This is a genomic window from Mannheimia glucosida (assembly GCF_046267875.1).
GTDB classification, from domain to species: domain Bacteria; phylum Pseudomonadota; class Gammaproteobacteria; order Enterobacterales; family Pasteurellaceae; genus Mannheimia; species Mannheimia glucosida.
Map to the genome: position 1 here is coordinate 576,716 of NZ_CP176502.1, position 112,937 is coordinate 689,652.

Below are 112,937 nucleotides of genomic sequence, written 5' to 3' on the forward strand. Positions count from 1 at the left end.
TCTTCATACCATTAGGTAGAGGATATTTTAAACAGTTTTTAAGGTTTCGAGCAGTTGTGGTTGGAGACGAGCGCCATCTGAGGATAAGAGCGATCTCCAGCATTTTTGAATTTTTTCTGTTACAAGCGGTTTAATTTCCTCAATTTTTTGCAAAATTCTTTCAAAATCTTACTGCTTGCCTGTTTTTCGGCGTAGAATGACCAAACCCATTCAGTGGGAGTTCTTATTAGCCAATCCACGCCGTTCTCGTCAATGTCGGTTTTTCTGCAAAGTTTTTCATATTCTGCTGTTAAGTAGGGTTAGAGCTTTCTTGTATGAAGCAAACCGGAAATTATATGCAAAATCAGGGTGGAAAATTATCTTGTAAGGAGTCGCGATGAAAAAATATCTAGCTGGTTTAATGCTTGTTAGCCTAATTACTTTAATTTCCAAATGGATTTCTTTAACTACATTTGCACAGCACTTACACCTAAGTGCCTTAGTGCTGGCGATCTTATTGGGTTTTATAGTGGGGAATCTTGGCTATAAGCGAATAGAAAGGCAGGCAGCCGCAGGCGTGAATTTTGCCAAAGGTATGATACTACGTGCCGGTATTATTCTTTATGGATTTAATTTAACCTTGCAAGATATTCAATTGGTTGGACTCAATGCAATTGCAACTGATGTAATAATGCTAGTAAGCACTTTTATTATCACTTGCATTATTGGCATTTATTGGTTGAAGTTGGATAAGCAGCTTGTTTATCTTACTGCTACTGGTTGTAGTATTTGTGGAGCAGCGGCTATTTTAGGTGCGCAATCCGTCGTGAAGGCAGATTCACATAAAGTTTCGGTTGCGATTGCATTAATTGTGATTTTTGGCTCTATTGCGATGTTTTTATATCCTGCGTTATATCAATTGTCATGGGGTTTAAGCGACAACCAATTCGGGATTTATATTGGCTCGTCTGTTCATGAGGTCGCTCAAGTTTATAGTGCAGGCAACATGTTAAGTTCAGGGTTAGCGGATGTGGCAGTAATTAGCAAGATGGTTCGTGTAATTATGCTTGCTCCTTTTCTAATTTTTCTCTCCTTTTATTTGCAGCGTGACCAACAAGCCTCTCGTCCTTTTATGATGCCTTGGTTTGCTATTTTATTTATTGTGATGGCATTGATTAACTCTACTGGTTGGATAGTTCCTGAAATAGTGGTATGGCTTAGCCAGATTTCGGCAATTTTGTTAATGATGGCAATGGCAGCAATGGGGGTAACAACGCAACTTTCAACGCTAAAAAATGCCGGATTAGCACCGTTATTCCTTGGCTTTTTGATCTTTATTTGGTTAGTGATTGGCGGCTTTTTCGTAAATTATGCCATGCAATGGCTGTTTGGCTAACAAGTTAAATGTGGGTAGCGAAAGCGCATTTCCAGATAGTATTAGAGTTCCCTAATGGCGCTTATATTGTGAGTTTTGCAACCGTTTATTGGGTTGATGTATTTGTTGGAGATCGCTATTTCCAGACGATTATTGAAGCCTTGGATTTATTGCTACATTAAACTTCCATTACCAGAAATTGTCTTTATTATGGCTATTTCATTTTTATAAAGGAGACAATATGCGTGTTTTATTACTTAGTTTTTGTTTATTATTAACAGGTTGTATTGTGCCTGTTGGTACTACAGGGCAAGTTGGTGTACCTATTCCTATTTTTGTGGATACCTCAGCGCAGAGCCATGTTGGTTCTGTTTATGTTTGTACCTTAAAACCATTCACCAAAGAATATCGTAGTGAGCATACAAATAGAGGGATAGCGAAACTCAGTATACAGAAAAAATGCCAAGAAAATCACAATGCAATGTTTTGTGAAGAAAAGGATATTGTTTGTAAAACCTATGATTAGGTATATAAAGCTTTTGATTTAAGGAGTTATTATGCAACCCATCAACATCGCCATCGCCGGTGCCGGCTTTTCCAGCAAAGTTTTCCATATTCCGTTTTTTAAGCAAGATTCACGTTTCAATATTGTAAAGGTGTATGAGCGTACTTCTAACAATGCGGCAGAATGGTTGCCGAATGCGGAAACGGTGCGAGATTTCCACGCTCTTTTAACGCCTGAAATTGATTTAGTGCTGATTACCACGCCGAACCAAACTCATTATCAGATGGTGAAAGAGGCATTATTAGCTGATAAACACGTGCTGGTAGAAAAACCGTTGGTTGCAAGTGTAGTAGAAGCTCAAGAGTTGGCTGCCCTTGCTAAGCAACAAGGCAAGGTGCTTTATGTGTATCAAAACCGTCGTTGGGATAGCCATATCGCTACGGCAAAAAGTATTATTGAGCAAGGGCTATTAGGCGAGATTGTGGATGCGGAAATCCGCTTTGACCGTTATGCCAAAACCAAAAACTCGAAAGTTTGGAAGGAAGCCGGCGATAGAGGCACCGGCTTGGTATATGATTTAGGCGTGCATTTAATTGATCAAGCAGTTTATTTATTCGGCAAGCCACAGGCGGTGTATGCGGACGTACGTTACCAGCACGACGGTGCTTTAGTTGATGATAATTTTGATATCCAACTTTATTATGCCAACGGCTTTAAAATAGTCTTAAAAGCAAGTAAGTATGCCCGTGAGCCCAGCCCGACTTTTGTGTTGCACGGCAAGCTAGGCTCTTATGTGAAGCAGAATGCCGATAATCAGGAAGAGTTGCTAAAAAATGGAGTTCAGCCTGTGGGTGAATCGTGGAATGCCGAGCCACAAGAGGCTTGGGGAATTTTACACACCGAACTGGAAGGCAATGTGGTGCGCCAGCCTTACCCTAACAGCGTGGCAAGCTATCAAAATTTGGTCGATGATTTATACCAAGCCATCGCCCACAATGCAGAGCCAATCATAAAATTAGATGAAGTAATTTTTGTGCTAAGCGTGATTGAGAACGTGTTTGAAAGTGCAAAATCAGGGAGTAAAATTCAACTTTAACCATTGGGAGAGAATATGTCAGTATTGAAGAACGGCGTGTGGGTAGCCGATGATAAATTAGATAACATTGATACCATTCCCACTCAAATCACCCCTGAAAATGGGCGTTATCATCTCTATATTTCCTTAGCTTGCCCTTATGCTCACCGAGCTAATTTGGTGGTGAAATATTTAGGTTTAACGGGAATCTCAGTGTCTAGCGTTTCGCCCTATAAATTTGACCCTTGGGCGTTTGATGAAAATTTCCCAGACCCGCTGTTTGGAGTGCAAAATCTGTACGACATCTATTTAAAACACCAAGCGGATTTTTCCGGCAGAGCCACTGTGCCGGTGTTATGGGATAAACAAGCTCAGCAAATCGCCAGCAATACTTCCTTTGATTTAGCCTTAGATTTAGCTGAAAATTGGAATGCGTTGGCAACCAATAAGTACGAACTGGTGCCGCTTGACGAAAGGATGGAGATTATTGAGCTGAATCAATGGATTAGCGATCATATCAACGGCAAAATTTACCGTGTCGGCTATGCAACCGAACAAGCCAACTATGATAAGCTGGTGGCAGAATTGTTCAACGATTTCGCCGAATTAGACAGCCGATTGGCAAACAACCGCTACCTTTTCGGTGAAGAAATCAGATTATCGGATTTCTTCTTGTTCCCAACCTTGATTCGGTTTGAAGCAGTTTATTCCACCTTGTTTAAGTGCAGTGCCAAACCGCTTTCGGATTTTTCGAATTTATATCGCTATATGTTGGATTTATACCGTATTGAAAGCATAAGAGAAACTGTGGACGTAGCTTACACCCACACTAATTATTTCTACAGTTTTCCACAATTAAACCCTTCAAGAGTCGTGCCAAAACTCGCTAAGCTTGAGTGGCAATAATCGCAAGCGGTCGAATTTGCAAAAAAAAGTTGCAAATCTGACCGCTTGTTTTATTTTTTCTCCCCATTGCTTTTCCATTTTTTATTCGCTACTATGCGAGCCTATCCGTAGTTAGAATACTTAATATGTTAAGTTTTAACTGTTTTTTCACTCTAATAAGGATCATTTCAAATGAATAAACTTATTGCCTCTTTGGTGGCTTCAAGCTGTGCCACAGCTTTTGCTGCACCTGTTCAACAAAACAATTTCCATACCACTACCCACACTTACGAATTTACCCAATCTTACGATTTGGTTGTGCCAAAAGGCTCGTCCGGAACCACTAATTTATGGATTCCGTTGCCGTCTGATACCGATTATCAAACGGTGAAATCAATTGAGTTTGAGGGAAGTTATAAAAACGCCTATATCACAGAAAATAATGCTTACGGTGCAAAAACCTTGTTTGCCACTTGGGACGAAGATGCTCCAAAACGGGATATGAAAGTGACGTTAGTGATTGAAACACGAGACCGTGAGCCGATGGCACAAGGGGCGTTAAACAATTACCAAATGCCGGAGAAAATCACTTATTCTGTTGATGTACAGGAATATTTAAAAGCCACGCCACACATCAAAACAGACGGCATTGTGAAAGAATATGCCGATAAAATCGTGGGCAATGAAACAAATCCACTCAAAAAAGCAGAGCTGATTCACAAATGGATTGTGGACAATATGGAGCGTGATAATTCGGTATTAGGCTGCGGTGATGGCGATGTGGAGAAAATTCTCACCACCAAAGTGCTAAAAGGAAAATGTACCGACATCAACTCGGTGTTTGTGGCACTTGCCAGAGCCTCTGATATTCCCGCTCGTGAAGTATTTGGTATTCGTTTAGGGCAAGCTCACAAAATGGGGCAATATTCCAAAACGGCGTTTGGCAGTTCAAAAGAAGGGATTGCGAATGAGAACACCGGGCAACATTGCCGTGCGGAGTTCTATTTAGCCGGCTTCGGTTGGGTGCCGGTGGATTCTGCCGATGTGGCGAAAATGCGTTTAGCCGAGAAAAAAGACGTTGCTGATGCTGATGTTCAAACGGTCTCGAAATACTTATTCGGCAACTGGGAAATGAACTGGGTGGGCTTCAATCACGGACGTGATTTCGATTTATATCCACAACCGGAACTTACACCACTGAATAATTTTGGCTACCCTTATGCTGAGGTAGGTGGTGATCCGTTAAACTCGTTTGAGGCGAAAGAATTTGGCTATGAATTCATCTCTAAAGAGTTATAACAATAAATTCATCACAATGTGCATCACCGCTGTGGTTACGGCGGTGACCTCCACATTCTGTTGTATTGGGCCACTGGTTTATTTAGTGTTTGGCATCTCTTCCCCTTGGTTGATGGAGCTAAACCAACTGGAGTTTCTACAACTGCCGATGTTGCTGATTTCGCTCGCTGCGTTTGGCTATGGCTTCTGGTTGCTGAATTTTTCCAATAAAATCATCTGCACCAAATACTTCTCCCGCAGAACCCTGGTCATTTTGTATTGGGTAGTATTTGTGGTGGTGATCTTCTTTTTAACTTACCCTTATGTGTTGCCTTACATTTTGGAAATGTGGGGCGGAGAATAAAATGAAAAAATATATCGCAACGATGCTGTTGGCTTTTGGTTTGGTTCATTCAAGCTGCGCACAAGAAAAAACAGCTCAAATTGAAACGAAACAAGCAGAGAAAACCGTCGTCCTCCATATTCCGGAAATGTACTGCCAGCTCTGCGTTTATTTAGTCAATAAAGAACTACGAGCAGTAGAAGGTGTGATTTCCACCAAAGCCTCAATGAAAGAGCGAAAAGCGACTGTGGTGGCAAAAGAAAGTGTGGATAACCAAGCCCTGATACAAGCGGTCGGAAACCTCAAATATACTGCAAAAGTCATTGAATAAAACCAAAGCTCAAACATTGTTGTTTGAGCTTTTTTAATTTAGCCTTCCTTTTTTCCCCATCTAATATTCAAACTTCACTTTTGTTTTTGATTTAAAATGAAAAAATAATTTATTTTGAAAGTTATTTATCATTTTGTGATCGCTGTCACAGTTTTTAAAATAAAAATAATTTACTATTTGCACATCTCATAACAGAGATGAAAGAAAAATATTTTGTTTTGAAAAAATGGAGATCGGTATGATTGAAGCAATTACACACGGAGCAGAATGGTTTATCGGTCTGTTCCAAAAAGGCGGTGAAACCCTAGTCGGTATGATAAACGGTATTTTGCCACTCTTAATTTCATTATTGGTTGTAATGAATGCCCTGATTAAATTTGTAGGGCAAGATCGGATTGAACGACTTGCTCAACGTAGTGCCGGAAACCCTATTTCACGTTATTTGATCTTACCGGTGATTGGCACTTTCGTTTTCTGTAACCCGATGACATTAAGCTTAGGACGTTTCTTACCGGAGCGTTACAAACCAAGCTACTACGCCGCAGCCTCTTATAGTTGCCACTCTATGAACGGCTTATTCCCTCACATCAACCCGGGTGAATTATTCGTTTATTTAGGCATTGCCAGCGGTTTAACCACCTTAGGCTTACCACTTGGGCCTTTAGCCATCAGTTATTTATTAGTCGGTATGTTTACCAATTTCTTCCGTGGCTGGATTACAGACTTTACCACCGCATTCTTTGAAAAACGAATGGGGATCACCTTAGATAGAGAAGTACATTTATCCCACTAATCAAGTAACTGAAATACAGAGGAATAGATTATGAGCAACAAAGCGATTTACATTGAAAAAGGCAACGGTGGTTGGGGCGGTCCATTAACATTACCTGTTGTGGAAGGCAAAAAAGTGCTTTATATGACCGGCGGCACTCGCCCTGCGATTGTTAATAAATTGGTGGAATTAACCGGCTGGGAAGCGGTTGATGGTTTTAAAGAGGGCGAACCGCCGGCAGAAGAAATCGGGATTGCGATTATTGACTGCGGTGGGGTATTACGCTGCGGACTTTATCCAAAACGCCGTATTCCAACCATTAACATTCACGCCACCGGTAAATCCGGCCCTTTAGCGGAATTTATTGTGGAAGATATTTATGTTTCAGCGGTGAAAGAAAACAATATTCGCTTAATTGATGCCGATGGAAGTGTGCCTGTGGCGACAGAGCAAGCAAAGTCAGCTTCATCAACGCCAGCAAAAGAGTATGACTCCAGTAAAAAAATCACCGAACAAAGTGATGGCTTATTAGCAAAAATCGGTATGGGAATGGGGTCGGTGGCGGCGTTATTCTTCCAAGCCGGACGAGACACTATTGATACGGTGCTTAAAACCATTTTACCGTTTATGGCATTTGTTTCTGCGTTAATCGGGATCATTATTGCGTCAGGCTTAGGTGATGTAATTGCCCACGGCTTAACCCCTCTGGCAAATAGCCCAATAGGTTTAGTTACACTGGCGTTGATTTGTTCCTTCCCTCTCCTTTCGCCATTCTTAGGGCCGGGAGCCGTGATTGCACAAGTTATCGGCGTGTTAGTCGGTACGCAAATCGGTTTAGGCAATATTCCGCCACATTTAGCACTGCCGGCACTCTTTGCTATTAATGCTCAAGCCGCTTGTGATTTTATTCCTGTGGGGCTTTCAATGGCGGAAGCAAAACAAGATACCGTACGAGTGGGTGTGCCGTCAGTGTTAGTCAGCCGTTTCTTAACCGGTGCACCAACCGTGCTGATTGCGTGGGCAGTTTCCGCATTCATCTACCAATAATTAACCACGATACAAGCGGTGGAATTTGAAAAATTTTTTGCAAAATGCACCGCTTGTCAAAACGAGAGAACATTTATATGACGATTATTTATCAAACGACCTTTACCAAAATCGGGAATTTCGCTCAGGAATCATTAGCAGACAATATGTTAATCACTTTTAAACAAGGCGCACCGGCAGATTTAGAAGATTACTGCTTCATTCATAATCCATCTGAATTAAGTAGCCCTTTACAAGTAGGCGATATTGCTGAATTTGATGGCGTAGCTTATCCGATTACGGCAGTTGGTAGCGTTGCATCTGAAAACTTATCTGCCCTCGGACACATTACCTTCCGTTTTGACGGGGCAAATGATGCGGAGTTTCCGGGGAGCGTACACGTTGTCGGTACACCACCAAAAACATTAACGGAAAACTCCACCTTAATCATTAAACGTGATTAATCATCGCTGAAACATTATTTCAAATTGAAAATTAAGAGGAATACATTATGAACAATGAAAAAAAAGTCGCTATCGTTGTTGGCGGCGGTCAAACACTTGGAGCTTTTTTATCTGAAGGCTTGGCAGATGCCGGTTATCGAGTGGTGGTTGCTGACTTAAACGGCGAAAATGCACAAAAAGTGGCAGCCGATATTAATGCCAAACAAGGTGAAGGAAATGCGATTGGAGTGCAAGTCGATGCGGCTGATGAACCAAGCGTTGAAGCACTAGCTAAAGCAACAGATACAGCATTCGGGCGTGCCGATGTATTGGTTTACAGTGCAGGCACAGCGAAAGCATCGCCTATTTGGGATTTCAACTTAAACGATTTTGATTTGTCGGTAAAAGTGAATTTAACCGGTTATTTCTTAACCGCAAAACACTTCTCCCGCTTAATGATTCGTGACGGTATTAAAGGGCGTATCATTCAAATTAATTCTAAATCAGGTAAAGTGGGGAGTAAGTACAATTCCGGTTATAGTGCAGCGAAATTTGGTGGTGTAGGTTTAACACAATCGTTAGCATTAGACTTGGCAGATAAAGGCATTACCGTGCATTCATTAATGTTAGGCAATTTATTGAAATCACCGATGTTCCAATCGTTAATTCCGCAATATGCGGCAAAACTCGGCATTCCGGAAAGCGAAGTAGAGCAAGTTTATATTGATAAAGTGCCTTTAAAACGTGGTTGTGATTATCAAGATGTGCTGAATGTCTTAAAATTCTATGCCAGCGAAGAGGCAGCTTATTGCACAGGACAGTCTATTAATATTACCGGTGGTCAGGTAATGTTCTAAGCAAACAAGCGGTCAAATTTGTCGATTTTTTTACAACAATTTGCAAAAAATGACTAAAATAAACCGCTTGTTAATTCGCCACACCGGTTGATATGCCACAGGGGAAAGCGTATTGTTTTGAAATCGCAGATACGTTTAGGCTCTGTGGCCTTTTATTAAGGAGCAATGATGGATTCAATTACACTTCTGATTATATTGGCAATGATAATGTGGCTGTTACAAGCCGTTTTGGGGTGGCTTCAAATTAAAGCCTTTAACCAAGCCTTTATGGAAATCAGCAAGAAAGGCAAAGTAACAGTTGGGCGTAATAGTGGTCGCTTTAACCCAAAATCGGTTATTGTATTGGCGTTTGATGATGAGAAAAAAGTGGTAGATAGCCTTTGTATGAAAGGATTTTCCGTCTTTGCCAGACCGCAGAAATTAGCGTCTGTGATTGGTTTGTCTCTTGATCAAATTGTGCCGGAAAAAATCTTTCCAACCGATAAACGTTCACAATTTGCCTTAAAAGTGGCGATATCTTCCGGATATAGTTGCTCAGATCAAAAATAATGCGATTTTTTATTTCATTTTGAATATTTTTTTAGCTAAAAATGAGATAATGGAGAATAAATATGCAGATCAATAGTGTCATCTTTGATATGGATGGGGTAATGATTGATTCAGAACCCCAATGGGCAGAGGCTCAAATTGCGGTATTAGCCGATTTAGGTATTAATATAACCGAGCAAGATTGCGAACAACTCACCAGAGGTAAGCGGATTGATGAGTTGAGCGACACTTGGATTAAAAAATTTCAGTTATCTGTTTCCAACCAAGCATTAAGTGAAGCCATTTTGGCACACGGCTGTGCTGCAATCGAGCAACACGGCAAAGCATTAACGGGTTTATATGAATTATTGGATTTCTTAAAATCTAATCATATCAAGTTGGCAGTGGCTACCTCATCGCCGCCGGTGGTGATTAAAGCGGTGTTTGATCGCTTAAAACTGTGGGATTATTTCCCGATTCAATGTAGTGCAATGGATGAAGAATACGGTAAGCCACACCCTGCGGTCTATTTGAGTGCCGTGAAAAAATTAGGTATTGAAAAACAAGAATGTATCGTTATTGAAGACAGTGTAACCGGCTTAATTGCCGCCAAAGCCGCTAATTTAACTACGTTTTTGGTGAATACCAATTATCAAAATGAAAAATTTTCAATTGCCGATAAAAGAATGGCATCGCTACTAGATGTTATTGAAAAATTAAAACAGCATTAGCACAGATTAGCTCGCTCCAATCTTTGCTAAATTGGAGGAACAATGAAACCTTTTGAAAGAAGACAGCAAATTTTAGCCTACTTAGCTCAGCACGGTAGAACCGAAGTGGACGTGCTGGCAGACTATTTTAAGCTAACCGGCGCAACCATTCGTAAAGATTTAACCTCACTCGAAGAAGATAAGAAAGTCTTGCGTACTTATGGCAGCGTGGTCTTAATTGATGAAGAAATTCTTGAACGGGAAGAGAAAATCAATAAAGAGGACAAAGACGATAAACCGCTTGCCCAGAAAACCGGCATTAATCTTCAACAAAAGCAAGCTATCGGGCAAAAAGCAGCCGAGCTTATCAGCGAAGGTAATTCGGTAATTTTTGATGCCGGAAGTACCGTACTACAAATGATCCCTCACCTAAAGCCGTTTGATAATCTTTCTTTGATGACAAACAGCCTAACCATCTTTAATGCAATTTTAGCGTTAAATAAATCTTATAATTTATTGATTTCCGGTGGTACTTTCCGCGAAAAATCCGCCTCTTTCCACGGCTATTTTGCAGAGTCTGCGTTTATCGGCTCAACTTTCGATCTACTTTTTATCGGCACGGACGGTTTTGATTTGGAAGTAGGGCTAACTACCTTTAATGAAGTCTATAAAGTCAGCTCACTGATGTGTGATGCGGCGAAAAAAATCGTGGTGTTGGCTGATTCCAGTAAATTTGGGCGGAAAAGCCCGAATATTGTGTGTGGGTTAGAAAAAATCCATACCATTATTACCGATGAAGGCTTATCATTAGAAATGAGAGAGCAAATTCGAGAAAAAGGTATCGAACTGTTAATCGTATAAGGACTGGAAAATGAACCATTTAGAGAGTGCAAAAGAAACGTTAAACCTCTATGCTCAGCAGATTATCACGCTAAACCATCGACTTTCTGAAGAATTTAATGAGGTGGTAAATATGATACTCGCCTGTCAAGGGCGAGTGGTTGTTGGCGGTATTGGAAAATCGGGGTTGGTCGGCAAAAAAATGGTGGCAACTTTAGCTTCCACCGGTACGCCAAGTTTTTTCTTACACCCGACAGAGGCTTTTCACGGCGATTTGGGAATGTTGAAACCGATTGATATGGTGATTCTGATTTCGAACAGCGGTGAAACCGATGATGTGAATAAACTGATCCCAAGCCTGAAAAATTTCGGCAATAAAATTATTGCAATGACCGGCAACCCCTATTCTACACTCGGGCGAAATGCCGATGTGATTTTAAATATCGGGGTAGAGCGTGAGGCTTGCCTGAATAACCTCGCCCCAACCAGCTCTACTTTGGTCACGATGGCTTTAGGTGATGCGTTGGCAATCGCCTTAATGAAAGCTCGGGATTTCCGCCCTGAAGATTTTGCCCGCTTCCACCCCGGTGGCAGTCTTGGTCGTAAATTATTGAACAGAGTGCGAGATGTGATGGTGCGTAAAGTGCCAATCGCCGGTTTAGACACCACCTTTACCGAATGTTTATCTGTAATGAATGAGGGACGTATGGGGGTGGCGGTAATTATGCAAGACGATAAATTGGAAGGCATTATTACCGATGGTGATATTCGCCGCACACTGGCACAATTCGGGGCAGATAGCCTGAATAAAACCGCTCAAGAAATTATGACTCGCAACCCGAAAACCATTAACGATACCGAATTTTTAGCCAAAGCCGAAGATTTAATGAAAGAGCTGAAAATTCACTCCTTAATTGCAGTGAATGATGAAGGCAAAGTAACGGGATTGATGGAGTTTTCTAGCTAGTTTGTAGATTTAACGATGGTGCAAGCGTCCACGCTTGTGCCGTTCACTGACATATATCAATATCTAATAAAACAGGTAAGTTGTTAGCATAATTTCTTGCACTGCTATATTTCCATTCAAATGCCTCGCATACAAAACCGCTTACGATAGGGTTGTTGTGAATATAGTTTAGCTTTTCATCAAAAAATTTCTGAGAATAGATTGTTATCGGTTGGTTATGATGTTGCCAAAGTTGGTATTGCTTGACATTATTTCGTTGTTTAGCTGCCCGAGTAAACATCCATAATAACCATTCTTTTCTACTTTCTTGGGGATTTGTTTTAATTTGCTGAATCAACATTTTAGATGTAAATGTTTTAAAATCTCTTATTAAATCTGACGGGTTTTGGTCTTTTGCTTGAAATAATAAATGAATATGGCTTGGCATGATGCAGTAGCCATATAAAATCATCCCTTTTTGTTTTCGACAATAATTCAATGATTGGATAATGGTTTGAAAATAATCTTCTCGAATAAATAGATCAATCCAATAAACTGTTGCAAAACTAACAAAATAGGCTCCGCTCTTCTCATAAAACTTATATTTTCTACTCATTATGAACCTCTAAAGTGCAGTTTATGCTGATAGTAATATAGGTGAACAGTTAGGGTTAGCAATTCATTTTATTTTTTCGATGTAGATCGCAAAAATAGAATTATGCTTGGCACAAGCGAGGACGCTTGTGCCATCTTTACTTCAAAAATGTGAACTAGATCACATTTTCAAATCTACCCCAAAAAAATTAATGTGATCTACTTCACATTTTTGAGAGAAACATTTTTGTAACTTTTGAAAGTGGTGCTAATTTAAGCACGATTTTTTCAACCCTAATTTTCTCTCCTTTTTTGAGGTTTCTATGTCTAATTTAAAAGTGAAAGTCCAAGGTTTTGGGCGTTTCTTATCAAATATGGTGATGCCGAATATCGGAGCCTTTATTGCGTGGGGCTTTATCACCGCCCTGTTTATTCCAACCGGTTGGTTACCGAACGAAACTTTTGCCAAGCTGGTCGGCCCGATGATTACTTACTTGCTGCCTCTGTTAATCGGTTACAGCGGTGGTAAATTAGTCGGTGGCGAGCGTGGTGCAGTTGTGGGGGCAATTACCACAATGGGTATCATCGTGGGTTCTGAAATCCCGATGTTCTTAGGTGCGATGATTGTCGGCCCACTTGGCGGCTGGGCGATCAAAACGTTCGATAAAGCGATTGACGGCAAAGTAAAAAGCGGTTTTGAGATGTTGGTAAACAACTTCTCGGTCGGGATCATCGGTATGATTTTGGCAATGCTTTCATTTGCTTTCATCGGCGGTATCGTCACCCAAATTTCTGCGGCATTAGGTGCAGGCGTAGGAGCATTAGTTGAAGCAGGTCTTCTGCCATTAACTTCAATTATTGTTGAGCCGGCGAAAATCCTGTTCTTAAACAACGCCATCAACCACGGTGTATTCACGCCACTTGGTACAGCACAAGCACAAGAAGTGGGCAAATCTATTCTGTTCTTAATTGAAGCGAACCCGGGCCCGGGCTTTGGTATCTTGCTTGCCTATATGTTCTTTGGTCGTGGCACCGCAAAACAAACCGCAGGTAGTGCATCAATCATTCACTTCTTAGGCGGTATTCACGAAATCTACTTCCCGTATGTGTTAATGAGCCCACGCTTAATTCTTGCCGTGATTGCAGGCGGTGCAACCGGTGTTTTAACCAACTCATTATTAGGTGGCGGTTTAATCGCACCAGCTTCTCCGGGTTCAATTTTCGCTATTCTTGCGATGACTGCACCGGGTGCTCACTTTGCTGTGATTGCCTCCGTGATTCTTTCTTGTGCCGTGACTTTTGCGATTGCGTCAATCTTACTCAAAACCCAAAAAGGTGAAGCCTCATTGGAAGATGCACAAGCACAAACTCAAGCGATGAAAGCAGAAAGCAAAGGCGTAGCAGCGGCTGCGGTAAATGGTAACATCAACAAAATCTATGTAGCGTGTGATGCCGGTATGGGTTCAAGTGCGATGGGTGCGAGTATGTTACGCAAAAAAGTGCAAGCGGCAGGCTTAAACATTGAAGTCCAAAACTTAGCGATCAACGACTTACCGCAAGACGCACAACTGGTGATTACCCACAAAGACTTAACCGCCCGTGCAACACAACGTGTGGCAACGGCTCAACACTTATCGCTCACTAACTTCTTAGACAGTGCATTCTATGACAGCTTAGTGGCAAAATTAGGCAATAACCAGCCTCAACAAGCGGTGCAAACAGCGGAAAATTCTGTAAAGGAAGCGCAAGCGGAAGGCTTAACACTCCAAGCTGCCCAAGTCTTTTTAGGTTTACAAGCAAACAGTAAAGAAGAAGCGATCCGCTTTGCCGGTGAGCAATTAGTTAAAGCCGGTTTTGTTCAGCCAAGCTATGTAGATGCAATGTTCGCCCGTGAGCAAATGGTTTCCACCTACTTAGGCGAAGGCTTAGCTGTGCCACACGGTACATCTGATGCCAAAGACAGCGTGCTGAAAACCGGTATCGTAGTCTGCCAATACCCGAACGGCGTTCGCTTTACCGATGAAGAAGACGGCGTGGCGAAACTGGTGGTCGGTATTGCAGCAAAAGGCAACGATCATATTCAGATTTTAAGTGCAATTACCAACGCACTGGACGATGAACAGGCAATGAAAACCTTAACACAAACCAACAATGTTGATGAAGTATTAGCGTTATTGGCGAAGTAATCGCATATTTGATGGCGCAAGCGTCCACGCTTGTGCCTTTTACTTTTTATTTTAAAATCAGAGAAGCACCAGCGTGGACGCTGGCGCTATCTAGAACTTTTTCGGAGAACAAATTATGAACGCACTCCATTTTGGTGCCGGTAATATCGGGCGTGGCTTTATCGGCAAACTGCTTGCTGATGCCGGTATTTTCGTGACTTTTGCCGATATTAACCAAACTCAAATCGACCAAATCAACCAAAACAAGCAATACGGCGTGAAAATCGTGGGCGATGACAGCCGTGTGGAAATTGTCAAAAACATTGCGGCAATTAACTCGAAAGACGAAAACGCCGTGATTGAGCAAGTGAAAACCACCGATTTAATCACCACCGCAGTCGGCCCGAATGTGCTTGGCTTTATTGCCCCACTGTTCGCCAAAGCGTTAGTCGCTCGTGTGGAAAGTGGCAACACCCAACCGCTGAATATTATCGCCTGTGAAAATATGGTGCGTGGCACGTCATTCTTTAAAGCAAAAATTTTTGAAAATCTGACCGCTTGCGAACAGGAAAAAATCGAGCAACTGGTGGGGTTTGTGGACTCTGCTGTGGACAGAATTGTGCCACCAGCCGAGCCGAATCCTGCGGATCCGCTGGAAGTCACGGTGGAAGAGTTCAGCGAGTGGATTGTGGATCAAACCCAGTTCAAAGGCGACATTCCAAACATCAAAGGAATGGAATTAACCGATAACCTGATGGCGTTTGTGGAACGTAAACTGTTCACCCTTAACACCGGGCATTTAATCTGTGCCTACTTGGGCAAACAAGCGGGTGTGAAATGGATTAAAGAGGCGATTGCGATTGAGGAAATCAAAGCTCAGGTAAAAGCCACGATGGAAGAGAGCGGTGCAGTGCTGATTAAACGTTACGGCTTCGACCCACAAGCCCATTCGGCGTATATCGAAAAAATCCTCAAACGTTTTGCTAACCCGTACTTAAACGATGACGTAAACCGTGTAGGGCGTGAGCCAATCCGCAAACTCAGCGAAAACGACCGCTTGATCAAACCGTTGCGTGGCACGTTGGAATATGGCTTGCCGTATCAAAACTTGGTCAAAGGCGTGGTAATGGCATTGCAATATCGCAATGAGGAAGACCCACAAGCGGTCGAACTTGCCGAATTTATTGCAAATCACGGTGTGGCGGCAGCGGTGGAAAAATACACCGGTTTAACCGACCAAGCGGTCATTGCTCAAGTGGTGGAATTATATCAATAATTCTTGACACTATGATGGATTACATCGACAAACTCAGTGAGGAAACCACCCTGCGTGGTTTCCTTAGCATTGCCAATCAACGCTTTGCTAAGGCAGTTGAACAGTTGATTGAACGAGTGTTTCGCAAAACGGACTTTGCGTTAAAATCCGTGGTGGATTCCTTGTTTGAACATCAAGGGCCGCTGGCTGACATTGAAGTACGCCTAAAAGTCTTGCTTGGGCTGGGGGTGATTTCGCCTAAAGTGTTTGAAGACATCTCGCTTTTCCTTGAAGTCAAACAACATTTGAATGAGGAAGAAGACGAGTTCGCATTTTCTCACCCGGCGGTGGTGAAATTTGCCAAAGATTTAAACCACGTTGATTTTTTGCCGATTAATGAATTGCTGAATGTAAAAGCAACAAAAGGCAATAAAGATTCAATGTTGTTTCAAATGCAGCAAATGCGGTTGGAAAAAATGGTACGTTCAAGCCTGATTTTGGCGGTAACTGAAATTGACGAACAACTGAATGTGGAAAGCCCGTTGTAAAAATTTCGTCAAAATTAACCGCTTGTACTGAGCATTCACGCCGTACGTGATTGCTTTTCCCTTTCTTTTTGATCTTATCGGCTTTTTTCTTTGCTTAAAGCGGTGTAATCTATCCCTAACTATTTTGGAGGATATGGTTATGCAATCGTTGCTCTCTTTTGTACCGGATTTTCTCAAGCAAGAACTATTTTGGGTAATAGCGTTACTGGTTTTTGCAATTTGGCAATTTATCCAAAACAAACTGCGTATGGACGTGGTTGCCCTAATTGTCATGCTGTTTTTTAGCCTGACCGATATTTTATCAGTCAAAGAAGTATTGGCAGGCTTGAGTGACCCAAACGTGGTGTTGATTGCGTTGCTCTTTATTGTCGGTGAAGGTTTGGTGCGAACCGGCGTGGCAAACCAAGTCAGTGATTGGTTGATGCGGGTGTCGGGAGCGAGCGAAACCAAAGTGCTGGTGCTGCTAATGCTCTGTATTGCCGGGCTTGGATCTTTTATGAGTTCCACCGGCATTGTGGCGATTTTCATTCCAGTGGTGCTTGCCATTTGCTCGGGAATGGGAATTTCGCCCCGTCGATTAATGATGCCACTAAGTGTTGCCGGACTCATTAGCGGTATGATGACCTTGATTGCCACCCCACCCAACCTCGTGGCTCATTCCGAATTAGTCAAAGCAGGCTTTGCCGGCTTTAGTTTCTTCAGCTTTACCCCGATTGGCTTAATGATTCTCGTGTTAGGAATCGGCTATATGCTGATTGCCCGACGCTGGTTGGATAACGGTGAGCAAAGCGATACTCACAGCCAGGCTCAAAAATTTTCAATGTCGCAGTTAATTGAAGAGTATCAACTTAAAGAGCGAGCCAAAATGGTGCTGGTGGAAGCGGATTCAGACTGTGTCGGCAAATCTATCGGGCAACTTAACTTACGGATTGAGCAAGGGTTAAACATCATTGCAATTCAACGCACTAAGCGGTTTAGAAAAATTACCGTCAGTGCCTCGGTAAACGAAATTTTCCAGCCGAAAGATATTTTACTGCTTGATACTGCCCTCGATGATGAAACTTACCAACAACGCTGTGAACAGCTCAAACTTCGCCCGATTGAGCTAAAAGGTGAATACTTTTCCTCACAGTATCGCTCGGTGGGTATGGCGGAAATTTCGGTTATGCCTGAGGCAGAATGTATCGGTAAAACTATTCGGGAACTCAAATTCCGCTCAAGATACCATTTAAGCATTGTCGGCTTAAAACGTGGTGATGAAATCATACAAGAGGAACTGCTCGATACACCACTCAAATTCGGCGATATTTTATTGGTGATGGGCGTGTGGCAACAAATTCACCGTATGGACGACGATCATCGAGATTTCTTCTTGCTTAGAGCACCGGCAGAAAGTAAAAACGCCCCACCGGCGTTAAGCCAAGCTCCGCACGCTCTGTTCTCAGTGCTGACTATGGTGTTGCTGATGATTACCGGCATTGTGCCAAACGTGATGGCAGCATTGATTGCCTGCTTAATGTTAGGCAAGTTCCGCTGTGTGGACATTAAAAGTGCTTATGATTCAATTCATATGCCAAGCATTGTGTTGATTGTGGGGATGATGCCGTTTTCCATTGCCTTACAAAAAACTGGTGGTGTGGATTTAACCGTTAGGCTTCTACTTGATGCAATGCAAGGCTTAGATGTACATTTTGTTCTAATAGTATTATTTGTAGTAACAGCGATTATCAGTGCTTTTATTTCCAACACTGCCACCGCAATCTTGGTTATGCCGATAGCCATTGCGATTGCTAACCAACTTGGCTACTCACCGGCACCTTTTGTGATGACGGTCGCTGTTTCAGCCTCCGCCGCTTTTATGACGCCGGTTTCTTCACCGGTAAATACGATGGTATTAGCACCGGCAGGCTATAAATTTATTGATTTCGTCAAAGTCGGTGTGCCGTTTACTGTACTGGTGATGCTGGTGTCGGTGTTTGTGATTCCGATGTTATTTCCGCTCTAAACACTCCTCTAAATTACAAGCGGTCATTTTTTGTAATCTGATGCTGACGGTAAAATTGTTTGAGTATGTCTGGCAACATAGTCCCCATTTTTATTTCCCGTTGGAAGTCGAGGTTGACCGCTTGTTATTCAATTAGGCTTTTTTCTTACTGATGGTATCCACCCAAACCGCAAGGAGTAGAATTGCACCTTTTACGATATATTGCCAGAAAGTTGGCACATCAAGCATACTCATTCCGTTATCCAGCAAAGCGATAATAAATGCCCCAATAACCACGCCGTAAATTGTGCCGATACCACCTGCTAAACTGGCTCCGCCAATGACACAGGCAGCAATCGCATCTAATTCGGCATTTTGCCCAGCGGAAGGTGCGCCGGCTCCAAGACGTGAGCTTAAAATCAAGCCTGCAATGGCAACTAATAAGCCGTTTAAGGCAAAAATCGCAAGTTTCACTTTTTCAACCGCAATACCGGAGAGACGTGCGGCGTCAATGTTGCCGCCAATGGCATAAACGTGGCGACCAAAAGCCGTTTTACGGGCTAAGAATGTGCCTGCAATCGCTAATACCACTAATACCAAAACCGGGAATGGCACACCACGGTAATCATTGAGTAGGTAAATCGCACCTAATACGATAATTGCAACCAGTCCGTATTTCAGCGTGTCTTTCGGCATAGACGGCACGGCAAGATTGAGTTTTTGTCTAGCTTTGCGTTGATAGCTACCCCAAGCAATAAAGCAAAACACCCCGATAGTACCTAAAATCATACCCACCATATCAGGTAAATAACCTTGACCAATGGTTGTCATTTCATTGCTAATCGGTGAAACAGTTGTCCCGTTGGTTAAGCCGACCAATACACCACGAAACGCCAGCATACCGGCAAGGGTAACAATAAAAGACGGCACTTTTTGATAAGCTACCCACCAACCGCTCCAAGCACCCAGCATGACGCCTAAAATTAAAGTAACTATAATAGTTAACGAGAGCGGCCAGCCCCACCATACATTACTGATGGCGGCAAATCCACCGAGTAAGCCCATTAGCGAGCCAACCGATAAATCAATTTCTGCGGAAATAATCACAAATACCATACCGATGGCAAGAATACCGGTAATGGAGGTTTGGCGTAACAGGTTGGAGATATTTCTGGCACTTAAATAAGCACCGTCAGTTGCAATAGAGAAAAAGCTCATAATCACAACAATTGCAATCAGCATAATATAAACTTGTAAATTAATCGATTTTAACTTATTCATAGGTTACTCCTTGAGTGCCGCTTCCATTACTTTTTCTTGGGTAAGGTCTTGGTTAATCAAATCTGCTTTAATTTTGCCTTGATGCATAACCAATACACGATCACTAATGCCTAAAACTTCAGGTAATTCGGAGGAAATGACGATAATTGCCATACCTTCTTTAGCTAATTGGTTGATGAGCTTATAAATTTCATATTTTGCTCCCACGTCGATACCACGGGTCGGCTCATCTAAAATCAGGATTTTAGGGTTAAGCAATAGGCATTTTGCCAAAATTGCTTTTTGCTGATTACCGCCACTTAACCGTCCAATTGCTAATTCAGGCGAGGAAGTTTTCACTTTCAGTTTTGCAATAGATTGGTTGATAATGGTTTCTTCCAGCGGTTCATTTATTACTTTTTTGCCAAAACAAAATTGCGGCAATGAAGAGAGAGTTATGTTTTTGCCCACCCCCATAATTGGAATGATGCCGTGTTTTTTGCGATCTTCCGGCACCATTACAATATGATTTTCAATCGCTTGCACACAATTTTTAATTTTAATCGGTTGGTTATGCAGAAAAAGATCACCTTGATATTTTCCTTGGTAAGAACCAAAAATACATTGTGCCATCTCGGTTCGCCCTGAACCAACCAAACCGGCAACCCCTAAAATTTCACCTTGGTGTAGCACAAAATTAGCATTATCAACCCGCTTGATATGTGTATTAGTTGGGTGCCAAGCCGTTAAGTTTTCAACTCGAAGAACTTCTTCACCAATATTGTGTGGCTCGTGTGGGTAGAGCGAGGTAATTTCACGCCCAACCATCATCGTAATAATATCGTCTTCACTCATTCCCTCTGCATTGCGAGTACCAATATGTTCGCCATCTCGAATGACACAGATTTTGTCGGAAATGGCTTTCACTTCATTCAATTTGTGTGAAATATAAACACAAGCAATATTGTGAGCTTGTAAATCTTTAATTAAACTCAGCAGAATCTCGGTCTCTTTTTCAGTTAACGAGGCGGTAGGTTCGTCTAAAATCAACAACCGTACCTGTTTATTCAATGCTTTGGCAATTTCGACTAACTGCTGTTGCCCTAAGCCTAGCTCTCCTACTTTGGTGTTTGGGTCAATATCCAACTGCACTTGTTCAAGTAAGGTTTTACAACGCAGATACATTTCATTGTCATCTGTAATGCCTGAATGGGTAATTTCATTACCTAAAAACATATTCTCCAAAATTGACATATTTTTTACTAAGGTCAATTCTTGGTGAATAATCGAAATACCTTTTTCTTCAGTATCTCTAATATTTTTGGCAATCAGTTTTTCGCCGGAAAAATAGATTTCCCCTTCATACTCACCGGCAGGATAAATGCCGCATAACACTTTCATTAACGTTGATTTGCCTGAACCATTTTCACCACATAAAGAAAGTATTTCACTGGTTTCAAGGGAAATTGAAATATTATTTAATGCCACAACCTCACCGAATTTTTTAGTGATGTTCTTCATTTCTAATAATTTCGCCATACTTAGCCCCTTATTTTCAAAAATGGCGAGGAAACCTCGCCATTTCGATAAATTAAAGTGATTTATTTATATACTGCATCTTTGGTATGGAAGCCGTCTTTAATCACCGTGTCATCAATATTTTCTTTAGTTACAACAACCGGCTCTAATAAATATGCCGGTACTTCTTTCATACCGTTATTTAATTGAGCATTGCTTTCTACTTTCTCATTTTTACCTAATACAACGGCAATTTCGGCAGCTTTGTCGGCTAAATTGGTAATTGGTTTATACACCGTCATCGTTTGTGTACCGGCAATAATACGTTTAATTGCGGCTAAATCTGCATCTTGTCCGGAAATTGCAACCTTGCCGGATAACCCTTGGGCACTTAACGCTTGAATTGCACCGCCTGCGGTTGCATCGTTTGAAGCTACAACTGCATCAATGTTGTTTTTATTAGCAGTCAGTGCGTTTTCCATAATCTGTAATGCTTTTTCAGCAAGCCAAGAATCTACCCATTGATCGCCCACCACTTTAATTTTGCCACTGTCAATTAACGGTTGTAGCACCTTCATTTGACCTTTACGGAACAGCTTAGCGTTATTATCTACAGGTGAACCACCCATTAGGAAATAATTCCCCTCCGGCTTTTGCTCAACAATACTTTTAGCCTGTAATTCACCTACTTTTTCATTATCAAATGAAACATAAAAATCCACATCGGCATTATTGATTAAGCGGTCGTAAGCAAGTACCTTAACACCTTCTTTCTTCGCCTCGGCAATCACATTGGATAACACTTCGCCGTTAAACGGAATAATCACCAATACATCAATATCTTTATTCAACATATTCTCAATTTGTGAGATTTGTGCGGTTGCATCGCCATTTGCCGATTGAACGAAGACTTTTGCTCCTAAGCTTTCCGCTTTATTCACAAAAATATCTCGGTCTTTTTGCCAACGCTCTAAGCGTAAATCATCAATTGACATACCGATTTTTAGATCTTTAGCAACAGAAGCATTGCTGAGTGCCATTAAAGTCGCCGCAGCAACGGCTAATAATTTAGACTTAAGTTTCATAGTTCACCTCATTGGTTATGAAAATGTGAGCATCTTTTTCGCCCGTAAGCAGTCTGGGCTTATTTCAAATGAAGTTCAATTATCATATTTATTAATATCATTATGATTTTTCACTTTTGTGATCTACGCCACATTAACCAATAATCGAAATCCAAAAACGAAATATCGTAATTGAAGGTTTTGCATAATTTTCCGATGATGTTACCGAAAGATTATTTTTCCAATTCAGAGGAGCATTATTATGTCTAACTATTTTGACAAAATCTCGAAAGTCCAATTTGAAGGGGCAAACTCAACCAATCCGTTCGCCTTCAAACATTACAACCCAAATGAAGTTATTTTAGGTAAAAAGATGGCAGAACATCTGCGTTTAGCGGTTTGCTATTGGCACACCTTCTGCTGGACGGGTAACGATATGTTTGGCGTGGGTTCGCTTGACAGAAGCTGGCAAAAAACGGGGGATTTACTGCAAGGTGCGAAGCAAAAAGCGGAAATTGCCTTTGAATTTTTCCAAAAATTAGGCATTCCTTACTACTGCTTCCACGATGTGGATGTTGCACCGGAAGGCAACAATTTCAAAGAATATCAGCACAATTTCAACACTATTGTGGATATTTTAGAGCAAAAACAAGCTGAAACAGGCGTGAAATTATTATGGGGTACGGCGAACTGCTTCACCAATCCTCGCTATATGTCGGGTGCTTCAACCAATCCGAATCCGGAAGTTTTCGCGTGGGCGGCAGCACAAGTCTTTACCGCAATGAACGCCACCAAACGCTTAGGTGGTGAAAACTATGTATTATGGGGCGGTCGTGAGGGTTATGAAACCTTACTCAACACCGACTTAAAACGTGAGCGTGAACAAATCGGTCGCTTTATGCAGTTAGTGGTAGAGCATAAACACAAAATCGGTTTTAACGGCACTTTATTAATTGAGCCAAAACCGCAAGAACCGACCAAACATCAATATGACTACGATGTTGCCACCGTTTACGGTTTCTTAAAACAGTTTGGTCTAGAAAAAGAGATCAAAGTAAACATTGAAGCAAACCACGCAACCCTTGCAGGACATACTTTCCAACACGAAATTGCCACTGCAACAGCATTAGATATTTTCGGCTCTATCGATGCGAACCGTGGCGATCCGCAATTAGGCTGGGATACCGACCAATTCCCGAACAGCGTGGAAGAAAACACCCTTGTGATGTATGAAATCTTAAAAGCAGGTGGCTTTACGACCGGCGGTTTCAACTTTGATGCGAAAATCCGCCGCCAGAGTACCGATCCGTATGATCTATTCCACGCACACATCGGGGCGATTGATGTGTTAGCCCTTTCACTCAAACGTGCAGCGAAAATGATTGAAGACCAAGCATTGCAAAAAGTGGTGGATAACCGTTATGCAGGCTGGAACAAAGACTTAGGTCAGCAAATTCTAAACGGTAAAGCAAGTTTAGAAGAGTTAGCGAAAATTGTGGAAACCCAAAGTTTAGATCCGAAACCTGTTTCAGGCCAGCAAGAATACTTAGAAAACTTGGTAAATAGCTATATTTACCGTTAATCTACAAGCGGTTGTTTTTTGTAAAAAATTTGCAAAAAATGACCGCTTGTTTTATAGGTTCCCGTAGGGGCGAAACATTTTTCGCCCCAAATCAAATAATAAAAGGGCGAATATTGATTCGCCCCTACGGTTTAAGGAATATTTATGTACATTGGAATCGATCTCGGCACGTCGGGTGTGAAAGTTGTGTTACTCGATGAAAATCAACACATTATTGCCATCACACAAAAATCACTGCCTATTTCCCGCCCGCAGCCATTATGGTCTGAACAAAATCCGCAAGATTGGTGGAATGCCACCAATGAAGCGATGTTAGAACTTTCCGCTACTCAAGATTTACAAGCAGTAGAAGCGATTGGTTTAACCGGGCAAATGCATGGAGCGACTTTACTAGATAACGCAGATAATGTTCTTTCCCCTGCGATTTTATGGAATGACGGGCGCAGTTTTTTGGAATGCGAAGAGTTAGAACAGCTTGTGCCAAATAGCCGTGAAATTACAGGCAACCTGATGATGCCGGGCTTTACCGCTCCGAAATTGCGTTGGGTTGATAAACACCAGCCCGATATTGCCGAAAAAGTCAGCAAAGTCTTGCTACCGAAAGATTATCTCCGCTTGTTGATGAGCGGCGAATATGCCTCTGATATGTCTGATGCTTCCGGTACAATGTGGCTTGATGTGGGTAAACGGAATTGGAACAAATCGCTACTGAACGCTTGCGGATTAGACATTGAAAATATGCCGAAACTGTTTGAAGGCAATCAAATCACAGGTTATTTACGCCCAACGCTCGCCGAGCAATGGAAAATGAAATCTGTGCCGATTGTGGCAGGCGGTGGCGATAATGCCGCCGGTGCAATCGGTATTGGTTTATACCAAACCGGGCAAGCTATGCTCTCATTGGGGACTTCAGGGGTTTATTTTGTAGTGAGCGATAAATTTCAGGCTAATCCGCAAAAAGCAGTGCATAGTTTTTGCCACGCTTTACCTGATCGTTGGCATCTGATGTCAGTAATATTAAGTGCCGCTTCTGCGGTAGATTGGGCAGTAAAATCATTGGGACTAAAAGATGTATCGACCTTATTCCAACAGGTTGAAGCAAGCCAAACGGCATCTGATGTTATTTTCTTACCTTATTTATCAGGTGAGCGTACACCGCATAATGACCCTTATGCGAAAGGCGTATTTTGGGGATTAAGCCATAACGACAACCAAATAACGATGGCAAAAGCCGTGATTGAAGGGGTAAGTTTCGCTTTGGCTGAAGGGATTGAGGTACTCCACGAAACTGGTGTAATTGCTGACAATATTGCATTAATTGGCGGTGGAGCAAAAAGTGCGTACTGGCGACAACTACTCGCCGATATTAGCGGTAAAACCTTTGAATACCGCACCGGTGGCGATGTCGGCCCGGCATTAGGGGCGGCGAAATTGGCTCAAATTGCGTTAAACCCAAATCAGGATATTGCTACGTTCTGTCAGCCGTTACCCCTGGAACAGGTTTACCAACCAAACCTTGCCCGCTATGCAGAATATCAAGAAAAGCGCCGGAAATTTGTGGAGCTTTACCGGCGGTTGAAGGGTTTATAAAGACGGACAAGCGGTCATTTCCTCGCAAAATTTTGCAGAAAATTAACCGCTTGCATCACACCTTCGAAAATAAATTAATCACCAATACTCCGGCTAAAATTAAGGTAATACCAATCAAGCCTGCCAGGTCAATTTTCTGCCCGAATGCAAAATAAGCCACAATAGCAGTCAGCACAATGCCTACGCCAGACCAAACTGCATACACAATGCCGACCGGCAGGGTACGGAAGATAATCGAGAGAAAGTAAAAAGATAAACCGTATAAGGCGAGTGAGCCAATAGTCGGCACGGCTTTGGTGAAACCATTGCTTAATTTGAGTAAATTGGTGGCAGCGATTTCGAGGCAGATGGAAATCGCAAGTAAAATCCAAACGTTCATTGATGACCTCTGTTGCGTAAATGCGTGCTATTTTACCCGAGTTGCAAAAAAATTTAAAAAAATCACCGCTTGTTTTTTCCTGATTAAGCTATGGTACAATCTTTGGTGAATCAGGAGGTGTGAAATGGCACAGGTTTATATCGTACACGGTTATACGGCGAATGCCGATAAGCATTGGTTTCCTTGGCTGGAGCAGGAATTAGCAAAATGTGGTATCAGTTGTGAGCGGTTGAATATGCCGGATTCGGCAAATCCGTCATTAGATGGCTGGTTAAATCATCTTGAGAAAAAGGTGGAACTGACCGAGCAAACTGTTTTTGTCGGGCATAGTTTAGGCTGTATTGCGATTTTGAATTTTTTAGCTAAAAACTACGCCAAGATTAAAGGGGCGGTGTTTGTGTCGGGTTTTTATCAACCGGTAGCAAACTTGCCCGAACTTGCTGCCTTTACCAACTATTATGCGATTTTGCCAAGCGTGTCGAGCTTTCCAAGCTATGTGGTAAGTGCGTTAGATGATAAGATCGTGAATCATCAATACAGCGATGCACTCGCCCAACATTTGCAAGCGGATTATATTCGGCTAAATCAAGGCGGGCATTTTTTGGATAGAGAAGGTGTTACCGAATTACCTGTGGTGTTGGAGTTGGTGAAGAAGTTACTTGAGTGAAACCTGTTTTGGTACAAGCGAGGACGCTTGCACCATCTATAAGTTGAATTTAAACAAAAGTTATACATCAGTCTGATAGTGCCAGCGTCCACGCTGGTACTTTTGTATAAACCAACCCTATTTTGCAAAAAAACGGTAAAAATAAACCGCTTGTCTCCCTATGGGAAAACTTACAGTTTAATAAACCCATCATAAATATGGGTGGCATCGCCTGTCATATACAGCGGATACCCTATCCCTTGCCATTCAATGATCAGCGTTCCGCCGGGTAAATCAACCTGCACTTTGTTGTCCAGTAAGCCTTGCATAATGCCGACCGCAACCGTGCCACACGCACCGCTGCCACAGGCTTGGGTTTCACCTGCTCCTCGTTCATACACCCGTAATTTAACGTGGTTACGATTTACCACTTGCATAAAGCTGATGTTCGCCCGTTCAGGAAAACGTTCGTGGCTTTCCAGTAAAGGCCCTAGTTCATTTACCGGAGCAGTTTTCACATCTTCCACTTGCAACACGCAGTGTGGGTTCCCCATTGAAACCACGCCACATAGCACGGTTTGTAGCTCAGTGCGTAAAATATAGTTTTTCTCAAATTTATTTGCGGTAAAAGGCACTTGCGAAGGTTCCCAAATCGGTTCGCCCATATTCACACGCACTTTGCCGTCTTCTTGCAAACTTAGCACCATTTTGCCTTTTGCGGTGCTAACGTGAATGTCTTTTTTGTTGGTTAAGCCTTTGAGCGTAACAAACCGGGCAAAACATCTCGCCCCATTGCCGCATTGCGACACTTCACTGCCGTCTGCATTAAAAATGCGATAGTGAAAATCTAATTCAGGGTCGTAAGGCGGTTCAACCAATAAAAGTTGGTCGAAACCGATACCACGATGGCGATCAGAAAGCGTACGGATCATCTCTTCGGTAAGGTAAACGTTTTGGGTTACACCATCAACCACCATAAAATCATTGCCTAAGCCGTGCATTTTTGAAAATTGCATATTATTCCTTAATTAATTAGAAATTTTATTGATTTAGATTATAGAGATTAGTTTTATTTATTGATATAGTACGCGCCGATTAATTTGATGAAAAATGCAGATTTTTTCAAATACAGAGTTTCATTTACTTATTTAGGAGCAAAAAATTATGTCTGCGATGTTTATTATCCAATTTGCCATAGTGTTACTATGCATTTTGGTTGGCGCCCGTGTAGGCGGTATCGGATTAGGGGTGTTCGGTGGCTTGGGCTTAGCCATTCTTTCATTTGGGTTTGGGCTAAAACCTGCCGGTTTACCGATTGATGTAATGTTTATGATTATGGCGGTTGTGTCGGCTGCAGCAGCCATGCAAGCAGCCGGTGGTTTGGACTATATGATCAAAATTGCCACTCGCATTTTGCGTAAAAACCCGAAATACATTACCTTTATCGCACCGCTTGTAACTTGGACATTTACCGTGCTTGCCGGTACAGGTCACGTTGCCTATTCAGTATTGCCGGTAATTGCAGAGGTGAGCCGCCACAACGGCATTCGCCCTGAACGCCCACTCTCTATGGCAGTTATCGCCTCACAATTTGCGATTGTAGCCAGCCCGATTGCCGCGGCAGTAGTCGCAGTGGTTGCCTTCCTTGAACCGCAAGGTATTACATTGGGTAACGTATTAAGTGTGACTATTCCTGCGACCTTATTAGGCTTAGGTTTAGCTTGTGTATTTGTGAATAAAATGGGTAAGGAATTAAAAGATGACCCAAATTATCAACGCTTATTACAAGACCCTGAATATGTGAAAGAAAACCACATTACTGCTAATCCAACCGAATTACCGTTAAAACCGACTGCAAAATTATCAGTAGGCTTATTCCTATTCGGTGCATTATTAGTGGTATTAATGGGTGCAATGCCTTCACTTCGCCCGGTATTTGACGGCAAACCGATGGGTATGGCACACACAATTGAAATTGTGATGTTAAGTATTGGTGCGTTGATTATCTTCTTCTGCAAACCGGACGGCAATGAAATTACCAAAGGTTCTGTCTTCCACGCCGGTATGCGTGCGGTAATTGCGATTTTCGGTATTGCTTGGTTAGGCGATACCTTAATGCAAGGCCATATGGATGAAGTGAAATCAATGGTGTCAGGCTTAGTTGAAACCGCACCTTGGGCATTTGCTTTCGCATTATTCGTACTTTCCGTATTGGTAAACAGCCAAGGGGCAACGGTTGCAACCTTATTCCCTGTAGCGATTGCTATCGGCATTCCTGCACCGGTGCTAATCGGGGTATTTGTGGCGGTAAACGGCTACTTCTTCATTCCGAACTACGGCCCGATTATTGCCTCGATTGACTTCGACACCACCGGCACAACCCGTATCGGTAAATATATTTTCAACCATAGCTTTATGTTACCGGGCTTACTTAGTATGATTTTCAGTATCGGATTTGGTTTATTACTTTCCAATATCCTACTTTAATCGCTCGCAAAACCTCCCGCTTGGGAGGTTTTTCATTTGCAAAACTTTCAGCAAAAACGACCGCTTGTAACGGCTCTTGCAAGCATTACACCTATCAAAGTAAGCAAAAGCCCACCGATTAAATGTAAACTCAGCACTGTCACAAACTGCCCCCATTTTTCTGCTAATAGTTTTTCAGTTAGTTCTAAAGAGAAACTGGAAAAGGTGGTAAAACTGCCTAAAAAACCGCTGATGAACAGCAACCGCTGGCTCTCGCCTAAGTTAAACCCCATTGCGATACCAATTAACAAACAACCAAGCCAATTTGCCGCTAAAGTACCAAAGGCGAATTGGCTGAGTATCGGGTTTAGCCAAACGGCTAATTGCCAGCGGCACATAGCTCCAAGTACCGCCCCGATTGAAATCATAAGTATTGAAGACATCATTTTCCTCCTCTAACGTTTTCTCACATCATACCTAAAAATGAGTGATTTAGAAAAATAATGTGATGGATTTCACAAATTTGAAACTTCCTATTTGCTTAAAAAATGCCGCTTTGGCAATATCACTCCGAAATATGTTCATATTCAAACATTTTTTCATCACTTTCCAATCATTTTCATCTTAAGGAGAAACTTTATGAGCAAATCCTTACGTAATGCCTGTATTGGCGAATTTATCGGTACAGGTTTTATTCTTTTCTTTGGTGCTGGTTGTGTTGCTGCTGCTCAGTTAGCCGGTGCGAATTTCGGTTTATGGGAAATTTCCATCGTTTGGGGGCTTGGTGTTTCCATGGCAATCTACATTTCTGCCGGTATTTCCGGTGCTCACCTTAACCCTGCGGTCACTATCGCACTTGCCGCATTCTACGGCTTTGAAAAGCATAAAGTGCTACCTTATATCATCGCACAAATTGCCGGTGCGTTCTGCTCTGTTGCACTGATTTATTTTATGTATAGCGATCTCTTTGTGGCTGCGGAAGTCGCTCAAGGCATTACTCGGGGCGAAACCGTGGGCTTTGCTGGTGTGTTCTCCACCTATCCAAACCCGAATATTACACTGGTTACCGCTTTCATCGTTGAATTTGTGATTACTGCGGTGTTGATGTCCACCATTTTAGCGATTGGTGATGACAAAAACGGCTTGCCGAATAAAGCCTTAGCCGCATTACTCATCGGTTTATTGATTGCGGTAATTGGTGGAGCAACCGGGCCGTTAACCGGTTTTGCGATGAACCCGGCTCGTGATTTTGGTCCGAAACTCTTTGCTTATCTTGCCGGTTGGGGTGAAATTGCTTTAACAGGCGGAAAAGAAATTCCGTATTTCATCATTCCGATTGTCGCCCCAATCTGCGGTGCATTATTCGGTGCTTGGGGTTATAAAAACCTCATTCATAACAATCTTCCAGCAAATACTCAGGAGTAATCTATGGAAAAGCAATATATCATCGCTCTCGACCAAGGTACAACCAGCTCTCGTGCGGTTTTATTAGATAAAAATGCCAATGTGGTTGAAGTGGCTCAGCGTGAATTTACCCAGATTTATCCGCAAGCAGGTTGGGTAGAACATAACCCGATGGAAATTTGGTCAAGCCAAAGTTCCACCTTAAATGAAGTGGTGGCAAAAGCTGGTATTAAGCCGGATAGCATTGCCGCAATCGGGATCACAAACCAACGTGAAACCACGATTGTATGGGAAAAAGAGACCGGTAAACCTGTTTATAATGCGATTGTGTGGCAATGTCGCCGTACATCCGATATTACCGATAAATTAAAAGCAGATGGACACGAGGAATATATTCGTAAAACGACCGGCTTGGTGGTCGATCCATACTTCTCCGGCACCAAAGTGAAGTGGATTTTAGATAACGTAGAAGGGGCAAGAGAAAAAGCAGAACGTGGTGAATTGCTGTTCGGTACGGTCGATACTTGGTTAGTGTGGAAATTAACCCAAGGGCGGGTACACGTTACCGATTACACAAACGCCTCTCGTACTATGTTGTTTAACATTCACACCAAACAATGGGACGACAAAATGTTGGAATTGCTCAATATTCCTCGTTCAATGTTACCTGAAGTGAAAAATTCATCAGAAGTTTACGGGCAAACTAATATCGGCGGTCAAGGTGGTGTGCGTATTCCGGTATCAGGTATTGCCGGAGACCAACAAGCCGCTCTTTACGGTCACTTATGTGTGAAAGAGGGGCAAGCGAAAAATACCTACGGCACAGGTTGTTTTATGTTGATGCACACCGGTAATACTGCAATTCAATCCGAAAACGGTTTATTAACAACCATTGCGTGTAATGCAAAAGGCGAGCCGGAATATGCGTTAGAAGGTTCGGTATTTATTGCCGGTGCTTCTATTCAATGGCTGCGTGATGAGCTGAAAATCGTCCACGATAGTTTTGACAGTGAATATTTCGCTACCAAAGAAGATGATTCTAATGGCGTTTACGTTGTTCCTGCCTTTACCGGCTTAGGTGCTCCATATTGGGATCCGTATGCACGAGGCTCAATTTTCGGTTTAACCCGTGGGGCAAACCGTAACCACATTGTGCGTGCGACCCTAGAGTCTATCGCTTACCAAACCCGAGATGTGTTAGAAGCAATGCAGTCTGATTCCAAAGCGAAACTGCAAGCGTTACGTGTGGACGGTGGTGCAACCGCAAACAACTTCTTAATGCAGTTCCAAGCCGATATTTTAGACACCAAAGTGGAGCGTCCGAAAGTGAAAGAAGTCACTGCTTTAGGGGCAGCTTATCTTGCGGGTATTGCTGTCGGCTTCTGGAAAGATTTGGAAGAACTGAAAGACAAAGCGGAAATTGAACGCACCTTCACACCGGACGGCGACCAAGAAAAACGGGCGAAACGCTATAAAGGCTGGAAAAAAGCCGTTCGCCGTTCATTAGAATGGGCGAAAGAAGACGCAGAAGAGTAAAAACTCAACCTACGCATAAACAGGGAGTATAGGCAACTATACTCCCTTTAAGATCTTTTAGTTATATTAAATAGTGATTTTGATTTGTTCTGACTTAGCCTTTTCTTTATGATGAGCTACATCAATAAACAACCTGATAAGGAACATTTATGTCTCAATTTCAAATTCACACCATTGAATCCGCTCCTGAAGCGGCACAAGAAGCATTAAAAGCAGTACAACAAGCAAACGGCTTTATTCCAAACCTCATCGGCGTATTAGCCAACGCCCCCACTGCATTGGAAACTTATCGCACCGTGGGTGGTATTAACGGTCGTAACAGCTTAACCGCCGAAGAGCGTGAAGTGGTGCAAATTACCGCAGCAGTGGTCAATGGCTGTGGATTCTGTGTGGCAGGTCATACCAAAATTGCCTTAAAAGCATTAAAAATGCCTGAAGAAGTGGTAAATGCTTTACGTGCCACGGCTCGCATAGACGATAACAAATTAGACACTCTGGCTCGCTTCACCCTTGCAGTGATGTTACAAAAAGCCAAATTAACCGAAGCCCAATTAAACGAATTTTTCGCTGCCGGTTACAACCAACAAAATGCGATTGATGTGATTTTAGGCGTGAGCTTGGCAACATTATGTAACTACGTTAACAATATTGCCGAAACTCCAATTAACCCTGAATTGCAGCCTTTTGCGTAATAAGTTTTTCAAAAACAGAAAAAGAGTAAATAAATTTACTCTTTTTCTTTAAGGACTACCGAACAAATAGGTACTTAATGCTACTGTCTTTTAGCGTTCCCTTAAACTTTCCGTGACAGATTCTTCTAGTGGGCTGAGTAAATAACTCATTACACTCCGTTCACCGGTTTTGATTTCAGCAGTTATTGTCATACCTGAACTCAAATCAATTTTTCGCCCATCAGGCGATGTTAGATTCTTCTTATCTATAGTCATTGTTGCATTAAAAACTAAGCCTACATTAGGTTGCTCGATTGCATCCGGACTAATATGTTTAATTCGACCGGTTAGATAACCATAGCGTGTATAAGGGAAAGTTTCCACTTTAATAATCACTTCTTGCCCTGCCGTTACAAAGCCAATATCTTTGTTTTGGACAAGGGCGGTCGCTTCCAACACATCGTCTTCCGGCACAATGATCATCAAGGTTTCAGCAGTCGTAACAACACCTCCTACGGTATGAATTTTCAGTTGCTGAACCGTCCCGGAAACCGGTGCTCTGATCATCGAAGCCTGTCTGCGTTGGTTATTTTTTTCTAGCTCAAGCCGAAGTTGACGTTCATTTTCAATATGTTGCTTTAATTTTTCCAACACATCACTTTTAAAGAATTGAGTGATCAGCTCAAGTTCTTCTTTTACATTAAGTAGATCATTTTCTAATTCATTTAATTTTGAACGATAAACTGCCAACTCATTTTGTGCTTCAATCGCCTTATTTTCTTGCGAGAGAAGCTCATGCTTAGATAACGATTTTTGTTGATAAAGTGCTTTGAAATCCTTTAACTTTTCTTGCTCAATACGTGTAGCACCTTCATATTTACGAACGTAGGCAGATGTGGTTTGTTTTTCCGCATATTTACGCTTATAAGCTAAGGTTTTCTGCATTTTTTGTTTTTGCCAAGTGGTGTATTGCTCCTCAATTAAATGTTTAATGCGCAATCGATCTTCTTCCGATGAATCGTTAAATTCCGTTTTAGATAAATCAATCACCGGCAAGGACTCTTTTTCAATGGCAGTCAGTAATGTTTGGTAGCGATAGTTTTCCAGCTTTTCTAAAGAGAGTGAAGCAATAGTCTTTTTGATATCCGCCTCAGAACCCAATGCAGTTAAGCTCACTAATAATTGTCCTTTTTCCACAAACTGCCCATCTTTAACAAAAATTTCTTGTACGATGGCGTTTTCAATTGGTTTAATTTCTTTACTTCTGCCACTAAAAGTTAATTTACCGGGGGCAGTCGCTACAATTTCAACTTTGCTTACACTGGCAAGCACAATTGCCACAACTAAAAACAGCATTATTAAATAAGCAATTAAGCGTGGTTTTTTAGACACCGGGGTTTCAATCAGTTCTAAATGTGCCGGTAAAAATTCACTTTCATCTTTTTTTCTGTTTGGGTGGTCTAATTCTTTACGAATTTTCCATACTTCTGCCCAAATGTTTTTATAGCGTAGGAAAAATTCATAAATACCACTAAGCCATATTTTCATGGTTTTCCTTCTTAATTAAGTTGTAACTGGTGTAAGTAGGAATAAAGGCCGTTACTGTTTTGCAGTAATTCGTGATGCTTGCCTTGTTCAACGATTTCCCCTTTTTCCATGACAATAATTCGATCCGCATTTTTTACAGTCGATAAACGATGTGCAATCAAAATCACGGTTCTTCCTTGGCATATTTTTTGCATATTTTGCATAATAATATGCTCAGATTCGTAATCGAGGGCACTGGTTGCTTCATCAAAAATCAGGATTTTCGGGTTGTTTACCAAAGCTCGTGCAATCGCAATCCGTTGGCGTTGCCCGCCTGAAAGCCCTGCACCTTGTTCACCCACAATAGTGTTATAACCTTCACGCAATTCCGAAATGAAATCGTGAGCCCCTGCTAATTTTGCTGCATAAATCACACGTTCCATCGACATGCCCGGTTCTGAAAGTGCAATATTTTCTCGGATACTGCGGTTTAACAGGACGTTATCTTGCAAAACGACCCCGATTTGACGGCGTAACCAGTTTGGATCTGCGAGTGCAAGGTCGTGCCCGTCAATAAGCACTTGCCCGTTTTCAGGAATATAAAAACGTTGTAGTAATTTGGTTAGTGTGCTTTTACCAGAACCGGAACGACCGACAATTCCAATCACTTCCCCTTTTTTAATCTCTAAATTCACATTATTTAAAATGGTAGGAGCATCCGGTTTATATCGAAAACGAATATTTTTAAATGCTATATCCCCTTGTATTTCAGGTAGTGATAATTTGCCTTGATATTGTTCGGTTGGCGAGTTTAAAACATCACCTAAACGTGTAACAGAAATCCCAACCTGTTGGAAATCTTGCCAGAGCTGTGCTAACCGAATCACCGGTGCAATCACTTGTCCTGACAGCATATTAAAGGCAATTAATTGCCCAATACTAAGATCGCCTGAAATAACTAAGTGTGCACCTAACCAAAGGTTAATCACCATAACGGTTTTTTGAATAAGTTGTACACCTTGTTGCCCAATAGTTGCTAATACAGTTACACGGAAGCTTGATGAAACATAGCTTGCCAGCTGTTTATCCCATGTATCCGTCATTTGTGGAGCAACCGCCATCGCTTTAATCATATTGATGGCTGTTACTGACTCAACTAAGAATGCTTGGTTATCAGCACTTCGGGCAAATTTCTCATCTAAACGCCGTCTTAAAATTGGACTAATAAAAATTGACCATAAAATATAGCAGGGCAATGAACCAAGAATTACCAAGGTTAATTTTGGGCTGTAATACCACATTACGGCAAAAAAGATAAAAGAGAATAAGAGATCTAACACCGAGGTTAATGCTTGTCCGGTAAGGAAATTCCGAATTTGATCTAATTCTCTGACCCGTGCAACTGTATCGCCAACACGTCTGTTCTCAAAATAAGAAATCGGCAATGATAATAAATGCCTAAATAATTTAGCCCCTAATTCCACGTCAATCCGGCTAGTACTATGCGAAAACACATAGGTTCGTAAACCACTTAGTACAATTTCAAAGATGATCACAATAGCTAAGGCAACCGTAATGATATTCAAGGTTGAAAACCCTCGATGCACCAGTACTTTATCCATAACAACTTGGAAGAATAGCGGTGTAATTAGGGCAAAAATTTGCAAAAAGATCGAAACAATCAAGGTTTCTAGAAAGATTTTTCGGTATTTGATCACCGCCGGAATAAACCAGGTGAAATCAAATTTTGCTAATTGACCTACTACGGAAGCTCTAGACGTGACCAAAATTAATTGCCCTTGATAGCAGGCTTCAAATTCGTCTTGTGACAGAATTTGTGGGGCATCTTGTTCCAAATTGTAAGTTAAATAGCGGTTATTATCGGTATCCACTTTTACCAATAAAAAATGTTTACCGTTATCTTGCCAAACTAATGCAGGTAAATTCACCAAGTGTAAGCGGGAAATCTCTTTTTTAATGTGTTTCGCTTTCAACGCTAACGATTTTGCGGCTAAAAGCCAAGAGGTTAAAGAAAGCCCATTTCCGTCAAGATCAAATTTATGTTTTATTTCTTCCGGATTAAGCGAAATATTATGGTATTGTGCCAACATAGTGAGGGCAACTAAACCAAGATCATTCCTTTGATGGTTAGCTTCCATATTGTCTCCTTTTATAAAATAAAACGGCAACTCCATAATGTGCGAAACAATATAGAGTTGCCAATCATTAAAAATTAAGCTGCTCTAGCAAATTGAAGAGAAGATAAACTTTGATCCAACATTGAAGTTGGAGCTACTAATACATTTCTCGAATCATTAGACGAGGTAAATGCACTTGCAGATGAGATTAACTTATCTAAGCTGTTTGTCACATTTTTGCTATGTTTGAGCAATTCATAGTTATCAACAACTTTTGATAGCTCATCTTGGGTAATTTTGCCGTTACCTTTTGCGATAAGATCATCAACTTGCTTCGAGGTAATCCGTTCACCATTTTGGCCGATGATTTCTTCGATTTTCTCATCTTTAGTTGCTTTATAATTACGCACTTCTTTAGCAAAATCAGCTTCTCGGAACCAGTCTTGAATGGTCACTTTCTCTTTTCTGCTATTCGTGATGACAAGATTATGTTTAACTTTTTCAAATGTTAAATCTTTTAAGTTTGAATCAGAGAATGATAATTTATCATTGCCATCAGAATCGGTAATAATATCATTACCATCGCCTTGACGGTGAACGAAAATATCATCACCTTTACCGCCGTGTAACAGGTCGTTGCCTTTACCGCCATCGATAAAGTCATCACCATTTCCACCATCGATAATATCATCGCCTTTACCACCAAATAAGCGGTCATTGCCGTCGTTACCGTCAATAGTATCGACACCATCACCACCGTTAAAGGCATCATTGAACTTACTACCTTTAAAAATATCGTTATGTGATGTACCGATAATTTCTTCAACAGCTTTCAAGGTATCTTTGGTGTAATAACCGGCATGGTGCTGGTTATTGCTATGACGATATTCAATTTTTTCTTCACGGTTGCCCACCAATGCGGTGTGAGTTGAAGTCACTTCGTGTAGTGCTTTACCGGTTTCTACGAAACGATTTACGGTATAACTACCTTGCTCGGTCTCTTTGGTTGCATCAATAGTTAAAGCACCGTAGTTTCCGCGGCTATAGTGAACTCGGTCGTAACCTTCACCGCCATCAATTTCCGTCGTACCAGAACCAACAAACACGTTGTCATCACCTGCACCAAGTTTGGCAACAATTTTTGTTTCTTTGGTTTTAGTTACATTTCCAGCATTGTCTAATTCAATACCAATACGCTGAACAACATTAGTTAAATCAAAGGTAGAACTTGCTGCACCATCTGTGATTTTCCAGCTATCTACCCGGTTAATATTGAGCTTGGTAATATATTCATATTTACCTGTTTGTACGCGTTCACGATGCTCTGTTCCCGGCGTCAATAATGGCGTTCTGAATAAGATATGCTGAGTTTTCGCTTTACCCGAATTACTCACATCAATAATACCGTTTGCCGAATCCAACTGTACTAATTTATCGGCTTTAAGATGTTTACCTTCTTCAAACGCATCCACATAAGCTTTACCACTAAGCACTTTTTCACCTAAACGGCTAATACCGGCTAAATCACCAATGTTGTTATCCCATTGCTGCTGAGTAATAGCGATGACACGTTCTGCCTGTAACTCTTTGTTTAAGTTCAGTAAGAATTTCATATTATCTTGTAAATTCGCAAGATAACGGGCGTCGTAACCATTTTCAAAGTAGTTCTTGCCGTGATTATTTTTTTCCCATTCTACAATTTTGTTATGAATTTTATTTGCAACGTGCTCAAACATTGCTTGTTTAGAATATTGCAGAATCGTAGAAATTACACCTGTAATCCCAGATACTAATAAGGCAATCGGTGAAGCAATAACCGAGCCGGCTGCCGCAGCAGATACACCACCAGCAATGGCAGCCAATGCGGTATTAATTGCAGTAACCGATGCATCAATAGTCCCTGTTCCCCGCTGATATTCTGCTAATAAATTATCTCCGTCATAGCCTAATTTTTTAAAGCGTTCGGCATAGCTCTCTAAACTTTTTGCGTGATTAAATTTATCGGCAATACCGGCAAATGCTAATGGGCTAATCGCAAGAGAAACAGTAGAAGCAATTAAAGCAGCCACAGGCCCGGTTGAAGATAAACCTGCTGCAACACGTTGGGCTAAAATGTAAGAAGAAACGGCTTTGGTAATATTACCAACAACTTGGTTTGCCAATTCAAAACCCGCACCTACTTTTCTTGATGTTGAAGCATTTTTATCTGCAAGTACAAGTGCAGCTGTTGCACCCGACAGTAAGCCAGATACGACATCTAAACCAAGGCTGGTTTTATCAAAACCACTCAGACCTTTTAGTTTATCGCCAAGAGAACTTAACCCTTTAACGTTTTGTAGTTTTGAACCAAGTTGATTAATTTGATCACCAAAGGCGTCTAGCGTTTTGACCGAGTTAGCAATATTTTCGATCAATGAGTTGGTTAACTCTAAACCAGCTTTAGCAAGTGTCAGCTCATTACTGTTTTTTTGTAATGCCTCATCTAAATCCATGCCAGCCAATACCGAGCCTAAAATAGATTGAATACCAGATAATACGGTTTTTGCATTACTAAAACCTTTTGTAAGATTTTCTGCAGAGCCAATCGCTTGACCTACTTTAGTTTTCTGAAGCAACTTGTCAAGCTGAGGGGCTGACAACACAATACCACGCTCAGTTAAACCCAGCACATTTTGAATTGTGCCCAAACTGGTTTGTGCTTTTGCAATGTCGTTTCCTTCCTCTTTTTGCACTTCAATACCAAGCTCTTCAGCCGCCTTAACTAAATCCTGTAAGCCATTGCCTTTCTCGGTATCATATTGATAATCTTTTGGAATGTAGAGGATGATTTTTTTTGCCCCGGTTTTTAAAGATTGCCCTGCTTTAGCTAATGATTGTCCTGTTCTATTTAAACCGGATTTAGCAGTCAACCAGGAACTTTTTAAATTTGTTGAAATATTAGTAAGTTTATTACCCATAAGGGATGTCTCCTTCTATTTTTTAATAAAATTAAATTCATTTTTAAGTGCTGTTGCCAGCTCTTCTTGATATGTATCAAAACGTTTTTTTGCTGTTTTTTTATCTAATTTACCTCCTTTAAAATAAGAAATTTTTCCTACTGATTTTTGGTTTGGTTGGAAGCGTATAGATCTGACGATCATATCAGGGTATTTCTGACACATTTTTTTATAAAGTAATTGAGAGTGTCCGAATGGCGCTACCCAATCAATAATCCAGCGCCTATCGCCAGACTGCCATTCCTCCAGTGTTAATGAGCTAATATCCTTAATATATTTCACCTCATTCTCAAGGTTTAAGTCCGCCCAGCTACAATAGGCAACCGGAATACCGTCATCTATAAGTAGCATATATTGTTCATTTTCAATTGCAGGAATCACATTGCGTGCTAGTAGTTCACAGCTCCATTCTTTGTGGAGAGGGGAGTTCATCCATAGCCAAGTAATGTTTCCTAGTAAGTTAAAATAAGATTGATTCATAATTTGCACTCGATAATTATTCTAAATTAGACCCAAAATTATAGCATAATATAACCACATTTTGATATAAGTGCAGTTGTTTTTGTTATTTTTGTAGCTTTAATTATATTTTTTGTCTTTTGTATAGCCAGAAGATAAAATTAAATGTTTTAAAGTTATACAAAATGTAGGGAAATTAAACAAAATAATTACATTGTAATATTAATGTAACATATACTTTTTGTTTTTCTTTTGGGTTGTTTTTTTGAGATAGAGGAATCAAGAGGATTGAGAAACTACATCTCAATTTGATGTGTTTGTATGACATAAAACAAACTTTATGAAAAGAAGACTTTTTTTAAGAAAGTAACTGCGTTAAAGTGGTAATTCTTATAATGAAAACACAAGGACTTTTTATGAAAAAAACACTTTTGGCTCTTTTATTCGGGTGTGTAGTTACTGCGCAGGCACAAGATATCAAATTTGTGATGGAGCCAAGCTATCCCCCATTTGAAATGACTGACGAGAAGGGAGAAATTATCGGTTTTGATGTGGATATTGCAAATGCTATCTGTAAAGAGATGAATGCAAATTGTACATTCCATAGCCAACCTTTTGATAGCTTAATCCAAAGCCTAAAACAAAAACAATTTGATGCTGCAATTTCAGGTATGGGTATTACGGAACCACGTAAGAAACAAGTATTATTTAGCGAGCCTTACTTTCCAAGCTCTGCTGCCTTCATTGCGAAAAAAGATATAGATTTTGCTAAGGTGAAAACGATTGGTGTGCAAAATGGGACTACTTACCAACACTATTTAGCAAAAGAGAAAAAAGAGTACAATGTGAAATCTTATGCCTCTTATCAAAATGCTATTTTAGATGTGCAAAATGGGCGAATTGATGCTATTTTTGGCGATGTGCCGGTATTGGCTGAGATGGCAAGAAAACACGAAGGGCTAGATTTTGTGGGGGAGAAAATCAATAATCCAAGCTATTTCGGTGATGGTTTAGGCATTGCAACTCACTTGAAAAACCAAGCATTAGTTGAACAATTCAATGCAGCATTAAAAACGATTAAAGAGAATGGCGAATATCAAAAAATCTATGATAAATGGATGAGCGGCAAGTAACTTGTAAGCGGTCATTTTTTGCAAAGTTTTGCAGATTTTGACCGCTTGTATTCTTTGATTTATCCATTTAAGCTAGTATGAGTTTTAAGCATAAGCTCCATGGTTTGCTTTAAATTAGCCAGCATTTCATAGCGCTTGCGATACATTGAGCGTTTTTTGCTTGGAATTTCATCTATTTTTTTACTTTCCAATTCAAGCGGCAACTGCCAATAATTTCCCGGCTTTCCGCCTGATTCTGCAAAAATAGCATCGTAATCTACCACATAACGCTTACTTTGCACCCAGCGGGATTTATTCTGGTATTTCTGTGGAATGCCTAGCAAACTCTGATAACCAAGAACAGCCGTTAAAGCCTTCATCGCTTCAACCATTAAATAGGCTGGGCGTAAGCCGTGACAACTTTTGGTTAATTGTTTCACCAGCTCTTTTGAACCCTCAAAATTCGGACCTTGAATTACGGCTATCAACAAGGCTTCATCTAACTTACCAAATGTTAATAAATAAACTAACTGATTGGTCGGTCTGTGGCGAAGTTCTAATGCCCAAAAACCTTCCATCGGCTGATGTTCATTGATGTTAAGCCATAACTCAAAATCTGCAATAATTTCCCCGAAATTAACCGCTTGTTGCCATAAAGGTGGAAGATGAGCCAAATTTTGGGGTAAAAACAGCAAATTATCACAAATCTTTTGCAAACGTTGTTTTGCACTAAAACGCTTATCTAAAAAGCGATGAGCCACGGGGTAGCTGTAATTTGGTCGAGCATTTAAGAGCGGAATCAGTTGTGGATTTTGTGTAACGAACTGCTCAAATTGCTTGATTTTGGAATGATGCAACCAAGAGCGAAGACGGTAACGAAAACGTTTCCCTGCGTAAGACTTTTTTCCCTGATTTGGATAAAGCGATTGTGCAGCAGGCCATTTGTATAGATTTTTCATTTTTATAACTAACAATATGAAAAGCGGCTAATTCGCAAGATTTTTCGCTAAAATAACCGCTTGTATAACTTAAAACTACAAAATAAAGCGACTTAAATCTTCGTTTTCCACCACGTCATTTAACGCTTCGGAAACATAGTTTTCATCAATGATGATTTTTTCACCACGGCGTTCGCTGGCATCGAACGAAATGCCGTCCATCAAACGCTCAAGCACGGTGTGTAAACGTCTTGCCCCGATGTTTTCGGTTTTCTCGTTCACACGGAATGCACTTTCTGCAATACGGCTGATACCTTCTTTCGTGAACTCAATCTCCACGCCTTCAGTTTTCATCAACTCACGATATTGCAAGGTTAATGAGGCATTCGGTTCGGTTAAAATACGCTCAAAATCTTCTTTGGTAAGCGATTTTAACTCCACACGAATCGGCAAGCGACCCTGTAATTCTGGGAGTAAATCAGACGGGCGAGCCACTTGGAATGCCCCCGAGCAGATAAACAGAATATGGTCGGTTTTCACCATACCGTGCTTAGTATTTACGGTTGAGCCTTCAATGATTGGAAGCAAGTCACGCTGAACGCCTTCACGAGAAACATCACCGCCTGAATGCTCGCCTTTTTTACAGATTTTGTCGATCTCATCAATAAAGACGATACCGTGCTGTTCCACCGCTTCAATCGCTTGCTGTTTCAGCTCTTCAGGATTTACTAATTTCGCCGCTTCTTCATCAAGCATCACCTTTAACGCATCTTTGATTTTCATTTTGCGTTTTTTGGTTTTGCTTGGCGACATTCCCTCAAACAGCGATTGTAACTGCGAGGTCATCTCTTCCATTCCCGGCGGGGTCATAATTTCAACGCTCACTTGAGCCGCCACGTCAATTTCAATCTCTTTATCGTCTAATTGCCCTTCACGCAATTTTTTGCGGAAAGTTTGGCGGGTGGAATTATTGTCAGATTCCTGCACATTGCCCCACTGATCTTTCGCCGGCGGCAATAACACATCTAAAATACGATCTTCCGCCGCATCTTGCGCCCGCATTTTATTTTTTTCGACCGCTTGCTGGCGGACTAATTTCATCGACACATCGGCTAGATCACGGATAATCGAATCCACTTCTTTACCCACATAGCCTACTTCAGTGAATTTGGTTGCCTCAACTTTGATAAACGGGGCATTGGCAAGTTTCGCCAAACGGCGGGCGATTTCGGTTTTACCCACACCGGTCGGACCGATCATTAAAATATTTTTTGGGGTCACTTCTTGGCGGAGATCTTCCGGCAACTGCATTCTTCTCCAGCGGTTACGCAAAGCAATCGCTACCGCACGTTTTGCATCTTTTTGTCCGATAATGTGTGCGTCTAATTCTGAGACGATTTCACGGGGTGTCATTGACATAATGTTATTCCTTAAATTAATTACCCTCTCCCCTTGTGGGAGAAGGACAGATTTTTCTTTGTTCAGAAGAAAAATCAGGGAGAGGGGTACAAGCGGTCTTTTTTCTTAAAAGCTTTACAACAGCCCTCTCTCTGAAAAATATTTCTGAACGAAATATTTTTCGGTCTCAATACTCGCTACGCTCGCTCCTGTGGAGCCGTTGGCAAAGCCAACGTTCAAATGTAAACATTTGTCCCACAAGGGGAGAGCGTTATTTAACTAGACTTCTTCAATCACATGATTGTGGTTACTGTAAATATCAATATCGCCGGCAATTTTTAATGCTTCGGCAACGATTTCTTTTGCAGATAAATTATTTTCGGTACGTAATAACGCAAGAGCAGCGGCTTTCGCATAGTTACCGCCTGATCCAATCGCCAGCACATCTTGCTCCGGCTCAATCACATCGCCCGAACCTGAAACCAGTAGAAACTCGCTGTCGTTTGCTACAATCATCATCGCTTCTAAACGGCGTAAAGCACGCTCGGTACGCCACTCTTTTGCCAGTTCCACTGCCGATTTCACTAGATGCCCTTGGTGTAACTCCAATTTTTTCTCGAATAAATCACGCAAAATAAAGGCATCAGCGGTCGAGCCTGCAAAGCCTGTCACTACTTTGTCTTTATACAAACGGCGAACTTTTCGCACAGTGCCTTTCTCGATACAATTTCCAAGCGTTGCCTGACCATCACCACCGATAGCCACTTTTCCGTCTTTACGCACGCATACAATCGTTGTCATACTAAATCCTTCTTTTTAAAAACTTTGGCTTATATGGGGATATGCTGTGTGTTTTCAAGCTTAAAACTCACATTTCTTTGTTAAGGTTGCCGCAATAGGTTGCCCGTTTTCCAATGAAATTGCCATTTTATAGGCGAGAACTTGCACTTTTTGTGCAATGGCTTGGGCGAATAATTCGGCATATTTGGGGTCTATCTGCTTTGCCACTTCAAACCGTTCAATACCTGTGTGCAAAATAGCGAAAAAAATGACCGCTTGTAAGCCCTGTTCAGCGATTTTCGTCAGCTCCCGCAAATGTTTTTGCCCCCGCTCGGTTTTGGCATCGGGGAACATTCCCACACCGTTTTCGGTTAAAAGGGTGGTAGATTTCACTTCCACAAAACAATCCAGCAGAAGGTCCGATTTGAGCAAAAAATCAATCCGACTGTTTTCACTGCCATATTTTTGTTCAGGCAGAATGTGCTGATAATCGGCAAGCTCGCTAATCCATTGATTTTCCAGCGCTTCTTGTACCAGTTGATTGGCTCTTAAGGTATTTACGCAAATAAAATCGCCAGCTTGCGTTTGAGTAAGCTCCCAAGTGTGGGCATATTTACGCTTGGGGTTATCAGAGGTAGAAAACCAAACCTTGTCGCCTACATTCGCACAGCCTCTCATCGCTCCTGTGTTTGGGCAATGAATGGTAATTTGTTCGCCATTTGGCAACTGAATATCCGCAAGAAAACGTTTATAACGGCGAAGTAAAATGCCGTGGGAAAGAGGGGGAAACTGCATTGGTAAAAAATCCTCTTAAAATGACCGCTTGTATCTTTTCATCATCGGCAGCAAAACGGAGAGTAAGGCAGTGCAAATCACGATAATAATCCCAACCCAAGTAATGAGGCTCAGTCGCTCTGATAAAAAGACTAGCGCCATTAACAGCCCGAATACAGGTTCAAGGGCGAGTAGAATGCCTGCCAGAATTGGGGAAGATTGGCTGATACCTTTGTTCCACAACAATATCGCCAAGCTGGTACAAATAATGCCCAAATATGCCACACTCGCCCACGCGGAGAGACTGGTCGGTAGTTGCCAATTCTCGGCAAAAAGTAATGTAACGGGTAAGGCGGTAATTGCCCCTTGCACCAGCGTAACATTGGTTAAATCGATCACTTTTACTGATTGCAGAATCTCTTTGCTGAGGTACATTCCCACAATAAAACTTAAACTGCCTAAGGTTACAAGCAATAATCCTAATACATTGATTGAACCGCTATCATCGCTACCCGATGCCATAATTAAAATCCCTAAGCAGGCAAATAAACTTAGGATAAAATCGAGCCTAGTTGCCTGTTTTTTGAAACAAAAATAGCCGACTAACACAGTTAAAAGCGGGTTTAGCCCGAGTAATGCCACTGCACTTGAGGCAGAAGTTAATTTCAAGCCTGAAAATTGTAAGATCACGCACAGCGGAAAAGTGAGAAAACTAATAAACCAAACTTTAATACGCTGATTTTTCTGAATTTTTTTATACCCACGCATAAAAAACGGCAGAGCGATAAATGCCGCCAACGTTAGCCGAATTTGCATAATTTGGACAGGGTCAAAAGCCGAAATCGCCACTTTACCCACAATGAATGAGCTCGCCCAAATCAGGGTTGCAATCAGTAAATATAACATTTAGACCTCGTAAAACTCTAACGGCAGATCGTCCGGATCACGGAAAAACGTGAAGCGTTTGCCGGTGATCTCATCAATTCGGATCCCTTCGTGCGGTAATTGATGTTGTTCTAAAAATGTGATGGCGTGTTCAATATTTTCCACTCGAAATGCTAAATGGCGAAGCCCACAGGTTTCGGGCGAGGTGGAACGAGGTGGTGTTTCCGGAAAGCTGAATAATTCAATTTGTGAACCATCTTTAAAGCGTAAATCCAATTTATAGCTGGCACGCTGCTCACGGTAGGTTTCTGCGATGATCTCCGCCCCTAAAACGCGGGTGTAGAAATGTTTGGATTTTTCGTAATCGGAAACAATTAATGCAACGTGGTGAAAACCTAAAATGGGTGATGTCATCTTTTTTCCTTAATGTGTAAAAATTTTTGGTAAAACTAACCGCTTGCAGTATGATAATTTATTTTTCCGATTTCAAGATTTTTAATGAACAGCAATTCACTATTTCCTTTAGCGAAAGCAAAAGCCTCTGATCCGTTTGCCAAAGCTGTTTTAGCTTGGTTTGAGCAATATGGACGGAAACATTTACCTTGGCAACAAAATAAAACGCTGTATCAGGTTTGGTTGTCGGAAGTGATGTTGCAACAAACCCAAGTAGCGACCGTTATTCCTTATTTTGCACGTTTTATGGAACGATTTCCCACCGTAATTGACTTAGCTAATGCCTCGATTGATGAAGTACTGCATTTGTGGACGGGGCTGGGCTATTATGCTCGGGCAAGAAATTTGCACAAAGCGGCAATTCAAATTCGAGATGAGTTTGGCGGTGAATTTCCCACCCGATTTGATGATGTATTGGCATTAACCGGCGTGGGCAGAAGCACTGCAGGGGCGATTTTGTCTTCGGTGTTAGATTCCCCACACCCGATTTTAGACGGCAATGTTAAACGGGTATTAAGCCGTTATTTTGCGGTAGAAGGCTGGGCGGGTGAAAAGGCGGTGGAAAATCGCCTTTGGCAATTAAGCGAAAGTGTGACACCCGATACCCAAGTGGCAGACTTTAACCAAGCAATGATGGATTTAGGGGCGATGATTTGCACCCGTACAAAACCAAAGTGCTTGCTCTGTCCGCTACAAGAAAATTGTAAAACAAATGCAATGCAAGCGTGGGATCTGTTCCCAGCCAAGAAACCGAAAAAAACCTTGCCGGAGCGTCAAACCTATTTTTTAGTGCTGAAAAGCGGCTCGAAAGTGCTGTTACAAAAACGGGAAGCAAAAGGTATTTGGGGAGGCTTATTTGTGTTTCCGCAATTCGAGAGTGTGGACGAATTCAAACGGTCTGATTTTATGCGAAATTTGCAAATTTCACAGCAATTAACCGCATTTAGGCACACATTCAGCCATTTTCATTTGGATATTACCCCGATTTTAGTAGAAGTCGATTTGCAAAAAATAAATGAAAATTCACCGCTTGTTGTCGAAGAAAAAGCAGGAAATTATCTTTCTAAGGTATCTTCAGAAGTGGATTATTGGTATGATTTGCACCAACATAACGAAGTAGGTTTAGCTACGCCGGTCAAACGAATTTTAGATGAGCTGGCATTCAATGTAAAAAATGAGATTAAGGATTAAATTATGGCTCGTACCGTATTTTGCGAATATTTAAAACAAGAGGCAGAAGGTTTAGATTTTCAACTTTATCCGGGGGAGCTGGGTAAGCGTATTTTTGACTCAATCAGCAAGCAAGCGTGGTCTGAGTGGATTAAAAAACAGACGATGATCGTCAATGAGAAAAAACTCAGTATGATGAACCCCGAACACCGTAAACTGCTCGAACAAGAGATGGTCAATTTTTTATTTGAAGGTAAAGAGATCATCATCGAAGGCTATAAGCCGGTCGAATAATAAAGGTTAAATCACAATGAAAAAATATGCTAAATATTTGCCGATGTTGGCAATTATTCCGTTTCTTATTGCGTGTGGGAGCAATAAATCGACTAAGAAGCCAAAATCTACCCGAGTAGATTATTCTAAAGATACCAATGGTTTGGATATTTTGGCAGGGCAGTTTTCTCACAATATTGATGATATTTGGGGAAGTAACGAGCTGTTAGTTGCCAGTAAGAAAGATTATGTGAAATATACGGATAAGTTTTACACCCGTAGCCATATTTCGTTTGAAGAAGGGGTGATTACGATTGAGACTTTAGGGAATCAGAATCATCTACGCAATTCGATTATTCATACCCTCTTAATGGGTAGAGACCCGAAAGGGATTGATTTATTTGCCTCAGGCGATGCTCCGATTAGCTCTAACCCTTTCCTAAACGGACAGGTTGAAGATCAATTCGGGCGAAATATTACCAATGTTGCCATCGCCAATGATTTTGCGACTTATTTGTTGCAAAATAAGGTGCAAACACGCCGTTTGAAAAATGGTCAAACTGTGAGCTTTGTAACGATTAAAATGGTGGCAGGACACATTGAAGTACGTGCAAGACAATATTTACCGCTGGTGCGTAAAATGGCGAAGCAGTATGGTATTGAGCCAAGTTTGATTTTAGGGATTATGGAAGTCGAATCAGCATTCAACCCGTACGCAATCAGCTATGCCAATGCGATTGGCTTAATGCAGGTTGTACCTCGTACCGCCGGGCGTGATATTTTTGCCCGTAAAGGTATGGGAGGGCAGCCAAGTCGTGAATATCTTTATAATCCATCAAATAACATTGATGCAGGTACGCTTTATTTGACTATTTTGCGTGATGAATACTTAGATGGAATTGAAGATCCTGTGGCTAAACGCTATGCGATGATTTCTGCGTATAATAGCGGTGCTGGTGCGGTATTGCGAGTGTTTGATTCCGATAAATACTCTGCGATTGATAGAATTAACGATCTTTCGCCTGATGCGGTTTATCGAATTTTAACTACTGCTCATCCATCTTCTCAAGCTAGAAATTATTTAAGAAAAGTAACCACCGCCAGAGAGAAATATCGCAATATTCGTTAATGCGTGAATTATGCTGTTTTTTAGCCGAAAAGTATAAAAAAAGCACATTCGAGCAACGGTTTTTTCAAATTTGTAAAAAAACGTTTGACGTTGCAAGCTGAAATCAGCATAATGCACCACGCAACGACGTTGCCTCGATAGCTCAGTCGGTAGAGCAGGGGATTGAAAATCCCCGTGTCGGTGGTTCGATTCCGCCTCGAGGCACCATCAATTCCTCCTTAGTTCAGTCGGTAGAACGGTGGACTGTTAATCCATATGTCGCAGGTTCGAGTCCCGCAGGAGGAGCCATATTCCGAAGCCCTGATGAGTAATCATCAGGGTTTTCTTTTTGAGCTTTCCGGCTAACTACTAAGAAATTGCTCAATTTTTAGTATTATGCGTTCAAAAACGTTAAATTTTTGAGAATTGTATTTGACGAAGCCCGAAAAAATCAGCATAATGCACCACGCAACGACGTTGCCTCGATAGCTCAGTCGGTAGAGCAGGGGATTGAAAATCCCCGTGTCGGTGGTTCGATTCCGCCTCGAGGCACCATCAATTCCTCCTTAGTTCAGTCGGTAGAACGGTGGACTGTTAATCCATATGTCGCAGGTTCGAGTCCCGCAGGAGGAGCCATATTCCGAAGCCCTGATGAGTAATCATCAGGGCTTTCTTTTTGCTCTCATTTTTTCAAACAATAATATCCCCTTTAATTTTGTGATTTACCTCTCATTTCTAACATAAATTTGAAAATATCACTTCACTTTTATACGCAATTCGGAGTATTATGATCACACAATATAACTAAATAATGATTCCTCGAATATCGTCAAATTTTACGGCATAGTTTAATCGCTATGCCGTTTTTTTATTTCCCTATAACCGTAACGCTTTTTTTTGTATAATGGCGGCAACTTTCCGCTCACAAGCGGTACTTTTTTCCTAAAATTTTACAAATTGAGAAAGTTGATATGTTTGAAAACCTCTCTGACAGATTGTCTAAAACGCTGCGTAACATTACGGGCAAAGGTCGCCTAACGGAAGATAATATTAAAGATACCCTGCGTGAAGTGCGTATGGCATTGTTGGAGGCGGATGTTGCCCTCCCTGTTGTGCGTGATTTCATCAACAAGGTCAAAGAGCGTGCGTTAGGAGTTGAGGTAAACAAAAGCCTCACACCGGGGCAAGAGTTCTTAAAAATCGTACAAAGCGAATTAGAAACGGCAATGGGAGAAGCCAACGAGGAGCTAAATCTTGCGACCCAACCGCCGGCGGTAATTTTAATGGCAGGTTTGCAAGGTGCGGGTAAAACCACCTCTGTCGGCAAATTGGCAAAATTCCTGAAAGAACGCCACAAGAAAAAGGTGTTGGTGGTTTCTGCCGACGTTTACCGCCCTGCTGCTATCAAACAGCTACAGACCCTTGCTGAAGCGTTAAAAGTGGACTTCTTCCCGACCGAAACCAGCCAAAAACCGGTAGCGATTGCAGAAGCGGCACTGAAGCACGCTAAGCTTAATTTCTTTGATGTATTGATTGTGGATACTGCCGGTCGTTTACACGTTGATGGTGAAATGATGGAAGAGATCCAACAAATCCACGCTGTGCTGAATCCGATTGAAACGCTATTTACGGTTGATGCGATGACCGGTCAAGACGCTGCTAACACCGCAAAAGCCTTTAACGAAGCGTTGCAGCTTACCGGTGTTATTCTCACTAAAGTCGATGGCGATGCCCGAGGCGGTGCGGCACTTTCTATTCGCCAAATTACCGGTAAACCGATTAAATTCTTAGGTGTGGGTGAAAAAACCGATGCCCTTGAGCCGTTCCACCCTGATCGTGTGGCTTCTCGCATTTTAGGTATGGGCGATGTAATGTCTTTAATTGAAGATATTCAACGCTCGGTCGATCAAGAAAAAGCCGAAAAAATGGCAGCAAAATTCAAAAAAGGCGATGAATTTACCTTGGAAGATTTCCGTGAGCAGCTTATCGAAATGAAAAAAATGGGTGGAATGATGTCGATGCTCGATAAACTACCGGGGGCGAAAAACCTGCCTGACCACGTTAAAAGTCAGGTTGATGATAAAATGTTCATTAAAATGGAAGCCATCATCAATTCTATGACCTTAAAAGAGCGGGCAAATCCGGATATTATCAAAGGCTCACGCCGCCGCCGTATCGCACTTGGCTCCGGCACACAGGTGCAAGATGTAAATAAGCTGCTCAAGCAGTTTGATGATATGCAACGTATGATGAAAAAAATGCGTAAAGGTGGAATGGCAAAAATGATGCGTGGTGTTAAAGGTATGATGGGTGGTGGTCTAGGCGGTCTCGGTGGCTTAGGCAGGATGTTTGGTAAACGTTAATATTCCTATTTTATTAGTACCAGCCTAAAATCAGTTAACAATCCGTTTTGCTAGGATTGTTAACTTTCCCTATTAATATCTTATTTGCAAAAATAATACTTTTTGATTGCTTGTCGTTTTATAAAAGAAACTTAATAGATTCAAATTGTGTGGATCTTATTTTCGTAAAATAATCCTTATATTATTCATCTTAAGTATTCCGAAGACTTCTGGTAAATATAGATAAAATTTTAGATTTAATCTTTAATTGAAAATAATTATTATTTGATTTTAATCAAGTCATTCATAACTTAATTTTGTTATAAATATGACCTTGTTTATAGCACTATTTTGTTTCGATAATGATTATAAAAGATACACACTGGACATCTCAACAAGCCTCTCCAAATGCTTTCCCAGAACGACAAGCGCTTATGCCTATTTGGGGTGGGAAAAATATTGAACGCGATCAATGGCAATCTTTATGGCTGGAACAAGCACCAAATGCGTTATTACAGGATGGTTTAGCTTATTTCCATATTCCGTTTTGCGCTAGTCATTGTATTTTTTGTGGTTTTTATCGCAATGCTTGGAAGGAAAATTATAGCCAGATTTATACTGATCGTGTGATTAGTGAACTTCGATATGAATCTTCACTATGGCGAGGGCAAGGTAAGATTCATGCCGTTTATTTTGGTGGAGGAACGCCAACAGCGTTACATACAGAAGATTTAGTAAGATTGATTCGAGCTTGTTATCGTTATTTGCCACTCGCTGAAGACTGTGAATTTACTATTGAGGGTAGAATTAGCCATTTTGATATAGATAAGGCTAAGGCTTGTATTGAAGCAGGCGTGAACCGTATTTCTATTGGTATTCAGACTTTTAACTCCGAAATTCGCAAACGTTTAGGGCGCAAACATAGTGGCGAAGAGGCTCAAACTTATTTAAAAGCCTTATCGGAATTAAATGCTGTGATTGTTGCTGATTTAATTTTTGGCTTGCCAAACCAAACAGATGATATCTGGCAAAACGATATTGAAATTGCGACTAGTTTACCGATCTCAGGCTTAGATATTTACGCCTTTAATAATTATCCTTTCCTGCCTATTAATCGCTTAATTGAACATGGAAAATTACCTGCGCCCGCAGGGTTTGACACCCAAAGCTTACACTATGCTTATGCAGTAGAGAAGTTAAAAGCACAAGGTTGGCAGCAAGTGAGCAATAACCACTTTGCTTTTCCAAATCGAGGTGAACGCAATCGCTATAATACTTTGGTTAAATCGAATATGCCTTGTTTGGCATTTGGCTCCGGTGCGGGGGGAAATTTTGGTGGGCTGAGTTACCAAGTACAATCTGATTTAAAGACCTACTTAGATGCGCCTCTTGATCAGAAAAGCCTTTCTTTTTTGAGTAAACATGGTGAACATAAAGCACTGCTTGGTGTGATACAACATAGCATGGAATTGGGTTACTTAGATACAACGCCTTTTGAACAAAACTCGAAAGCTGAAAAATTATTGCAACAATGGGAAGCGCTTGATTTACTGAAGCGTGAAAAAAATCAAGTATATCTCAATACCAGTGGTCGTTACTGGTCACCGACATTAATTCGTAAACTAATGTTAACACTTCCTCAATCTAGTAAGGATAACAACATGATAACGCCATTAACTAAAGAATTAGAAAATAAGTTACGGACAAATTTAAAAGAAAACCCAGGGCAAATTTTAGAAATGCTGGCAGGAATGAATCAATGTAGCTTGGAATCGGTAATTAACTGTCTGCCCAAAGAAATGGTAATGCAAACAGGTGGTGAGCGTTTTGTGGAAATTATGCAGGCAATTGCTGGTTGGAATGAAGCTGTGACTTTTATTATTCATACGCCTGATGCGATTGCAGAGGTAACTGCTAAATTGCCACAAGGTAAAATTGGGCGAGGTTTTTATAATTTTGAACATGGTGTAGATGGAGGAATTCACGGCCATTTACGCTATGAGAATTGTGCTGCTATTTACTTACTTGATCGCCCATTTATGGGAAAAAGAACAGTGGCGTTAACTTTTATCAATCAAAGTGGTGAGGCGATGTTTAAGATTTTTGTTGGGCGTGATGAACAAGGTCAATTACGAGAAAATCAGATTCAAGCCATGCGGCAATTAATTGGAGGATGCCAGTCATGATTTTGGTTTGTGGGGCAAATGGGTTGTTGGGACGAGCAATCTGTGACAAATTACCTAGGGAGAAAACGATAGCCGTCTTACGAAAAGATGCTATGGATACGTTTTTCAGCGAACGAAATATAGCAGTAGAAATAGCAGATTTATTAGATTTGGAATCCTGTAACGCCTTGTTACAAAAAACACAACCGGAAATCTTGATTACGGTAGTAGGAGGAAAAAATGAACAAGGTATTCGTAGCGACAAAACAGCAAATATTAATTTGATAAAAGCAGTTGAAAAATATTCACCAACTACGAAAGTAGTTTTAGTTACTAGTGTTGGGTGTGCAGAACAATGGGATTTAATTAGCCCATTAGCACAGCAGGCTTTAGGTGAAGCACTAAAAGCCAAGGCGGAAGCTGAAGCTTATTTACAGCAAACAGCATTAAATTGGCTGATTATTCGACCCAGTGGGTTAAATAATGATGAAGTAAATGATGAGTATCAGATTGTGCGTGATTTACCTAAAGAACGGAAAATGTATGTTAGCCGTAAATCTGTCGCAACAGGCATAGTGCGTTTACTGGATAGCACGGAAAATCATCAAATTTTCTCTATTATTAATAGGGGATAGTATATTTCAACGAAGGCAAGCGGGCATATTTTATGGTTATTTTGCAACTATAAAACAGACCGCTTGTGAGATCGTTTTCTATTTTATTGAGAACTGGATGCCGCATTCATCTGCAAGTAGCGAAGAACCTTTTTCTGGGTAGCTTCGTCCATATCGGTAAAGCCGACCATTCCGTTAAATACTGCAATCCATTCGTTTGCATCGTGCATTTTAGGATCACGTTGTTTATGGCACACGCTGCATTCTGTTTTATAAGTATTTTCGGTGTTCGCCCAAAAGTTAGTGAGATCTTGGGTAAATTCGGCATTTTCCACCCACACGTTCATTTTCACTTTTTGCCATACCAAGCCGGTGTTCGGATCTTCTTTGCTCTCCACAATAGCTAACGGTGGATTATTGCTGATAAAGGATTTCTCAAATACAGCATCGGTAATATTTTTACTGAAAGAATGATACCAAATCCGCCCGAAACCTTTGCTTTTTCGCCATAAATTCAGCTCAATTTCAGCGGCTTTTGCGGTTGTTTGCACCAATTTAATTTCTGCTCCGGCTTCTAGCTGCCCGATTTTCTGTGTCAAATTTTCATCGGCAAATAAAGGGATTGTTTCCGTGGTGTAACTGTTTGAACCGGCAAAACAAAATATTGGCGTGCTGAATGCCAAGAAACAGAAAGCGATTTTTGATAATGATTTCATCATAAACCCCACAAATTAGATGAGAAATTAGGTTATATGTTACACAAATTGATCAAAAAAGCGTTGATTTACATCATAAAACTGATTTTATGTCGATTTCTTAATTTTTTGCAAAAAAATCCCAAAAAATGACCGCTTACAAGCTATAATAACCAGTATTTTTCGACCATTTTTCAAATTCAAGAGAAAATAAAATGAGTACAAAATTCAACGTAAAAACCTTTCAAGGAATGATTTTAGCCCTGCAAGACTACTGGGCAAGCAAAGGCTGTACTGTGGTTCAACCTTTCGATATGGAAGTGGGGGCGGGTACTTCGCACCCGATGACTTGTTTGCGTGCGCTTGGCCCTGAGCCGATGGCATTTGCCTATGTGCAGCCGTCCCGCCGCCCGACAGACGGTCGCTACGGCGAAAACCCGAACCGCTTACAGCACTACTACCAATTCCAAGTGGTGATTAAACCGTCTCCGGACAACATTCAAGAACTCTACCTCGATAGCTTAAAAATGCTCGGCTTCGACCCAACTCAAAACGATATTCGCTTCGTGGAAGACAACTGGGAAAATCCAACCCTTGGGGCGTGGGGATTAGGCTGGGAAGTGTGGCTGAACGGAATGGAAGTGACCCAATTTACCTACTTCCAACAAGTCGGCGGCTTGGAATGTAAACCGGTGACAGGCGAAATCACCTACGGCTTAGAGCGTTTGGCAATGTATATTCAAGGCGTGGACAGCGTTTACGACCTTGTGTGGTCTGATGGCGAACTCGGTAAAACCACCTACGGCGACGTATTCCACCAAAACGAAGTGGAGCAATCCACCTATAACTTTGAATACGCCGATGTGGACTTTCTGTTCCAATGCTTCGAACAGTACGAAAAAGAAGCCCAATACCTGTTAGGTCTAGAAAAACCGTTACCACTGCCGGCGTACGAACGCATTTTAAAAGCGGCACACAGCTTCAACTTATTAGATGCTCGTAAAGCGATCTCGGTAACTGAACGCCAACGCTACATTCTACGCATTCGTGCTTTAACCAAAGGCGTTGCCGAAGCGTACTACGCAAGCCGTGAAGCGTTAGGGTTCCCGGGTTGTAAAAAATAAAATTGCCTAATTAAATGTAGGGGCGAAAAATTTTTCGCCCCTACGGATATGGATAATAACAATGAAACCGATTTTATACTTCGCCCACTGGTGTCCGGATACTGCCCCATTTGTGGCAGAACTAGACCGCTTGGGTATTGAATATGAACCGTGCGACATCACAAAGAGCGGTGCAAATTTCAAACCTTTTCTCCGCCTGCGTGACCGCCATTCCGCCTTTAACCACGCCAAAGCCAACGGCTATATCGGCATTCTGGCATTGCTGATCGAAGGTGAAAAAGTCGTGCTGGATTTGGCTGAATTAGAGGGCATTTTCGGCTAACAAGCGGTTGAATTTAGCGGAAATTTTGCAAAGGAGCCAATAATGAAGACAGTAATAGCAGAGAATTCGGCTGAATTTGTGAATGAAATTTCACAGCTAATTCAATCGAGTAAGCAACGAATGACCGTTGCGGTCAATGCAGAATTAACCTTGCTTTATTGGCATATCGGCAAACGGATCAATGACTATATTTTGCAGGGTGAGCGTGCGGAATATGGGCAAGAAGTAGTGAAAAATCTTGCTCAAAGTCTGACAGAGCAATTTGGTAAAGGCTGGAGTAAACGCCATTTAAATTATACGATGCAATTTGCTGCAACTTTCCCTAATTTGGAAATTGTGCATACACTGTGTGCACAATTGAGTTGGTCGCATTTTAAACTAATTATTGCGATTGATGAACCAATCAAGCGAGAGTTCTATGCCACAATGGCTGCACAGGAACGTTGGTCTGTACGAACCCTTGATGATCGCATTAGTTCACTGCTGTTTGAACGCACGGCAATTTCCAAAAAGCCCGATGAAACCGTTAGCGCTGAATTGAGTTTGCTACGCGAAAAAGGCGAATATAATCAGTCAATGGTGTTGAAAGATCCGTATATTTTGGATTTTCTCGACCTTAATGACCGTTATATGGAGCGTGATCTCGAAGATGCGATTTTACGAGAGATCGAACAGTTTTTACTGGAACTTGGGGCGGGTTTTACCTTTGTCGCACGCCAAAAACGGATTCAGATTGATAATGATGATTTCTATATCGATCTGCTGTTTTACAATCGTAAACTCAAACGCCTGATTGCGATTGAGCTGAAAACCGAAAGCTTCAAACATTCCCACAAAAGTCAAATGGAACTCTATTTGGCGTGGCTGGCGAAACACGAGCAAGAAGCAGACGAAAATCCACCGCTTGGAATTATTCTCTGCACCGGCAAAAAACAGGAACAAGTGGAACTACTAGATTTGAAAAATTCTGATATTCATATTGCAGAATATATGACCGTGTTGCCGAGTAAAGCTGTATTAGAACAACGGTTGCATTTGGCGGTTGAAAGGGCGAAAGAACGATTTTTGGTAAAATAACAAGCGGTTAAAATCAACGGAAATTTTGCAAAATGAAACCTTATGCCAAATCACTAAAACCGAATTCGCAGAAATTGCGAACGGCACAAACTGAGGCGGAGAGACGGCTTTGGTATCGTATTCGGGGCGATCAACTGGGTGTTCGTTTTTATCGGCAGAAGCCGTTGTTAAGCTATATTGTCGATTTCTACTGCCCGAAAGCAAAATTAGTGGTTGAGTTAGACGGTGGGCAACATTATGAGCCTGAACATCGGGCAAATGATAAAATCCGTGATGCGGAATTGGCTTCACTTGGTTTAAGCGTTCTTCGATTTGATAATTACCAAGTGATGACCGAGATTGAAAGTGTGATAGAAGCGATTTGGCAGAAGTGAAAACGGAGTGAGAGATTGTAATACCCTTGATGTATACAATAAGATCTCGAAACATGTACCTTTGGCATAAAGGAAGGAAATAATTTATGACTGAAATTTTACTTAATAAAGATGCTTTTAATATAGCGGAAGATGACTTATTAGTTAAAGATGTTCCATATGGGTTAGCGGTAGTATCCCATAAAATTTCTGAAGAAAAATTACCAATTAGATTTTTATACAGAGAAGAGCCAAGTTCTGATTATCCTGATAGCGGTTGGAGATTATTTTCAGGATATGAAGATGATGAATATACAAATAATCCCGAAAACTTTTCTATTTACAGCCTTACTCGTTTAGCTAATTTCCAACCTGAAATTGATGGAGATATGTTATATAGCCCAATAGGATCTGTATTTGAAAAAACACCCAATAGTGATCAATTTGAATTAGTTTCTGATTGGTCTATTCCTAATGAATAAATTGAAATAAAAGAGAATAAAATGACAACACAAAACTTCCTTGCCGAGATCGGCACAGAAGAGCTGCCACCGAAGGCACTCAAAAAATTAGCGACCGCATTTGCGGAGAATGTAGAAAACGAATTAAACCAAGCGGGTTTGGCGTTTGAGAAAGTCGAATGGTTTGCGGCCCCTCGCCGTTTGGCGGTGAAGGTGTTGAGCCTTGCGGAAAGCCAGCCGAGTAAAGAGGTTGAAAAACGAGGGCCGGCGGTGTCGGCAGCGTTTGATGCCGAAGGCAAGCCGACCAAAGCGGCGGAAGGCTGGGCGAGAGGCTGTGGTATCACGGTGGAGCAAGCCGAGCGCATTGCGACCGACAAAGGCGAATGGTTGGTGCATCGTGCGGTGATTGAAGGTCAGCCGACCAAAAACTTGCTGGTCGATATTATCGCCAAATCGCTGGCGAACTTGCCGATTCCAAAAACAATGCGTTGGGGCGATAAGAGCGAGCAGTTTGTTCGTCCTGTGCATACCGTTACGCTTCTATTCGGGGCGGAGCTGATCGAAGGAGAGATCTTAGGCGTGAAAAGCGGTCGTACTATTCGTGGTCACCGTTTCTTAGGTGAACGTGAGTTCCAAATTGAGAACGCCGATCAATATCCGCAACTGTTGAAAGATCGTGGATCGGTCGTAGCCGATTTCAATGAGCGTAAAGCCTTGATCCTTGCAAAATCCCAAGAAAAAGCGACCGCTTTGGGCGGCGTTGCCGATATTGAAGAGGATTTGCTGGACGAAGTGACCTCGCTGGTGGAATATCCGAACGTGCTAACCGCCAAGTTTGAAGAGAGTTTCCTTGCTGTGCCGGCGGAAGCCTTGGTTTATACAATGAAAGGCGACCAAAAATACTTCCCGATTTACGATAAAGACGGCAAATTGTTACCGCACTTTATTTTTGTGTCGAACATCAACCCAGACGATCCAAGCAAAATCATCGAGGGTAACGAAAAAGTGGTTCGCCCTCGTTTGACCGATGCGGAGTTCTTCTTCAAAACCGACTTAAAACAGAAATTAGAAGACCAACTACCACGCCTTGAAACCGTGTTGTTCCAACAACAGCTTGGCACATTGCGTGACAAAACCGCTCGCATTGAAGCCTTGGCAGGTGAAATTGCGAAACAAATTGGGGCAGATGAAACCAAAGCGAAACGGGCGGGCTTGCTTTCTAAATGTGACCTGATGACCAATATGGTGTTTGAATTTACCGACACCCAAGGCGTGATGGGGATGCACTATGCCCGCCACGATGGGGAAGATGAAGAAGTAGCGGTGGCGTTGAACGAGCAGTATATGCCACGTTTTGCTGGCGATAACTTGCCAAATTCATTGGTGGCTTGCTCAGTGGCGTTGGCGGACAAATTTGACACGCTCACAGGGATTTTCGGTATCGGTCAAGCGCCGAAAGGCAGTGCCGACCCGTTTGCTCTACGCCGTGCGGCACTTGGCTCACTGCGGATTATTGTGGAGAAAAATTTACCGCTTGATCTGGCTGAAATCGTGGCAAAATCGACCGCACTTTTTGGTGACAAACTGACCAACAAAAACGTGGTTGAGGACGTGGTGGACTTTATGCTCGGTCGTTTCCGTGCGTGGTATGAAAGTGAAGGCATTGCGGTGGACGTTATCCAAGCCGTTCTCGCACGCCGTCCGACCAAGCCTGCCGACTTCGATGCCCGTGTGCGTGCCGTGTCGCACTTCCGCACCCTTGATAGCGCCGAAGCCTTAGCCGCAGCGAATAAACGGGTGAGCAACATTCTTGCCAAAGCCGATATTGCAATTGGTGAGATCGATTTAACCGCTTGTGTCGAACCGGCAGAAAAAGCCTTAGCCGAAGCGGTGATTGCCTTGAAAGCGGAAGTGCAACCGCTGATTGCACAGGGCGACTACACCGCCGTGCTGGATAAATTAGCGAACCTCCGCCAACCGGTTGATGCGTTCTTTGACGGAGTAATGGTAAATGCAGAAGACCAAAAACTGCGTCAAAACCGCCTCGCCATTTTAAGCACGCTACAAGGCTTGTTCCTGCAAGTGGCGGATATTTCGCTGTTGCAATAACAATAAGTTTGCAATAATTGCAAAATTTTAATGAAAATAGACCGCTTGCAGTAATTGTGATCTGCAAGCGGTCTTTTTTGCTTGAAATTTTACCAAAGGCGGGATTATTTAAGTTTTGGTTTATTCACCATAATCTCGATGACTTGGCGGTCTGTGTATTGCATACTACGAGAGGCAATGCTGCATAAGTTATTAATTGAACGATCAATATCGTGTTCGACAATTCCTTCGTTGCCTGTTACTTGGCTATTATCCATAGACATCAGAATGGATTTATAGCTTGATGTTACGCTGGTGGAGACTTTCATCGCACAACTGTTTGAAGCACCATCACAGATAATACCGCTAATATCGCCGATCATACTACTAATTGCCATACTGATATTCTCAAATTTCCCTGTGAGCAGCCACGCTATGCCGGCACAGCTTCCCATAGCCGCGGTTGTTACGGCACAGAGTGCAGATAATTTCGGTAACTTGCTGTGAATATAAATTGCCATGAGGTGTGATAAAAAGAGTGCTCTAATGCGTTGCTCATCAGTGACATTTAAATGGCGGGCAACGACAACAACCGGCATAGTTGCTGTAATTCCTTGATTACCCGAACCGGAGTTGCTCATAGCAGGTAAACTTGCACCACCCATTCTAGCATCAGAGGCAGAGGTGGTTTCTATAACAATGCGATTAAGCAAATCATCACTGATTAGACCTAGACCAATCTGTTTTTGCAATGTCCTTCCGATATGTAGCCCATAATCGGCACGTAATCCTTCTTGTGAGAGTGCGGAATTTAATTGTGCTGCTTGCTCAATAAAGCGAATTTTTTCCAATTCGATTTGCATAGAAAAATTAAATATATCTTTTGCCGAAAGTGAAGCAAAGATCTCAGTAGTATCATCGTTATTGACGGCACAAGGTTTACTTAAAATAGTTTGCCCGTTTTTTTCAATGTAAATGACATTGGTATGGTGTTCAGCAATACGAACACATACTCGATTCGCTTGGTGAAATAGTGTTGCTTCAGAATATAGAATATGTTCTGTTTCGAAAATAGAGACGGACACTTTATCGGCATTTAACATCGCTTTAGCCTGTTTAACCTGTTCTGGCGTAATATTTTTTAATACTTCTAATCCACCATCAGGCTCCCCTCCGATTGCCCCAATAGCTGCCGCCATAGGTAATCCAACGGTTGCTGTTCCCGGTACTGTTACTCCCATCCCATTTTTCATCAAGTTAGGGGAAACTTTTGCCTCAATACGTTCTGGTAAATGACCTAAATATTGGCGTGCAATGGCGGATGCAAGGGCGAGAGAAATAGGTTCTGTACAGCCTAATGCAGGGACAACTTCATGGTTGACTGCATGTAAAATGGATTGTACTAATTTTTCGCAGTGAATATTCATAGATAAAACCTTATTACTCTAAAAATGTGAGGAATGGAGAAATACATAATAAAATGCCGGTAATGATAATAATATTGAGTGCTAGCCCTTTATATTTGAATAATGCAGGCACTTTATAGACTAAATAGGCCGGAATCAAGCACCCAACTAAGCCAAAAATAGGACTACAGATTGAGGTAAAGCTTAAAACTGGTGCATTTAATACAATCGCACTCCAAGCCAGCAGAATGGAAAATAACATAATCCCTTTCTGCACATAATTAGGATTGATTTTTTCAGCCGGGAATTTTCTTAATAATAGGTTCATCACAATGCCTTGAGTGGCTTCTCTAAAACCTAAATATACCCCGAAAAAGGCTGTCATAACGGCAAAAATATTTAATGCAACACCTACATAGGTTGCCCAACTACCAGGGAAAAATTGGGCTGCAATTGCTAATGCGGAAACATTTTGCTCGTATGCTTTGAGCGCTTCTTCTCTCCCCATTGCAAGTGTAAAAGAGACAGCGTAAAAGAAAACGGTAATAAATAAGATAGCAAATGCAATATTCATCGCTCGTAGGGCTTTATAGCGCGCAACTTCACGAGACTGTTCTTTAGCGCGGTAAGAAATTACCATTGGGCTGAGAGTTTGCAAAAAGAGTATAGAGGTTAGGGTGAAAGGGAGAGTAATGATGGCATCTTTTATAAGTTTGCCGAAAGGAGGCATTGCACCGATATTATGGAGCTGCCACATTCCAATCATTGCAAGCCCTAAGGCGGCAACGACGAATAGCTTAGTTAATACCATAAATGTAGATATTTTAAACAGTAGCTTTTCGCCTCGAGAAGATAAGGCAACTAATATATAGATTAGCACTAAGCCATAAAATGGGTTATCAGAGAGTAGTGTATCGGTAATGCCGAAGGTAAGGAGATAGGAGGCACTATCGTTTGTAATTGCGGTAGAATAAACAAACATCCAAATCACTAACATAATAAAATAAAGCACCCCTAAAAAGATTCCCCAGTTTTTGCCCAGGTAGCCACTAATAACGGTGGGGTAATCTTTACATTCCGGAGATTCTGCTAAAGTGTTAATAAACAAACGCTGAAAAAGGTACATCGCCGGGTATCCGATAATAGAAGAAAGTAGAAAAACCCACATGCCCATAAGTCCTACTTGTACCGGTAAAAAGACGATGCCTGCCCCGATAGCCATACCAATACTCATAATGATCCAGCCGAAGTCGGTAGAATCAAATTTTGTTGCTTGTTTAAATTCGGCAGGCGAGAGTTTTTGAGTATCCATAGAGTCTCCTTAAATCGTAACAGTATAATTAAGTGTTATTTTTGAATTCTCTTAAATGTTTATAAATTGCGTGGCTGGTTAGGGAGAGTTTTTCTGCCACAATAGGTACTGCCTCTTTTAGCTCAAAGATGCCATTTTCAAACAAATAGAAGATAATGGATTTCTTATAGAGTTTTGAATGTTTGGTAGTGTGTTGCTCAATGTGAGTAACTGCTTTTAGAAAGGTTTCTTCAATAAGTTCTTTTGGGTGAGTAATAAAGTTTTCACTTTTATAATGAGGCGGAATAGGATCGTAATTCATAAAAGAGCTAACGGTTTTATCTAATGGTGTCGATAAATTTAAATTAATACAAAATAATCCGATAGGTTTGCCCTCATGCCCGATAATAATATGCGTGGTAGACTTAACTAAGTTACCGTTATTTAACCGTGAAAAGTAAACCAGCTCAGTATTAGATTGATCTTTTTGGTAACATTTTAGTAACTGTAATCCTTTATCTGTAATAGGCGAACCTATTTTTCGGTTAGTATGATGTCCGTTAATGATTTTAATAACGGATTTTTCATAGGCATTCAATGAATGAATAACCACCTCACAGAATTCTCCTAATAACCCTGCTATTGCTTCACTTAATGAGAAATAAGACAGCATAATTTCTTTGTCTAAATCATGAAGATACTCTAATTTATCTGGCATAACTTTTACTCCAATTTTTGTGAATTATAAGAATGAGTAAATTTTAAAGTCAATTATATTTAACTTTATTGAGGATTAAAAGTCAGTATTTTTTGACTAAGATCATATTTTGAGGGAAAGATATAAGAGGACAAACCAAATAAGATTTGCCTCGATTCTGACCAGGAAAAGTGGCAAATTCAAGCTATCTTGATTAAAATAATGCACATACTTATAGGAAGAAGGAAAACACAATGTCAGTTAAAACCGAAGTTTTATTTAGTAATCATTGGAATGTGCGAGTGAGTGACCCGGGATTTGAGGGGTCACCAAGCCACTATTTTGAGACCGTTTTTTTAACCTTGGAAGCCCAAATTAACGGCAAACAGGTGCGTTATGAGTTCACCCGTAAAGTGGAGCAGGAGGTGAAAATCCACCGTAGTTTTACTGATATGAATGAGTTGTTTGAGTTCTTGGGTGAGTATTTAAGCCCCGTGGCTCTCGGCAATCTTGGCGTGCGTATCGGGCAGTTGGGGCTAGCCTAAGCTCAAGGGGCAAATTGTGTTTTGCCCTTGCAAAATTTTTCTAAAAATTAACCGCTTGTTACTACGTTTATGACCACTTCCAACTCTCTTTTCCAACAAACCCAGCCCTATTGGGATTTCCTGCGAATTGAAAAGCAGGTTAGCCCGCATACCTTGAGCAATTATCAACGCCAATTAGTGGCAGTGAGCGAGCTGTTTTCACAAGCAGGCATTGAACGTTGGGAAGAGGTCGAAAGTAGCTCGGTACGTTGGATGTTAAGCCAAAGCCATAAGCAAGGCTTGAGTGCCAAAAGTATCGGTTTACGCTTGGTGGCATTGCGGCAATGGTTTGTCTATTTGATTAAAATCGGGCGAATGACGGCAAACCCGACTTTAGGGGTGAAATCGCCGAAAGTGGGTAAGCATTTGCCGAAAAATATTGATGCGGAGCAGGTCGGGCAGTTGTTGGCGATTGAGAGTGATGAGCCGAGCGATATTCGGGACATTGCGATGATGGAGCTGATGTATAGCTCGGGCTTGCGGTTGTCAGAATTGCAAGGCTTGGATTTAGGCGATATGGATTTGTCGGCACAAGAAGTTCGGGTGCAAGGTAAGGGTAGCAAAGAGCGAATTGTGCCGATTGGCTCGCAAGCGTTAAAAGCGTTAAATCGCTGGTTAGAAATGCGTTTGCAATTTAAGCCGCAAGATAATGCGGTGTTTCTGAATAAGCGAGGCGGGCGGTTATCGCACCGTTCGATTCAGTTGGTGATGAAAAAATGGGGAGAGCGTCAGGGATTGGAAAGCCATCTGCACCCACATAAATTACGTCACTCTTTTGCCACGCATATGTTAGAGGCAAGCGGTGATTTGCGTGCAGTGCAAGAGTTACTGGGGCATAGTAGCCTGTCCACCACCCAAATTTACACGCATCTGGATTTCCAACACTTAGCTAAAATTTATGATTCTGCCCACCCAAGAGCAAGACGAAAGCAAGAAGATTAGGCAGTTTCCGCTTCAAGGGTTTTGATTTTGCAGAAGAAATACCAATATTGAATTATCACTAACACCACTAAGGCAATTTTCCCACCGATATGGGGCAGGGCAAAGAAAGCAAACAGTGTGAACGGAAACGAAATCGCTAAAATCGTGATTTTTTGTTTCATCGTCATTGCCCGTTTCTCATCATATTCCTGTAGATATTTTTTGTATAATTTGGTTTGAATAAACCACTGGCGGATTCGTTCTGAGCCTTTGGTAAAACAGAACAACGCTAAAAGTAAGAACGGAGTGGTCGGCAAACCGGGCACGACAACGCCGATAATGCCTAAACCGATGCAAATAAAACCACAGATAATATAAAGGTATTTCATAGTAATTAAGTTATTGATAATGAATCGCAATTATCCTAAAGCAACTTTAGGCTGATTTCAACCAGTTTATAGCGATAGATTCAAGCGGTAGTTTTATCTGATTTTTTTGCAAATTAAATAAAAAACCTGTTGATTGCTCAACAGGTTTAAAGACTGGCGGAGGAAGTGAGATTCGAACTCACGGAGGGCGTTAACCCTCGCCGGTTTTCAAGACCGGTGCATTCAACCGCTCTGCCATTCCTCCGGGTTGAATTTAATTTTAGATTATGTGTTCTCTTAAATGAGAAAATCTGCTGATACATATCAGCAGACTTGAATTTGATGGCGGAGGAAGTGAGATTCGAACTCACGGAGGGCGTTAACCCTCGCCGGTTTTCAAGACCGGTGCATTCAACCGCTCTGCCATTCCTCCGTTGAAAACGTTGCAATAATAGAGATTATTGCGAACATCGTCAAGTAATAAATCTTAAAACCTGCTTATTCGTTCTTTTTTTCAGCACAATTTATTTTCTAATTAACCAAACGCCACTTTCAATATGGTGGGTGTAAGGGAATTGGTCAAAAAGAGCGGCTTTTTCAATCCGATGGGTTTGGCTTAATTGTTGTAAATTCTCGGCTAGAGTTTCCGGATTGCAAGAGATATAGAGAATACGCTCATACGCTTGCACCATATCTAATGTAGCTTGATCTAACCCTGCACGAGGCGGATCAACAAAAATGGTATTACATTCGTAAGCCTTTAAATCAATCCCTTTTAAGCGATAAAAGGCACGCACACCGTTCATCGCTTGGGTAAATTCTTCCGCCGACATTCGGATAATTTGAAGGTTCTCAATGCCGTTTTTTTCAATATTATATTGAGCCGATTGCACCGATGATTTGGAGATCTCGGTTGCCAGCACTTTGCGGAAGTTTTCTGCCAAGGCAATCGAAAAATTGCCGTTGCCGCAGTAAAGCTCAAGCAAATCGCCTTCGCTATTTTTTGTACAATTTCTCGCCCATTCCAGCATTTTGATATTCATTTCCGCATTTGGCTGGGTAAAGCTGTTTTCCACTTGGCGATACACATAGTGTTTGCCGTGCACAGGTAGAATTTCTTCCACATAATCGCAATCCAGTGCGATTTTTTGTTTATTGGCACGCCCGATAATTTGCACCTTGAAACCTTGCTGCTCTAAACGGCTTTTTAAGGCGTTTGCCTGTTCAACCCATTCTTCATTCAGGCTTTTGTGGTAAAGCATTGAGACTGCAATTTCACCGCTTAAGGTGCTTAAATAATCAATCTGGAATAGCTTGCGAGTGAGTAGCTCATTGCCTTGAATTTCCGCCAATAATGCGGTCATCATACGGTTGATTAGCTCACTGGCAATCGGGAAACTATCCACCCGATAACGAGCTTTGGTTTCAGGGTTAAACATAATGTGGTACAGCTCGCCTTCCTCGTGCCACACTCGAAATTCTGCCCGCATACGGAAATGGCTCGGCTTTGAGGCAAATACCTCAATCGAGGGCGGATTAAATGGCTTGAGTAAAGCGGTCAAATTTTCGGTTTTTTTTGCAAGAAGATCGGAATATTGTTCGATAGGAAGTGTCATTTTTTACCACAAATAGCAAATGAAAAAACAAACCACGAATTACTTCGTGGTTTTAAATTAGAAATTATTCAGCAGCACTGAAGTCATCGCCGGCATCGCTACCTGCATTGCCTGAAAGGGTGTAGATGCGTTTTGTTTTACTAGTTAATGTGCGGTATTTTAACCACGCTTTTTCAATGTCAGTTTCTGCTACCTCTTCGCCTTTCATTACCGCAACGAAACGTTTTTCTTCTTGAGTTGCCGGCTTACGTTCACCACTTTCTAAAGCCAAGCAAGCTTGACCGAATTGTTCTAAAGTTTGTGATTCACGAATGGTGTAATCGCCGTGGCGAGAGAAACCACGTGGATAATTTTTATCGTCAAAAAAGCGGCGCGTAACGCTAAAACTGTCTGCCATAATAATGCCTCGTTGTTTGAAATTAGGGAAAAGAAAAATCGGCATACATTAAACAAAAATAGCGAATAAATCAATGATTTCGTGTAAAAAGTGGTAAAATTTCTGATAAAATCAATCGCTTGTAAGGTGTCGTTGTGATTTTCTTTTTATTAACGGGAGGTGAGTGTGTCCAACCAATATATTTTTAGCTCTGATTGGTTTACTCATAATCTTCCTTCTCTAACATCTATTTTTGAATATGTTAAGCCGTTACGTATTTTAGAGATTGGTTCTTTTGAAGGGCGTTCAACAGTCTTTTTTATGGAAGAAGCTCTAAAATATCAGTCTCAGGTAGAGATTCATTGTATAGATAGTTGGGAAGGTGGTGCAGAGCATCAGGGGATTTGGAATATGGGGGAAGTAGAGCAGCGTTTTATGGATAATATTAGCTTAGCTCAACAATCACTCCCAAATGCAGAGCTTTATAAACATCGTGGCTATTCTCATCAGAAAATGATCGAACTACTCGCCAATGGTTATGCAGGCTATTTTGACTATATCTATGTAGACGGATCTCACGAGGCTCCTGATGTGTTATTTGATGCATTACTTGCTCACCGTTTGGTTAGAAAAGGGGGAGTGATTAGCTTTGATGATTATCTCTGGTCGCCGGATGAAGCAGGGCAACAGCGTCATTATATGTTAGTGAAGCCTGCGGTTGATCATTATGTAAATACGTATCAGCAAAAAGTGCAGGTGATACAAAATGTGCTTTCTTATCAGCAGCACATTATTAAATTGGAAGATTAAATGTAAAAGAGGAATAACGTGAATTTATTCCTCTTTTATTTGACTGAATTTAACGCTCAATCTTATCTCGCATTAACTCAATTAACGCTGCGATCTCGGGCGTTGGGGCTGGCACTTGTAACATTACCCAGCGGAAGAGTTCAGGGTCGGTGTAGCCTAGCATTTCAACAAAGGCTTGCTGTTGGGGCTCGTTGAGTTCATTAAAATGCTGTTGGTAAAACGGCATAATCATTTTATCTAACTCACGCATACCACGCCGGCACGCCCATTCTAATTTAAAGCGGTTGATTTCTGCCATTATTTTACCTCTTTGATGCGTAACTCTTTCGGGACTTCAAACACCACATCTTCTTCGTTACCGACTAAGGTTTCAACTTCGGTTACGCCAAGGGTTTTTAAATGCGAAATTACTGATTGCACCAACACTTCAGGAGCGGAAGCACCGGCGGTAATACCGATAGTTTCAATACCCTCCAACCAAGTTGGATCAATATCTTGCGGACCATCAATCAGTTTTGACATCACACCCATTCGAGAGGCGAGTTCCGCCAAACGATTTGAGTTCGAGGAGTTTTTTGAACCTACCACTAACACTAATTGTGATTGTTCTGCCAGTTCCCGCACTGCGTGTTGGCGATTGGTGGTAGCATAACAAATATCATTTTTGCGAGGGCCTTGAATTGCCGGATATTTCTCTTTTAACGCCTCAATCACGCCAATGGTATCGTCAATGGAAAGTGTGGTTTGCGTCATAAAAGTTAATTCATCGTTGTTGGAAACCGGCAAGTTGGCAATATCTTCCACCGATTCTACCAAATAAATGCCACCTTCTTGGTTATTGTATTGTCCCATTGTGCCGATAACTTCCGGGTGACCTTCGTGCCCGATTAAAATTGCTTTTGTCCCTTTTTTACTGGCTCGGGCAACCTGCATATGCACTTTGGTCACGAGTGGGCAAGTGGCATCAAACACTTTTAAGCCACGATTTTTGGCTTCTTGGCGAACTGCTTGCGACACCCCGTGGGCTGAGAAGATCACGATAGCATCGTCCGGCACTTCGTGTAGTTCTTCGACAAAAATAGCCCCTTTGGCTTTCAAGCCATCCACTACAAATTTGTTATGTACCACTTCGTGGCGAACATAGATAGGTGCACCGTGAATTTCTAAGGCTAATTCAACAATCGAAATGGCTCGATCCACGCCGGCACAAAAGCCACGTGGGTTTGCTAATAAAATTTTCATTTAATCACTCTTATTTTTTCGGTTCTTTTTTGGTTATAAAGGCTTCTAAAATCAGTAAGCCTGCACCCACACAAATCGCAATATCGGCAATATTAAACACAGGGTAGTGATAAATATCCCAATAAAAATGAAGGAAATCAACTACATAGCCGTTGTAAGCACGGTCAATAGCATTCCCAATCGCTCCACCAATAATTAAGGCATACGCAATATTTTCTAATTTTTTGACTGCTTGATTCTTCCAAAGAGCCACCACTAAAGCACTGGAAATCACTACCGCCAGCCCTAAGAAGAAATATTTTTGCCAGCCGGAATGCTCGGCAAGGAAACTAAAGGCAGCCCCGTAGTTTCGGGCGTAAGTGAAGTTAAAAATCGGCAAAATATTAATGCTTTCACCAAATTCAAAATGTTGCACTACAATGTATTTTGACCAAAGGTCAATGATGATTACAATTAAACTCACCCAAAGAAATTTTAAGCCTGTTTTCATTTAATATCCAAAATTTAATGTAAAAAGAGTAGGTGGAAATCCCCCTGCAAGCGGTCGTTTTTGCCGGATTTTTTGCAAAACTAAATCGCCTCTTCATTTTCTTCGCCGGTACGAATGCGGATCACCCGCCCGACATCATACACAAAAATCTTGCCATCGCCGATTTTGCCGGTTTGGGCGGTTTCCATAATTGCTTCAATGCACTGTTCTTCCAACTCGTCGGGAATCACGATTTCGACTTTCACTTTCGGTAGAAAATCAATCGCATATTCCGCCCCACGATAAAGCTCGGTATGTCCTTTTTGTCTGCCAAACCCTTTGATTTCGGTAATACTCATTCCGCTGACACCCACATCGGTTAAGGCTTCACGCACATCGTCTAATTTGAAGGGTTTAATAATTGCTTCTATTTTTTTCATTTTTTAGCCTTAATTTTCTCGTCTTGCCGATTTGGGTCTGAAACTTTCGCAAATGGCTGCGTGGGTTTCGACATAAATTTCGCTTAAAAGTTGTAAACAGTATGGCACGGCACTAAAAATACCTTTAACCAATACTTTGCCCTGTTCATCTTTCACACCTTCCAGCGTTTCTTTAATTGCTTTCGGTTGCCCCGGCAGATTTAAAATCAGACTGTCGTGGCGAATTACTCCCACTTGGCGAGAGAGAATTGCGGTTGGCACGAAGTGAAGGCTCACTTGTCGCATCTGTTCGCCAAAGCCGGGCATTTCTCGGTGGGCGACAGCAAGGGTGGCATCTGGGGTGACATCACGTTTTGCCGGGCCGGTGCCGCCGGTGGTTAATACCAAATGGCAAGCGTGAGCATCGACTAACTCGATTAAGGTTTGCTCAATAATGGCTTGCTCATCGGGAATTAAGCGGGTTTCCAGCTCAAACGGCTCGGTTAAGGCAGATTCAAGCCACACCCTTAATTCGGGAATGCCTTGGTCTGAATAAACCCCCTGCGAGGCTCGGTCTGAAACCGACACCAAACCGATTTTCAATTTCTCTTTGCTAAGTGGTTTATAAGCGGTCATTTTTTCTCACCTTTTTGCAATTCTTGTTTTTCCGCCTCACTTAAATTCGATAACGCCATATTAAAACTGCGTTCTACCGTTACTTTGCGAGGGTCTTCATCAGGCAGTAGTTTTAACATCATTCCCCACGTCATTGCCGCCATTTTGAAATCTTCTTTTTCAAAGGAGTGGAACGCCAATAAACTTAACGCATTAAAGTTTGTGTGGTCTTGGCGGATAATCTCTTTTAACAAGGTTTCACCTTGTTTTTTGTCTTCCTGTGCCTCAGAAAAGAGCAGAAGTTGGGCGTGGCTGAGTTTGTAATCTAAGTTATCCGGCTTGAGTTGAGCCGCTTTGCTAAAGGCATCGTGTGCAAGCTGACCATCGTCTAACGCCATCCCGATTTGACCGAGCATATACCATTTTTTGTCGTCATTCGGGTTGCTTTGTAAATCTACCCGTAACGCCATTGCAAATTGGTTCATTTCCTCTTGTGAGAGCGGATTGGTCTCTTCGGTTTTTAAACGCTCATAGAAGCTGTCTAATTTTTGGTGAGTGGTGTCTAACATTGAGTTGGAGAACCAAGAACCGACATTGCTGTAAATCGCAAAGCTGATACCGCCGACAAATAAAATCAATGCCACAAACCACGACTTGCCGAGCGTTAATTTTTCACTTGTGGCACTTTGTGTGCTGTGTGGAATATCATCAAGCAAGTTTTTTTGTAGCTCTAATTTGGTTTGTTCAGGGTCATCAATCACCCCTTCATTCGCTTCGTTTTCCACTTCTTTTAAGCGGTCAAAATAGAAGGCTTTGTTTAAGCTGTCTCGCTTGGTATTATCAATTTGCTTGTTCTTTTTAAGTAGCGGATAAAACGCCACGCCACATACTATCAGTGTGACGAAAATAATGGCCAGCCAGAAATTCATTTTTCTTCCTTATTGAGAATTTGGTTAAGACGTTTTTGCTCATCTTGAGCGAGATGGGCGAACGGTTTTGCAATATTTTGTTCAAAATTGACCGCTTGCGGTTTGTTTTTCTTTCTACGCAATACCACACACAGCCCTAAGGCAATTAAAATTAACGGCAACAGCCATAACATAATAGTTGCCGGTGTGAGAGGCGGGTCGTAAGTGACGAAATTGCCGTAGCGTTCAATCATATAATCCACCACTTCGTCTTTGCTTTTGCCTTGTTTGAGCAATTCTAAGGTTTTTGCCCGCATATCGGTGGCAATAGTTGCATTGGAATCGGCGATATTATTATTTTGACACTGCGGGCAACGCAGTTCTTGAATTAAGGTACGATAGTCCGCTTCTTGTTTCGGGCTGTCGAATTGGTGCAGTTCTACCGGAGCAGCATTAACTGTTACACTTAGAAGCATTATTAGGCTGAGAGTTTTTATTTTCATAATTTTGAATATTGTTGATATATTTATTAGGAATTTGATATTTGTTATTTTCAATTTCCAGTACAAAAGTTTCTGTGTTTTCAAATAGCTTTTTTCCACAGATCATATAATAAGTAACCTTATCTCCTTTTTCTAGTGTTATCTTAGTTTTGTCCATGTGGAGTTTATTGTTATTTTTATAGAAAAAATCTTCATGTATCATATAGTTTTTCTGTGTATTTTCTCTTATCCCTAAGATTGTTAATGAGTTTTCACTAAAATTGATATTTAGTAGTGGGTTGAGTGATATTAGAAATAATATGACTATAGATATTATTATATAAAATAAACAATTAGGTTTTTTTGTTTCATTAATTGTTTTTATAAAAATGTAGCTTAATCCTAATCCTGTTAGCATAAAACATAAATACAGAGATATAAATCTTATGTCGGTTATTGTACTAAACCCTCCATTATAGATAATAATAAAGAATGGAACTAATAAGTAAGTTGTGCCAGTAAAAAATAAATAATTAATTATATCTATTTTTATTGATTTTTTTAGTTCATATAGTAGATAAATATATGCACCTACTATAGGTAAATTGATTAAAATTACTTTCAGGTTTGTTTCTTGAAAAAACAGAGTGAGAATAACTAGAGGTATATAGACTATTTCTATAATACCTAATATCATTAACTTGTTGTTTGTATTTGTTTTTTCAAGTGATAAGTAATACTTAATAGGTTGCATATTCATCAGCATTATAGGGAAAAATAAAAATAATGCTATAGGAATAAATATGGTTGAGAAGTTACTGTTTAATGAGTTAATGAATAAATTTCTTGCATCAATGCTAACTAAATAGTTTAGCAATAAAAATGAGGATAAAATAGTTAGAATTATTCCTATAATAGTTGATAAACCAACTATTATAAAAATAAAGTTATATTCTCTTTGATAATTGCTTTTTATAGATTTCTTAATGTCAGCAGGAAATACAAACATTTACTTTAATCCATCATAAATCGGTTTAAGCACTTGGTTCCACACTTGGTCGTTTACATCGCCGGCGTGGCGGTATTGAATCACGCCGTTACCGTCAATAATAAAGGTTTCGGGTGCACCATAAACACCTAAATCTAAACCGAGTGAGCCTTTCGGGTCAAAAATAATCGCTTTATAAGGGTTGCCGTAATTAGCTAAGAATTTAATCGCTTTTGGGCGTTCGTCTTTATAATCAATACCGACAATTTCCACCCCTTGTTTTGCCAAAATGGTTAAGTATTCGTGTTCGGCATAACAAGTCGGACACCAAGTTGCCCAAACATTAAGCAGGCGAGGTTTGCCGGTTTTGACGATATTTTGGTCGATTGTCTGTTTTTCATCTAATACCGATTCTAAATTAAAGCTCGGAACTGTTTTGCCAATTAAGGCTGATTCTAATTTTTTCGGATCATCGCCTTGCGAGTTGCGAGCGAGTTGAACCAAAAATGCCACAGATAATGCTAAAAAGAGAATTAAAGGAAGTAGAAATTTTTTGTTCATTGTTTATGCCTAATATCAATCACTCTCAAAGTTGTTAGCTTACCAAAAAATAGTCGAATAAGCATTGATTTAAATAAAAAATCCGTTGAGTGGTATTCAACGGATTTTAAGGTATTACAAGCGGTCGAAAAAGTTAAATTATTTGCGTAATTTTACCGTTTCAATGGCGTGGTCTTGCCCTTTGATTAAAATAAGGTTGGCACGCTCTCGGCTCGGCAGGATATTTTGGCGTAAATTTAAGCCGTTGATCTCTTCCCAAATTGTCGAGGCGGTGTCAATCGCTTCTTGCTCAGACAAACTCGCATAATGGTGGAAATAGGAGTTTGGGTCGGCAAAGGCACTGCGGCGGAATTTCAAGAAACGGCTGATATACCATTTTTTCAGCAAACTTTCTTCGGCGTCCACATAAATAGAAAAATCCACAAAGTCCGATACAAATACATTATGCGGGCTGGAGGGGTAGTTCATTCCACTTTGTAACACGTTTAGCCCTTCTAAAATCACAATATCGGGTTGATCCACTGTATTAAACTGATTTGGGATAATATCGTAGGTCAAGTGGGAATAAATAGGAGCTTTCACGTTGCGTTTGCCGGATTTAATATCAGAAACAAAGCGAATCAGGCTGTGAATATCATAAGATTCCGGAAAGCCTTTCTTCTTGAGTAAGTTCTTTTCGGTTAATGTCGCAAGTGGATATAAAAAACCGTCAGTGGTAATTAAATCTACTTTTCGCTCTTGGGGATAATGGGATAGCAACGCTTGCAAAATACGGGCAGAAGTGCTTTTTCCAACTGATACGCTGCCGGCAATACTAATAATGTAAGGGACTTTAGGCGGTTCAATGCCGAGGAAGCGATGTAAGACCGTCTGGCGTTTTAAGTTTTCTTCTATATAGTATTGAATTAAACGGGCAAGCGGTAAATAAATAGTACGAACCTCTTCTAATGAAAGATCTTCATTAAATCCTAACAGCGGTTTTAGGTCTTGCTCGGTCAGCTTCAATGGAACGGATTTGCGTAAATCTGCCCATTGTTGGCGATCAAAAGTGAGAAAAGGAGTAATTTTGCTGGTTTTTTCAAGGCTCATAGCCAAAATCTCAATTTTTTACTGATGAATTAGGGTATGCAAATACCAAATTAAGGGCGTAACTATACAATATATGCACTTATTTTGCCGTAGTTATGCGGAGAAAATCTGTTGTATTTTACAAAAAATAGTCATTTTGTATATTTAAAAATCGAAAGAACGCTTTTTTTAATATTTTTTTAAAAAACACTTGCACGCTGTTAAAATTTCCCTATAATGCACATCACTTGCTTACGACACAGCAACGCCGACTTAGCTCAGTAGGTAGAGCAACTGACTTGTAATCAGTAGGTCACCAGTTCGATTCCGGTAGTCGGCACCATTAACTCAGGCGTAAATAAGTATTCAATTATCGTGGAGGGGTTCCCGAGCGGCCAAAGGGGGCAGACTGTAAATCTGTTGGCTCAGCCTTCGAAGGTTCGAATCCTTCTCCCTCCACCATCTCTGATATTTTGAATCGCGTAGGTCAGACGAATTTAGAACAGCGGGCATCGTATAATGGCTATTACCTTAGCCTTCCAAGCTAATGATGCGGGTTCGATTCCCGCTGCCCGCTCCAAGCGCTGATATAGCTCAGTTGGTAGAGCGCACCCTTGGTAAGGGTGAGGTCGGCGGTTCAAATCCGCCTATCAGCACCACTTCTCTGAATTCTATCTTTCTCACGCAAATTTTTATTGGTATTAATTTCTACATTATGGTTAATGGGTTCTTTTGTTCCATTGTAACCGTTTTTGTTTAAGAGGCTTTTAGAAAATGTCTAAAGAAAAATTTGAACGTACAAAACCGCACGTTAATGTGGGTACAATCGGCCACGTTGACCATGGTAAAACAACTTTAACAGCAGCAATCACTACCGTATTAGCGAAACACTTCGGTGGTGCAGCTCGTGCATTTGACCAAATCGACAATGCACCGGAAGAAAAAGCACGTGGTATCACCATCAATACTTCACACGTTGAGTACGATACAGCAACTCGTCACTACGCACACGTTGACTGCCCGGGACACGCGGACTATGTTAAAAACATGATTACCGGTGCGGCACAAATGGATGGTGCTATCTTAGTAGTAGCAGCAACAGACGGTCCAATGCCACAAACTCGTGAGCACATCTTATTAGGTCGCCAAGTAGGTGTACCATACATCATCGTATTCTTAAACAAATGCGACATGGTAGATGACGAAGAGTTATTAGAATTAGTTGAAATGGAAGTGCGTGAACTTCTTTCACAATACGACTTCCCGGGTGATGACACTCCAATCGTACGTGGTTCAGCGTTACAAGCGTTAAACGGCGTAGCAGAGTGGGAAGAGAAAATCCTTGAATTAGCAAACCACTTAGACACATACATTCCAGAGCCTGAGCGTGCGATTGATAAACCATTCTTATTACCAATCGAAGACGTATTCTCAATTTCAGGTCGTGGTACAGTAGTAACAGGTCGTGTTGAGCGTGGTATCATCCGCACTGGTGATGAAGTTGAAATCGTAGGTATCAAAGATACAGCGAAAACAACCGTAACAGGTGTTGAGATGTTCCGTAAATTATTAGACGAAGGTCGTGCGGGTGAGAACGTAGGTGCATTATTACGTGGTACTAAACGTGAAGAAATCGAACGTGGTCAAGTATTAGCGAAACCGGGTTCAATCACTCCACACACAGACTTCGAATCAGAAGTTTACGTATTATCAAAAGAAGAAGGTGGTCGTCACACTCCATTCTTCAAAGGTTACCGTCCACAGTTCTACTTCCGTACAACGGACGTAACAGGTACAATCGAATTACCGGAAGGTGTAGAGATGGTAATGCCTGGCGACAACATCAAAATGACTGTTAGCCTAATTCACCCAATCGCGATGGACGAAGGTTTACGTTTTGCGATTCGTGAAGGTGGTCGTACAGTAGGTGCGGGCGTTGTAGCTAAAATCATCAAATAATTAAGATTGTTTGATAAAGCGAAAAGCTAAATAAAATGAAAGAGGCATATCGAAAGGTATGCCTCTTTTGCTTTTATGCTGATTAAGCTAGCCACATCATTTCATTTGCAAAAAATCGGCGAGAAAAGACCGCTTGTCATCAAGAGATTTTGCATGCGGCCTATTTTTCTCAAAATTGCTAAATAGTTATAACTACCTTCCTCTTAATTTAGTATAAATTCGTTATAGCTCTTTCTTTAAAAGAAAAACACCTTGTTCGATAAAATGTACATAGGCCTGTTTGATATGAGGATAAAAATTTTCAGGTTTAGTATTGACTAATAAATCTTTCCCTTCCCATTCAGCTATAATTTCCCAATGATTTCCCATATAAACTGCATTTTTAATTTTACAGAGTTGACTTATATTTCCTTGTTCAGCTAAATGAATAGCTTCTGGACGAATGCCAACTAAACATTCCCCATCGGGTAACTCAAATTGTTCAGCATTTGATAACGCAAATTGATATCCATTTATATTAATTTGGTTGCCAGCTATCGTGCCTTCAAAAATGCTACTTTCACCCATAAAATTTGCTAAGAATAAAGAATTAGGGCGAAGGTATAACTCTTTGGCTGAAGCTTTTTGCATAATTCTTCCCTTGTTCATCACAATTACTTCATCTGAAACCGCAAAGGCTTCGGACTGATCGTGGGTCACATAAAGCGAGGTGATGTTTAGCCGTTGTTGTAATTCACGGATTTTCTCCCGCATTGAACGGCGTAAGTTGGCATCAAGGTTACTTAGCGGTTCATCGAATAACAGCACTTTGGGTTTTAGAATTAAGGCACGGGCGAGAGCGACACGTTGTTGTTGTCCGCCAGAAATCTGATCGACAAAGCGATCCTCAAAGCCACCTAAATCCACCAATTCCAACGCCTCTTTTACTCGTTGTAGCCGTTCTTCTTTCGGCACGCCCTGCATTTTCAAGCCGTAGCCGACATTATCGCCAATCGACATATGCGGAAATAGGGCGTAAGACTGGAACACAATGCAAATATCACGATGTTGGATCGAACTTTGGGTCACATCTTCGCCATCAATAAAAATTTGCCCCGAAGTCGGATTTTCCAGCCCTGCCACTAAACGCAGTACGGTGGTTTTTCCACAGCCGGACGGCCCGAGTAAGGTCACCATTTTGCCTTGCGGAATGCTGAGGTTGAGATTGTCAATGACCGTCACTTTGCCGAAAGATTTGGTGACGTTTTTTAATACTAAGAAATCGTTGTTCATATAGTGTCCTTTTGCCTATAGCTGTTCTGTTGTCATTGATTGTAGGGTGGACGTAAGTCCACGAATAAAATACAGAGAAATCATCAATACGTGGACTTACGTCCACCCTACAAAATTGTTTGCTCAGCCATTAGTACTATGAAAGAGCTAACTTACATCTTTTTCGCCTTGGAACGAGCGATACGGGTGTCGCCGACAATCCAGTCAAAAATCAGGATAATTGCCATCATCACCACAATTAAAATCGAACCGTAGGCAATCGCAATGCCGTATTCACCGTCTTCCACACGGTTGAGAATGTAGGAGGTTGCCACACGAGTGTCGGCGGTGACTAAGAATACAATCGCACTGACAGTCGTCATTGCCCGCACAAAGCTGGTGACGAGGGCGGAGAGCAGTGCCGGTTTGAGTAGCGGTAACACCACAAACAGCATCGTTTTGAACGAACCGGCTTTCAGCGAGAGCGAGGCTTCGTCCAGCGATTTATCCAACTGCCCTAAGCCGGCAATTGCCGCTCGCATACCCACAGGCATATTCCGCATTACCATTGAGAGAATGATGATCATACCGGTGCCGGTTAGGTAAATCGGGGCATCGTTAAAGGCAAGAATGTAAGAAACACCCGCTACGGTTCCCGGTACGGCAAAGCAGAGCAGGGTTAAAAATTCCAGTGTTTTCTTGCCTTTGAAATCACGCCGAACCGTCACATAGGCGATCAGTAAGCCGAATAGGGCAGTAATCGGGGCGGCAGCGGCAGCGAAAATCACGGTTTGAATTAACGAAGGGAAACCGCCATCGCTAAACCCTTGCCCGAACAGCTTGATGTAGTTATCAAGGGTTAAGGTGTAATCCACGCCCCAGTTCACGGTGAAACTGCCGTAGAAAATACTGCCGTACAGCACTAAATTGAAAGTTCCCCAGAACAATAAGGTGCAAATAATCAGCCATTTCATACCGCTTGGTAAGTCTTGCACATCGCCCCGATAGGATTTGCCCGACACCGTCACATAAGAGCGGTTGCCGATCCAGAGGTATTGGATCACGAAAATGGCTAGGGAGAATACCAGCAAAATTGCCCCGAGTGTGCTGGCGGAGGCGTAATCCAGTTGGGAGCCGGCGATGTAGAAGTAGATTTGGGTTGCAATCACATCAAAACTGCCGCCCAACACCAACGGCGTACTGAAATCAGCAAGGGATTGGATCGCCACCACCAAAAAGGAGTTTGCCAACGCCGGTTTTAACAATGGGAAAATGATGTTAAAAAAGGCTTGATAGCGATTGGAGCGCAGGGTGTAAGCCGCCTCTTCCACCGATGGGTGAATGGATTTCAATGCCCCTTCCAAAATCATAAACGACATTGGCGTGAGAGCGAGGGTATGGGCGATCACAATACCGGTGAAACCGTACAGCCAGTTGTTGGCAAAGCCGAAATAGTCCACTAGAAATTCAGTCACATAACCGGAACGCCCAAGCATTAGGGTTACGCCTAAACCGACTACAAACGGTGGTGTGACGATGGGCAAAATCGAGAAAATCCGCCCGATAAACGCTGAGCGTTTGGCAATTCGAGTGGTGTAGAGGGCAAACGCCAAGCCGAATAGGGTGGAGAGAACGCCGACTGTGCCGGCAACCGAGAGCGAGTTACCTACTACTCGAGCCACATAAGGCTGTTGCAAAATCGTCAGCACTTGGCTTGGCACAAATTCCGAGCCGTTGTAGAACATCGACACAAAAATGGCGATGGTCGGATATACAATAAAAAAGAAAATCAGCAGAATAATGCTCAGTAACGAGCCGATAATAAAGTGGTCACCCTGCATTACTTTGAGCGTTGCTAAATTTTGGGTCGCAAGCCCCATAATGGCAATAATCAACGGCAACACCGCATAACCGAGGCTGATTTTCAGCACAATCGCTGACAGGAAAATAAAGGCGAACAGCACGCCCAACCCGACTAATTCCAGCTTGGCTCTGGTTTTGCAAGCGGTCGAATTTGGCAATAAAAATGCAAAAAGCGGTAAAAACCACGCCCAAGTAATGTTGATACTCGACCAACCCATTGCGGCGAGCAGTTCATCAGAGGTTGAGTCAAACAGACCATAATCTAAGGCTTTAGACGGTAACAAGAGAAAACCGAGTAACCCGATAAGCACCCAAACAAGCGGTCGGGAAAAGGAAAAATTCTGCATAACACCTCACAGATTCTTATAATTAGAGAGGGGATAATTGCTTATCCCCTCAGTGGAAAGATTAACACTATTTCGCTAATTTTACTTCATTTACCCACTTATCAATCAAGCGTTTACGCTCTTCACTCGAGCCGTATTTTTCAAAATCATAATTGATTAAGTTTAAGTTTTTCGGATCAAGTGCGTAAGGCGAGGCTTCTGCTGTGGTGTTGGTTAATACTTGGAACGCATTGCCTTTTTGCCAAGAGAGTTCTTGAGCTTCTTTAGAAAGCGACCAATCCACAAACAGTTTTGCATTATCAAGGTTTCTTGCACCTTTGAGGATACTCACACCGCCTAATTCGTAGCCTGTGCCGTCTGTTGGTGCGGTCATTTCAATGTTAGCCCCGTTTTTCTTCTCAATTGCATAGTCGTGTAAGAAGCCGATACCGATCGCGGTTTCACCACGGGCAGTGTTGCGTGCCGGTGTGATGCCGGATTTGGTATATTGTGAAATGTTTTTGTGTAATTTGCGGAAATAGTCGAAGGCTTTCTCTTCGCCCCAAAGTTGCACGAAAGTCGCAATTGCGGTATAAGCCGTGCCGGAGCTTTGTGGGTCGGCAATTTGGATTTCACCGGCTAGGCGAGGGTCGAGCAAGTCTTCCCAAGTGCTAGGCACTTTTTCAATGCCGAGTTTTTTGATTCGGTCTAAATTCACACCATAACCTAAAATCCCCATATACACAGCCGAAGAATAGTTGCCTTTTAATTTTGCCGGGTCACGGAATTTCTCGATAATTTGTTCGAGGTTCGGCGATTTATATGGCTCGAGTAAACCCATTTCTGCGGCTTGTGAATGCGGATCTAAGGTGCCGCCATACCATACATCAGCTTGAGGATTGTTCTTCTCTGCTTCAATTTTCGCCAATGTACTGCCTGAACCGTTACGCACAAATGCCACTTTAACATCATATTTTTTTCCGAATGCTTGCACTTCTTGCTCACAAAGTTCGTTAGTGGCACTACAATAAACGGTTAAACGACCTTCTGCTAAAGCAGAGTTGGCAAAGGCTGAACCGAGTAATAAAGTCGAGAGTGCCAAAGATAATTTTTTCAATTTCATTGCAATTTCCTCAAGTTGTTATGGAATAAATTATGAGTAATATAGCAAAAGCCAGAAAGAAATTCTGTGAGCCAGTTCACAGTTCGGCTAAACAAGCGGTCGATTTCGAGCAAAATATTGCAATAAAGTGAGATTATTTGAACCTTTGTCGATTTAGGTAATCTGATAGTATAGGTCAAGGATATTGACTGATTTGAAACTGATTAATTATGAGGGATTATTATGAAATCTATTTTAAAAGTAGTGGGTTTAACAGTGTTAGCCGTTGCGGTATCAGGCTGTAATAATATGACTAAAAGCCAACGCAATACTGCGATCGGTGCAGCAATTGGCGGTGTGGCTGGTCACGCGATTGGTGAATCTACCGGTGCAACCTTAGGTGGTGCGGCATTGGGTGGCGTGATTGGTAGCCAAATCAAATAATTGCAAAAAATTTCAAGGAATCAACCGCTTGTAAATCAACATTACAAGCGGTTTTATTTTGTATAGATTTTGTAAATTTAGCATTTTCTGCTTTTCTTTTCGTGAGCTTTCTTTATAATGCAACAAAGTTTTGAAGCGAAACTTAAACGAAGGCTGTAATGTCAAAACGTAATACACAACAACGTCGCCATTTAATTGTACAAATGGTGCAAGAGAAAAATGAAGTGAGTGTAGATGAACTTGCTCATTTCTTTGAGACGTCTGAAGTCACGATTAGAAAAGATTTAACCGCTTTGGAAGAAAGTGGTTTTTTATTGCGTAAGTATGGCGGGGCGGTAAAAATCCCATCAGAAATGATGGAAGAAGCGTTTATTGAGCAACTTTCGATTCAAAAGAAAATGATTGCTCAAGCCGCCCGTGATTGTATTCGTGATCATAACCGTATCATTATTGACAGTGGTAGTACGACCGGTGCTTTGGTAAAAGCATTGAACCAAACCGGCTTGGTTGTGATGACCAATTCGTTGAATTTAGCCGCGGAATTAACGTCTCTTGAATGTGAGCCAACGGTGTTGATGACCGGCGGCACTTGGGATAGCCGTTCTGAATCCTTTCAAGGCAAAGTAGCGGAGCAGGTGTTACGTTCATACGATTTCGATCAGCTTTTTATTGGTGCTGACGGTTTAGATTTGGCTCGAGGCACAACCACCTTTAATGAATTAGTCGGCTTAAGTCAGGTGATGGCGGAAGTGAGTCGTGAAGTGATCGTGTTGATTGAATCGCAAAAAATCGGGCGAAAAATGCCTAATATTGAATTGGAATGGCAAAATATTACCAAAATTATTACCGACAGCCAATTAAGTTTTGAAACGAAAGAACAAATCGAAAAAATGGGTGTCGAAGTGGTTATTGCAAAATAGCAGTAGTTCAAATGAATCTTTAAACTTAAAAATAGGAAAGCAAATTTATGTGTGGAATTGTAGGTGCAGTAGCACAACGTGATATCGCAGAAATCTTGGTTGATGGTTTACATCGCTTAGAATACCGTGGATATGACTCAGCTGGTGTAGCAGTATTAAATGCAGATGATAAAACAATGCAAATTGTACGCCGTGTCGGTAAAGTGAAAGCCTTAGATGAAGCGTTAGACACTAAGCCACTATTAGGCGGCACTGGGATCGCACACACTCGCTGGGCAACGCACGGCGAGCCGTCAGAAACTAATGCTCACCCACATCGTAGCGGTAAAATTGCGGTGGTTCACAATGGGATCATCGAAAACTACGAAGAGTTAAAAGTAGTGTTGCAAGAGCGTGGTTATGTGTTCCAATCTCAAACCGACACCGAAGTCATTGCTCATTTAGTTGAATGGGAATTGCGTTCTGCCTCTTCATTATTAGAAGCGGTACAAAAAACCGTGGTACAACTGCGTGGTGCTTACGGCACAGTGGTGTTAAATGAAGAAGAGCCGGAGCATTTAATTGTGGCACGTTCAGGCAGCCCGTTAGTGATTGGTTACGGTGTGGGCGAAAACTTCCTTGCTTCAGACCCGCTTGCATTATTAAGCGTAACTCGCCGTTTTGCTTACTTAGAAGAAGGCGATGTAGCGGAAATTACCCGTCGCACGGTGGATATTTATGACCGTGAAGGTAACAAAGTAGAGCGTGAAATTCACGAAGGTAATTTTGAAGCTGATGCGGCAGATAAAGGGCAATATCGTCACTATATGCAAAAAGAGATTTTTGAGCAGCCAGTTGCGATTATGAATACCTTAGATGGTCGTATCAAAGACGGTAAAGTAGATATTTCAGCCATTGCACCGAATGCGGCAGAGATTTTATCGAAAGTAGAACACGTGCAAATTGTGGCTTGTGGAACCTCTTACAATGCTGGTATGGTTTCACGTTATTGGTTTGAATCCATTGCAGGCGTGAGCTGTGATGTGGAAATTGCCTCCGAATTCCGTTACCGTAAATTCGTTACTCGCCCGAACAGCTTATTAATCACGCTTTCACAATCAGGTGAAACCGCAGATACGTTAGCTGCACTGCGTTTAGCGAAAGAATCAGGCTATATGGCGGCAATGACGGTGTGTAATGTGGCAAGTTCTTCATTAGTGCGTGAATCGGATTTTGCGTTCTTAACTAAAGCCGGTGTGGAAATTGGGGTAGCATCAACCAAAGCGTTTACTACCCAATTAACCTGCTTGTTATTGTTAAATGTCGCGATTGGACGCTTACAAGGCAGAATGAGTGAGGAGCAAGAACACCATATCGTGCAATCTTTACAACGCTTACCGGCACAAATTGAAAGTGCATTAGTGTTCGATAAACAAATCGAAAAATTATCCGAAGATTTTGCCGATAAACACCACACATTGTTCTTAGGTCGTGGAGAATATTACCCGATTGCGATGGAATCTGCATTGAAATTAAAAGAGATTTCATATATTCACGCAGAAGCTTATGCCGCAGGCGAGTTAAAACACGGCCCGTTAGCATTAATTGATAGCGATATGCCGGTAGTGGTGGTAGCACCGGAAAATGACTTGCTTGAGAAAGTGAAATCCAATATTGAAGAAGTGCGTGCAAGAGGCGGTCAGTTATATGTGTTTGCCGATCACGATGCCGGTTTTGAAGAAGCAGAAGGCTTCAAAACGATTGTAATGCCGAAAGTTGATGAAGTAACCGCACCGATTTTCTACACCGTGCCGTTACAACTACTTTCATATCACATTGCCTTAATCAAAGGAACGGACGTTGACCAACCTCGTAACCTTGCAAAAGCGGTGACTGTAGAGTAATGTTAGTTAAACCCCAAGATATCTTGGGGTTTTTATATGAGTTATAGGACAGTTTATTGCTAGTTGAAACAATTTATAAATAAGCTTACTTAAACTATTAAATTAGCTTAAAAATTCACTTGATTAATGAGTGGTTTTTGTAGTATATTTTGCACCCTGTTTATCTTGTGTAAACAGGTTCGTCCCGAAAGGGTGTTTTTTTATTTTAACGGAGCACTAATATGATCCAAGAACAGACTATGCTGGACGTTGCTGATAACTCAGGGGCTCGTAGCGTAATGTGTATCAAGGTTCTAGGTGGATCGCACCGTCGTTACGCTGCTATTGGCGATATCATTAAAGTTACTGTAAAAGAAGCAATTCCACGCGGTAAAGTTAAAAAAGGTGATGTGTTAAAAGCAGTTGTTGTGCGCACCAAGAAGGGTGTTCGTCGCCCAGATGGCGCAGTTATTCGTTTCGATGGCAATGCTTGTGTAATTTTAAACAATAACACTGAGCAACCAATCGGTACTCGTATTTTTGGACCGGTGACTCGTGAACTTCGTTCTGAGAAGTTTATGAAAATCATCTCTTTAGCTCCAGAAGTACTATAAGGAGAATGTAATGGCTGCAAAAATCCGTCAAAACGATGAAGTAATTGTTCTTACCGGTAAAGATAAGGGCAAACGTGGTAAGGTAACTAAAGTGTTACCAAATGGTAAAGTTTTTGTTGAGGGTGTCAACATCATCACTAAACACGAAAAACCAATTCCTGCATTAGGCAAAGCTGGCGGTTTAGTGAAGAAAGAAGCTGCAATCGATGTTTCAAACGTTGCAATCTTCAACCCTGAAACCAACAAAGCTGACCGTGTAGGATTTAGATTCGAAGATGGCAAAAAAGTGCGTTTCTTCAAATCTAACGAGAAAACAATTTAATTAACTGGAGTAATGTGATGGCGAAACTGCATGATTACTACAGAGATACAGTAGTTAATGAATTAAAAGCAAAATTCAACTACTCATCTGTCATGCAAGTCCCACGAATCGAAAAGATTACCCTTAACATGGGTGTGGGTGAAGCATTGACCGACAAAAAACTGTTAGATAACGCAGTAGCGGATTTAGCAGCAATCAGCGGTCAAAAACCTTTAGTAACCAAAGCTCGCAAATCTGTTGCAGGCTTTAAAATCCGTCAAGGGTATCCAATCGGTTGCAAAGTAACCCTACGTGGTGAACGTATGTGGGAATTCTTTGAAAGATTGATTACTATCGCTGTTCCACGTATCCGTGACTTCCGCGGTTTAAACGCTAAGTCATTCGATGGTCGTGGTAATTACAGTATGGGTGTTCGTGAACAAATCATTTTCCCTGAAATCGACTATGATAAAGTAGATCGTGTTCGTGGTTTAGATATTACTATCACCACCTCAGCGAAAACTGATGAAGAAGGTCAAGCTTTATTAGCGGCTTTCAATTTCCCATTCCGTAAATAAGGTAGGTTATCGTGGCAAAACAATCAATGATCGCACGTGATGTAAAACGTGCTAAATTAGCTGATAAATTCTACGCAAAACGTGAAGAATTAAAGAAAATCATCTCTGATGTAAATGCATCTGATGAAGAGCGTTGGGACGCAGTGTTGAAGTTACAAACACTTCCACGTGACTCTAGCCCAATCCGTCAGCGTAATCGTTGCCGCCAAACTGGTCGTCCACATGGCGTACTTCGTAAGTTTGGTTTAAGCCGTATTAAGGTTCGTGAAGCTGCTATGCGCGGTGAAATTCCGGGTCTTAAGAAAGCAAGCTGGTAATAACCTCTTTTAATTTGGAATCATGGGAGTAAATACATGAGCATGCAAGATCCAATCGCAGATATGCTGACCCGTATTCGTAACGGTCAAGCTGCGAATAAAGTTGCAATCAGTATGCCTTCATCTAAGTTAAAAGTTGCTATTGCAAATGTTTTAGCTGAAGAAGGTTATATCGAAAGCGTTAAAGTTGTTGAAGGTGTGAAACCTGAACTGGAAATTACTTTAAAATATTTCCAAAACAAACCAGTTGTAGAAAGTATTCAACGTGTGAGCCGTCCTGGTTTACGTATTTATAAACGTAAAGATGAGTTACCAAAAGTAATGGGTGGTTTAGGTATTGCAGTTGTTTCTACATCTAAAGGTGTAATGACCGACCGTGCTGCGCGTCAAGCAGGCCTCGGCGGTGAAATTATCTGTTACGTAGCATAATAGAGAGGTAGGAAAAATGTCTCGTGTTGCAAAAGCACCTGTTAATATTCCTGCCGGTGTTGAGGTAAAACTTAACGGTCAGCTATTAACAGTTAAAGGTAAAAACGGCGAGTTATCTCGTGAAATTCACAATGCAGTTGAAGTAAAACAAGAAGCAGATGCATTAACTTTCGCTCCACGTGAAGGTATCGCTAATGCAGATGCTCAAGCAGGTACTGCTCGTGCACTAGTAAATAATATGGTGATCGGGGTTACTGAAGGCTTTACTAAGAAATTGCAATTAGTGGGTGTTGGTTATAGAGCACAAATGAAAGGCAATGCTGTTGCTTTAAGTTTAGGTTTCTCTCACCCAGTAGAACACACGTTGCCAGCAGGCGTAACTGGTGAATGTCCATCACAAACAGAAATTATTCTGAAAAGTGCTGACAAACAGTTAATTGGTCAAGTGGCAGCAGATATTCGTGCATATCGCAAACCTGAACCTTATAAAGGTAAAGGTGTACGTTACTCTGATGAAGTAGTGCGTACAAAAGAAGCGAAGAAAAAGTAAAGTAAGGTAACACTATGGATAAGAAAGTAGCTCGTATCCGTCGTGCAAGCCGTGCACGTCATTTAATGAGAGAGCAAGGTGCAACACGTTTAGTTGTGCATCGCACACCTCGCCATATCTATGCGCAGGTGATTGCACCTAATGGCTCAGAAGTACTAGCAGCAGCTTCAACTGTTGAAAAAGTAATTAAAGAGCAAGTTAAATATACCGGCAATAAAGAAGCCGCAGCAGTAGTGGGTAAAATCGTTGCTGAGCGTGCAATTGCCAAAGGTATTAAAGCGGTTGCTTTTGACCGTTCTGGTTTTAAATACCACGGTCGTGTGCAATCATTAGCAGATGCTGCTCGTGAAGCTGGTCTACAGTTCTAATAGAGGAATTTGAGATGTCAAACATCGAAAAACAAGCTGGTGAACTGCAGGAAAAGCTAATCGCGGTTAACCGTGTTTCAAAAACCGTAAAAGGTGGTCGTATTATGAGTTTCACTGCTTTAACAGTAGTGGGCGATGGTAACGGTCGTGTAGGTTTTGGTTACGGTAAAGCACGTGAAGTTCCAGCAGCAATCCAAAAAGCGATGGAAAAAGCTCGTCGCAATATGATCAATGTAGCTTTAAATGAAGGTACATTACAACATCCAGTTAAAGGTTCACATACAGGTTCACGCGTATTTATGCAACCAGCAAGCGAAGGTACAGGTATCATCGCTGGTGGTGCAATGCGTGCAGTATTAGAAGTTGCGGGTGTTCGTAACGTTCTTTCTAAAGCGTATGGTTCAACTAACCCAATTAACGTTGTTCGTGCAACAATCGATGCACTTGAGAACATGAAATCACCTGAAATGGTTGCTGCAAAACGTGGCAAAACAGTTGAAGAAATTTTGGGGTAATTGGATATGGCAAAAATTAAAGTAACTCAAACTCGTAGCTCTATCGCTCGTTTACCGAAACATAAAGCAACGTTAAAAGGCTTAGGTCTTCGTCATATTCGTCATACTGTAGAACTTGAAGATACACCAGCAGTGCGTGGTATGATCAATCAAGTGTCTTATATGGTTAAAGTAGAGGAGTAATAGAATGCGTTTAAATTCTCTTTCTCCAGCTGAAGGTGCTAAGCACAGTGCAAAACGTCTAGGTCGTGGTATTGGTTCTGGTTTAGGTAAAACTGGTGGACGTGGTCATAAAGGTCAAAAATCTCGTACAGGCGGCGGTGTTCGTCGTGGTTTCGAGGGTGGTCAAATGCCTTTATATCGCCGTTTACCAAAATTTGGTTTTACTTCATTAAAATCATTCCATGTGGCTGAAATTCGTTTAAACGACTTAGCTAAAGTAGATGGCAACGAAGTAACTTTAGAGACATTAAAAGCAGCAAACGTCATTACTAAAGATATTTTATCTGCTAAAGTAATTTTAGCGGGTAAAATTGAAAAAGCAGTTGTGGTGAAAGGCTTACGTGTAACTAAAGGCGCTAAAGCTGCTATTGAAGCTGCTGGCGGTTCTATCGAGGAATAAAGATGGCAAAGCAACCAGGGTACCAAGGTAGTACACAAAAAGGGACTGGCGAGCTTAAATCAAGACTATTGTTTGTTTTAGGTGCGTTAATCGTTTTCCGTATCGGTTCTTTTATACCTGTTCCTGGCATTGATGCTTCTGTATTATCCGAATTAATTCGACAACAGCAAGGCACCATCATTGATATGTTTAATATGTTCTCTGGTGGTGCTTTAAGCCGTGCATCTATATTTGCACTAGGTATTATGCCTTATATTTCAGCGTCAATTATTATCCAATTATTGACAGCGATTCACCCACCTCTAGCTGAATTAAAGAAAGAAGGTGAAGCAGGTCGTCGGAAAATCAGTAAATATACACGCTATGGCACACTGTTATTAGCATTTATTCAATCTATTGGTATTTCACTAGCCCTACCGAATATGGTACATGGATTAGTTCCTAATCCAAGTATATTATTCTATGTAACTTCTGTAGTAAGCTTAGTGACGGGAACAATGTTCCTAATGTGGCTAGGCGAACAAATCACTGAGCGTGGTATCGGAAACGGTATCTCATTGATTATTTTTGCAGGTATTGTTGCAGATCTTCCAGCAACGATAGGGCAGACAATTGAACAAGCCCGTCAAGGCGAGTTATCATTTATCGTCTTACTACTAGTTGCAATAATTGCATTTGCAGTAACTTATTTTGTTGTTTTTGTTGAACGTGGACAAAGAAGAATAGTTGTAAACTATGCAAGTCGCCAACAAGGTCGAATGATGGCGCCTGCAAGAACTTCTCACTTACCATTAAAAGTGAATATGGCAGGGGTAATACCGGCAATTTTTGCTTCAAGTATTATTTTATTCCCGGCAAGTATTACTCAATGGTTTGGTCAAAGCGAAGGATTTGAGTGGTTATTTAACCTTTCACAACTATTACAGCCAGGTCAACCACTGTATGTTGTATTATTCACAATGGCAGTGATTTTCTTTGCTTTCTTTTATACAGGAATGCAGTATAATCCTCGTGATACAGCGGATAATCTTAAGAAATCAGGTGCGTTTGTACCAGGTTACCGACCAGGCGAACAAACATCTCGTTATATCGATAAAGTAATGACACGTTTAACCTTAATTGGTGCGTTATATATTGCTTTTGTTTGTTTGGTTCCTTACATCATTACGTCGTTATGGAAGGTGCCATTCCAATTAGGTGGTACATCATTATTGATTGTAGTGGTTGTTATTATGGATTTCATCGCACAGGTTCAGAGTCATTTAATGTCTCAACAATATGATTCTGTGTTGAAGAAAGCTAACTTAAAAGGTCTAAATTAATAGGCCGTTAATAAAGGATAAGCAATGAAAGTTCGTGCTTCAGTAAAAAGAATGTGCCGTAATTGTAAAGTAATCAAACGTGAAGGTGTGGTTCGTGTAATTTGTAGCGATCCTAAACACAAACAACGTCAAGGTTAATTTACGCATATTTCTTGCAAAGAACCCGCTGAGCAGTTATACTGCTCAGCTCATTCGTCCTGATATACTGTTTGAGTATCCTGAAACGGGCTTTTCAAGATCAGTATATCAATAAACTTAAATAATAGGAGTGCATAGTGGCCCGTATTGCAGGCATTAACATTCCTGATCAAAAACACACTGTAATCGCATTAACTGCAATTTACGGTATCGGTAAAACTCGTGCAAAAGCCATCTGTGCTGCAGCGGGTATTGCTGAAGATGTAAAGATCAGAGAATTGTCTGAAGAGCAGATTGAAAAACTGCGTGAAGAAGTTGGTAAATTTACTGTCGAAGGGGATTTACGTCGTGAAGTAACTTTAAGCATCAAACGTCTTTTAGACTTAGGTTGCTACCGTGGTTTACGTCATCGTCGTAGTTTACCGGTACGTGGTCAACGTACTAAGACTAATGCGCGTACCCGTAAAGGTCCACGCAAACCGATCAAAAAATAGTCGGAGTAGATAAATAATGGCTAAAACACCAGTTCGCGCACGTAAGCGCGTAAAAAAACAGATTGCAGATGGCGTAGCTCATATCCACGCATCTTTCAATAACACAATCGTTACTATTACTGACCGTCAAGGTAATGCTCTAGCTTGGGCAACTGCAGGTGGTTCAGGTTTCCGTGGTTCTCGTAAATCGACTCCATTCGCTGCTCAAGTTGCTGCAGAGCGTTGTGCAGAAATGGTTAAAGAGTTTGGTTTAAAGAATTTGGAAGTTATGGTTAAAGGACCGGGTCCAGGTCGTGAGTCAACAATCCGTGCATTAAATGCAGCAGGTTTCCGTATCACGAATATTACTGATGTGACTCCGATTCCACATAACGGTTGTCGTCCACCGAAAAAACGTCGTGTTTAATTGACGTTAAAAGAATTGGAGAAAGAAAATGGCAAGATATTTGGGTCCTAAGCTCAAGCTAAGCCGTCGTGAAGGTACTGATTTATTCTTAAAATCAGGCGTTCGTGCGATTGAATCAAAATGTAGAAATAGACTTGATGTAGCGCCTGGTCAACATGGTGCTCGCAAGCCACGTTTATCTGACTATGGTAGTCAGTTACGTGAAAAACAAAAAGTTCGCCGTATTTATGGTATCTTAGAGCGTCAATTCCGTAATTATTATACAGAAGCGAACCGCTTAAAAGGTAATACCGGTGAAAACTTACTAGTATTATTGGAAGGTCGTTTAGATAACGTAGTTTATCGTATGGGTTTTGCAGCAACACGTGCAGAAGCACGTCAGCTTGTTAGCCATAAATCAATCGTAGTAAACGGTCGTGTAGTAAACATTCCTTCATTCCAAGTTTCTGTTGATGATGTTGTTGCTGTTCGTGAAAAATCGAAAAAACAAGCACGTATTAAAGCATCATTAGAATTAGCAACTCAACGTGAAAAACCAACTTGGTTAGAAGTTGATGCAACTAAAATGGAAGGCGTATTTAAACGTCGTCCAGAGCGTTCTGATCTATCAGCAGATATTAATGAACATCTGATCGTTGAGCTTTACTCTAAATAATAGTTAGCTTAACCGCAAAGAGAGGAAAAAATGCAGGGTTCTGTGACAGAATTTTTAAAGCCGCACTTAGTAAATATTGAACAAGTTAGTTCAACTCATGCTAAAGTGACATTAGAGCCGTTAGAACGTGGTTTTGGCCATACATTAGGTAACGCACTTCGCCGCATTTTACTTTCATCTATGCCGGGTTGTGCAGTTACTGAAGTTGAAATTGATGGTGTACTGCATGAGTACAGCAGCAAAGAAGGCGTTCAGGAAGATATTCTTGAGGTATTATTAAACCTTAAAGGTCTAGCGGTAAAAGTGCAAAATAAAGATGATATTATTTTGACACTAAATAAATCTGGAATTGGCCCTGTAACTGCAGCCGACATCACACACGATGGCGATGTAGAAATTGTGAATCCTGATCACGTAATCTGTCATTTAACAGATAAGAATGCATCAATTAATATGCGCATTCGTGTTCAACGTGGTCGAGGTTATGTTCCTGCATCAGCACGTCTTCATACTCAAAACGATGACCGCCCTATCGGTCGTTTATTAGTAGATGCACGTTTTTCACCTGTAGATCGCATTGCTTACAATGTTGAAGCTGCTCGTGTTGAACAACGTACAGACTTAGATAAACTTGTTATTGAGATGGAAACTAACGGAACGTTAGATCCTGAAGAAGCTATCCGTCGTGCTGCAACGATTTTAGCAGAACAACTTGCTGCATTCGTTGATTTGCGTGATGTTCGTCAACCTGAAGTGAAAGAAGAAAAACCGGAATTTGATCCTATTCTTCTTCGTCCAGTAGATGACCTAGAGCTGACAGTTCGTTCTGCTAACTGTTTGAAAGCAGAGACAATTCACTATATCGGTGATTTAGTACAACGTACAGAAGTTGAACTTCTTAAAACCCCGAACTTGGGTAAAAAATCTCTTACAGAGATTAAGGATGTTCTTGCTTCTCGTGGTTTATCACTCGGTATGCGCCTTGAAAACTGGCCACCTGCAAGTATTGCAGAAGACTAGTTTTTCGGTATAGATTTTCTAAGAAGGAATAGGTTATGCGCCATCGTAAGAGTGGACGTCAATTAAACCGTAACAGCAGCCATCGCCAAGCGATGTTCCGTAATATGGCAAGTGCGCTTGTTGAACACGAAATCATCAAGACAACTTTACCAAAAGCGAAAGAGTTACGCCGTGTAGTTGAGCCGTTAATTACTTTAGCTAAAGCAGACAGCGTTGCAAATCGCCGTTTAGCTTTTGCCCGTACACGCAACGTTGATACAGTTGCTAAATTATTCAATGAATTAGGTCCACGTTTTGCACAACGTGCGGGTGGTTACACTCGCATTTTAAAATGTGGTTTCCGTGCAGGTGATAATGCTCCAATGGCTTACATTGAGTTAGTGGATCGCCCAGAAGTTGCAACTGAAGCAGCTGCGGAATAATCTTAATCAAAATTGAGCTTAAAACCCTGGTAGAAATACCGGGGTTTTATTCTTTTATTCGTTTTGATCAAAAAATAATTTTATTTTATAGTTACTTTTGAAAGTGGGTACTGGAGGAAGTAATGATAGAACAATCTTATAAAATTGCCTTACTTTTTAATGCTAACAAAATTTATGACAGAGGAGTAATGCAGGGCATTGGGCAGTTTATTCAAGCATCACAATGTACTTGGGATATTTTTGTGGAAGATGATTTTGTCTATCATAAAAACAGTATCGAAAGCCTGTCGATTGACGGCATTATTGCCGATTTTGACGATTTGGAAACAGTTGAGCTACTTAAAGATATTGACGTCCCCATTGTAGCAGTAGGCGGTTCTTACCAAAACCCTGACTATTACCCTGACCTTCCTTATGTTGCTACCGACAATTACGCCTTAGTTGAGGCAGCATTTTTACACCTAAAACAAAAAGGAATCAACCAATTTGCGTTTTACGGCTATCCTGCAGAAACGGAAAAACATTGGGCGATAGAGCGAAAAAATGCCTTTATTCAGTTGATGGAAAAATATGAACATCACCCAAATTGTTATATTGGTGATCAATTTCATTCAGATAATTGGGTTGAATTACAAGCCAAATTAGGCGAGTGGTTACAAACCTTACCAGCCCACACGGGCATTATTGCTGTTACTGACGCAAGGGCAAGACACCTGCTTCAAACCTGTGAGCATTTAAAAATCGCTGTACCTGAACAACTTTGCGTGATTGGTATTGATAACGAAGAGTTGATTCAATACCTCTCTCGGGTTTCTCTTTCTTCAGTCACACAAGGAACATCACAAATCGGCTATCACGCTGCGAAGTTATTATATCGAAAATTAAATAATCTACCGGTTTCAACCAAGCCAATTTTAATCCCTCCGGTAAAAGTGGAAGAACGCCGTTCGACCGATTATCGTTCTTTGCAAGACCCAATGGTAATCCAAGCTATGCACTTTATTCGTCACCGAGCTTGCCAAGGCATTAAAGTAGAGCAAGTACTGGATCATCTTAAAATTTCCCGCTCTAACCTTGAACAGCGTTTTAAGCAGGAAATGAATAAGACAATTCACCAGGTGATTCACGAGGAAAAATTAGCAAGAGCAACATATATGCTCAAATTTACCGAGATTTCGACCCAAGAAATTGCCAATGTGTGCGGTTATCCCTCTTTACAATATTTCTATGCCGTGTTTAAAAAAGAGTTTGGTAAAACCCCGAAAGAGTTCAGGCAAGAGTAGTAACAAGCGGTCAATTTCACCGAATATTTTGCAATTATTGCCTTATCTTCAGTTATAATCAGCGAAATTAAATTTTTTCGTTATCTATCCCAATGAGAAAACCGAAACGCCCAACTTTGCAAGACATCGCTACTCATCTCGGTATTACCAAAATGACGGTCAGTCGCTTTTTGCGGGATCCAAACACCGTTGCCAAAGAGACCGGCGAGCGGATTGCACAAGCGATAGAGCTGTTTGGCTATATCCCGAATCGTGCGCCGGACATTCTCTCCAATGCCAAAAGCCGAGCGATTGGCGTGCTGGTTCCCTCGCTTACCAACCAAGTATTTGCCGATGTGATTAAAGGCATTGAGCAGATTACCGACCAAGCCGGCTACCAAACTATGCTCGCCCACTATGGTTACAGCGAGCAGAAGGAAGAACAGCGGATTGAGTCGCTGCTTTCGTACAATATTGACGGCATTATTTTATCGGAAAATCACCACTCGCCCCGCACCTTGAAAATGCTGGAGGTGGCGAATATTCCGGTAATAGAGATAATGGAAAGTGGTGAATGTGGGATTCAGCAAGCAGTTGGATTTGACAATATTTCTGCGGCTCAAGCGATGGTAGAAACAATGATTCATCGAGGCTGCCGACAGGTGGTGTATTTTGGGGCGAGAATGGATAAACGCTCTCAGCTGAAAATGCAGGGCTACGAACAGGCAATGCTCAAACACGGCTTAACTCCACACAGTATTACTACCGCAGAGCATTCTTCTTTCACACTTGGAGCAAGCCAGCTAAAACAAGCTTTGGTGCAAATTCCGCAAGTGGACGGCATTTTTTGCACTAATGATGACTTGGCAATCGGGGCATTATTTGAGTGCCAACGGTTAGGCATTAATGTACCGCAGCAGATTAAAATCGCCGGTTTTCACGGCCACGATGTCGGGCAATCCCTCACGCCGCAGCTTGCCAGCGTCATCACACCTCGCCTTGAAATAGGCAGAGTTGCCGCCCAAGAGCTACTCAACCGTATTCACGGTGTACAGCAACAAAGCCCGATTATTAACTTGGGCTATCACATTCATTTGGGGGAAAGTGTGTAGCCTAGACAAGCGGTTGAATTTGCAAAAAAATCCGCAAAATCCACCGCTTGTGATTAAAGCAACGGCTCGACTGCTTTCACGCAACGCTCCACCACCTCATCAAAATTGCCGTCAATATCAATAAAAATCACATCTGGCTCGTCTGCCTGCGGAATTTCTAACGTATTGAACTGACTTTGGAGCATCTCCGGCTTCATAAAATGCCCTTTGCGTTGTTGCATTCGAGCCAGCACCAGATCAAATGAGCCGTGCAGGAATAGAAATGTCACATCGGCATTGCCTTGTCGGATCTGGTCTCGGTACTTTTTCTTTAATGCCGAACAGACAATAATTCCTTTTTCGCTTTTTTGTTCAAAGCTGAACACTGCATCGTTAATCCGCTCCAACCACGGTGTGCGATCTGCATCATTAAGTGGCGTACCGCTTGCCATTTTCAGTATATTGGCACGAGGGTGTAAGTCGTCCCCGTCAATCAATTTCATTCCTAACCGCTGTGCGACTGCCGTTCCCACGCTGGTTTTGCCGGTGCTGGACACGCCCATCAAAATAAATGCTTTGCCGTTTGCCATTGAATTTCCTTGTGTTACTGGTAACGCTAATTTAGCCGTTAATGTAACAGGTTATGCTGAAAAATCATCTGCTATTTCCAGAAAACTTGAAGTAGATCACATTTTTAAAATAAAAGCTCCGCAACCGTTTACTCTAAACTGCTTTTTGGTTATGTTACCGATAACAATTCAACCTTAGGAGATCCTATGTTACTGTTCATTATGTTTGCCGCCATCATTTTATTGCTGGTGCTGATTATGAAATTTAAAGTCCACGCTTTTGTGGCATTGATTATTGTGAGCCTGCTCACTGCATTAGCTGCCGGCATTCCGGTGGATAAAATCCTGCCAACATTGTTGAATGGTTTTGGTAGTACGCTGGCATCAGTGGCGTTACTGGTGGGGCTTGGGGCGATGATTGGCCGTTTGCTTGAAATCACCGGCGGGGCGAAAGTGCTTGCCGATACGCTTATCAATAAATTCGGTAAAGAACGTGCGCCTTTTGCGTTGGGCGTTGCCTCGCTGTTATTCGGCTTTCCGATTTTCTTTGATGCCGGCTTGGTGGTGATGTTACCGATTATTTTTAGCGTGGCAAAACAGTTCGGCGGTTCGGTGTTGCGCTATGCGTTTCCGTCTGCCGGTGCGTTTGCGGTAATGCACGCCTTTCTACCGCCGCACCCCGGCCCGGTTGCCTCCGGCGATCTGCTTGGTGTGAATATGGGGCTGTTAGTCTTGGTGGGCTTGGTTTGTGCAATCCCAACGTGGTATATCGGCACTTACCTGTTCAGCCAATTTATCAGCAAACGCATTCACGTTGATTTGCCGAAAGCGTTTTTAAACGGCTTATCGGCAAACGAAATGGCAGTGCAAAACCCACCAAGTTTCGGCAAGGTGCTCACGGTGTTGGTGCTGCCGATTATCCTGATTTTGTTTGATACCGGCTTGAATACCCTCTCGGTTGCTAAGGTGATTGACGGTGGTGAAATATGGGTGCAAAGCCTTCGCTTAATCGGCAAAACCCCTGTTGCCTTACTGATCACTTTACTTGTGGCAATTATGCTGTTGCGGGATAACCGCAGTTTCGATCAAATCGAAAAAATTTGTAACAACGCCCTTGGCCCAATCTGCTCGATTGTCTTAGTGACCGGTGCAGGCGGAATGTTTGGCGGTGTGTTGCGTGCCAGCGGGATTGGCGATGTGTTATCGGAAATGATGAAAGACACTGGAATGCCGATTGTGGTTGCCGCCTTTATTATTGCTACGGTATTCCGTGTCGCACAAGGCTCGGCAACCGTTGCTTTAACCACAACCGCAGCGTTGATTGCCCCTACCGTGGCGGCAGCGACTGATTTAAGCCAGTTCGACCTGTGTTTTATCGTGATTGCCATCGCCTCTGGTGCTACCGTGCTTTCCCACGTTAATGACTCCGGTTTCTGGCTGATGAGCCGTTTCCTTGAAATGGACGAAAAAACCACCCTCAAAACGTGGACAATGCTTGAAACTTCCATCGGTTTAACCGGTTTTGCCTGTGCATTGATTGGCAGCTGGTTACTCTAATTCCAACCCTGACAAGCGGTCTGTTTTCTTCTAAAATTTGCAAAATTTGGCAGAGAATCGACCGCTTTTTCTTATTATAGAATGTTAGGGTTTATTTAATATATCTTCATTTATAAATTGAATATTTTGTAAATTATCCCAAAACCTTTCTGCTGCATTATTTAGTCTCGTATTCATTCTGTAAATATAACCTTTTATTGGAATAACTAATTCATTTTTGTCTAGTATGATTACTTTTTTATTGTGTAATTCTTCACTAATAGAATATTCAGGAAGCCATGCAATACCTTGATGATTTAGTACCATGTTTTTTAATAACTCAGACATTGATGAAATAAATTTTGTTTTTGTATTTAATTGAATCGTATTAGCTAACTTTCTATTCACTAACCGTCCCATATAGGAATTTGGTGTATAATTTAATAATGGTATGTTTTTATCGTTTAAATTAAATAATGCAGAACCTGTAATATCTATTGGGGAAATAGGGTAAAGCTTAGATTGCATTATTTCTAAAGACATAAATGGGGGTTGCATTAATTTTTCATCATAAAATGAAAAAATAAAATCGCTTTTTCCTTCAATTAGAGTATTTACTGTTTGGTCAACATCGATTGCTTCAACGGAATAAATAAAATTTTCATTTGTTTGTGATAATTTCTTAATTAATTTGGGCATAATAGAAAGAGAGAGGGAATGAGCCGCCGCAAATTTAATATTAGGTAAGTTACAATTATGTCCTAATAATTCATCTAGATTATTCTGTAATTGTTGTAATAAGTTTCGCGTTTGTGAATGAAATAGCTTACCTTGTTCTGTGAGTTGTAATGGAATAGAGGTACGATCAAATAACTTCACTCCCACAACTTCTTCTAAAGCTAAAATACGTCTGCTAAATGCAGATTGTGACAAATTTCTTTTTTCTGCTGCCTGAGAAAAATGGCGGCATTCTTCTAGCGTTAAGAAATCTTCTAACCATTTTGTTTCTATGTTTTTCATATCCTAATCAATGCAAATTTTGCATTCTGATTTCATTAAATGCATTAAATCTATATTTGATATATTAGTATTTTATTGATTTTAAAGATTTTTTTCTATCTATAAAGAGCTTTGTTGCATTTTTTGCATACTGATTCGATTTCTTGCATTTCTTTTTTGCATAACTTGTTTGTATAAGTCATCGCAGTAAATTAAATATTATAAGGAGAAGTATATGGCAAAAAATATTATTGGCATTTTAGGTGGAATGGGACCTGCAGCAACAGCAGATATGTTCCAAAAATTTATCCGCTTGACACCTGCTGATTGTGATCAAGCTCATATTCCATTACTGATTTCCTCTATTCCCGACATACCGGATAGAACTCGCTATATTTTAGCAAATGGAGAGAATCCAGCTCCGGTAATGGAAAAATATATTGAAAGGCTTGAGAGTGCAGGGGCAACCTGCATCATCATTGCGTGCAATACGGCACATTATTGGTTTGAACGCTTGAAAGCTAAAAGTCAGGTAGAGATGCTAAGTATGATTGATTGTGTGGTTGATGAGGTTTTGAAGTGTGGAAAACGGCGGGTTGGATTGTTGGCAACTGATGCAACTTTGGCGGTAGAACTATACAAAAAACAGCTTGAAGCACAAGGACTGACTTTTATTTGCCCGACAGAAAATGGTCAAAAGGCAGTAATGGATAGTATCTATTTATTAAAATCAGGTGAGTTAGAGAAAGCCACAAAGCTAATGTTACAACAACGTGATGAACTCATTCGTTTAGGTGCAGAAGTAATTATTTTAGGTTGTACAGAAGTACCTATTATTTTAGCTCAAGAAATAGAGCGTGAGCCAATGCGTTATGTAGATTCAACGTTGGTATTGGTTAAAAAAGCAATTGATTGGTATCAAACTCATTAATTTAAGGAGATGGATATGATTTATGCAGAAATCTTTGTGGTACTTGCTGCAATCTATTTAGGACTGCGTTCTGGGGGCTTAGGAATAGGACTATATGGTGGTTTAGGGCTTGCGATTCTAACTCTAGGTTTTGGTTTACCTATGGGTTCTATTCCAGTTGATGTAATGCTGATTATTATGACTGTTGTAATAGGTGCTGCTGTGTTACAAGCAGTAGGAGGTATGGATTTACTTGTTCGTTATGCGGAAGTATTAATGCGTAAAAATCCTAAATATATCAATTTTATTGCACCGATGATTACTTGGTTAATGACGATTATGGCTGGTACAGGTTTTATCGTATTTTCCACCTTACCTGTGATTGCAGAAGTGGCAAAAGAGAGTGGTATCCGCCCTTCAAGAGCATTAGCCGGCTCGGTTGTGTCTTCTCAATTAGCTATTGCAGGTTCTCCATTGAGTGCTGCAATGGCGGCTATGATAGCAGTAATGGAAAACAACAGTGTTACATTTTTTCAAGTAATAGCAGTATGCTTACCTGTTTCTTTTATTGCCTCTATGGTTGCTGCATTTGTTGCTTCTAAGCAAGGCTGTGAATTGCAAAATGATGTTGTTTATTTAGAACGTTTAAAAGCAGGAATCGTCAGCCCATCTCGTAAGTTAGCGAGTGAATCTACCCATTCAAAAGGAGCAAAACTATCGATTGGCATTTTCTTACTAGCAACTGTATTGGTTGTTCTACTTGCAGCCGTTCCAGGGTTAAAGCCAGTATATGAAAATGGGAAGTCAATGAGTACCCGGGATATAATTATTGTGATGATGTTAGCCTCTTCGTGCTTAATGATGCTGGCAGGAAAAATTAAACCTGATGCGATTGTGGCTAGTCCAATTTTCCGCTCAGGAATGACCTCTATTGCGGTAATTATCGGGATTGTTACATTAGGTATGACTTTTGTCGATGCACATTTAATAGAAATTAAAGCTTCTATTGGAAATATTTTAACTGAATATCCAATGTTGTTAGCTGTAGTGCTCTTTTTTACTTGTGCATTACTTTATTCACAAGGGTCAACTTCTGCTCTTATTATTCCATTAGCAGTAAGCTTGGGGATCCCTAACTGGGCAATTTTGGCTTCTTTCATTGCAATTACAGGCATTTTTATCCTGCCAACCTACCCAACTTCATTAGCAGCGATGGAATTAGATACTACGGGTTCAACTCGTGCCGGCAAATATATTATAGATCATCCGTTTATGCTTCCAGCTTTAGTTGGGGTTGCTGTTGGCCTTGCTTTTGGATTCGTATGGGCTCCGATGATTGTATCTTAATTATTAAATATGTAGAGAATTTAAGTTAATTCTCAATAATAAATGGTTGCACCTTAGAAAAACGCTTGTCTAAGGTGCTTTATTATTGAGTAAAAAGTTATTTTTCAGCTCTTTTCTCTTTATTGAAATTGGATTATAGTCAATATTGTTCTCTTTTTAACCATTCAAGGAGTGATTATGTCAAACCAAAAATTCTCGCTACTCCGTTTCCAAGCCTATATTAACGGTCAATTTGTTTCAAGCCAAAATGGGAAAACCTTTACGGTACATAATCCGACTAATGGCGAGAAAATCGGTGAGGTGGCTGATTTAGGCACGGAAGAAACCGCTCAAGCGATTGAAGCAGCCGCAGTTGCCCAGAAAAAATGGCAGGCATTGTTGCCCAAAGAGCGTTCCGTGATTTTGCGTAAATGGTTTGAGCTGATTATGCAAAACCAAGAAGAACTCGCCCAGATTTTAAGTCTAGAACAGGGTAAACCATTGGCAGAAAGTCGAGGCGAGATTGCCTATGGAGCCAGTTTTATTGAGTGGTTTGCCGAAGAAGGCAAGCGGATTTATGGCGATGTCTTGCCACAAGATAAAGCCGGTCGCCGTCTGTTTGTGACTAAGCAACCCATTGGTGTGGTGGCAGCGATTACGCCGTGGAACTTCCCAAATGCAATGATTACCCGTAAAGCCGCACCGGCGTTGGCGGCAGGTTGTACGATTGTGATTAAACCGGCGGCAGAAACCCCGCTTTCTGCCTTAGCATTAGCCCAATTAGCGGATCAAGCAGGTATTCCCAAAGGGGTATTTAACATTATTACCAGTAGCGATGCCGAAGGTGTAGGGCGGGAGTTGAGCACTCATCCGACCGTACGCAAACTCACCTTTACCGGCTCCACCAGTGTCGGCAAAATATTAATGCAACAATCGGCAGGGACGGTAAAAAAATTGGCATTGGAGCTAGGCGGTAATGCACCGGCGATTGTGTTTGATGATGCGGATTTAGACACTGCCGTTGAGGGCGTGTTTGCCTCTAAATTCCGTAACGGTGGACAAACCTGCGTCTGTGCTAACCGAATTTATGTGCAAGCGGGCATTTATGAGCAATTTCTTGCAAAATTGAGTGAGAAGGTCGCTCAAATCAAGCTTGGCTCGCCATTTGAGGAAGAGGTCACGATGGGGGCGTTAATTAGTGAACGAGCGGTTGAAAAAGTCGAAAGCTACATCAATGATGCACTTTCACTTGGGGCAGAACTGGTGTTAGGCGGTGAACGCCACGCACTGGGCGGCACTTTCTTCCAGCCAACGATTTTGAAAAATGTCACTCAAGAAATGAAGGTTGCCCGTGAGGAAACCTTTGCTCCCCTTGCCCCGATTTTCAAATTTGAAACGGAAGAAGAGGTTATCCAGTGGGCGAATGATACGGAGTTTGGTTTGGCGGCTTACTTATTCAGCCAAAATATCGGGCGAATTTGGCGAGTGTCGGAACAGTTGGAATACGGTATTGTCGGGATTAACGAGGGGATCATCAGTAACGAAATAGCCCCATTCGGCGGCTGGAAAGAGTCCGGGCTTGGGCGGGAAGGTTCGAAATACGGTATTGAAGAGTTTTTAGAAATAAAATATCTTTGTATGAAAGTATAACCGAATGGGACGCCAAAAGCGTCCCATTTTTAATCCCTTATTTTGTAAAAAATTGGTGGAAAAAGACCGCTTGTATTACTCAAATTTGGCTTTATAGGTTTCACTGTTCACCCAAAGATGATCTTGTTCCCAAGTAAATTTCCACTTGCGTACCGGCCCTGCCATAACATTTAGGTAATAATTATTATAGCCTGCAATGGTAGCAACAGGGTGGTAGCCACGAGGCACTTTAACCACATTTTTATCATACACCGCCATACATTCATCAAGTGTGCGATCATCGGTATAAACCCGTTGCATTGCAAAACCTTGTGGTGGATCGAAGCGGTGGTAGTAGGTCTCTTCCAAATAGGTTTCTTCGGTAGAGTGTTTGTCATCGTGCTTGTGGCTTGGGTAGGAACTGGTATTGCCTTCATCAGTAAAAACTTCTACCACCAGCAAACTGTCGGCAGGTTTGGTTTCCGGCAGAATATTATGCACCAAGCGTTGATTGTTGCCGAATCCCCGTTTTTCCACACCGATATGGTTCGGGCTAATCAAACGCACCGGATAATTACCCTGACTTGGTGCTTTACATACCGCCAATTCTAAATTGAGTTCGGTTTTAATCAACACGCTTTTGTGTGGGGGAATATAGACCGCATAAGGCGGAATTTTTTCAAATGGCGTGGTACGGTTGCCGATATTTTCAAAGGCATAATCATCAACATAGACAGAACCAAAACCGGTCACAAAGACAAGACAAAGTTCATTTTCACCACTTTCCAGCGTAATTTGTTGCTTACTGAGCTGATAAACATCAAAGCCGACATATTCCCACTGTGCATTTTCAGGGGTAATGTGTTGAATTAATCCCGCAGGTTGGCTGAAATTGGGTTTAGACAATAATGGACTAGACATAGGAAACCTCGCTTAACGAAATGGAATACGCCTTCAAACTATACGAAATTTTATCGCATTTTAATACAGGCAATCTGTAAACTTGCTACTTAGATCACAAAAATGAAATAAAATTTTCATTTTTTAGTATTATGTATTGATATTTTCCATTTTTAGCGGTAGTTTATCGGCTGTATTTTATCCGTTTTTCCTCTCAATCAGTTGATAAGGAGCCTCCAATGAGCCAATTTGTCCAAAATTTTATTAACGGTGCAGTCGTTGAAAGCCAAAGCCAGCGTGTTACCTCGGTATTTAATCCCGCAACCGGTGAAGAGACCAAAAAAGTCAAATTAAGCCTGCCAAACGAAGTCGATGCGGCAATTGCAGCGGCCGATCAGGCTTTCAAAAGCTGGTCACAACAATCACCACTACGCCGTGCTAGAATTTTATTTAAATTCAAAGAGTTATTGGAAGCAAACTTTGATGAGTTGGCTCGTTTAATCAGCTCAGAACACGGCAAAATCTATTCCGATGCGATTGGCGAATTAACCCGTGGTTTAGAAGTGGTGGAATTTGCCACTGGTATTCCACACTTACAAAAAGGTGAGTTCTCCGCCAATGCAGGGCGTGGCATTGATATTCACTCAATCCAGCAACCGTTGGGCGTAGTGGCAGGCATTACCCCGTTCAACTTCCCGGCAATGGTACCGATGTGGATGTTCCCAGTGGCACTTGCTTGCGGTAACACTTTCGTTTTAAAACCGTCTGAAAAAGACCCAAGTGTGTCTATTCGCTTGGCAGAATTATTAAAAGAAGCCGGCTTGCCAGACGGTGTATTCAACGTAGTGCAAGGCGATAAAGAAGCGGTAGATATTCTTTTAACCGATCCTCGCATTCAAGCGGTAAGTTTTGTCGGCTCAACTGCAATTGCACAATATATTTATGAGAAAGGCTCAGCAAACGGCAAACGGGTTCAAGCCTTGGGCGGTGCGAAAAACCACGCTTTGATTATGCCGGATGCCGATGTACAAGGCACAGTTAATGCTTTACTGGGCGCAGCATTTGGTGCAGCCGGTGAACGTTGTATGGCACTATCGGTAGCGGTAGTTGTTGGTGATGAATTAGCCGATAAAATCATTGAAGAGCTAATTCCTAAGGTCAAAGCATTGAAAATCGGTTCAGGCTTACTACCACAAGGTGTGCCTGAAAATGATATGGGGCCAGTGATTTCCAAAGAGCATAAAGCCAAAATTGAGAGCTATATCGATCAAGGTGTAGCACAAGGGGCTAAACTCTGTGTCGATGGTCGTGGCTATAAAGTCGAAGGGTTTGAAAACGGCTACTTTGTCGGAGGTACACTGTTTGACAACGTGACGCCTGAAATGACCATTTGGCAAGATGAAATCTTCGGACCGGTTCTCTCCGTCGTGCGTGTGAAAGATTATGCCGAAGGTATTGCACTTATTAACAGCCACCAATACGGCAACGGCAGTGCAATTTTCACCGCAGATGGCGATTCCGCACGTCAATTCACCCAAGATGTACAAGCCGGTATGGTGGGCGTGAATATTCCAATTCCTGTGCCAATGGCGTTCCACTGCTTTGGTGGTTGGAAAGCCTCTATTTTCGGGCCTCTCAATGTGTACGGCACAGACGGTGTGCGTTTCTACACCCGTATGAAAACCATCACAACCCGCTGGCCGGACAGCTCGGTGCGTAGCCAAGCGGCATTTAATTTCCCAACTTTATAATAACGAGTACATTTCTTTTTTGAGTGTTTAGCGGTGAGAAATCACCGCTTTTTTATTGGTTTTCATCTCACAAGCGGTCATTTTTATTCAAATTTTTGCAAAAAAGCGACCGGTTTTGACCGCTTGTATTTATCTCTTCCTAAAAATGTGATCTACGTAACAAATTTGAAACAAAACATTTGGTTCGGAAAATTTTGAATGATATATTCAAAACTGAAAAATTTATTTCATTGAGGTTTGTTATTGAAATAAGACTTAAGTTTCCTTCGCAGTTTGAAGTAACATTGGCAATATTCGCCGTTAATTCCCATCTTAAAAAGAGGATTTTGTAATGAAAAAGCGTATTAAATTTGTATTGAGTGCTTTAACGTTAGGCTTAGCAATGAACAGCTTTGCGAAAGATGAGCTTGTGGTATTTAGCTTACCGAACCTATCCAGCCCGTTTGAAGTTCAACTACAAAAAGTAGCGGTAGAAACCAGTAAAAAGTTGGAGATCAAATTGCAAGTATTAGACGGGCAAAGTTCTTCTACTAAACAGGCTTCTGACTTAGAAAATGCAATTACCCGTGGTGCGAAAGGCATTATCATTTCCCCGAATGATGTGAATGCGATTTCAGGTGCGGTGGAAGAAATTATCAAAGAAAAAATTCCTGCTGCGACACTAGACCGAAAAGTTGAAAGCAGTAAGCCGGTTCCTCATTTCGGAGCAAATAACTACACAGGTGGCCAAGAAGTCGCAAAAGCGGTGAAAGCCAAATACCCGAATGGGGCAAAAATTATTCTTTTAACCGGTCAGCCGGGTTCAACTTCTAACATTGAACGTACCAAAGGTATTCGTGATGAATTAGCTGCCGGTGGCGATAAATATAAAATTGTGGTTGATCAAACCGGTAACTGGCTCCGTTCTGAGGGCTTACGCATTATTGAAAGTGTGTTACCAACCTTAAAAGAGAAACCAGAAGTGATTATTTCAGCGAATGACGATATGGCACTCGGTGCGATTGAAGCATTGCGTAGTCAAGGTTTAAAAGCAGGTGATATTTTAGTGACCGGCTTTGACTCAACCCCTGAAGCACTCGCTCGTGTGAAAGATGGCTGGTTGTATCTCACCGCTGACCAACGCCCAAGTTTTGCAGTAAGTACGGCATTAGAGCAAGTGGTAGGCAATATCCGTGAGAGCAAAGAAGTGAGCGGTGCGGACTATCCGCCAAAAATTATCCTGAAAGATAACCTGCAAGAAGCAGAGCGTTTTGCAGAAATCAGCGAATAATTTATCTGCCTTCCGGCTGAGGTCGGAGGGCGTTTTTTTACGGAGGTTGTATGTCTACTCCCTTACTTGAAGTGAAAGATCTGACAAAAAGTTTCTCTGGTGTAATGGCACTCAATGGTGTGAAACTGACCGTGGGAAAAGGCGAAGTTCACGCATTGTTAGGTGAAAACGGTGCAGGAAAATCGACCTTATTAAAGGCACTTTCAGGTGCTCAGCCACAAACGAGTGGTGAAATTATCTTTAACGGTGAAACCTTAAGTTTGAGCGATTCCCCGTTTGATCGCCAACTCAAAGGCATCGTAACGATTTATCAAGAATTTAACTTGCTACCGAATATGACGGTTGCTGAAAACTTCTTTTTGGGCAGAGAGCCGGTGAAAGGCTTATTCGTCAATGAAAAAGCAGTAAATGAGGAAGCACAATTAGTGCTGGATAATCTCGGCTTAAATATCAAACCTGATACCCAAGTATCTCGTTTAAGTGTTGCTCAACAGCAGATGGTCGAAATTGCCCGAGCAATGACCTTAAACGCCAAACTGATCATTATGGACGAACCGTCCGCTGCCTTAAGTGATAAAGAGGTGGAAACACTGCATCAAATCGTGCGTGATTTAAAAAGCCGTGGCATTAGCGTGATTTATGTGACTCACCGCTTAAACGAAGTGTTTGCCCTGTGTGACCGCTTTACCGTTTTCCAAGACGGACGTTACTCCGGTGAAGGTGAAGTCAAAAATGTGAATGTCGATCAAATTATCAAAATGATGGTAGGACGTGAAGTTGCCTTTACCCGTCGTCCACCGGAAGAGACTCACCATACCCACCGTCCAATACGTTTGGCAGTGAAAAATCTGCATCGGGAAAAACCGGCACTAGATCCGCACGGTATTGCTTTGCATGGTGTCTCTTTTAATATTCACGAGGGTGAAGTGTTAGGAATTGCCGGCTTAGTTGGTGCTGGTCGGACTGAAATCGCCCGTTGTCTGTTTGGAGTGGAAAATTACACAGCAGATGAAATCAGCCTAGACGGTAAACCTTATGCCGCTACCTCGCCGTTAGATGCTTTGGAAAAAGGGGTTGCCCTTGTGCCGGAAGATCGCAAAAAAGAGGGCTTAGTTCTCGGTTTACCGATTAAAACCAATATGACCCTACCGATTTTAAGCAAATTATTGAAGGGTAACTTGTTTGTCGATAATCAAAAAGAAGATGATTTAATCGAAACCTATCGCCAAGCATTACGCATCAAAATGGCAAGTAGCGAACTTGAAGCCCGCAAATTATCGGGTGGTAATCAGCAAAAAGTGATTTTAGCCCGTTGTATGGCACTCAACCCGAAAGTACTAATTGTTGATGAGCCGACACGAGGTATTGATGTGGGGGCAAAATCTGAGGTTCACCAAGTGCTGTTTGATATGGCAAAACAAGGCGTTGCGGTATTGGTGATTTCCTCCGATTTACCGGAAATTATGGCGATTTCCGACCGCATTATCACTCTTTCCGAAGGTCGGGTAACCGGCGAAATTCACGGCGATGATGCCACCGAAGAAAAATTAATGTCAATGATGGCTGTTGGCGTTCAGCGTAAAGCGGCAGCATAAGAGAGGTTTGTATGACAACGCAATTTCTAAAAAATATGGGTATGGTCGATGACAAAGGAAAAATCGATTTTATCGCCTTCTTTGAACGTTTCGGCGTACTGATTTTCTTGATTTTACTGATTATTTTCTTCACCTCACAAAACGGGGCATTTCTATCGCAACGCAACATCTATAATGTTTTAACCGAAGTGTCGATTTTCGGCATTATGGCGGTAGGAATGACCTTTGTTATCTTAACCGCAGGGATCGATCTCTCTGTCGGCTCAATCCTTGCTGTGGCCGCAATGTTCGCTGCCTATATTATCAAAGGCGATAATACGGTAACGGTAGAAGCCGGTGCTTGGGGCGGAATGAGCTGGCTGATAGGTTTGGGTATCTGTTTAGGTTTAGGCACTTTAATTGGTTGGTTACACGGCTTGGGCGTCACTAAACTCAAACTGCCACCGTTTATTATCACTCTTGGCGGTATGACAATTTGGCGTGGTTTAACACTCGTGTTAAATAACGGCTCGCCAATTGCCGGATTTGACGAAGGCTACCGCTGGTGGGGACGTGGCGATATTTTAGGTGTACCGGTGCCGGTAGTGATTTTTGCCGTAGTCGCTATTATCGGTTACTTCGCATTGCATAAAACCCGCTGGGGACGCTATGTGTACTCCGTAGGCGGCAACCCGGAAGCAGCTCGTTTAGCCGGTGTGAATATCAACCGCACCTTAGTCAGCGTTTATGTGGTAATAGGTGCATTGGCAGGACTTGCCGGTTTCATTCTCTCGGCTCGTCTGGGCAGTGCGGAATCTGTTGCCGGTGTCTCTTTTGAATTGCGTGTAATTGCCTCAGTGGTTATCGGCGGAACTTCCCTAATGGGCGGTTACGGACGAGTCACAGGCACCATCATCGGCTCGATTATTATGGGCGTATTGATTAATGGTTTAGTGCTGATGGACGTTTCCGCTTACTACCAACAAATCATTATGGGCTTAATCATCATCCTTGCCGTTGCCTTCGACACCTATGCGAAGAGCAGACGAGGAGCATTATAGATAGCTAACACAAGCGGTCTGATTTTGTAAAAATTTTGCAAAACCAGACCGCTTGTTTATTACTCCCCTCTTTAGAAAAGAGGGGTAGGGGGAGATTTGACAGAAGAGATTAGCGTAGAAAACAATCAAAAAATTCAATATGTCATTCTCTTTCACTATCCGTCACTACTGCCAAATTTCTCTTACCCTCGAGCCGTTCAAAGAAAGGATATTACATATTCTTAAAGATTAAGGATACTTTATGAAAACCATCAAAATCGGCTTAGTTGGCACCGGCTATATCGGTCGCTGCCACGCCATTGCCTACGCTCAAGCCCCTACCCTGTTTCCACTTAAAGGCAAAATCCAACTGGAATACCTTGCTGAAATCAACCAAGCATTAGCCGATCAAAAAGCCCGAGAATTCGGCTTTCAGCGTGCCACAGACGATTGGCGAAAATTGGTTGCTGATCCGAATGTCGATGTGGTGGACATTTGCACGCCGAATTTTCTGCACAAAGAAATTGCCTTAGAAGCGATTAAACACGGCAAACACGTCTATTCAGAAAAACCGCTTGCACTTACCGCCCAAGATGCCAAAGAAATGGTGATTGCCGCTCAACAAGCGGGAGTTAAAACCTTAGTCGGTTTCAACTATATCAAAAATCCAACCACCCAACTGGCTCGCCAAATTATTCAAAATGGCGAAATTGGTGACGTAGTGCATTTTTATGGTACGCATAACGAAGATTATCTCGCTAACCCTAATACCCCGATCGATTGGCACTGCTACAAAGCCAAAGCCGGACTTGGCACGTTGGGGGATTTAGCCGCACATATTGTCAGTATCGCACACTATTTAGTCGGTTCAGACATTGAGCGTGTTATCGGCGATATGCAAACGGTGATTGAAGAACGCCCTAGTCCGTACAATCCGGCAGAAAAAATCAGAGTAGAAAACGAAGATCAGGCAAGTAGTCTTGTGCGATTTGCTAATGGGGTAATGGGCACGCTCGAAAGCTCCCGCATTGCCTGTGGGCGTAAAATGGGGCTGACCTATGTAGTAACTGGCACCAAAGGCGCGCTCAGCTACACCCAAGAACGAATGGCGGAACTCAAACTCTATCTGCACGATGACGACAAATCCCGCCAAGGATTCAAAACCATTTTAGTCGGCCCGGAACACCCCGACTACGCTGCTTTTTGCGTGAGTGCCGGCCACGGTATCGGTTTCAACGACCAAAAAGCGGTGGAAATCCGTGATCTCATCAACGGAATCGCTGCCGATGACCCAATGTACCCCGATTTTGAAGAGGGCTATAAAATCTCCCGTGTATTGGAAGCGATTGCGAAATCGGCGGAGGAGAAAAGGTGGGTGGAGGTGAGTAAGATTTAATAATTACATTAAAATCGAAACCTATCTCAAATTGGTTGAGATACGTTTTTTACATTTAAGGAAAAATTATGAGTTCAATTAAAGAAATTTTTAGCACAAAAAACAGCCCTATCAATGTTCTTATGCAAACAGAATGGTTTTTAGGCTTCATATTGATAGTTGTTTATTTGGATGCTTACTTCCAACTTGTTCATCAAGTGCCTATCTATATTGCAATACAGCAAAGGGAAATATATCTCACAAATGCCATTGATTATATTGCAGCAATTTCTTTCTTCTCAATAACATTTACGGCGTTGTTTACACTAATGCGTTTCTTGCATATTTTTTTACTTTCAAATTTATTGGATAAAATAGGCTGCAAAACCTATGAATTACCTAAATCGGAGGAAGCTAAAGATTTTAAGAGAATCTCAGACTTAAAAATACAAGCTGCTAGAGAGAATAATAAAGAACTCAGATATTATTGTGAAAAAGCAGAAGAAAAAATTAGAATGAGAATATCAATATCTCGCCGTTTTTTAGGTATTATTTTTTTCACAATTATTCATATATACTTTGCAAAAGAGTGGGAAAATTATCCTCTTATGTTCAGATTTATTTTTGAATATCTAGAAACTCAACCAGAGGATTTAAAATATTTTATTGGTACTATATTAACTCTTTTGATGATTCCCGTATTCTATTTATTCGAGCAAGCAATCAAAATTGAAAATGATTTTATTCATTTCCCAAACGATAATGAATAAAAACCCAAGCGGTCGATTTTGCAGAATTTTATACAAAACCGACCGCTTGTATTAGTAATAAATTACGCCACTTCACTCAATTTCACTGGTCGGTTTTCTTCCAGTGATTTTTTCGCAGCTAAGGCAATAAGTACCGGTTGTAAGCCGTCATTGCCGTTTACTAACGTCGGTTTGTCGTTTACCACAGAATCTACGAAACAGCTGATTTCATCGGCGAAAGATTGCATATAACGTTCTAAGAAGAAGTATTTTGGTTTTTCCGCCACTACGCCGTTTTCACCTGAGAATACGGCAGTTGAGCCGGTGTCATTGGTGATATGGATTGCCCCTTTCGAGCCGAACACTTCCGCACGTTGGTCGTAGCCGTAGGCAGCTTTGCGACTGTTGTCGATCACGCCGATTGCCCCGTTTTTCAGTTTCAATGTGATCACGGCAGTATCAATATCGCCCGCCTTGCCGATTTCAGGATTTACTAATACGGTGCCGACTGCAAACACTTCTTCTACTTCGCTGCCGGATAAATAACGAATCATATCAAAGTCGTGAATGGTCATATCAAAGAACATTCCACCAGAGACTTTCACATATTCGATTGGCGGGGCTTCCGGATCACGAGAGGTTACTCGGATAACGTGCGGTTCGCCAATATCACCTGCCGCCACACGGTCTTTAATCGCTTTGAAGTTATGGTCGAAGCGGCGGTTAAAGCCCACTTGGAATTTTACACCGGCTTTTTCGACTGCACTCAATACTTCACGGATTTTAGCTGGGTCTGCATCTACCGGTTTTTCACAGAAAACGTGTTTGCCAGCCTGTGCTGCCTCAATCGAAATCGGGGCGTGAGTGTTGGTGGAAGAGCAGACCAATACCGCATCAATTTCCGGATCTTGCAGGATTTTTTTATAGTCATCATAAACTTCCGGAATGCCCATCGATTTTGCCCAAGCGGTCAATTCTTCGGTAATTTTTACATCAGAGATTGCTTTGATTCCAGCACCTTTAACATATTTGCTAATACTTTCAGAATGCACACGTCCAATACGGCCTGCACCAATAATACCTACTTTTAACATATTAAACTCCTGCGGTTTCACGGATATATTTTCTGCCTTTGAGGGCGTATTCAAACGGGTTGGCAAGCGCCGGATCTTGTTCGGCTTCTACCACCATCCAGCCTTTGTAGTCGTGTTTTTCTAAAATATCGAAAATCGGACGGAAATCAATGACACCATCGCCCGGTACGGTAAAGGTGCCTTTTTTCACGCCTTCTAAGAAGCTTAAATCTTTTGCTTTTACTTCCGCCACGACTTCATCACGCACATCTTTTAAGTGAACGTGGATAATACGGTCGATATATTTTTCCAGCACGCCGAGCATCGCTTTTTGGCAGCCTTCGGAATAGTACAAATGCCCTGAATCAAACAACAGATAGACATCATCATTCACTTCCGCCATATAGCGATCGACCTCTTCGGGTGTTTGAATACCGGTTCCCATATGGTGATGCAGGCAGACTTTCATTCCTTTTTCGGCGGCAAGTTTCGCTAATTCGTTATAGCCTTCCGCCATACGTTTCCAATCTTCATCGTTGAAAATCGGTTTTTCTTTGAACACAGATTTGGTTGTGCCTTGAATACTGCGACTCTGTTCGGAACAGCCGATCACTTTTGCACCCATTGCGTGCAGGAAATCACGGTGTTTGATGAACTCGGCAATGGTCTCTTCCCGTTTACCGTCCACAAAGAAGGTGCTGAACCATGCATTACAGATTTGAATGCCACGCACGTCCAGTTTGTGTTTTAACACCGCAACATCACGCGGATATTTAT

117 protein-coding genes and 10 tRNA genes (1 of these 127 cut by a window edge) are annotated in these 112,937 nt (G+C 41.6%); 83 read left to right on the forward strand and 44 right to left on the reverse strand.

Annotated elements, in window-relative coordinates; genetic code table 11:
• Positions 1-376 precede the first annotated feature (376 nt).
• The 15 genes from ACJ7Z2_RS02860 (at position 377) to ACJ7Z2_RS02930 (ending at position 11,914) form a co-directional block, all read left to right on the forward strand.
• Complete coding sequence (locus tag ACJ7Z2_RS02860; RefSeq protein WP_409500724.1) at positions 377-1,375, forward strand: YeiH family protein; 999 nt, start codon at positions 377-379, stop codon at positions 1,373-1,375.
• Between the two features lie 220 nt (positions 1,376-1,595).
• Positions 1,596-1,880, forward strand: coding sequence for a hypothetical protein (locus tag ACJ7Z2_RS02865; RefSeq protein ID WP_409500725.1), 285 nt, complete (start codon positions 1,596-1,598; stop codon positions 1,878-1,880).
• A gap of 31 nt (positions 1,881-1,911) precedes the next feature.
• Positions 1,912-2,955, forward strand: a complete 1,044-nt coding sequence (locus tag ACJ7Z2_RS02870) for a Gfo/Idh/MocA family oxidoreductase (RefSeq protein ID WP_409500726.1) — start codon at positions 1,912-1,914, stop codon at positions 2,953-2,955.
• A 15-nt stretch (positions 2,956-2,970) separates the two neighbouring features.
• On the forward strand, positions 2,971-3,840 hold the full coding sequence (locus ACJ7Z2_RS02875) for a glutathione S-transferase C-terminal domain-containing protein (protein ID WP_409500727.1): 870 nt from the start codon (positions 2,971-2,973) through the stop codon (positions 3,838-3,840).
• Positions 3,841-4,011: 171 nt separating this feature from the next.
• On the forward strand, positions 4,012-5,118 hold the full coding sequence (locus ACJ7Z2_RS02880; protein ID WP_409500728.1) for a transglutaminase-like domain-containing protein: 1,107 nt from the start codon (positions 4,012-4,014) through the stop codon (positions 5,116-5,118).
• The gene (locus ACJ7Z2_RS02885) at positions 5,093-5,461 is read left to right on the forward strand and encodes a mercuric transporter MerT family protein (RefSeq protein WP_409500729.1); all 369 of its coding nucleotides are present in this window, start codon (positions 5,093-5,095) and stop codon (positions 5,459-5,461) included. Before ACJ7Z2_RS02880 ends, ACJ7Z2_RS02885 begins: the two co-directional genes overlap by 26 nt.
• A gap of 1 nt (position 5,462) precedes the next feature.
• Positions 5,463-5,771: a heavy-metal-associated domain-containing protein gene (locus ACJ7Z2_RS02890; protein WP_409500730.1), complete on the forward strand. Its 309-nt coding sequence runs from the start codon at positions 5,463-5,465 to the stop codon at positions 5,769-5,771.
• Positions 5,772-6,009: 238 nt separating this feature from the next.
• Complete coding sequence (locus ACJ7Z2_RS02895) at positions 6,010-6,564, forward strand: PTS glucitol/sorbitol transporter subunit IIC (RefSeq protein ID WP_006250840.1); 555 nt, start codon at positions 6,010-6,012, stop codon at positions 6,562-6,564.
• A gap of 30 nt (positions 6,565-6,594) precedes the next feature.
• Entirely contained in the window at positions 6,595-7,590 is a 996-nt protein-coding gene (locus tag ACJ7Z2_RS02900; protein ID WP_409500731.1) for a PTS glucitol/sorbitol transporter subunit IIB, read from the forward strand.
• 77 nt (positions 7,591-7,667) lie between these two features.
• On the forward strand, positions 7,668-8,033 hold the full coding sequence (gene srlB, locus ACJ7Z2_RS02905) for a PTS glucitol/sorbitol transporter subunit IIA (RefSeq protein WP_154703661.1): 366 nt from the start codon (positions 7,668-7,670) through the stop codon (positions 8,031-8,033).
• A gap of 47 nt (positions 8,034-8,080) precedes the next feature.
• Positions 8,081-8,869 carry a sorbitol-6-phosphate dehydrogenase gene (gene srlD / locus ACJ7Z2_RS02910; RefSeq protein WP_126301458.1) on the forward strand — a complete coding sequence of 263 codons (789 nt, stop codon included), beginning with the start codon at positions 8,081-8,083 and terminating at the stop codon, positions 8,867-8,869.
• A 168-nt stretch (positions 8,870-9,037) separates the two neighbouring features.
• Positions 9,038-9,418, forward strand: a complete 381-nt coding sequence (gene gutM / locus ACJ7Z2_RS02915) for a transcriptional regulator GutM (RefSeq protein WP_126302702.1) — start codon at positions 9,038-9,040, stop codon at positions 9,416-9,418.
• Positions 9,419-9,480: 62 nt separating this feature from the next.
• On the forward strand, positions 9,481-10,128 hold the full coding sequence (gene hxpB / locus ACJ7Z2_RS02920) for a hexitol phosphatase HxpB (protein ID WP_409500732.1): 648 nt from the start codon (positions 9,481-9,483) through the stop codon (positions 10,126-10,128).
• 42 nt (positions 10,129-10,170) lie between these two features.
• Positions 10,171-10,968 carry a DNA-binding transcriptional repressor gene (locus ACJ7Z2_RS02925; RefSeq protein WP_409500733.1) on the forward strand — a complete coding sequence of 266 codons (798 nt, stop codon included), beginning with the start codon at positions 10,171-10,173 and terminating at the stop codon, positions 10,966-10,968.
• 10 nt (positions 10,969-10,978) lie between these two features.
• Positions 10,979-11,914, forward strand: a complete 936-nt coding sequence (locus tag ACJ7Z2_RS02930) for an SIS domain-containing protein (protein WP_409500734.1) — start codon at positions 10,979-10,981, stop codon at positions 11,912-11,914.
• A 43-nt stretch (positions 11,915-11,957) separates the two neighbouring features.
• Here the strand turns inward: ACJ7Z2_RS02930 and ACJ7Z2_RS02935 are convergent, their stop codons facing one another.
• Positions 11,958-12,509 carry an REP-associated tyrosine transposase gene (locus tag ACJ7Z2_RS02935; protein ID WP_021279801.1) on the reverse strand — a complete coding sequence of 184 codons (552 nt, stop codon included), beginning with the start codon at positions 12,507-12,509 and terminating at the stop codon, positions 11,958-11,960.
• Positions 12,510-12,810: 301 nt separating this feature from the next.
• On the opposite strand from ACJ7Z2_RS02935, the gene ACJ7Z2_RS02940 reads away from it, so the two are divergent.
• The 4 genes from ACJ7Z2_RS02940 (at position 12,811) to ACJ7Z2_RS02955 (ending at position 18,460) form a co-directional block, all read left to right on the forward strand.
• Positions 12,811-14,673 (forward strand): PTS mannitol transporter subunit IICBA, encoded by a 1,863-nt coding sequence (locus ACJ7Z2_RS02940; protein WP_409500735.1) that lies wholly within the window; start codon positions 12,811-12,813, stop codon positions 14,671-14,673.
• A 115-nt stretch (positions 14,674-14,788) separates the two neighbouring features.
• A complete protein-coding gene (locus tag ACJ7Z2_RS02945; RefSeq protein WP_409500736.1) occupies positions 14,789-15,928 on the forward strand; it encodes a mannitol-1-phosphate 5-dehydrogenase in 1,140 nt (379 codons plus the stop codon).
• Between the two features lie 11 nt (positions 15,929-15,939).
• Positions 15,940-16,455 (forward strand): MltR family transcriptional regulator, encoded by a 516-nt coding sequence (locus ACJ7Z2_RS02950; RefSeq protein WP_409500737.1) that lies wholly within the window; start codon positions 15,940-15,942, stop codon positions 16,453-16,455.
• 139 nt (positions 16,456-16,594) lie between these two features.
• Positions 16,595-18,460 (forward strand): SLC13 family permease, encoded by a 1,866-nt coding sequence (locus ACJ7Z2_RS02955; protein WP_409500738.1) that lies wholly within the window; start codon positions 16,595-16,597, stop codon positions 18,458-18,460.
• A 132-nt stretch (positions 18,461-18,592) separates the two neighbouring features.
• Here ACJ7Z2_RS02955 and ACJ7Z2_RS02960 read toward each other — a convergent pair whose 3' ends face one another.
• The 3 genes from ACJ7Z2_RS02960 to xylF all read right to left on the reverse strand — a co-directional run bounded on the left by ACJ7Z2_RS02960 (position 18,593) and on the right by xylF (position 22,302).
• Positions 18,593-19,720: a sugar ABC transporter permease gene (locus tag ACJ7Z2_RS02960; RefSeq protein WP_409500739.1), complete on the reverse strand. Its 1,128-nt coding sequence runs from the start codon at positions 19,718-19,720 to the stop codon at positions 18,593-18,595.
• 3 nt (positions 19,721-19,723) lie between these two features.
• Positions 19,724-21,238 carry a D-xylose ABC transporter ATP-binding protein gene (xylG, locus tag ACJ7Z2_RS02965; RefSeq protein WP_409500740.1) on the reverse strand — a complete coding sequence of 505 codons (1,515 nt, stop codon included), beginning with the start codon at positions 21,236-21,238 and terminating at the stop codon, positions 19,724-19,726.
• A 62-nt stretch (positions 21,239-21,300) separates the two neighbouring features.
• On the reverse strand, positions 21,301-22,302 hold the full coding sequence (gene xylF / locus ACJ7Z2_RS02970; RefSeq protein ID WP_409500741.1) for a D-xylose ABC transporter substrate-binding protein: 1,002 nt from the start codon (positions 22,300-22,302) through the stop codon (positions 21,301-21,303).
• A 241-nt stretch (positions 22,303-22,543) separates the two neighbouring features.
• Between xylF and xylA the strand changes: the two genes are divergently transcribed.
• Together xylA and xylB are read left to right on the forward strand one after the other, a co-directional pair.
• On the forward strand, positions 22,544-23,863 hold the full coding sequence (gene xylA / locus ACJ7Z2_RS02975) for a xylose isomerase (protein ID WP_409500742.1): 1,320 nt from the start codon (positions 22,544-22,546) through the stop codon (positions 23,861-23,863).
• Between the two features lie 144 nt (positions 23,864-24,007).
• Positions 24,008-25,453: a xylulokinase gene (gene xylB, locus ACJ7Z2_RS02980; RefSeq protein WP_409500743.1), complete on the forward strand. Its 1,446-nt coding sequence runs from the start codon at positions 24,008-24,010 to the stop codon at positions 25,451-25,453.
• Between the two features lie 55 nt (positions 25,454-25,508).
• On the opposite strand, the gene ACJ7Z2_RS02985 is transcribed toward xylB, so the two are convergent.
• Positions 25,509-25,832, reverse strand: coding sequence for a DMT family transporter (locus tag ACJ7Z2_RS02985; protein WP_154703675.1), 324 nt, complete (start codon positions 25,830-25,832; stop codon positions 25,509-25,511).
• A 124-nt stretch (positions 25,833-25,956) separates the two neighbouring features.
• On the opposite strand from ACJ7Z2_RS02985, the gene ACJ7Z2_RS02990 reads away from it, so the two are divergent.
• Complete coding sequence (locus ACJ7Z2_RS02990; protein WP_409500744.1) at positions 25,957-26,499, forward strand: RBBP9/YdeN family alpha/beta hydrolase; 543 nt, start codon at positions 25,957-25,959, stop codon at positions 26,497-26,499.
• Between the two features lie 170 nt (positions 26,500-26,669).
• On the opposite strand, the gene dapF is transcribed toward ACJ7Z2_RS02990, so the two are convergent.
• Positions 26,670-27,494: a diaminopimelate epimerase gene (gene dapF / locus ACJ7Z2_RS02995; protein WP_409500745.1), complete on the reverse strand. Its 825-nt coding sequence runs from the start codon at positions 27,492-27,494 to the stop codon at positions 26,670-26,672.
• 148 nt (positions 27,495-27,642) lie between these two features.
• On the opposite strand from dapF, the gene ACJ7Z2_RS03000 reads away from it, so the two are divergent.
• The gene (locus ACJ7Z2_RS03000; protein ID WP_409500746.1) at positions 27,643-28,965 is read left to right on the forward strand and encodes an anaerobic C4-dicarboxylate transporter; all 1,323 of its coding nucleotides are present in this window, start codon (positions 27,643-27,645) and stop codon (positions 28,963-28,965) included.
• Between the two features lie 47 nt (positions 28,966-29,012).
• On the opposite strand, the gene ACJ7Z2_RS03005 is transcribed toward ACJ7Z2_RS03000, so the two are convergent.
• Positions 29,013-29,387, reverse strand: coding sequence for a fluoride efflux transporter FluC (locus ACJ7Z2_RS03005; protein ID WP_015586980.1), 375 nt, complete (start codon positions 29,385-29,387; stop codon positions 29,013-29,015).
• Positions 29,388-29,583: 196 nt separating this feature from the next.
• Between ACJ7Z2_RS03005 and ACJ7Z2_RS03010 the strand changes: the two genes are divergently transcribed.
• From ACJ7Z2_RS03010 to ACJ7Z2_RS03020, 3 genes are all read left to right on the forward strand, one after another.
• A complete protein-coding gene (locus tag ACJ7Z2_RS03010; RefSeq protein ID WP_409500747.1) occupies positions 29,584-30,369 on the forward strand; it encodes an MIP/aquaporin family protein in 786 nt (261 codons plus the stop codon).
• 3 nt (positions 30,370-30,372) lie between these two features.
• Positions 30,373-31,884, forward strand: coding sequence for a glycerol kinase GlpK (gene glpK, locus ACJ7Z2_RS03015; RefSeq protein WP_126301477.1), 1,512 nt, complete (start codon positions 30,373-30,375; stop codon positions 31,882-31,884).
• Positions 31,885-32,033: 149 nt separating this feature from the next.
• Entirely contained in the window at positions 32,034-32,576 is a 543-nt protein-coding gene (locus ACJ7Z2_RS03020) for a carboxymuconolactone decarboxylase family protein (RefSeq protein ID WP_409500748.1), read from the forward strand.
• A gap of 90 nt (positions 32,577-32,666) precedes the next feature.
• Here ACJ7Z2_RS03020 and ACJ7Z2_RS03025 read toward each other — a convergent pair whose 3' ends face one another.
• From ACJ7Z2_RS03025 to ACJ7Z2_RS03040, 4 genes are all read right to left on the reverse strand, one after another.
• Positions 32,667-34,103, reverse strand: coding sequence for an HlyD family type I secretion periplasmic adaptor subunit (locus tag ACJ7Z2_RS03025; protein WP_409500749.1), 1,437 nt, complete (start codon positions 34,101-34,103; stop codon positions 32,667-32,669).
• An 11-nt stretch (positions 34,104-34,114) separates the two neighbouring features.
• On the reverse strand, positions 34,115-36,241 hold the full coding sequence (locus tag ACJ7Z2_RS03030; protein WP_409500750.1) for a type I secretion system permease/ATPase: 2,127 nt from the start codon (positions 36,239-36,241) through the stop codon (positions 34,115-34,117).
• Positions 36,242-36,315: 74 nt separating this feature from the next.
• Positions 36,316-39,177, reverse strand: a complete 2,862-nt coding sequence (locus tag ACJ7Z2_RS03035; protein ID WP_409500751.1) for an RTX family hemolysin — start codon at positions 39,175-39,177, stop codon at positions 36,316-36,318.
• Between the two features lie 15 nt (positions 39,178-39,192).
• Complete coding sequence (locus tag ACJ7Z2_RS03040) at positions 39,193-39,696, reverse strand: toxin-activating lysine-acyltransferase (protein WP_154703688.1); 504 nt, start codon at positions 39,694-39,696, stop codon at positions 39,193-39,195.
• 395 nt (positions 39,697-40,091) lie between these two features.
• On the opposite strand from ACJ7Z2_RS03040, the gene ACJ7Z2_RS03045 reads away from it, so the two are divergent.
• Positions 40,092-40,808: an arginine ABC transporter substrate-binding protein gene (locus tag ACJ7Z2_RS03045; protein WP_409500752.1), complete on the forward strand. Its 717-nt coding sequence runs from the start codon at positions 40,092-40,094 to the stop codon at positions 40,806-40,808.
• A gap of 59 nt (positions 40,809-40,867) precedes the next feature.
• Here the strand turns inward: ACJ7Z2_RS03045 and ACJ7Z2_RS03050 are convergent, their stop codons facing one another.
• The 6 genes from ACJ7Z2_RS03050 to ACJ7Z2_RS03075 all read right to left on the reverse strand — a co-directional run bounded on the left by ACJ7Z2_RS03050 (position 40,868) and on the right by ACJ7Z2_RS03075 (position 45,976).
• A complete protein-coding gene (locus tag ACJ7Z2_RS03050) occupies positions 40,868-41,746 on the reverse strand; it encodes a VirK/YbjX family protein (protein ID WP_409500753.1) in 879 nt (292 codons plus the stop codon).
• A gap of 75 nt (positions 41,747-41,821) precedes the next feature.
• Positions 41,822-43,147: an HslU--HslV peptidase ATPase subunit gene (gene hslU, locus ACJ7Z2_RS03055; RefSeq protein ID WP_409501100.1), complete on the reverse strand. Its 1,326-nt coding sequence runs from the start codon at positions 43,145-43,147 to the stop codon at positions 41,822-41,824.
• A gap of 255 nt (positions 43,148-43,402) precedes the next feature.
• Positions 43,403-43,924: an ATP-dependent protease subunit HslV gene (gene hslV / locus ACJ7Z2_RS03060; RefSeq protein WP_021279477.1), complete on the reverse strand. Its 522-nt coding sequence runs from the start codon at positions 43,922-43,924 to the stop codon at positions 43,403-43,405.
• Between the two features lie 60 nt (positions 43,925-43,984).
• Positions 43,985-44,698, reverse strand: a complete 714-nt coding sequence (sfsA, locus tag ACJ7Z2_RS03065) for a DNA/RNA nuclease SfsA (RefSeq protein ID WP_409500754.1) — start codon at positions 44,696-44,698, stop codon at positions 43,985-43,987.
• A gap of 15 nt (positions 44,699-44,713) precedes the next feature.
• Positions 44,714-45,583: a DMT family transporter gene (locus ACJ7Z2_RS03070; RefSeq protein ID WP_409500755.1), complete on the reverse strand. Its 870-nt coding sequence runs from the start codon at positions 45,581-45,583 to the stop codon at positions 44,714-44,716.
• Entirely contained in the window at positions 45,584-45,976 is a 393-nt protein-coding gene (locus tag ACJ7Z2_RS03075) for a VOC family protein (RefSeq protein ID WP_409500756.1), read from the reverse strand.
• Positions 45,977-46,060: 84 nt separating this feature from the next.
• On the opposite strand from ACJ7Z2_RS03075, the gene mutY reads away from it, so the two are divergent.
• From mutY to ACJ7Z2_RS03125, 10 genes are all read left to right on the forward strand, one after another.
• Positions 46,061-47,206, forward strand: coding sequence for an A/G-specific adenine glycosylase (gene mutY / locus ACJ7Z2_RS03080; RefSeq protein ID WP_409500757.1), 1,146 nt, complete (start codon positions 46,061-46,063; stop codon positions 47,204-47,206).
• Positions 47,207-47,209: 3 nt separating this feature from the next.
• The gene (locus ACJ7Z2_RS03085; RefSeq protein WP_006248012.1) at positions 47,210-47,479 is read left to right on the forward strand and encodes an oxidative damage protection protein; all 270 of its coding nucleotides are present in this window, start codon (positions 47,210-47,212) and stop codon (positions 47,477-47,479) included.
• Between the two features lie 16 nt (positions 47,480-47,495).
• The gene (gene mltC / locus ACJ7Z2_RS03090) at positions 47,496-48,587 is read left to right on the forward strand and encodes a membrane-bound lytic murein transglycosylase MltC (RefSeq protein WP_126301494.1); all 1,092 of its coding nucleotides are present in this window, start codon (positions 47,496-47,498) and stop codon (positions 48,585-48,587) included.
• Positions 48,588-48,718: 131 nt separating this feature from the next.
• Positions 48,719-48,794 (forward strand) — tRNA-Phe (locus ACJ7Z2_RS03095).
• A gap of 5 nt (positions 48,795-48,799) precedes the next feature.
• Positions 48,800-48,875 (forward strand) — tRNA-Asn (locus ACJ7Z2_RS03100).
• Between the two features lie 170 nt (positions 48,876-49,045).
• Positions 49,046-49,121, forward strand: a tRNA-Phe gene (locus ACJ7Z2_RS03105).
• Between the two features lie 5 nt (positions 49,122-49,126).
• Positions 49,127-49,202: transfer RNA gene (locus tag ACJ7Z2_RS03110), tRNA-Asn, on the forward strand.
• Positions 49,203-49,537: 335 nt separating this feature from the next.
• The gene (gene ffh / locus ACJ7Z2_RS03115) at positions 49,538-50,929 is read left to right on the forward strand and encodes a signal recognition particle protein (protein ID WP_409500758.1); all 1,392 of its coding nucleotides are present in this window, start codon (positions 49,538-49,540) and stop codon (positions 50,927-50,929) included.
• A gap of 341 nt (positions 50,930-51,270) precedes the next feature.
• Positions 51,271-53,094: a heme anaerobic degradation radical SAM methyltransferase ChuW/HutW gene (gene hutW / locus ACJ7Z2_RS03120; protein WP_409500759.1), complete on the forward strand. Its 1,824-nt coding sequence runs from the start codon at positions 51,271-51,273 to the stop codon at positions 53,092-53,094.
• Positions 53,091-53,708 (forward strand): NAD(P)H-binding protein, encoded by a 618-nt coding sequence (locus ACJ7Z2_RS03125; RefSeq protein WP_126301504.1) that lies wholly within the window; start codon positions 53,091-53,093, stop codon positions 53,706-53,708. The genes hutW and ACJ7Z2_RS03125 overlap by 4 nt, the downstream gene beginning before the upstream one ends.
• Before the next feature lie 83 nt (positions 53,709-53,791).
• On the opposite strand, the gene ACJ7Z2_RS03130 is transcribed toward ACJ7Z2_RS03125, so the two are convergent.
• Complete coding sequence (locus ACJ7Z2_RS03130) at positions 53,792-54,403, reverse strand: pentahemic C cytochrome (RefSeq protein ID WP_126302704.1); 612 nt, start codon at positions 54,401-54,403, stop codon at positions 53,792-53,794.
• Positions 54,404-54,597: 194 nt separating this feature from the next.
• Between ACJ7Z2_RS03130 and glyQ the strand changes: the two genes are divergently transcribed.
• From glyQ to glyS, 6 genes are all read left to right on the forward strand, one after another.
• Complete coding sequence (glyQ, locus tag ACJ7Z2_RS03135) at positions 54,598-55,506, forward strand: glycine--tRNA ligase subunit alpha (RefSeq protein WP_126301505.1); 909 nt, start codon at positions 54,598-54,600, stop codon at positions 55,504-55,506.
• 61 nt (positions 55,507-55,567) lie between these two features.
• The gene (locus tag ACJ7Z2_RS03140) at positions 55,568-55,828 is read left to right on the forward strand and encodes a hypothetical protein (protein ID WP_409500760.1); all 261 of its coding nucleotides are present in this window, start codon (positions 55,568-55,570) and stop codon (positions 55,826-55,828) included.
• Positions 55,829-55,870: 42 nt separating this feature from the next.
• Entirely contained in the window at positions 55,871-56,905 is a 1,035-nt protein-coding gene (locus ACJ7Z2_RS03145) for a YhcG family protein (protein WP_409500761.1), read from the forward strand.
• A 32-nt stretch (positions 56,906-56,937) separates the two neighbouring features.
• Positions 56,938-57,279 carry an endonuclease domain-containing protein gene (locus tag ACJ7Z2_RS03150; RefSeq protein WP_409500762.1) on the forward strand — a complete coding sequence of 114 codons (342 nt, stop codon included), beginning with the start codon at positions 56,938-56,940 and terminating at the stop codon, positions 57,277-57,279.
• Positions 57,280-57,365: 86 nt separating this feature from the next.
• Positions 57,366-57,740, forward strand: a complete 375-nt coding sequence (locus ACJ7Z2_RS03155) for a DUF2185 domain-containing protein (RefSeq protein ID WP_373612089.1) — start codon at positions 57,366-57,368, stop codon at positions 57,738-57,740.
• 21 nt (positions 57,741-57,761) lie between these two features.
• Positions 57,762-59,828, forward strand: a complete 2,067-nt coding sequence (gene glyS / locus ACJ7Z2_RS03160) for a glycine--tRNA ligase subunit beta (protein ID WP_409500763.1) — start codon at positions 57,762-57,764, stop codon at positions 59,826-59,828.
• 104 nt (positions 59,829-59,932) lie between these two features.
• Here glyS and ACJ7Z2_RS03165 read toward each other — a convergent pair whose 3' ends face one another.
• Genes ACJ7Z2_RS03165 through ACJ7Z2_RS03175 form a run of 3 tightly spaced genes read right to left on the reverse strand, consistent with a single transcriptional unit; the run spans position 59,933 to position 63,222 of the window.
• Positions 59,933-61,234: a serine dehydratase subunit alpha family protein gene (locus ACJ7Z2_RS03165; protein WP_409500764.1), complete on the reverse strand. Its 1,302-nt coding sequence runs from the start codon at positions 61,232-61,234 to the stop codon at positions 59,933-59,935.
• Between the two features lie 13 nt (positions 61,235-61,247).
• Entirely contained in the window at positions 61,248-62,525 is a 1,278-nt protein-coding gene (locus ACJ7Z2_RS03170) for a hypothetical protein (RefSeq protein ID WP_409500765.1), read from the reverse strand.
• A gap of 28 nt (positions 62,526-62,553) precedes the next feature.
• Positions 62,554-63,222 carry a transcriptional regulator gene (locus ACJ7Z2_RS03175; protein WP_006249978.1) on the reverse strand — a complete coding sequence of 223 codons (669 nt, stop codon included), beginning with the start codon at positions 63,220-63,222 and terminating at the stop codon, positions 62,554-62,556.
• 233 nt (positions 63,223-63,455) lie between these two features.
• On the opposite strand from ACJ7Z2_RS03175, the gene ACJ7Z2_RS03180 reads away from it, so the two are divergent.
• Positions 63,456-63,746, forward strand: coding sequence for a DUF5377 family protein (locus ACJ7Z2_RS03180; RefSeq protein WP_409500766.1), 291 nt, complete (start codon positions 63,456-63,458; stop codon positions 63,744-63,746).
• Positions 63,747-63,815: 69 nt separating this feature from the next.
• On the forward strand, positions 63,816-64,727 hold the full coding sequence (xerC, locus tag ACJ7Z2_RS03185; protein WP_126301513.1) for a tyrosine recombinase XerC: 912 nt from the start codon (positions 63,816-63,818) through the stop codon (positions 64,725-64,727).
• On the opposite strand, the gene ACJ7Z2_RS03190 is transcribed toward xerC, so the two are convergent.
• The 5 genes from ACJ7Z2_RS03190 to ACJ7Z2_RS03210 form a co-directional block, all read right to left on the reverse strand.
• Positions 64,724-65,095 (reverse strand): YbaN family protein, encoded by a 372-nt coding sequence (locus ACJ7Z2_RS03190; RefSeq protein WP_126301514.1) that lies wholly within the window; start codon positions 65,093-65,095, stop codon positions 64,724-64,726. The genes xerC and ACJ7Z2_RS03190 overlap by 4 nt on opposite strands.
• A 154-nt stretch (positions 65,096-65,249) precedes the next feature.
• Positions 65,250-65,339: transfer RNA gene (locus tag ACJ7Z2_RS03195), tRNA-Ser, on the reverse strand.
• A gap of 78 nt (positions 65,340-65,417) precedes the next feature.
• A tRNA-Ser gene (locus ACJ7Z2_RS03200) sits at positions 65,418-65,507 on the reverse strand.
• Positions 65,508-65,598: 91 nt separating this feature from the next.
• On the reverse strand, positions 65,599-66,690 hold the full coding sequence (trmA, locus tag ACJ7Z2_RS03205) for a tRNA (uridine(54)-C5)-methyltransferase TrmA (RefSeq protein ID WP_409500767.1): 1,092 nt from the start codon (positions 66,688-66,690) through the stop codon (positions 65,599-65,601).
• A gap of 64 nt (positions 66,691-66,754) precedes the next feature.
• Entirely contained in the window at positions 66,755-67,087 is a 333-nt protein-coding gene (locus ACJ7Z2_RS03210) for a DUF413 domain-containing protein (RefSeq protein ID WP_006249984.1), read from the reverse strand.
• 165 nt (positions 67,088-67,252) lie between these two features.
• On the opposite strand from ACJ7Z2_RS03210, the gene ACJ7Z2_RS03215 reads away from it, so the two are divergent.
• A complete protein-coding gene (locus tag ACJ7Z2_RS03215) occupies positions 67,253-67,876 on the forward strand; it encodes a class I SAM-dependent methyltransferase (protein WP_232019688.1) in 624 nt (207 codons plus the stop codon).
• Between the two features lie 49 nt (positions 67,877-67,925).
• Here the strand turns inward: ACJ7Z2_RS03215 and ACJ7Z2_RS03220 are convergent, their stop codons facing one another.
• The 10 genes from ACJ7Z2_RS03220 to coaA all read right to left on the reverse strand — a co-directional run bounded on the left by ACJ7Z2_RS03220 (position 67,926) and on the right by coaA (position 74,649).
• Complete coding sequence (locus tag ACJ7Z2_RS03220) at positions 67,926-68,174, reverse strand: succinate dehydrogenase assembly factor 2 (protein ID WP_409500768.1); 249 nt, start codon at positions 68,172-68,174, stop codon at positions 67,926-67,928.
• Positions 68,174-69,118: a 4-hydroxy-3-methylbut-2-enyl diphosphate reductase gene (gene ispH, locus ACJ7Z2_RS03225; RefSeq protein WP_409500769.1), complete on the reverse strand. Its 945-nt coding sequence runs from the start codon at positions 69,116-69,118 to the stop codon at positions 68,174-68,176. The genes ACJ7Z2_RS03220 and ispH overlap by 1 nt, the downstream gene beginning before the upstream one ends.
• Positions 69,119-69,128: 10 nt before the next feature.
• Positions 69,129-69,608 (reverse strand): signal peptidase II, encoded by a 480-nt coding sequence (gene lspA, locus ACJ7Z2_RS03230; protein ID WP_409500770.1) that lies wholly within the window; start codon positions 69,606-69,608, stop codon positions 69,129-69,131.
• Positions 69,609-69,688: 80 nt separating this feature from the next.
• Complete coding sequence (glnB, locus tag ACJ7Z2_RS03235) at positions 69,689-70,027, reverse strand: nitrogen regulatory protein P-II (RefSeq protein WP_006249991.1); 339 nt, start codon at positions 70,025-70,027, stop codon at positions 69,689-69,691.
• A 9-nt stretch (positions 70,028-70,036) separates the two neighbouring features.
• Positions 70,037-70,642, reverse strand: a complete 606-nt coding sequence (gene mog, locus ACJ7Z2_RS03240; protein ID WP_409500771.1) for a molybdopterin adenylyltransferase — start codon at positions 70,640-70,642, stop codon at positions 70,037-70,039.
• Positions 70,639-71,550 carry a c-type cytochrome biogenesis protein CcmI gene (ccmI, locus tag ACJ7Z2_RS03245; RefSeq protein ID WP_006250786.1) on the reverse strand — a complete coding sequence of 304 codons (912 nt, stop codon included), beginning with the start codon at positions 71,548-71,550 and terminating at the stop codon, positions 70,639-70,641. Before ccmI ends, mog begins: the two co-directional genes overlap by 4 nt.
• Positions 71,547-72,032: a cytochrome c-type biogenesis protein CcmH gene (locus ACJ7Z2_RS03250; RefSeq protein ID WP_409500772.1), complete on the reverse strand. Its 486-nt coding sequence runs from the start codon at positions 72,030-72,032 to the stop codon at positions 71,547-71,549. Before ACJ7Z2_RS03250 ends, ccmI begins: the two co-directional genes overlap by 4 nt.
• Positions 71,983-73,020, reverse strand: coding sequence for a hypothetical protein (locus ACJ7Z2_RS03255; RefSeq protein ID WP_006249995.1), 1,038 nt, complete (start codon positions 73,018-73,020; stop codon positions 71,983-71,985). The genes ACJ7Z2_RS03250 and ACJ7Z2_RS03255 overlap by 50 nt, the downstream gene beginning before the upstream one ends.
• Complete coding sequence (locus tag ACJ7Z2_RS03260; RefSeq protein WP_006249996.1) at positions 73,021-73,560, reverse strand: DsbE family thiol:disulfide interchange protein; 540 nt, start codon at positions 73,558-73,560, stop codon at positions 73,021-73,023.
• 138 nt (positions 73,561-73,698) lie between these two features.
• Positions 73,699-74,649: a type I pantothenate kinase gene (gene coaA / locus ACJ7Z2_RS03265; protein WP_409500773.1), complete on the reverse strand. Its 951-nt coding sequence runs from the start codon at positions 74,647-74,649 to the stop codon at positions 73,699-73,701.
• A 246-nt stretch (positions 74,650-74,895) separates the two neighbouring features.
• Here coaA and ACJ7Z2_RS03270 point away from each other — a divergent pair.
• The 5 genes from ACJ7Z2_RS03270 to tuf all read left to right on the forward strand — a co-directional run bounded on the left by ACJ7Z2_RS03270 (position 74,896) and on the right by tuf (position 76,587).
• Positions 74,896-74,971, forward strand: a tRNA-Thr gene (locus ACJ7Z2_RS03270).
• Between the two features lie 34 nt (positions 74,972-75,005).
• A tRNA-Tyr gene (locus tag ACJ7Z2_RS03275) sits at positions 75,006-75,090 on the forward strand.
• A 43-nt stretch (positions 75,091-75,133) separates the two neighbouring features.
• Positions 75,134-75,208: transfer RNA gene (locus tag ACJ7Z2_RS03280), tRNA-Gly, on the forward strand.
• Positions 75,209-75,211: 3 nt separating this feature from the next.
• A tRNA-Thr gene (locus ACJ7Z2_RS03285) sits at positions 75,212-75,287 on the forward strand.
• A 115-nt stretch (positions 75,288-75,402) separates the two neighbouring features.
• On the forward strand, positions 75,403-76,587 hold the full coding sequence (gene tuf / locus ACJ7Z2_RS03290) for an elongation factor Tu (protein ID WP_006249832.1): 1,185 nt from the start codon (positions 75,403-75,405) through the stop codon (positions 76,585-76,587).
• Positions 76,588-76,809: 222 nt separating this feature from the next.
• On the opposite strand, the gene fbpC is transcribed toward tuf, so the two are convergent.
• The 3 genes from fbpC to ACJ7Z2_RS03305 form a co-directional block, all read right to left on the reverse strand.
• Entirely contained in the window at positions 76,810-77,859 is a 1,050-nt protein-coding gene (gene fbpC, locus ACJ7Z2_RS03295; protein ID WP_409500774.1) for a ferric ABC transporter ATP-binding protein, read from the reverse strand.
• A gap of 152 nt (positions 77,860-78,011) precedes the next feature.
• Entirely contained in the window at positions 78,012-80,048 is a 2,037-nt protein-coding gene (locus tag ACJ7Z2_RS03300; protein WP_409500775.1) for an ABC transporter permease, read from the reverse strand.
• Positions 80,049-80,115: 67 nt separating this feature from the next.
• On the reverse strand, positions 80,116-81,150 hold the full coding sequence (locus tag ACJ7Z2_RS03305; RefSeq protein WP_126301529.1) for an ABC transporter substrate-binding protein: 1,035 nt from the start codon (positions 81,148-81,150) through the stop codon (positions 80,116-80,118).
• A gap of 222 nt (positions 81,151-81,372) precedes the next feature.
• Here ACJ7Z2_RS03305 and ACJ7Z2_RS03310 point away from each other — a divergent pair, with 222 nt between their 5' ends.
• The 22 genes from ACJ7Z2_RS03310 (at position 81,373) to gntR (ending at position 95,480) form a co-directional block, all read left to right on the forward strand.
• A complete protein-coding gene (locus ACJ7Z2_RS03310) occupies positions 81,373-81,573 on the forward strand; it encodes a glycine zipper 2TM domain-containing protein (protein ID WP_409500776.1) in 201 nt (66 codons plus the stop codon).
• A 158-nt stretch (positions 81,574-81,731) separates the two neighbouring features.
• Positions 81,732-82,493, forward strand: coding sequence for a DeoR/GlpR family DNA-binding transcription regulator (locus ACJ7Z2_RS03315; protein WP_006251516.1), 762 nt, complete (start codon positions 81,732-81,734; stop codon positions 82,491-82,493).
• A gap of 47 nt (positions 82,494-82,540) precedes the next feature.
• Positions 82,541-84,376, forward strand: coding sequence for a glutamine--fructose-6-phosphate transaminase (isomerizing) (gene glmS / locus ACJ7Z2_RS03320; protein WP_409500777.1), 1,836 nt, complete (start codon positions 82,541-82,543; stop codon positions 84,374-84,376).
• Between the two features lie 221 nt (positions 84,377-84,597).
• Positions 84,598-84,969 carry a 50S ribosomal protein L14 gene (rplN, locus tag ACJ7Z2_RS03325; protein WP_005711998.1) on the forward strand — a complete coding sequence of 124 codons (372 nt, stop codon included), beginning with the start codon at positions 84,598-84,600 and terminating at the stop codon, positions 84,967-84,969.
• A gap of 10 nt (positions 84,970-84,979) precedes the next feature.
• Positions 84,980-85,291, forward strand: a complete 312-nt coding sequence (gene rplX, locus ACJ7Z2_RS03330; RefSeq protein WP_409500778.1) for a 50S ribosomal protein L24 — start codon at positions 84,980-84,982, stop codon at positions 85,289-85,291.
• 17 nt (positions 85,292-85,308) lie between these two features.
• A complete protein-coding gene (gene rplE / locus ACJ7Z2_RS03335; RefSeq protein WP_006250027.1) occupies positions 85,309-85,848 on the forward strand; it encodes a 50S ribosomal protein L5 in 540 nt (179 codons plus the stop codon).
• A gap of 11 nt (positions 85,849-85,859) precedes the next feature.
• Positions 85,860-86,165: a 30S ribosomal protein S14 gene (gene rpsN, locus ACJ7Z2_RS03340; protein ID WP_126301533.1), complete on the forward strand. Its 306-nt coding sequence runs from the start codon at positions 85,860-85,862 to the stop codon at positions 86,163-86,165.
• Positions 86,166-86,201: 36 nt separating this feature from the next.
• Positions 86,202-86,594, forward strand: coding sequence for a 30S ribosomal protein S8 (gene rpsH / locus ACJ7Z2_RS03345; protein WP_006250025.1), 393 nt, complete (start codon positions 86,202-86,204; stop codon positions 86,592-86,594).
• A 16-nt stretch (positions 86,595-86,610) separates the two neighbouring features.
• On the forward strand, positions 86,611-87,144 hold the full coding sequence (rplF, locus tag ACJ7Z2_RS03350; protein ID WP_006250024.1) for a 50S ribosomal protein L6: 534 nt from the start codon (positions 86,611-86,613) through the stop codon (positions 87,142-87,144).
• A gap of 14 nt (positions 87,145-87,158) precedes the next feature.
• A complete protein-coding gene (gene rplR, locus ACJ7Z2_RS03355) occupies positions 87,159-87,512 on the forward strand; it encodes a 50S ribosomal protein L18 (protein WP_006250023.1) in 354 nt (117 codons plus the stop codon).
• Between the two features lie 14 nt (positions 87,513-87,526).
• The gene (rpsE, locus tag ACJ7Z2_RS03360; protein WP_005705945.1) at positions 87,527-88,027 is read left to right on the forward strand and encodes a 30S ribosomal protein S5; all 501 of its coding nucleotides are present in this window, start codon (positions 87,527-87,529) and stop codon (positions 88,025-88,027) included.
• 6 nt (positions 88,028-88,033) lie between these two features.
• Positions 88,034-88,210 (forward strand): 50S ribosomal protein L30, encoded by a 177-nt coding sequence (gene rpmD, locus ACJ7Z2_RS03365; protein ID WP_006250021.1) that lies wholly within the window; start codon positions 88,034-88,036, stop codon positions 88,208-88,210.
• 4 nt (positions 88,211-88,214) lie between these two features.
• Entirely contained in the window at positions 88,215-88,649 is a 435-nt protein-coding gene (gene rplO, locus ACJ7Z2_RS03370; protein ID WP_409500779.1) for a 50S ribosomal protein L15, read from the forward strand.
• Positions 88,650-88,651: 2 nt separating this feature from the next.
• The gene (secY, locus tag ACJ7Z2_RS03375; RefSeq protein WP_006251510.1) at positions 88,652-89,971 is read left to right on the forward strand and encodes a preprotein translocase subunit SecY; all 1,320 of its coding nucleotides are present in this window, start codon (positions 88,652-88,654) and stop codon (positions 89,969-89,971) included.
• Between the two features lie 24 nt (positions 89,972-89,995).
• The gene (rpmJ, locus tag ACJ7Z2_RS03380; RefSeq protein ID WP_006250018.1) at positions 89,996-90,109 is read left to right on the forward strand and encodes a 50S ribosomal protein L36; all 114 of its coding nucleotides are present in this window, start codon (positions 89,996-89,998) and stop codon (positions 90,107-90,109) included.
• 137 nt (positions 90,110-90,246) lie between these two features.
• Positions 90,247-90,603 (forward strand): 30S ribosomal protein S13, encoded by a 357-nt coding sequence (gene rpsM, locus ACJ7Z2_RS03385; protein WP_005705966.1) that lies wholly within the window; start codon positions 90,247-90,249, stop codon positions 90,601-90,603.
• 16 nt (positions 90,604-90,619) lie between these two features.
• The gene (gene rpsK, locus ACJ7Z2_RS03390; RefSeq protein ID WP_005705959.1) at positions 90,620-91,009 is read left to right on the forward strand and encodes a 30S ribosomal protein S11; all 390 of its coding nucleotides are present in this window, start codon (positions 90,620-90,622) and stop codon (positions 91,007-91,009) included.
• Positions 91,010-91,037: 28 nt separating this feature from the next.
• Positions 91,038-91,664 carry a 30S ribosomal protein S4 gene (gene rpsD / locus ACJ7Z2_RS03395; protein ID WP_006250017.1) on the forward strand — a complete coding sequence of 209 codons (627 nt, stop codon included), beginning with the start codon at positions 91,038-91,040 and terminating at the stop codon, positions 91,662-91,664.
• Positions 91,665-91,694: 30 nt separating this feature from the next.
• Complete coding sequence (locus ACJ7Z2_RS03400; RefSeq protein WP_006250016.1) at positions 91,695-92,684, forward strand: DNA-directed RNA polymerase subunit alpha; 990 nt, start codon at positions 91,695-91,697, stop codon at positions 92,682-92,684.
• Positions 92,685-92,719: 35 nt separating this feature from the next.
• Positions 92,720-93,106, forward strand: a complete 387-nt coding sequence (gene rplQ / locus ACJ7Z2_RS03405) for a 50S ribosomal protein L17 (RefSeq protein ID WP_006250015.1) — start codon at positions 92,720-92,722, stop codon at positions 93,104-93,106.
• Positions 93,107-93,228: 122 nt separating this feature from the next.
• On the forward strand, positions 93,229-94,389 hold the full coding sequence (locus ACJ7Z2_RS03410) for a XylR family transcriptional regulator (protein WP_006250014.1): 1,161 nt from the start codon (positions 93,229-93,231) through the stop codon (positions 94,387-94,389).
• 92 nt (positions 94,390-94,481) lie between these two features.
• Positions 94,482-95,480 carry a gluconate operon transcriptional repressor GntR gene (gene gntR / locus ACJ7Z2_RS03415; protein WP_409500780.1) on the forward strand — a complete coding sequence of 333 codons (999 nt, stop codon included), beginning with the start codon at positions 94,482-94,484 and terminating at the stop codon, positions 95,478-95,480.
• Between the two features lie 53 nt (positions 95,481-95,533).
• Here gntR and ACJ7Z2_RS03420 read toward each other — a convergent pair whose 3' ends face one another.
• Positions 95,534-96,049: a gluconokinase gene (locus tag ACJ7Z2_RS03420; RefSeq protein ID WP_409500781.1), complete on the reverse strand. Its 516-nt coding sequence runs from the start codon at positions 96,047-96,049 to the stop codon at positions 95,534-95,536.
• A gap of 186 nt (positions 96,050-96,235) precedes the next feature.
• Here ACJ7Z2_RS03420 and ACJ7Z2_RS03425 point away from each other — a divergent pair, with 186 nt between their 5' ends.
• Entirely contained in the window at positions 96,236-97,585 is a 1,350-nt protein-coding gene (locus ACJ7Z2_RS03425) for a GntP family permease (protein WP_409500782.1), read from the forward strand.
• 84 nt (positions 97,586-97,669) lie between these two features.
• On the opposite strand, the gene hypT is transcribed toward ACJ7Z2_RS03425, so the two are convergent.
• Entirely contained in the window at positions 97,670-98,584 is a 915-nt protein-coding gene (hypT, locus tag ACJ7Z2_RS03430; protein ID WP_126301540.1) for a hypochlorite stress DNA-binding transcriptional regulator HypT, read from the reverse strand.
• A 214-nt stretch (positions 98,585-98,798) separates the two neighbouring features.
• Between hypT and ACJ7Z2_RS03435 the strand changes: the two genes are divergently transcribed.
• The 3 genes from ACJ7Z2_RS03435 (at position 98,799) to ACJ7Z2_RS03445 (ending at position 102,449) form a co-directional block, all read left to right on the forward strand.
• Positions 98,799-99,494: an aspartate/glutamate racemase family protein gene (locus ACJ7Z2_RS03435; protein WP_409500783.1), complete on the forward strand. Its 696-nt coding sequence runs from the start codon at positions 98,799-98,801 to the stop codon at positions 99,492-99,494.
• A 15-nt stretch (positions 99,495-99,509) separates the two neighbouring features.
• A complete protein-coding gene (locus tag ACJ7Z2_RS03440) occupies positions 99,510-100,820 on the forward strand; it encodes an anaerobic C4-dicarboxylate transporter (RefSeq protein ID WP_409500784.1) in 1,311 nt (436 codons plus the stop codon).
• A 177-nt stretch (positions 100,821-100,997) separates the two neighbouring features.
• On the forward strand, positions 100,998-102,449 hold the full coding sequence (locus ACJ7Z2_RS03445; RefSeq protein ID WP_409500785.1) for an NAD-dependent succinate-semialdehyde dehydrogenase: 1,452 nt from the start codon (positions 100,998-101,000) through the stop codon (positions 102,447-102,449).
• Between the two features lie 75 nt (positions 102,450-102,524).
• On the opposite strand, the gene iolB is transcribed toward ACJ7Z2_RS03445, so the two are convergent.
• The gene (gene iolB / locus ACJ7Z2_RS03450; protein ID WP_409500786.1) at positions 102,525-103,349 is read right to left on the reverse strand and encodes a 5-deoxy-glucuronate isomerase; all 825 of its coding nucleotides are present in this window, start codon (positions 103,347-103,349) and stop codon (positions 102,525-102,527) included.
• 218 nt (positions 103,350-103,567) lie between these two features.
• Between iolB and ACJ7Z2_RS03455 the strand changes: the two genes are divergently transcribed.
• The 6 genes from ACJ7Z2_RS03455 to ACJ7Z2_RS03480 all read left to right on the forward strand — a co-directional run bounded on the left by ACJ7Z2_RS03455 (position 103,568) and on the right by ACJ7Z2_RS03480 (position 111,108).
• Complete coding sequence (locus ACJ7Z2_RS03455; protein WP_409500787.1) at positions 103,568-105,079, forward strand: CoA-acylating methylmalonate-semialdehyde dehydrogenase; 1,512 nt, start codon at positions 103,568-103,570, stop codon at positions 105,077-105,079.
• A gap of 331 nt (positions 105,080-105,410) precedes the next feature.
• A complete protein-coding gene (locus ACJ7Z2_RS03460; RefSeq protein ID WP_006250061.1) occupies positions 105,411-106,349 on the forward strand; it encodes a sugar ABC transporter substrate-binding protein in 939 nt (312 codons plus the stop codon).
• Positions 106,350-106,399: 50 nt separating this feature from the next.
• Positions 106,400-107,944, forward strand: a complete 1,545-nt coding sequence (locus ACJ7Z2_RS03465) for a sugar ABC transporter ATP-binding protein (RefSeq protein ID WP_021280276.1) — start codon at positions 106,400-106,402, stop codon at positions 107,942-107,944.
• An 11-nt stretch (positions 107,945-107,955) separates the two neighbouring features.
• A complete protein-coding gene (locus tag ACJ7Z2_RS03470; protein WP_409500788.1) occupies positions 107,956-108,984 on the forward strand; it encodes an ABC transporter permease in 1,029 nt (342 codons plus the stop codon).
• A gap of 241 nt (positions 108,985-109,225) precedes the next feature.
• Positions 109,226-110,359, forward strand: coding sequence for a Gfo/Idh/MocA family protein (locus tag ACJ7Z2_RS03475; protein ID WP_409500789.1), 1,134 nt, complete (start codon positions 109,226-109,228; stop codon positions 110,357-110,359).
• A gap of 68 nt (positions 110,360-110,427) precedes the next feature.
• A complete protein-coding gene (locus ACJ7Z2_RS03480) occupies positions 110,428-111,108 on the forward strand; it encodes a hypothetical protein (protein WP_409500790.1) in 681 nt (226 codons plus the stop codon).
• A gap of 62 nt (positions 111,109-111,170) precedes the next feature.
• Here ACJ7Z2_RS03480 and iolG read toward each other — a convergent pair whose 3' ends face one another.
• Both iolG and iolE read right to left on the reverse strand, forming a co-directional pair.
• On the reverse strand, positions 111,171-112,181 hold the full coding sequence (iolG, locus tag ACJ7Z2_RS03485; protein ID WP_409500791.1) for an inositol 2-dehydrogenase: 1,011 nt from the start codon (positions 112,179-112,181) through the stop codon (positions 111,171-111,173).
• A 1-nt stretch (position 112,182) separates the two neighbouring features.
• Positions 112,183-112,937, reverse strand: partial view of a myo-inosose-2 dehydratase gene (gene iolE, locus ACJ7Z2_RS03490; RefSeq protein ID WP_006251495.1) — the 3' portion only. 142 nt of this gene lie beyond the right edge of the window; only the last 755 of its 897 coding nucleotides appear in the window; its start codon lies off the right edge, out of view — the gene reads right to left on this strand; its stop codon occupies positions 112,183-112,185.

Excerpts from the sequence above, each read along its gene's own strand:
- ACJ7Z2_RS02860 (WP_409500724.1), top strand. The coding sequence starts at position 377 with ATGAAAAAATATCTAGCTGGTTTAATGCTTGTTAGCCTAATTACTTTA.
- ACJ7Z2_RS02865 (WP_409500725.1), top strand. The coding sequence starts at position 1,596 with ATGCGTGTTTTATTACTTAGTTTTTGTTTATTATTAACAGGTTGTATT.
- ACJ7Z2_RS02870 (WP_409500726.1), top strand. The coding sequence starts at position 1,912 with ATGCAACCCATCAACATCGCCATCGCCGGTGCCGGCTTTTCCAGCAAA.
- ACJ7Z2_RS02875 (WP_409500727.1), top strand. The coding sequence starts at position 2,971 with ATGTCAGTATTGAAGAACGGCGTGTGGGTAGCCGATGATAAATTAGAT.
- ACJ7Z2_RS02880 (WP_409500728.1), top strand. The coding sequence starts at position 4,012 with ATGAATAAACTTATTGCCTCTTTGGTGGCTTCAAGCTGTGCCACAGCT.
- ACJ7Z2_RS02885 (WP_409500729.1), top strand. The coding sequence starts at position 5,093 with ATGAATTCATCTCTAAAGAGTTATAACAATAAATTCATCACAATGTGC.
- ACJ7Z2_RS02890 (WP_409500730.1), top strand. The coding sequence starts at position 5,463 with ATGAAAAAATATATCGCAACGATGCTGTTGGCTTTTGGTTTGGTTCAT.
- ACJ7Z2_RS02895 (WP_006250840.1), top strand. The coding sequence starts at position 6,010 with ATGATTGAAGCAATTACACACGGAGCAGAATGGTTTATCGGTCTGTTC.
- ACJ7Z2_RS02900 (WP_409500731.1), top strand. The coding sequence starts at position 6,595 with ATGAGCAACAAAGCGATTTACATTGAAAAAGGCAACGGTGGTTGGGGC.
- srlB (WP_154703661.1), top strand. The coding sequence starts at position 7,668 with ATGACGATTATTTATCAAACGACCTTTACCAAAATCGGGAATTTCGCT.
- srlD (WP_126301458.1), top strand. The coding sequence starts at position 8,081 with ATGAACAATGAAAAAAAAGTCGCTATCGTTGTTGGCGGCGGTCAAACA.
- gutM (WP_126302702.1), top strand. The coding sequence starts at position 9,038 with ATGGATTCAATTACACTTCTGATTATATTGGCAATGATAATGTGGCTG.
- hxpB (WP_409500732.1), top strand. The coding sequence starts at position 9,481 with ATGCAGATCAATAGTGTCATCTTTGATATGGATGGGGTAATGATTGAT.
- ACJ7Z2_RS02925 (WP_409500733.1), top strand. The coding sequence starts at position 10,171 with ATGAAACCTTTTGAAAGAAGACAGCAAATTTTAGCCTACTTAGCTCAG.
- ACJ7Z2_RS02930 (WP_409500734.1), top strand. The coding sequence starts at position 10,979 with ATGAACCATTTAGAGAGTGCAAAAGAAACGTTAAACCTCTATGCTCAG.
- ACJ7Z2_RS02935 (WP_021279801.1), bottom strand. The coding sequence starts at position 12,509 with ATGAGTAGAAAATATAAGTTTTATGAGAAGAGCGGAGCCTATTTTGTT.
- ACJ7Z2_RS02940 (WP_409500735.1), top strand. The coding sequence starts at position 12,811 with ATGTCTAATTTAAAAGTGAAAGTCCAAGGTTTTGGGCGTTTCTTATCA.
- ACJ7Z2_RS02945 (WP_409500736.1), top strand. The coding sequence starts at position 14,789 with ATGAACGCACTCCATTTTGGTGCCGGTAATATCGGGCGTGGCTTTATC.
- ACJ7Z2_RS02950 (WP_409500737.1), top strand. The coding sequence starts at position 15,940 with ATGATGGATTACATCGACAAACTCAGTGAGGAAACCACCCTGCGTGGT.
- ACJ7Z2_RS02955 (WP_409500738.1), top strand. The coding sequence starts at position 16,595 with ATGCAATCGTTGCTCTCTTTTGTACCGGATTTTCTCAAGCAAGAACTA.
- ACJ7Z2_RS02960 (WP_409500739.1), bottom strand. The coding sequence starts at position 19,720 with ATGAATAAGTTAAAATCGATTAATTTACAAGTTTATATTATGCTGATT.
- xylG (WP_409500740.1), bottom strand. The coding sequence starts at position 21,238 with ATGGCGAAATTATTAGAAATGAAGAACATCACTAAAAAATTCGGTGAG.
- xylF (WP_409500741.1), bottom strand. The coding sequence starts at position 22,302 with ATGAAACTTAAGTCTAAATTATTAGCCGTTGCTGCGGCGACTTTAATG.
- xylA (WP_409500742.1), top strand. The coding sequence starts at position 22,544 with ATGTCTAACTATTTTGACAAAATCTCGAAAGTCCAATTTGAAGGGGCA.
- xylB (WP_409500743.1), top strand. The coding sequence starts at position 24,008 with ATGTACATTGGAATCGATCTCGGCACGTCGGGTGTGAAAGTTGTGTTA.
- ACJ7Z2_RS02985 (WP_154703675.1), bottom strand. The coding sequence starts at position 25,832 with ATGAACGTTTGGATTTTACTTGCGATTTCCATCTGCCTCGAAATCGCT.
- ACJ7Z2_RS02990 (WP_409500744.1), top strand. The coding sequence starts at position 25,957 with ATGGCACAGGTTTATATCGTACACGGTTATACGGCGAATGCCGATAAG.
- dapF (WP_409500745.1), bottom strand. The coding sequence starts at position 27,494 with ATGCAATTTTCAAAAATGCACGGCTTAGGCAATGATTTTATGGTGGTT.
- ACJ7Z2_RS03000 (WP_409500746.1), top strand. The coding sequence starts at position 27,643 with ATGTCTGCGATGTTTATTATCCAATTTGCCATAGTGTTACTATGCATT.
- ACJ7Z2_RS03005 (WP_015586980.1), bottom strand. The coding sequence starts at position 29,387 with ATGTCTTCAATACTTATGATTTCAATCGGGGCGGTACTTGGAGCTATG.
- ACJ7Z2_RS03010 (WP_409500747.1), top strand. The coding sequence starts at position 29,584 with ATGAGCAAATCCTTACGTAATGCCTGTATTGGCGAATTTATCGGTACA.
- glpK (WP_126301477.1), top strand. The coding sequence starts at position 30,373 with ATGGAAAAGCAATATATCATCGCTCTCGACCAAGGTACAACCAGCTCT.
- ACJ7Z2_RS03020 (WP_409500748.1), top strand. The coding sequence starts at position 32,034 with ATGTCTCAATTTCAAATTCACACCATTGAATCCGCTCCTGAAGCGGCA.
- ACJ7Z2_RS03025 (WP_409500749.1), bottom strand. The coding sequence starts at position 34,103 with ATGAAAATATGGCTTAGTGGTATTTATGAATTTTTCCTACGCTATAAA.
- ACJ7Z2_RS03030 (WP_409500750.1), bottom strand. The coding sequence starts at position 36,241 with ATGGAAGCTAACCATCAAAGGAATGATCTTGGTTTAGTTGCCCTCACT.
- ACJ7Z2_RS03035 (WP_409500751.1), bottom strand. The coding sequence starts at position 39,177 with ATGGGTAATAAACTTACTAATATTTCAACAAATTTAAAAAGTTCCTGG.
- ACJ7Z2_RS03040 (WP_154703688.1), bottom strand. The coding sequence starts at position 39,696 with ATGAATCAATCTTATTTTAACTTACTAGGAAACATTACTTGGCTATGG.
- ACJ7Z2_RS03045 (WP_409500752.1), top strand. The coding sequence starts at position 40,092 with ATGAAAAAAACACTTTTGGCTCTTTTATTCGGGTGTGTAGTTACTGCG.
- ACJ7Z2_RS03050 (WP_409500753.1), bottom strand. The coding sequence starts at position 41,746 with ATGAAAAATCTATACAAATGGCCTGCTGCACAATCGCTTTATCCAAAT.
- hslV (WP_021279477.1), bottom strand. The coding sequence starts at position 43,924 with ATGACAACGATTGTATGCGTGCGTAAAGACGGAAAAGTGGCTATCGGT.
- sfsA (WP_409500754.1), bottom strand. The coding sequence starts at position 44,698 with ATGCAGTTTCCCCCTCTTTCCCACGGCATTTTACTTCGCCGTTATAAA.
- ACJ7Z2_RS03070 (WP_409500755.1), bottom strand. The coding sequence starts at position 45,583 with ATGTTATATTTACTGATTGCAACCCTGATTTGGGCGAGCTCATTCATT.
- ACJ7Z2_RS03075 (WP_409500756.1), bottom strand. The coding sequence starts at position 45,976 with ATGACATCACCCATTTTAGGTTTTCACCACGTTGCATTAATTGTTTCC.
- mutY (WP_409500757.1), top strand. The coding sequence starts at position 46,061 with ATGAACAGCAATTCACTATTTCCTTTAGCGAAAGCAAAAGCCTCTGAT.
- ACJ7Z2_RS03085 (WP_006248012.1), top strand. The coding sequence starts at position 47,210 with ATGGCTCGTACCGTATTTTGCGAATATTTAAAACAAGAGGCAGAAGGT.
- mltC (WP_126301494.1), top strand. The coding sequence starts at position 47,496 with ATGAAAAAATATGCTAAATATTTGCCGATGTTGGCAATTATTCCGTTT.
- ffh (WP_409500758.1), top strand. The coding sequence starts at position 49,538 with ATGTTTGAAAACCTCTCTGACAGATTGTCTAAAACGCTGCGTAACATT.
- hutW (WP_409500759.1), top strand. The coding sequence starts at position 51,271 with ATGATTATAAAAGATACACACTGGACATCTCAACAAGCCTCTCCAAAT.
- ACJ7Z2_RS03125 (WP_126301504.1), top strand. The coding sequence starts at position 53,091 with ATGATTTTGGTTTGTGGGGCAAATGGGTTGTTGGGACGAGCAATCTGT.
- ACJ7Z2_RS03130 (WP_126302704.1), bottom strand. The coding sequence starts at position 54,403 with ATGAAATCATTATCAAAAATCGCTTTCTGTTTCTTGGCATTCAGCACG.
- glyQ (WP_126301505.1), top strand. The coding sequence starts at position 54,598 with ATGAGTACAAAATTCAACGTAAAAACCTTTCAAGGAATGATTTTAGCC.
- ACJ7Z2_RS03140 (WP_409500760.1), top strand. The coding sequence starts at position 55,568 with ATGAAACCGATTTTATACTTCGCCCACTGGTGTCCGGATACTGCCCCA.
- ACJ7Z2_RS03145 (WP_409500761.1), top strand. The coding sequence starts at position 55,871 with ATGAAGACAGTAATAGCAGAGAATTCGGCTGAATTTGTGAATGAAATT.
- ACJ7Z2_RS03150 (WP_409500762.1), top strand. The coding sequence starts at position 56,938 with ATGAAACCTTATGCCAAATCACTAAAACCGAATTCGCAGAAATTGCGA.
- ACJ7Z2_RS03155 (WP_373612089.1), top strand. The coding sequence starts at position 57,366 with ATGACTGAAATTTTACTTAATAAAGATGCTTTTAATATAGCGGAAGAT.
- glyS (WP_409500763.1), top strand. The coding sequence starts at position 57,762 with ATGACAACACAAAACTTCCTTGCCGAGATCGGCACAGAAGAGCTGCCA.
- ACJ7Z2_RS03165 (WP_409500764.1), bottom strand. The coding sequence starts at position 61,234 with ATGAATATTCACTGCGAAAAATTAGTACAATCCATTTTACATGCAGTC.
- ACJ7Z2_RS03170 (WP_409500765.1), bottom strand. The coding sequence starts at position 62,525 with ATGGATACTCAAAAACTCTCGCCTGCCGAATTTAAACAAGCAACAAAA.
- ACJ7Z2_RS03175 (WP_006249978.1), bottom strand. The coding sequence starts at position 63,222 with ATGCCAGATAAATTAGAGTATCTTCATGATTTAGACAAAGAAATTATG.
- ACJ7Z2_RS03180 (WP_409500766.1), top strand. The coding sequence starts at position 63,456 with ATGTCAGTTAAAACCGAAGTTTTATTTAGTAATCATTGGAATGTGCGA.
- xerC (WP_126301513.1), top strand. The coding sequence starts at position 63,816 with ATGACCACTTCCAACTCTCTTTTCCAACAAACCCAGCCCTATTGGGAT.
- ACJ7Z2_RS03190 (WP_126301514.1), bottom strand. The coding sequence starts at position 65,095 with ATGAAATACCTTTATATTATCTGTGGTTTTATTTGCATCGGTTTAGGC.
- trmA (WP_409500767.1), bottom strand. The coding sequence starts at position 66,690 with ATGACACTTCCTATCGAACAATATTCCGATCTTCTTGCAAAAAAAACC.
- ACJ7Z2_RS03210 (WP_006249984.1), bottom strand. The coding sequence starts at position 67,087 with ATGGCAGACAGTTTTAGCGTTACGCGCCGCTTTTTTGACGATAAAAAT.
- ACJ7Z2_RS03220 (WP_409500768.1), bottom strand. The coding sequence starts at position 68,174 with ATGGCAGAAATCAACCGCTTTAAATTAGAATGGGCGTGCCGGCGTGGT.
- ispH (WP_409500769.1), bottom strand. The coding sequence starts at position 69,118 with ATGAAAATTTTATTAGCAAACCCACGTGGCTTTTGTGCCGGCGTGGAT.
- lspA (WP_409500770.1), bottom strand. The coding sequence starts at position 69,608 with ATGAAAACAGGCTTAAAATTTCTTTGGGTGAGTTTAATTGTAATCATC.
- glnB (WP_006249991.1), bottom strand. The coding sequence starts at position 70,027 with ATGAAAAAAATAGAAGCAATTATTAAACCCTTCAAATTAGACGATGTG.
- mog (WP_409500771.1), bottom strand. The coding sequence starts at position 70,642 with ATGACCGCTTATAAACCACTTAGCAAAGAGAAATTGAAAATCGGTTTG.
- ccmI (WP_006250786.1), bottom strand. The coding sequence starts at position 71,550 with ATGAATTTCTGGCTGGCCATTATTTTCGTCACACTGATAGTATGTGGC.
- ACJ7Z2_RS03250 (WP_409500772.1), bottom strand. The coding sequence starts at position 72,032 with ATGAAAATAAAAACTCTCAGCCTAATAATGCTTCTAAGTGTAACAGTT.
- ACJ7Z2_RS03255 (WP_006249995.1), bottom strand. The coding sequence starts at position 73,020 with ATGTTTGTATTTCCTGCTGACATTAAGAAATCTATAAAAAGCAATTAT.
- ACJ7Z2_RS03260 (WP_006249996.1), bottom strand. The coding sequence starts at position 73,560 with ATGAACAAAAAATTTCTACTTCCTTTAATTCTCTTTTTAGCATTATCT.
- coaA (WP_409500773.1), bottom strand. The coding sequence starts at position 74,649 with ATGAGCCTTGAAAAAACCAGCAAAATTACTCCTTTTCTCACTTTTGAT.
- tuf (WP_006249832.1), top strand. The coding sequence starts at position 75,403 with ATGTCTAAAGAAAAATTTGAACGTACAAAACCGCACGTTAATGTGGGT.
- fbpC (WP_409500774.1), bottom strand. The coding sequence starts at position 77,859 with ATGAACAACGATTTCTTAGTATTAAAAAACGTCACCAAATCTTTCGGC.
- ACJ7Z2_RS03300 (WP_409500775.1), bottom strand. The coding sequence starts at position 80,048 with ATGCAGAATTTTTCCTTTTCCCGACCGCTTGTTTGGGTGCTTATCGGG.
- ACJ7Z2_RS03305 (WP_126301529.1), bottom strand. The coding sequence starts at position 81,150 with ATGAAATTGAAAAAATTATCTTTGGCACTCTCGACTTTATTACTCGGT.
- ACJ7Z2_RS03310 (WP_409500776.1), top strand. The coding sequence starts at position 81,373 with ATGAAATCTATTTTAAAAGTAGTGGGTTTAACAGTGTTAGCCGTTGCG.
- ACJ7Z2_RS03315 (WP_006251516.1), top strand. The coding sequence starts at position 81,732 with ATGTCAAAACGTAATACACAACAACGTCGCCATTTAATTGTACAAATG.
- glmS (WP_409500777.1), top strand. The coding sequence starts at position 82,541 with ATGTGTGGAATTGTAGGTGCAGTAGCACAACGTGATATCGCAGAAATC.
- rplN (WP_005711998.1), top strand. The coding sequence starts at position 84,598 with ATGATCCAAGAACAGACTATGCTGGACGTTGCTGATAACTCAGGGGCT.
- rplX (WP_409500778.1), top strand. The coding sequence starts at position 84,980 with ATGGCTGCAAAAATCCGTCAAAACGATGAAGTAATTGTTCTTACCGGT.
- rplE (WP_006250027.1), top strand. The coding sequence starts at position 85,309 with ATGGCGAAACTGCATGATTACTACAGAGATACAGTAGTTAATGAATTA.
- rpsH (WP_006250025.1), top strand. The coding sequence starts at position 86,202 with ATGAGCATGCAAGATCCAATCGCAGATATGCTGACCCGTATTCGTAAC.
- rplF (WP_006250024.1), top strand. The coding sequence starts at position 86,611 with ATGTCTCGTGTTGCAAAAGCACCTGTTAATATTCCTGCCGGTGTTGAG.
- rplR (WP_006250023.1), top strand. The coding sequence starts at position 87,159 with ATGGATAAGAAAGTAGCTCGTATCCGTCGTGCAAGCCGTGCACGTCAT.
- rpsE (WP_005705945.1), top strand. The coding sequence starts at position 87,527 with ATGTCAAACATCGAAAAACAAGCTGGTGAACTGCAGGAAAAGCTAATC.
- rpmD (WP_006250021.1), top strand. The coding sequence starts at position 88,034 with ATGGCAAAAATTAAAGTAACTCAAACTCGTAGCTCTATCGCTCGTTTA.
- rplO (WP_409500779.1), top strand. The coding sequence starts at position 88,215 with ATGCGTTTAAATTCTCTTTCTCCAGCTGAAGGTGCTAAGCACAGTGCA.
- secY (WP_006251510.1), top strand. The coding sequence starts at position 88,652 with ATGGCAAAGCAACCAGGGTACCAAGGTAGTACACAAAAAGGGACTGGC.
- rpmJ (WP_006250018.1), top strand. The coding sequence starts at position 89,996 with ATGAAAGTTCGTGCTTCAGTAAAAAGAATGTGCCGTAATTGTAAAGTA.
- rpsK (WP_005705959.1), top strand. The coding sequence starts at position 90,620 with ATGGCTAAAACACCAGTTCGCGCACGTAAGCGCGTAAAAAAACAGATT.
- rpsD (WP_006250017.1), top strand. The coding sequence starts at position 91,038 with ATGGCAAGATATTTGGGTCCTAAGCTCAAGCTAAGCCGTCGTGAAGGT.
- ACJ7Z2_RS03400 (WP_006250016.1), top strand. The coding sequence starts at position 91,695 with ATGCAGGGTTCTGTGACAGAATTTTTAAAGCCGCACTTAGTAAATATT.
- rplQ (WP_006250015.1), top strand. The coding sequence starts at position 92,720 with ATGCGCCATCGTAAGAGTGGACGTCAATTAAACCGTAACAGCAGCCAT.
- ACJ7Z2_RS03410 (WP_006250014.1), top strand. The coding sequence starts at position 93,229 with ATGATAGAACAATCTTATAAAATTGCCTTACTTTTTAATGCTAACAAA.
- gntR (WP_409500780.1), top strand. The coding sequence starts at position 94,482 with ATGAGAAAACCGAAACGCCCAACTTTGCAAGACATCGCTACTCATCTC.
- ACJ7Z2_RS03420 (WP_409500781.1), bottom strand. The coding sequence starts at position 96,049 with ATGGCAAACGGCAAAGCATTTATTTTGATGGGCGTGTCCAGCACCGGC.
- ACJ7Z2_RS03425 (WP_409500782.1), top strand. The coding sequence starts at position 96,236 with ATGTTACTGTTCATTATGTTTGCCGCCATCATTTTATTGCTGGTGCTG.
- hypT (WP_126301540.1), bottom strand. The coding sequence starts at position 98,584 with ATGAAAAACATAGAAACAAAATGGTTAGAAGATTTCTTAACGCTAGAA.
- ACJ7Z2_RS03435 (WP_409500783.1), top strand. The coding sequence starts at position 98,799 with ATGGCAAAAAATATTATTGGCATTTTAGGTGGAATGGGACCTGCAGCA.
- ACJ7Z2_RS03440 (WP_409500784.1), top strand. The coding sequence starts at position 99,510 with ATGATTTATGCAGAAATCTTTGTGGTACTTGCTGCAATCTATTTAGGA.
- ACJ7Z2_RS03445 (WP_409500785.1), top strand. The coding sequence starts at position 100,998 with ATGTCAAACCAAAAATTCTCGCTACTCCGTTTCCAAGCCTATATTAAC.
- iolB (WP_409500786.1), bottom strand. The coding sequence starts at position 103,349 with ATGTCTAGTCCATTATTGTCTAAACCCAATTTCAGCCAACCTGCGGGA.
- ACJ7Z2_RS03455 (WP_409500787.1), top strand. The coding sequence starts at position 103,568 with ATGAGCCAATTTGTCCAAAATTTTATTAACGGTGCAGTCGTTGAAAGC.
- ACJ7Z2_RS03460 (WP_006250061.1), top strand. The coding sequence starts at position 105,411 with ATGAAAAAGCGTATTAAATTTGTATTGAGTGCTTTAACGTTAGGCTTA.
- ACJ7Z2_RS03465 (WP_021280276.1), top strand. The coding sequence starts at position 106,400 with ATGTCTACTCCCTTACTTGAAGTGAAAGATCTGACAAAAAGTTTCTCT.
- ACJ7Z2_RS03470 (WP_409500788.1), top strand. The coding sequence starts at position 107,956 with ATGACAACGCAATTTCTAAAAAATATGGGTATGGTCGATGACAAAGGA.
- ACJ7Z2_RS03475 (WP_409500789.1), top strand. The coding sequence starts at position 109,226 with ATGAAAACCATCAAAATCGGCTTAGTTGGCACCGGCTATATCGGTCGC.
- ACJ7Z2_RS03480 (WP_409500790.1), top strand. The coding sequence starts at position 110,428 with ATGAGTTCAATTAAAGAAATTTTTAGCACAAAAAACAGCCCTATCAAT.
- iolG (WP_409500791.1), bottom strand. The coding sequence starts at position 112,181 with ATGTTAAAAGTAGGTATTATTGGTGCAGGCCGTATTGGACGTGTGCAT.